General features: G+C 69.3%; 89 protein-coding genes and 9 pseudogenes (2 of these 98 running past the window's edge). 47 read left to right on the top strand and 51 right to left on the bottom strand.

Annotation, left to right across the window (positions count from 1 at the left end):
- The 4 genes from StrepF001_RS13025 to StrepF001_RS13010 all read right to left on the bottom strand — a co-directional run.
- Positions 1–1425, bottom strand: partial view of a hypothetical protein gene (locus StrepF001_RS13025; RefSeq protein ID WP_240797455.1) — the 5' portion only. It extends 600 nt beyond the left edge of the window; only the first 1425 of its 2025 coding nucleotides appear in the window; the start codon lies at positions 1423–1425; its stop codon lies off the left edge, out of view.
- A gap of 27 nt (positions 1426–1452) precedes the next feature.
- Positions 1453–2055, bottom strand: coding sequence for a helix-turn-helix domain-containing protein (locus StrepF001_RS13020; RefSeq protein WP_240797454.1), 603 nt, complete (start codon positions 2053–2055; stop codon positions 1453–1455).
- Between the two features lie 98 nt (positions 2056–2153).
- Positions 2154–2363: a hypothetical protein gene (locus StrepF001_RS13015; protein WP_129798364.1), complete on the bottom strand. Its 210-nt coding sequence runs from the start codon at positions 2361–2363 to the stop codon at positions 2154–2156.
- Positions 2364–2419: 56 nt separating this feature from the next.
- Positions 2420–3112 (bottom strand): hypothetical protein, encoded by a 693-nt coding sequence (locus StrepF001_RS13010; protein ID WP_129798363.1) that lies wholly within the window; start codon positions 3110–3112, stop codon positions 2420–2422.
- On the opposite strand from StrepF001_RS13010, the gene StrepF001_RS13005 reads away from it, so the two are divergent.
- Together StrepF001_RS13005 and StrepF001_RS13000 are read left to right on the top strand one after the other, a co-directional pair.
- Positions 3102–3512 carry a hypothetical protein gene (locus tag StrepF001_RS13005; protein ID WP_129798362.1) on the top strand — a complete coding sequence of 137 codons (411 nt, stop codon included), beginning with the start codon at positions 3102–3104 and terminating at the stop codon, positions 3510–3512. The two genes, StrepF001_RS13010 and StrepF001_RS13005, sit on opposite strands and share 11 nt — an antisense overlap.
- Positions 3513–3778: 266 nt before the next feature.
- Positions 3779–4831, top strand: a complete 1053-nt coding sequence (locus StrepF001_RS13000) for a TniQ family protein (protein WP_129798361.1) — start codon at positions 3779–3781, stop codon at positions 4829–4831.
- A 53-nt stretch (positions 4832–4884) separates the two neighbouring features.
- Here the strand turns inward: StrepF001_RS13000 and StrepF001_RS49495 are convergent, their stop codons facing one another.
- Positions 4885–7047, bottom strand: coding sequence for a helix-turn-helix domain-containing protein (locus StrepF001_RS49495; RefSeq protein ID WP_165396248.1), 2163 nt, complete (start codon positions 7045–7047; stop codon positions 4885–4887).
- A gap of 426 nt (positions 7048–7473) precedes the next feature.
- Between StrepF001_RS49495 and StrepF001_RS12990 the strand changes: the two genes are divergently transcribed.
- The 3 genes from StrepF001_RS12990 to StrepF001_RS12980 all read left to right on the top strand — a co-directional run bounded on the left by StrepF001_RS12990 (position 7474) and on the right by StrepF001_RS12980 (position 11564).
- The gene (locus StrepF001_RS12990) at positions 7474–8193 is read left to right on the top strand and encodes a TnsA-like heteromeric transposase endonuclease subunit (protein ID WP_165396247.1); all 720 of its coding nucleotides are present in this window, start codon (positions 7474–7476) and stop codon (positions 8191–8193) included.
- Positions 8193–10457, top strand: a complete 2265-nt coding sequence (locus tag StrepF001_RS12985; RefSeq protein WP_129798358.1) for a Mu transposase C-terminal domain-containing protein — start codon at positions 8193–8195, stop codon at positions 10455–10457. The genes StrepF001_RS12990 and StrepF001_RS12985 overlap by 1 nt, the downstream gene beginning before the upstream one ends.
- A 78-nt stretch (positions 10458–10535) precedes the next feature.
- Positions 10536–11564: an AAA family ATPase gene (locus StrepF001_RS12980; protein ID WP_129798357.1), complete on the top strand. Its 1029-nt coding sequence runs from the start codon at positions 10536–10538 to the stop codon at positions 11562–11564.
- Positions 11565–11659: 95 nt separating this feature from the next.
- Here StrepF001_RS12980 and StrepF001_RS12975 read toward each other — a convergent pair whose 3' ends face one another.
- Entirely contained in the window at positions 11660–13039 is a 1380-nt protein-coding gene (locus StrepF001_RS12975; RefSeq protein ID WP_129798356.1) for a hypothetical protein, read from the bottom strand.
- A gap of 33 nt (positions 13040–13072) precedes the next feature.
- Positions 13073–13813, bottom strand: coding sequence for a hypothetical protein (locus tag StrepF001_RS12970; RefSeq protein ID WP_129798355.1), 741 nt, complete (start codon positions 13811–13813; stop codon positions 13073–13075).
- A gap of 441 nt (positions 13814–14254) precedes the next feature.
- Between StrepF001_RS12970 and StrepF001_RS12965 the strand changes: the two genes are divergently transcribed.
- From StrepF001_RS12965 to StrepF001_RS12950, 4 genes are read left to right on the top strand one after another with little or no spacing between them, the layout of a single operon-like run.
- Positions 14255–15445: an ABC-three component system protein gene (locus StrepF001_RS12965; RefSeq protein WP_129798354.1), complete on the top strand. Its 1191-nt coding sequence runs from the start codon at positions 14255–14257 to the stop codon at positions 15443–15445.
- Complete coding sequence (locus StrepF001_RS12960; RefSeq protein WP_129798353.1) at positions 15438–15917, top strand: three component ABC system middle component; 480 nt, start codon at positions 15438–15440, stop codon at positions 15915–15917. Before StrepF001_RS12965 ends, StrepF001_RS12960 begins: the two co-directional genes overlap by 8 nt.
- Before the next feature lie 5 nt (positions 15918–15922).
- On the top strand, positions 15923–17914 hold the full coding sequence (locus StrepF001_RS47795; protein WP_129798352.1) for a DUF3732 domain-containing protein: 1992 nt from the start codon (positions 15923–15925) through the stop codon (positions 17912–17914).
- A gap of 47 nt (positions 17915–17961) precedes the next feature.
- Positions 17962–19608 (top strand): PQQ-binding-like beta-propeller repeat protein, encoded by a 1647-nt coding sequence (locus StrepF001_RS12950; RefSeq protein ID WP_129798351.1) that lies wholly within the window; start codon positions 17962–17964, stop codon positions 19606–19608.
- A 310-nt stretch (positions 19609–19918) separates the two neighbouring features.
- On the opposite strand, the gene StrepF001_RS47790 is transcribed toward StrepF001_RS12950, so the two are convergent.
- The 3 genes from StrepF001_RS47790 to StrepF001_RS12935 are packed head-to-tail and all read right to left on the bottom strand — an operon-like array spanning position 19919 to position 23527.
- The gene (locus StrepF001_RS47790) at positions 19919–21883 is read right to left on the bottom strand and encodes a DUF3732 domain-containing protein (RefSeq protein WP_129798350.1); all 1965 of its coding nucleotides are present in this window, start codon (positions 21881–21883) and stop codon (positions 19919–19921) included.
- A gap of 4 nt (positions 21884–21887) precedes the next feature.
- Positions 21888–22412, bottom strand: coding sequence for a three component ABC system middle component (locus StrepF001_RS12940; protein WP_276322815.1), 525 nt, complete (start codon positions 22410–22412; stop codon positions 21888–21890).
- The gene (locus tag StrepF001_RS12935; RefSeq protein ID WP_165396246.1) at positions 22409–23527 is read right to left on the bottom strand and encodes an ABC-three component system protein; all 1119 of its coding nucleotides are present in this window, start codon (positions 23525–23527) and stop codon (positions 22409–22411) included. Before StrepF001_RS12935 ends, StrepF001_RS12940 begins: the two co-directional genes overlap by 4 nt.
- A 325-nt stretch (positions 23528–23852) precedes the next feature.
- On the opposite strand from StrepF001_RS12935, the gene StrepF001_RS12930 reads away from it, so the two are divergent.
- From StrepF001_RS12930 to StrepF001_RS12920, 3 genes are all read left to right on the top strand, one after another.
- A complete protein-coding gene (locus StrepF001_RS12930; protein WP_129798347.1) occupies positions 23853–24206 on the top strand; it encodes a hypothetical protein in 354 nt (117 codons plus the stop codon).
- 402 nt (positions 24207–24608) lie between these two features.
- Positions 24609–26642, top strand: a complete 2034-nt coding sequence (locus StrepF001_RS12925; protein WP_129798346.1) for a hypothetical protein — start codon at positions 24609–24611, stop codon at positions 26640–26642.
- A 40-nt stretch (positions 26643–26682) separates the two neighbouring features.
- Positions 26683–28752 (top strand): Helicase associated domain protein, encoded by a 2070-nt coding sequence (locus tag StrepF001_RS12920; protein WP_129798345.1) that lies wholly within the window; start codon positions 26683–26685, stop codon positions 28750–28752.
- Between the two features lie 211 nt (positions 28753–28963).
- On the opposite strand, the gene StrepF001_RS12915 is transcribed toward StrepF001_RS12920, so the two are convergent.
- Positions 28964–30337 carry a zinc-ribbon domain-containing protein gene (locus StrepF001_RS12915; protein WP_240797451.1) on the bottom strand — a complete coding sequence of 458 codons (1374 nt, stop codon included), beginning with the start codon at positions 30335–30337 and terminating at the stop codon, positions 28964–28966.
- Between the two features lie 520 nt (positions 30338–30857).
- Between StrepF001_RS12915 and StrepF001_RS46395 the strand changes: the two genes are divergently transcribed.
- Positions 30858–32360, top strand: a complete 1503-nt coding sequence (locus StrepF001_RS46395; protein ID WP_206306836.1) for a hypothetical protein — start codon at positions 30858–30860, stop codon at positions 32358–32360.
- Between the two features lie 28 nt (positions 32361–32388).
- On the opposite strand, the gene StrepF001_RS12905 is transcribed toward StrepF001_RS46395, so the two are convergent.
- The gene (locus StrepF001_RS12905; protein ID WP_129798343.1) at positions 32389–33531 is read right to left on the bottom strand and encodes a DUF6615 family protein; all 1143 of its coding nucleotides are present in this window, start codon (positions 33529–33531) and stop codon (positions 32389–32391) included.
- A gap of 41 nt (positions 33532–33572) precedes the next feature.
- Complete coding sequence (locus StrepF001_RS46390) at positions 33573–34955, bottom strand: hypothetical protein (protein ID WP_206306835.1); 1383 nt, start codon at positions 34953–34955, stop codon at positions 33573–33575.
- A gap of 432 nt (positions 34956–35387) precedes the next feature.
- Here StrepF001_RS46390 and StrepF001_RS12895 point away from each other — a divergent pair, with 432 nt between their 5' ends.
- The 4 genes from StrepF001_RS12895 (at position 35388) to StrepF001_RS12880 (ending at position 41757) form a co-directional block, all read left to right on the top strand.
- Complete coding sequence (locus StrepF001_RS12895) at positions 35388–36710, top strand: hypothetical protein (RefSeq protein ID WP_129798342.1); 1323 nt, start codon at positions 35388–35390, stop codon at positions 36708–36710.
- Between the two features lie 113 nt (positions 36711–36823).
- Positions 36824–39997, top strand: a complete 3174-nt coding sequence (locus StrepF001_RS12890; protein ID WP_129798341.1) for a DEAD/DEAH box helicase family protein — start codon at positions 36824–36826, stop codon at positions 39995–39997.
- Between the two features lie 233 nt (positions 39998–40230).
- Positions 40231–41223 (top strand): SEC-C domain-containing protein, encoded by a 993-nt coding sequence (locus StrepF001_RS12885; protein ID WP_165396244.1) that lies wholly within the window; start codon positions 40231–40233, stop codon positions 41221–41223.
- A 213-nt stretch (positions 41224–41436) separates the two neighbouring features.
- Positions 41437–41757 (top strand): hypothetical protein, encoded by a 321-nt coding sequence (locus StrepF001_RS12880; RefSeq protein WP_129798339.1) that lies wholly within the window; start codon positions 41437–41439, stop codon positions 41755–41757.
- A gap of 366 nt (positions 41758–42123) precedes the next feature.
- Here the strand turns inward: StrepF001_RS12880 and StrepF001_RS12875 are convergent, their stop codons facing one another.
- The 3 genes from StrepF001_RS12875 to StrepF001_RS12865 all read right to left on the bottom strand — a co-directional run bounded on the left by StrepF001_RS12875 (position 42124) and on the right by StrepF001_RS12865 (position 47339).
- Positions 42124–42963: a transposase family protein gene (locus StrepF001_RS12875; RefSeq protein ID WP_129798338.1), complete on the bottom strand. Its 840-nt coding sequence runs from the start codon at positions 42961–42963 to the stop codon at positions 42124–42126.
- 64 nt (positions 42964–43027) lie between these two features.
- The gene (locus StrepF001_RS12870; protein WP_129798337.1) at positions 43028–43483 is read right to left on the bottom strand and encodes a hypothetical protein; all 456 of its coding nucleotides are present in this window, start codon (positions 43481–43483) and stop codon (positions 43028–43030) included.
- 106 nt (positions 43484–43589) lie between these two features.
- On the bottom strand, positions 43590–47339 hold the full coding sequence (locus StrepF001_RS12865; protein WP_129798336.1) for an ATP-binding protein: 3750 nt from the start codon (positions 47337–47339) through the stop codon (positions 43590–43592).
- A gap of 167 nt (positions 47340–47506) precedes the next feature.
- On the opposite strand from StrepF001_RS12865, the gene StrepF001_RS12860 reads away from it, so the two are divergent.
- Both StrepF001_RS12860 and StrepF001_RS12855 read left to right on the top strand, forming a co-directional pair.
- The gene (locus tag StrepF001_RS12860; RefSeq protein WP_129798335.1) at positions 47507–47773 is read left to right on the top strand and encodes a hypothetical protein; all 267 of its coding nucleotides are present in this window, start codon (positions 47507–47509) and stop codon (positions 47771–47773) included.
- 379 nt (positions 47774–48152) lie between these two features.
- A complete protein-coding gene (locus StrepF001_RS12855) occupies positions 48153–49739 on the top strand; it encodes a hypothetical protein (protein WP_240797450.1) in 1587 nt (528 codons plus the stop codon).
- 153 nt (positions 49740–49892) lie between these two features.
- Here StrepF001_RS12855 and StrepF001_RS50075 read toward each other — a convergent pair whose 3' ends face one another.
- The 7 genes from StrepF001_RS50075 to StrepF001_RS12825 form a co-directional block, all read right to left on the bottom strand.
- Positions 49893–50291 carry a DUF6527 family protein gene (locus StrepF001_RS50075; RefSeq protein ID WP_346656932.1) on the bottom strand — a complete coding sequence of 133 codons (399 nt, stop codon included), beginning with the start codon at positions 50289–50291 and terminating at the stop codon, positions 49893–49895.
- A 50-nt stretch (positions 50292–50341) separates the two neighbouring features.
- Positions 50342–51511: a ThiF family adenylyltransferase gene (locus StrepF001_RS12850; RefSeq protein WP_129798334.1), complete on the bottom strand. Its 1170-nt coding sequence runs from the start codon at positions 51509–51511 to the stop codon at positions 50342–50344.
- Positions 51486–51746: a multiubiquitin domain-containing protein gene (locus tag StrepF001_RS12845; protein ID WP_129798333.1), complete on the bottom strand. Its 261-nt coding sequence runs from the start codon at positions 51744–51746 to the stop codon at positions 51486–51488. Before StrepF001_RS12845 ends, StrepF001_RS12850 begins: the two co-directional genes overlap by 26 nt.
- Before the next feature lie 113 nt (positions 51747–51859).
- Positions 51860–52144, bottom strand: coding sequence for a DUF3892 domain-containing protein (locus tag StrepF001_RS12840; RefSeq protein WP_129798332.1), 285 nt, complete (start codon positions 52142–52144; stop codon positions 51860–51862).
- A 147-nt stretch (positions 52145–52291) separates the two neighbouring features.
- A complete protein-coding gene (locus StrepF001_RS12835) occupies positions 52292–53317 on the bottom strand; it encodes a DUF955 domain-containing protein (RefSeq protein WP_129798331.1) in 1026 nt (341 codons plus the stop codon).
- A 12-nt stretch (positions 53318–53329) separates the two neighbouring features.
- Positions 53330–54238, bottom strand: a complete 909-nt coding sequence (locus StrepF001_RS12830; protein WP_240797449.1) for a hypothetical protein — start codon at positions 54236–54238, stop codon at positions 53330–53332.
- A gap of 80 nt (positions 54239–54318) precedes the next feature.
- Positions 54319–55266, bottom strand: coding sequence for a hypothetical protein (locus StrepF001_RS12825; RefSeq protein ID WP_129798329.1), 948 nt, complete (start codon positions 55264–55266; stop codon positions 54319–54321).
- A 395-nt stretch (positions 55267–55661) separates the two neighbouring features.
- Between StrepF001_RS12825 and StrepF001_RS12820 the strand changes: the two genes are divergently transcribed.
- Positions 55662–56777 (top strand): three-Cys-motif partner protein TcmP, encoded by a 1116-nt coding sequence (locus tag StrepF001_RS12820; RefSeq protein ID WP_129798328.1) that lies wholly within the window; start codon positions 55662–55664, stop codon positions 56775–56777.
- Between the two features lie 11 nt (positions 56778–56788).
- On the opposite strand, the gene StrepF001_RS12815 is transcribed toward StrepF001_RS12820, so the two are convergent.
- Positions 56789–57556, bottom strand: a complete 768-nt coding sequence (locus StrepF001_RS12815; protein ID WP_129798327.1) for a phage Gp37/Gp68 family protein — start codon at positions 57554–57556, stop codon at positions 56789–56791.
- A 309-nt stretch (positions 57557–57865) separates the two neighbouring features.
- Between StrepF001_RS12815 and StrepF001_RS47785 the strand changes: the two are divergent.
- A pseudogene (locus StrepF001_RS47785) lies at positions 57866–57958 on the top strand (IS5/IS1182 family transposase); the annotation flags it as partial.
- A gap of 229 nt (positions 57959–58187) precedes the next feature.
- Here StrepF001_RS47785 and StrepF001_RS45580 read toward each other — a convergent pair.
- Together StrepF001_RS45580 and StrepF001_RS12800 are read right to left on the bottom strand one after the other, a co-directional pair.
- Positions 58188–58826 (bottom strand): hypothetical protein, encoded by a 639-nt coding sequence (locus StrepF001_RS45580; RefSeq protein WP_165396243.1) that lies wholly within the window; start codon positions 58824–58826, stop codon positions 58188–58190.
- Between the two features lie 316 nt (positions 58827–59142).
- The gene (locus StrepF001_RS12800) at positions 59143–64545 is read right to left on the bottom strand and encodes a hypothetical protein (RefSeq protein ID WP_129798325.1); all 5403 of its coding nucleotides are present in this window, start codon (positions 64543–64545) and stop codon (positions 59143–59145) included.
- 783 nt (positions 64546–65328) lie between these two features.
- On the opposite strand from StrepF001_RS12800, the gene StrepF001_RS12795 reads away from it, so the two are divergent.
- The 6 genes and pseudogenes from StrepF001_RS12795 to StrepF001_RS12770 all read left to right on the top strand — a co-directional run.
- Complete coding sequence (locus StrepF001_RS12795; protein WP_129798324.1) at positions 65329–66081, top strand: TnsA-like heteromeric transposase endonuclease subunit; 753 nt, start codon at positions 65329–65331, stop codon at positions 66079–66081.
- Complete coding sequence (locus tag StrepF001_RS49490; RefSeq protein WP_129798323.1) at positions 66078–68249, top strand: Mu transposase C-terminal domain-containing protein; 2172 nt, start codon at positions 66078–66080, stop codon at positions 68247–68249. Before StrepF001_RS12795 ends, StrepF001_RS49490 begins: the two co-directional genes overlap by 4 nt.
- Entirely contained in the window at positions 68246–69376 is a 1131-nt protein-coding gene (locus StrepF001_RS12785; RefSeq protein WP_129798322.1) for an ATP-binding protein, read from the top strand. The genes StrepF001_RS49490 and StrepF001_RS12785 overlap by 4 nt, the downstream gene beginning before the upstream one ends.
- On the top strand, positions 69376–72276 hold the full coding sequence (locus StrepF001_RS47770; protein ID WP_129798321.1) for a TniQ family protein: 2901 nt from the start codon (positions 69376–69378) through the stop codon (positions 72274–72276). Before StrepF001_RS12785 ends, StrepF001_RS47770 begins: the two co-directional genes overlap by 1 nt.
- Positions 72277–72754: 478 nt before the next feature.
- Entirely contained in the window at positions 72755–74914 is a 2160-nt protein-coding gene (locus tag StrepF001_RS47765) for a DEAD/DEAH box helicase family protein (RefSeq protein ID WP_346656931.1), read from the top strand.
- A gap of 241 nt (positions 74915–75155) precedes the next feature.
- Positions 75156–75842, top strand: a pseudogene (locus tag StrepF001_RS12770) (DUF2637 domain-containing protein); the annotation flags it as partial.
- Between the two features lie 1485 nt (positions 75843–77327).
- On the opposite strand, the gene StrepF001_RS46385 reads toward StrepF001_RS12770, so the two are convergent.
- The 3 genes from StrepF001_RS46385 to StrepF001_RS12755 form a co-directional block, all read right to left on the bottom strand.
- Positions 77328–78530: a DUF6415 family natural product biosynthesis protein gene (locus tag StrepF001_RS46385; protein ID WP_206306847.1), complete on the bottom strand. Its 1203-nt coding sequence runs from the start codon at positions 78528–78530 to the stop codon at positions 77328–77330.
- On the bottom strand, positions 78527–78736 hold the full coding sequence (locus StrepF001_RS12760) for a hypothetical protein (RefSeq protein ID WP_129798319.1): 210 nt from the start codon (positions 78734–78736) through the stop codon (positions 78527–78529). Before StrepF001_RS12760 ends, StrepF001_RS46385 begins: the two co-directional genes overlap by 4 nt.
- Positions 78737–78894: 158 nt before the next feature.
- Complete coding sequence (locus tag StrepF001_RS12755; RefSeq protein WP_129798318.1) at positions 78895–80151, bottom strand: helix-turn-helix transcriptional regulator; 1257 nt, start codon at positions 80149–80151, stop codon at positions 78895–78897.
- A 486-nt stretch (positions 80152–80637) separates the two neighbouring features.
- On the opposite strand from StrepF001_RS12755, the gene StrepF001_RS47760 reads away from it, so the two are divergent.
- On the top strand, positions 80638–80871 hold the full coding sequence (locus StrepF001_RS47760) for a transposase family protein (protein WP_240797448.1): 234 nt from the start codon (positions 80638–80640) through the stop codon (positions 80869–80871).
- A gap of 8 nt (positions 80872–80879) precedes the next feature.
- Entirely contained in the window at positions 80880–81785 is a 906-nt protein-coding gene (locus StrepF001_RS12750; RefSeq protein ID WP_240797447.1) for an ISAs1 family transposase, read from the top strand.
- Between the two features lie 822 nt (positions 81786–82607).
- Here StrepF001_RS12750 and StrepF001_RS47755 read toward each other — a convergent pair.
- On the bottom strand, positions 82608–82832 hold the full coding sequence (locus tag StrepF001_RS47755) for a hypothetical protein (RefSeq protein WP_240797446.1): 225 nt from the start codon (positions 82830–82832) through the stop codon (positions 82608–82610).
- A gap of 77 nt (positions 82833–82909) precedes the next feature.
- On the opposite strand from StrepF001_RS47755, the gene StrepF001_RS47750 reads away from it, so the two are divergent.
- Entirely contained in the window at positions 82910–83350 is a 441-nt protein-coding gene (locus tag StrepF001_RS47750) for a hypothetical protein (RefSeq protein ID WP_240797445.1), read from the top strand.
- Between the two features lie 618 nt (positions 83351–83968).
- Here the strand turns inward: StrepF001_RS47750 and StrepF001_RS46375 are convergent.
- Positions 83969–84373, bottom strand: a complete 405-nt coding sequence (locus StrepF001_RS46375) for a helix-turn-helix domain-containing protein (RefSeq protein WP_206306833.1) — start codon at positions 84371–84373, stop codon at positions 83969–83971.
- A 345-nt stretch (positions 84374–84718) separates the two neighbouring features.
- On the opposite strand from StrepF001_RS46375, the gene StrepF001_RS12735 reads away from it, so the two are divergent.
- Positions 84719–84943 carry a hypothetical protein gene (locus StrepF001_RS12735; protein WP_206306832.1) on the top strand — a complete coding sequence of 75 codons (225 nt, stop codon included), beginning with the start codon at positions 84719–84721 and terminating at the stop codon, positions 84941–84943.
- A gap of 564 nt (positions 84944–85507) precedes the next feature.
- Here the strand turns inward: StrepF001_RS12735 and StrepF001_RS12730 are convergent.
- The 5 genes and pseudogenes from StrepF001_RS12730 to StrepF001_RS12710 all read right to left on the bottom strand — a co-directional run bounded on the left by StrepF001_RS12730 (position 85508) and on the right by StrepF001_RS12710 (position 88417).
- Positions 85508–86298 (bottom strand): IS5 family transposase gene (locus StrepF001_RS12730; RefSeq protein WP_129798455.1). Its coding sequence is split into 2 segments (ribosomal slippage): positions 85508–85974 and positions 85974–86298, totalling 792 coding nucleotides; the frame shifts between segments, so codons are not numbered across the junction.
- Positions 86299–86369: 71 nt separating this feature from the next.
- A pseudogene (locus tag StrepF001_RS12725) lies at positions 86370–86648 on the bottom strand (integrase core domain-containing protein); the annotation flags it as partial.
- 130 nt (positions 86649–86778) lie between these two features.
- On the bottom strand, positions 86779–87405 hold the full coding sequence (locus StrepF001_RS12720) for an IS3 family transposase (RefSeq protein ID WP_129798316.1): 627 nt from the start codon (positions 87403–87405) through the stop codon (positions 86779–86781).
- The gene (locus tag StrepF001_RS12715) at positions 87405–87707 is read right to left on the bottom strand and encodes a transposase (RefSeq protein WP_129798315.1); all 303 of its coding nucleotides are present in this window, start codon (positions 87705–87707) and stop codon (positions 87405–87407) included. Before StrepF001_RS12715 ends, StrepF001_RS12720 begins: the two co-directional genes overlap by 1 nt.
- Before the next feature lie 257 nt (positions 87708–87964).
- On the bottom strand, positions 87965–88417 hold the full coding sequence (locus tag StrepF001_RS12710; RefSeq protein WP_240797444.1) for a transposase: 453 nt from the start codon (positions 88415–88417) through the stop codon (positions 87965–87967).
- Positions 88418–88523: 106 nt separating this feature from the next.
- On the opposite strand from StrepF001_RS12710, the pseudogene StrepF001_RS12705 reads away from it, so the two are divergent.
- Positions 88524–88646 (top strand): annotated as a pseudogene (locus StrepF001_RS12705) (IS5/IS1182 family transposase); the annotation flags it as partial.
- 6 nt (positions 88647–88652) lie between these two features.
- Here StrepF001_RS12705 and StrepF001_RS12700 read toward each other — a convergent pair.
- Positions 88653–89531, bottom strand: a complete 879-nt coding sequence (locus StrepF001_RS12700; RefSeq protein WP_129798314.1) for an MOSC N-terminal beta barrel domain-containing protein — start codon at positions 89529–89531, stop codon at positions 88653–88655.
- Positions 89532–89640: 109 nt separating this feature from the next.
- On the bottom strand, positions 89641–90411 hold the full coding sequence (locus StrepF001_RS12695; protein ID WP_129798313.1) for a methyltransferase domain-containing protein: 771 nt from the start codon (positions 90409–90411) through the stop codon (positions 89641–89643).
- Between the two features lie 28 nt (positions 90412–90439).
- On the opposite strand from StrepF001_RS12695, the gene StrepF001_RS12690 reads away from it, so the two are divergent.
- From StrepF001_RS12690 to StrepF001_RS12680, 5 genes and pseudogenes are all read left to right on the top strand, one after another.
- Positions 90440–90901, top strand: a complete 462-nt coding sequence (locus StrepF001_RS12690; RefSeq protein WP_129798454.1) for a MerR family transcriptional regulator — start codon at positions 90440–90442, stop codon at positions 90899–90901.
- Between the two features lie 94 nt (positions 90902–90995).
- Positions 90996–91271: pseudogene (locus StrepF001_RS50070) on the top strand (transposase); the annotation flags it as partial.
- 58 nt (positions 91272–91329) lie between these two features.
- Positions 91330–91923: a hypothetical protein gene (locus tag StrepF001_RS47740; protein ID WP_240797487.1), complete on the top strand. Its 594-nt coding sequence runs from the start codon at positions 91330–91332 to the stop codon at positions 91921–91923.
- 29 nt (positions 91924–91952) lie between these two features.
- On the top strand, positions 91953–92720 hold the full coding sequence (locus StrepF001_RS47735) for a transposase (protein WP_240797480.1): 768 nt from the start codon (positions 91953–91955) through the stop codon (positions 92718–92720).
- Positions 92721–92836: 116 nt separating this feature from the next.
- Complete coding sequence (locus tag StrepF001_RS12680) at positions 92837–93286, top strand: hypothetical protein (protein WP_129798312.1); 450 nt, start codon at positions 92837–92839, stop codon at positions 93284–93286.
- A gap of 373 nt (positions 93287–93659) precedes the next feature.
- Here StrepF001_RS12680 and StrepF001_RS12675 read toward each other — a convergent pair whose 3' ends face one another.
- Positions 93660–94439: a hypothetical protein gene (locus StrepF001_RS12675; RefSeq protein WP_129798311.1), complete on the bottom strand. Its 780-nt coding sequence runs from the start codon at positions 94437–94439 to the stop codon at positions 93660–93662.
- 289 nt (positions 94440–94728) lie between these two features.
- On the opposite strand from StrepF001_RS12675, the pseudogene StrepF001_RS12670 reads away from it, so the two are divergent.
- Positions 94729–94956: pseudogene (locus StrepF001_RS12670) on the top strand (transposase); the annotation flags it as partial.
- 166 nt (positions 94957–95122) lie between these two features.
- Positions 95123–96091: a Twin-arginine translocation pathway signal gene (locus StrepF001_RS45575; protein ID WP_165396191.1), complete on the top strand. Its 969-nt coding sequence runs from the start codon at positions 95123–95125 to the stop codon at positions 96089–96091.
- Between the two features lie 31 nt (positions 96092–96122).
- Here the strand turns inward: StrepF001_RS45575 and StrepF001_RS12660 are convergent, their stop codons facing one another.
- The 6 genes from StrepF001_RS12660 to StrepF001_RS12635 all read right to left on the bottom strand — a co-directional run bounded on the left by StrepF001_RS12660 (position 96123) and on the right by StrepF001_RS12635 (position 101483).
- Positions 96123–97328, bottom strand: coding sequence for a hypothetical protein (locus tag StrepF001_RS12660; RefSeq protein WP_129798310.1), 1206 nt, complete (start codon positions 97326–97328; stop codon positions 96123–96125).
- Between the two features lie 128 nt (positions 97329–97456).
- On the bottom strand, positions 97457–98188 hold the full coding sequence (locus tag StrepF001_RS12655; RefSeq protein WP_129798309.1) for an A24 family peptidase: 732 nt from the start codon (positions 98186–98188) through the stop codon (positions 97457–97459).
- Positions 98189–98263: 75 nt separating this feature from the next.
- Complete coding sequence (locus tag StrepF001_RS12650) at positions 98264–98497, bottom strand: hypothetical protein (protein WP_129798308.1); 234 nt, start codon at positions 98495–98497, stop codon at positions 98264–98266.
- A gap of 139 nt (positions 98498–98636) precedes the next feature.
- Positions 98637–99020 (bottom strand): toxin Doc, encoded by a 384-nt coding sequence (locus StrepF001_RS12645; protein ID WP_129798307.1) that lies wholly within the window; start codon positions 99018–99020, stop codon positions 98637–98639.
- 3 nt (positions 99021–99023) lie between these two features.
- Positions 99024–99272: an antitoxin MazE7 gene (locus StrepF001_RS12640; RefSeq protein ID WP_129798306.1), complete on the bottom strand. Its 249-nt coding sequence runs from the start codon at positions 99270–99272 to the stop codon at positions 99024–99026.
- 480 nt (positions 99273–99752) lie between these two features.
- The gene (locus tag StrepF001_RS12635) at positions 99753–101483 is read right to left on the bottom strand and encodes a YIP1 family protein (RefSeq protein WP_240797479.1); all 1731 of its coding nucleotides are present in this window, start codon (positions 101481–101483) and stop codon (positions 99753–99755) included.
- A 606-nt stretch (positions 101484–102089) separates the two neighbouring features.
- Between StrepF001_RS12635 and ligA the strand changes: the two genes are divergently transcribed.
- Positions 102090–104174 (top strand): NAD-dependent DNA ligase LigA, encoded by a 2085-nt coding sequence (gene ligA / locus StrepF001_RS12630; RefSeq protein ID WP_240797443.1) that lies wholly within the window; start codon positions 102090–102092, stop codon positions 104172–104174.
- 682 nt (positions 104175–104856) lie between these two features.
- Here the strand turns inward: ligA and StrepF001_RS12625 are convergent.
- Positions 104857–105054, bottom strand: a pseudogene (locus StrepF001_RS12625) (HNH endonuclease); the annotation flags it as partial.
- 210 nt (positions 105055–105264) lie between these two features.
- Here StrepF001_RS12625 and StrepF001_RS12620 point away from each other — a divergent pair.
- Positions 105265–106800 (top strand): annotated as a pseudogene (locus StrepF001_RS12620) (IS1182 family transposase); the annotation flags it as partial.
- A 229-nt stretch (positions 106801–107029) separates the two neighbouring features.
- Here the strand turns inward: StrepF001_RS12620 and StrepF001_RS12615 are convergent.
- Complete coding sequence (locus StrepF001_RS12615; RefSeq protein WP_129798268.1) at positions 107030–108265, bottom strand: IS701 family transposase; 1236 nt, start codon at positions 108263–108265, stop codon at positions 107030–107032.
- 122 nt (positions 108266–108387) lie between these two features.
- Here StrepF001_RS12615 and StrepF001_RS47730 point away from each other — a divergent pair.
- From StrepF001_RS47730 to StrepF001_RS12590, 5 genes and pseudogenes are all read left to right on the top strand, one after another.
- Positions 108388–108696 (top strand): annotated as a pseudogene (locus StrepF001_RS47730) (DUF4277 domain-containing protein); the annotation flags it as partial.
- Positions 108697–108964: 268 nt separating this feature from the next.
- On the top strand, positions 108965–109432 hold the full coding sequence (locus StrepF001_RS12605) for a hypothetical protein (RefSeq protein WP_129798304.1): 468 nt from the start codon (positions 108965–108967) through the stop codon (positions 109430–109432).
- A 168-nt stretch (positions 109433–109600) separates the two neighbouring features.
- Positions 109601–110071: a hypothetical protein gene (locus StrepF001_RS47725; RefSeq protein ID WP_240797442.1), complete on the top strand. Its 471-nt coding sequence runs from the start codon at positions 109601–109603 to the stop codon at positions 110069–110071.
- A 414-nt stretch (positions 110072–110485) separates the two neighbouring features.
- Positions 110486–111433: a hypothetical protein gene (locus StrepF001_RS12595; protein ID WP_129798303.1), complete on the top strand. Its 948-nt coding sequence runs from the start codon at positions 110486–110488 to the stop codon at positions 111431–111433.
- Positions 111434–111505: 72 nt separating this feature from the next.
- Complete coding sequence (locus StrepF001_RS12590; RefSeq protein ID WP_240797441.1) at positions 111506–111874, top strand: DUF6233 domain-containing protein; 369 nt, start codon at positions 111506–111508, stop codon at positions 111872–111874.
- A gap of 67 nt (positions 111875–111941) precedes the next feature.
- Here the strand turns inward: StrepF001_RS12590 and StrepF001_RS12585 are convergent, their stop codons facing one another.
- Positions 111942–112238, bottom strand: coding sequence for a hypothetical protein (locus StrepF001_RS12585; RefSeq protein ID WP_129798302.1), 297 nt, complete (start codon positions 112236–112238; stop codon positions 111942–111944).
- A complete protein-coding gene (locus tag StrepF001_RS12580; RefSeq protein ID WP_240797440.1) occupies positions 112225–113394 on the bottom strand; it encodes a replication-relaxation family protein in 1170 nt (389 codons plus the stop codon). The genes StrepF001_RS12585 and StrepF001_RS12580 overlap by 14 nt, the downstream gene beginning before the upstream one ends.
- 171 nt (positions 113395–113565) lie before the next feature.
- Between StrepF001_RS12580 and StrepF001_RS12575 the strand changes: the two genes are divergently transcribed.
- Entirely contained in the window at positions 113566–113982 is a 417-nt protein-coding gene (locus StrepF001_RS12575) for a hypothetical protein (RefSeq protein ID WP_129798300.1), read from the top strand.
- An 89-nt stretch (positions 113983–114071) separates the two neighbouring features.
- On the opposite strand, the gene StrepF001_RS12570 is transcribed toward StrepF001_RS12575, so the two are convergent.
- A complete protein-coding gene (locus StrepF001_RS12570) occupies positions 114072–114863 on the bottom strand; it encodes an MBL fold metallo-hydrolase (protein ID WP_129798299.1) in 792 nt (263 codons plus the stop codon).
- 59 nt (positions 114864–114922) lie between these two features.
- Positions 114923–115343, bottom strand: the 3' portion of a protein-coding gene (locus StrepF001_RS12565; RefSeq protein WP_129798298.1) for an alpha/beta hydrolase. 377 nt of this gene lie beyond the right edge of the window; 421 of the gene's 798 nt are visible here — the last part of the coding sequence; its start codon lies off the right edge, out of view; it ends in the stop codon at positions 114923–114925.

The following is a 115343-nucleotide window of genomic DNA, read 5'->3' as shown; positions in this document are numbered from 1 at the left end:
CGCCTCCCACAGGATGCCGTCGAGGATCTCTACCTTCCACGGCGTCAGGGGGTTGGTCAGGGCGGTGTGGACTTCGGGTCCGCCGGCCCAGGTGGTGAAGGTGGTACCGGGCTTGGCCGGGTAGTGCCAGGCACGCTCGCCGGGGGCGGGGGCGGGCAGCAGGCCGACGTGGTTCCAGCCGTTGGGGACGGTGACGCGGATGTGCCAGTGGCTGCAGCCGTAGAGGGCGTCGTGCTGTTCTTTGGCCGACCAGGAGGCGAAGGTCTTGCCGGTGACGCGGCGGGGGGCGCCGACGGGGGATTTCCAGGTGTGTTTGGCGTAAGCGAAGGTGCGGTCGTATTCGATGAGCGCGGGCAGTTGCTCAGGGACGCGGGGCGGGGTGAGGAGTTCGTTGCGGCCCTGTCCTGCGGTGGCGTGCAGCAGGCCGCGCAGTTCCTCGGACAGGACGGGGAAGCCGTCGGCGTGTTTGCCCCGGCGCGGGATGGTGCGGGTCCACAGGTCCCGGCCGGTCTGGGAGGGCGAGCCGAGGATGACGGCGTCGGGGAAGTGGCGGCGCAGTTCCTCCCACAGCAGGCGGAAGGCGTCGCGGACGATGCCGGGATGGTCGGCCTCGTCGAGGTCGAACCACTCCCCCGCGCTGCGGATTTCGACGTGGTGGTCGCCGTTGGTGCGCTGGTAGCGGGCGACGGGGTTGCGGGCGTGGACGAAGTGTCCGGCCATCCGGTCACGGCCGCGGCCGGTGTCGACGCGCCAGCCGGGGGTGGGCGCGTTCAGCCAGGCGGCGACGGCATCCCGGAGGTAGGGATAGCGGTCGGCGTCGCGGTGCCAGGGAGCCCCGGCGGTGATGTAGATGCGCTGAATGGTGTCGGGGACGGCGTGGAAGACGGCGGTCAGGATGGCTGCGGCCGACCGGTCGCCCAGGTCGAGGCGGACGGTGTGGTCGCGATGGACGAGGATGCCGGTGGCGGCGTCCAGGAAGACGGCGGGGTGGGGCTGCTGGATGAAGTTGGGGTACTGGGAGGCCAGGCCCGAGGTGGGGGTGAACCAGCGGTCGGTGTCGGTGTCCTGGGGCAGGGCGGGCAGTTCGCGGGGCGTAGCGGGGCCGGTCAGCTGCAGCGGTGCGGAGGCTGGGGGGGCATCCGGCTGGACAGCCGACTGTGCCGGTTCGGCGGAGCCCGGGCGGGCGGGTGGGGGTGGTGATGTCCATGTCCCGGGGGGCGAGTTGGGGGGCCAGGGTGACGACGTCGGCGATGCTGAGCCCGGCCGCGGGCGCGATCCGCTCGGCCTTGGCCTTGTCGTGGGCGGCCAGGGCGGTGACGGTCTTGTCCCGTTGCGCTTCCAGGCGAGCCAGGGCGGCCGCGGTCTTTTTGATGTCGTCGCGCAGCGCGCGCAGCTCAGCGAGGCCTTCGGTGTAGGTCTGTGCATCCATCGTGATTCCTCGCGGGTGCTCGGTCAGCCGGCGGTGTCGGGGGTGACGTAGGCGATCGCGCCGCCGGAGTGGGAGTGCAGGCGGGTGCCGAGCAGCAAGGCGGCCAGGGCGCGGTCGTCGTGTCGGGCGGAGGTCAGTTCCATCGCGGGGGCGGCGAGGTCGGTGATGTAGCCAGCCAGGCGGGCGTCGGGGAAGGCGTAGCGGCCCTGGTCGTTGCACTGCCAGGTGTCCAGGCCGGTCAGGACGGCGACGACGTAGCCGGACAGGGTGACGGGCAACAGTCCGGCGGCGGCGATGCTGGCGGGATCGCAGCGCCACCACCCGTGCAGGCTCTTGAGGAGATGGCCGGCACCGAGGTGGGGGGCGTAGCCGATCCAGGTGCGGTCGTTTTCGTCGACGCGGCGTGCCGCGTCGACGCGCAGGACGGCGATCTCCTGGGCGTCGAGGCGGTGCAGCGGGGCGTGCGGGCGCTGCTGGAGGGCCTGGACGACGTCGAGAGGGATCATGACGCGGACGCCACGGTGGGAGAGGCCGGGCAGGACGTCGGCGCGGATGAGGCGGCGCAGGGTGGTGATGGCGCAGTCCAGTTCGGCGGCGGCCTGCCCCGTGGTCAGCAGCACGGCCATGTCCGCCTCCCCGCCTGTGTGTGGTGCCGCAACAGGACGCTAGCGGCATCCACCCCGCATTGCAAGCCTGATCAGATATCTGATCAGGCTTGCAAGTGTCAGAGGGCGTTGAGGCGGGCTTGGTCCGCGGCGGGACCGACTGCTCCGATCTTCAGCAGCCGGGCGTCGATGGCCTGTTCACTGCGGCCGAACTCGGTGCTGAGTTCGGGGGTCAGCACTCCCTCGGCGCAGCGCCGGGCCAGTTGCCGCTCCTCTTCGTCGTTCCAGCGGGTGTGGGAGTTGGGGTGGGTCTGGCGTCGTTGCTGCATGGCGTCGGAGAGGGGCCGGCTGGCGGGGGCGGTGCGGTCGGATCCGGGCGTCCGGATCAGTCCCTGGCGTGTGAGTTCTTCGTAGATGGCACGCGGGGACAGCCGAACTCCGCGGCGAGGATGCCGAAGTCGCGTTCCTGGCGGAAGCGGGCGGCGAGCCGGGCGCTGTCGAAGGGTGCCCACCCGCCCTGGCGGGGCGGCGGGATGGCGGCGGGGGTGATGAGGGTGCGGGAGGCGGCGTCCAGGAGGCGGGCCAGGGGCGCGAGGTCGTCCGCGGTGGCGGTGCCGCAGAGTTCTCCTTGGACCTCTCCCCGCTCGCCGCTGATGGTGAGTTCCAGGGTGAGCTGTCCGTTGCCGCAGCGGGTGCCGGTCAGGACATAGCGGCGGCCGCCTTCGGTGAAGGCGGACTCCAGGCAGGGCGCCGGCAGGGGGTCGGGCGGCGTGGCAGGCGGTGCGGGCAGGGGGGCGGTGCCCATCGGAGAGGCAAGGAGGGTGTGGATGTGCCAGGTGGCCTGGAAACGGCCGCCGGTGTCGAGTTGGTAGGTGACGGGGCCTGCCTCCAGGTCGGTAACGCCGTACAGGACGGTGAGCCGCTGTCCGGCGAAGGGGCTGGTTGCTTCGGGGGTTCCGGGCACGGGCTGGTAGGTGAGGATTCCGCGGCCGGGCTCGTCGGCGGGATCGATCAGGGGAGCGTCGGGGTCGCCGTGCCAGTTGCCGCTGCGGTCTTGGAAGGCGTAGATGACGGTCATAGGCGGGCTCCTTGACTCAGTAGTGGAACTGGATGAAGTGCAGGTCGCTGATGGTCACGGCGGCCTGCTGCTGGTCGGCGGGCAGGGCGCGGAAGAAGTAGGCCTCGCCGATGCCGTCGGCGAGGATGTGGCGCAGTTCGTCTTCTTCGGCATCGCGGTGGCGGGCGTCGAAGAGGTGGCGGGCGTGGTGGGCGGGCAGGTCCTCGATGACACGCAGCAGACGGGGGTCGTGGAATTCGCCGCTGAGGGTGGTGTAGGCGAAACGAGCGTGGAGTTGGGCGGTGACGCAGCCGCCGTGGTCGAGGATCTGCTGATGCGCACGGCGGCGGACATCCGGCTGCCAGGTGCGGTAGATCTCGCGCTCGATGAGGGTGGGTGTCGCCCTCGGCCCACCGGGTGAGGGCGTGGGGATAGGCGAACAGACGCGGCGCCAGAACGCCGGGGCTGCTCTGGCGCAGCAGGTGGCGCAGGCGTGTGGCAGGGCGCTTGGGGGGTTGTCGTGTCCAGTGCCGGGCGTCGGCGAGGTCGAGCGCGTGGGCGACGGAGGTGTTCAGCAGCGGCACGGTGGGGGTGGTCTCCTACCGGGGGTTACCGGGACCGGGGCTGGTCGTTGTCCGCAGTGAAGGGGCCAGGCGGGGCCCCGGGCTGGGGACGCGGGAGGCGGGCATGGACACGGAGGCGGTGCCGAAACTGGTGGGGGTGGAGCCGGTGCCGGGTGAGGCGGCGGCCTCCTTCGTCCGGCGGCTGGCCCACCTCAACGAGCTGCCCGTGCAGGAGGTGCTGCGGGAGGCGGGAGCACACCGGCCGCCCGGGGAGCTGGATCCGTGGGCGCAGGAGGTGTTCCTTGGTGAACAGGCCGCCGCGCGGCTGGCGGTGATGGCCTGGCGCACGCCGGAGGAACTGTGCCGCGCTCTGCCCACGCTGGCCGCCGACGCCGGTGGCGGCCGCCGCCCGTCGGTGCGGGTGGAGCCCTGGCCCGGGCAGTGGACGCCGCTCGAGCCGTGCGCGGCGTGCCTGACCCGGCACGATGACCTCGTGACCCCGGTGGTGCTGGCCGGCGGCGATCCGTGGCACGTGTGCGTGCGCCACGGCCGGTGGCTGCGCAGCTCTGCCGGCGGCGGCCCCGCCCAGGTCTCTCTGGCCGGGCTTGAGGAGGTGGTGCGAGCGCATCGGCGTCGGGTGCGGCTGCAGCAGCGGGTGGGACCGTACGCGCGGGCGCTGCTGGCCGATGCGCTGCAGGTGGCCGCGGCTTGGTGGCAGGGCCGTCAGATGGGCTCGGAAACGCTCTGGGCCGGCCGGGAGGCTGTGCTGAGCACGGGGCGGCAGCGGTGGGCGGTGCCGCTGGTCGTCTATCCGGAGGCCGTCATCGTCGCCGAGGCCATGGCCGTGTACGAGCGGCAGCGGCACTGGGGCCGGGAGTTCGCAGGCGGTCCACCGGGCTGGGTCTCGAAACGCTGGATCACCTTCGTGGGCGAGCGGCTGGGCATGCCCGGCCCGATGGAGCACGGCGGCTACCGGATGCTGCGCCAGTGGACGCTGCAGCATCGCATCACCGCACCGGTGGTGGACCGGCTGACCCAGCCGGCGCCGCCGCCCGGCTACCGGACGGGGCACCTGCCGGTGATGGACCCGCATCACGGCCTGCCGGAACGAGGGGCGCTGGAGGACGCCTCGTGCCTTGACTGGCGGATGGGCCGGCCGGTGACCGCCGCGGAGTGAAAAGGAGGAGACCGCCCGGGGCGGGCAGCAAACGCCGCGGGCGGGCTGGGCATTCACCATGACGGGCAGGTGTCCTTCAGCAGCTGGGCGGGGTTCGTGCCCTCGGCGCAGCGGGCCGTGTACCAGTGCAGCGGGCGCACCGCGACGGGAAGGACGTGGCCGGGCGAGATGCCGATCCTGAAGTCGCTGCCAGGGGTGTCGGTGATCTCGGTCAGGTGCGGGGTGCGGGTGGCATACACGATGTGGCCGCCGACGACCGCGAGGGGCCAGTAGCCGCTGCGGGAGGTGCGGGCGAGCTTGCGGTGGAGGTTAGCGCGGGCGTTGGCGACGGCTGCGGCGCGCAGGTCGGGACGCCAAGTGGGCTGCTTCGGGGTGGGCCACGCGGTCAGCGCGGCCTGGTCGGGCCGGGCGGGCGCCTGGGCCAGAGCGGCCAGGGCGTCCTCGCCGGTGGCGTGCACGGCGTGCAGCAGGGCCCGTTGCAGGGGGTCGGCCTGGGGCAGGTCGGCCACGGCGGCCAGGAGGTCGGGGGTGCCCATGGTGGCGGTGATGCCGAGGCGTTCCAGGACGGCCAGGCGGGCCAGGCGCAGGTGGTCGTACCAGGGGGCCAGGTAAGGGCTGGTCGGGCCGGGGCGCAGCCAGCCCTCGGCGGGTGGTGGTAGCTGTGCTGCGCCCACGCGCAGCGTGGCGTAGGCGACGGCCGGTGTGGTGTGCCAGGCGGGGCCGGTGCCGGCGAAGGCCGGGGGCAGCATCGGGTGCGAGGGGACGGCGGAGAGGTCGACGAGCCAACTGCCGGGCCGCTTGCGGTCGAAGGGCGGGCGGTCGATGTGGTGGGCCGGCCCGTCGGCGACCTGGATCTCTCTGATGCCGGCGAGGTGGAACAGGTTCACCGCCAGGCACACGACGTAGGCGCGGTCGGCTTCGTCGGGGGCGGGAGGCCGCCACCAGTCGATGTCGGTGTCGGCGAGGGCGTCCTTCTCCGCGCGGTGGAGGGCAGTTGGTGACCGGGCGGGGCCTCGCAGGGGGCCGGGTCGACCGGCCTGGTCAGGGCTCCGCCCCCCCAAGGTCAGAAGGGCGCCGGTGGCGGTGTGGCGGTGGGCGGGCGGGCGCACGTCGCGCATGAGCTGATGGCCGCAGGCGCCCGGGGGGCCCAGCGGGGTGCGCACGAGCGCGGTGTACTGGCCCAGGGCGGCGGCGAGTTCGCCGGGGGCTAGCCGTTCGGGCAGGTTCCAGGCGTCGTGGTGCAGGGCGCCCCAGTCGGTGACGGCGAGGTGGATGCTGTCGCAGGCGGGATCACCGACGCTGGGATGCAGCCGCGTCCAGGGACCCAGGCCGTCGGCGTCGGTCTGCCAGCCAATCGCGCGAGCCTGCTGCAGCAGCGGGTGGTCGCTGCGCGGATGCCGTGCGGGCAGGTCGGGCAGGCTGGCGGGCAGCGCCAAATGGGCTCGGGCGGTGGAGGTGAGCACCAGCAGAGGGCCGGGCGGCAGGGCTTCGCGGCGCACAGGGGCCGCGCCGAGCGGGGTGTTCACGGCCCAGGCCAGCAGCCCGTGCAGGTCGTCGGCGGGGCACGTCCGGGTGCGGCCGTCGGCGAGATGGGCGATCAGCCCCGACGGGCCGGCCTCGAGGACGGCCAGGGGGCCGTCGGACATGCCCCTGGCCTTGATCGGCGGATAGGCCAGCCGCACCGTGGAGTAGGCCTCGAGCGGCCGCTGTGCCGACAGCGCGGGACCGCCGGCCGCGGGCTGTGCAGGGCCCGTCCGGGAGGCGCGCGGGGGCGTCAGGGCCCGGTCGGTGTCAGGTGAGGGCACGGGTGCCAGTGCTGGGGTGGCCGCGCGAGACCGGAGGTGTGGGTGTGGCGCCGGGCTGTGGCCAGCCCGGGCGTGAGCTGCCGCCCGGGTGGGGATCTCGTGGCGGAGGACGCCCAGCGCGGCCCAGTCGGGTGTCTGGGCCGGCGGGGGCTCCGGCACAGCAGTGCCCTGCTGCCGTGCCTCCAGGGCGGCCAGCAGGTGGCCATAGATGGCCGCGGTGTCGCCGCGCGGCGTGGTGCTGCCCTGCTCCCATGCGCGGACGGTGTCCTCGCTCACGCCGCAGGCGTCGGCGATCTGGTGCTGGGAGAGTCCGGACTGACGGCGCAGTCCGCGCCGTTGCGCCGGCACGGGCAGGCCGCCGGGTGGCGGTCCTGGCTCTGGGATGGCGTCGAAGTCGAACAGTCCGTCCACGTTGGATCGGCTCCCCCACTGGTGCTTGGTTCTGGGTGCGGCGCTGCCGGTCGGCTGATGCGCTTGGCAGCGCAGCATGCAGGAATCCGCAAAGCTCATGCATCACACGCAAGAACGTTCCGTTGGCCGTCGACCTGCACAGATGCCGCGGAAGTGGGCCGGAAATCTGCTCCGTTCGAGTGGGCGCGCACCGAGTGTTGTCCTGCGCCCCCTTTTGCCTGCCTCCTCAATGCTGGTTCACCTGGCACAACGGCCGCTTCGCCCGTGTGATCGAACGGCGCGCGGGCGCGGCGCGCGCTCGCTCGTTCGAGGGTGTTCGACCTGGATCGCTTTCCTCGCGCGCAGCGGGCGGCCACGGTGATCGGCATCGCCCGGATCGATCACACGGGCGACGTCCGTGCTTTCGCTGTCGTGAGAGGTGGTGTCGTGGCTGAGGTGGTGTGGGCGCAGTTCCTGTCTCCCGCTGGGCGGCTGCTGGAAAAGCCCGTGAGCCAGGTACGTCAGGAGCGGCTGGAGGAGCGGGCCGAGGTGTGGAGACCGATGCGGTATCGGGGTCGGCGGGCGATCGCCACATGGTGGCGGCCGGCGGGGCAGGCCCGGCTCACGGGCTGCGCCACCCTCGGCGCGCTGGAGGCGGCGCTGTCCTTGGAGTTCGATCCGCAGGTGGTGTCGTTCACCAGCTGGCCGGTACGGCTGGCCTGGGCGGGCAGCGCGGAGGGGTACGTGCCAGATTTCTTCGCCCGGCTGGCCGACGGGCGGGCGCGGCTGCTGGTGTGCCGGACATCGGAGCGGGCCGCGGGCGGCTGGGAGGAGGCCTCCAGGCTCCTGGAGGCGGCTGGCGAGCAGGCCGGCTGGGACGTGCGGGTGCATCCGGGCGCGGATGACACGGCCGCAGCCGCGAATCGGCAGCGGCTGGCCCGCTACCGGCATGCGCGACTGGCGGATGCGGACACCGCGCGCGTCCTGCACCAGGTGTTCGCCAGCCCGCGCCCGTTCACCGACGGAGTCAAGGCCAGTGCCCTGCCCGAACTGGCCACAGTAGCCCGGGCGTTGCATCTGGTCTGGATGCGCGAGCTGCTCATCGACTGGAGCAGCCCGTTCGTGCCGGCCCGCTCGCTGGTGTGGTCGCCGCAGGGGGTGCGCTGATGGCGGTGCACGCACCGGCCAGGCCGGAGGTCGTGACGGTGGGCAGCGCCGTGCGCTGGCGCGGCGAGACGTATCTGGTGGTGGCGCTGCAGGGCAGCAGAGTGCACCTGCTCAGCCGGAAGGCCGACGGCGAGGACGCCGTCGTGCTGCTGGACGAGCTGCACCGCTCCCCTGGCTTCCGCGTGCTGGACGGGCCGGACACGCCGGACGCCGACGACGGCCCCGCCCCGCCGTCGGTGTCCGAGCGCCGGCCCCTGGGCGGCGCGGACCTGTTGGAGGGGCTGTCGAAGGAGGCCCGCAAGGAGGTCGACTTCTGGCTCGACCATGTGCTGGAAGTGCACACGGGACTGCCCGGATTCGCCGCCCCGGGCACTGCTCCGCGCCCCTGCTACGACCCCGGGCGCACCACCTTGCGCGACCGGTATGCGACCAAGGCCGCCGAACTGCGCGCCGCGCATCACCAGGTGTCGGCGGCCACGGTGGAACGCAAGCGGCTGGCCTGGCTGGAGCAGGGCGTGTGGGGGCTGGTCGACAAGCGGCGGGTGCGCGGCCCAAGCCGGCACGGCCGCGTCGACGAACAGGTCGTGAAGCTGCTGCGCAAGGTGCACAAGCGGCACGAGAAGAAGTCCATCGGGACCAGGTCACGGCTGTTTGAGCTGCTCAGGAGGGCATGCGTGCGGAAGTTCAAGAAGAAGGCGGAGAAGCTGATGCCGTCCCGGGCGACGTTCTACCGGCTGCTGGACCGGCTCGGGATCGTCTGCGGAAAGCAGGCCGCCGCCCGGCGCGGCGACGGCAGCCACCGTCCCGAGCCGCCGTTCACGCTGGCCATGGCCACGGCGCCGGGCGAGCAGGTGCAGATCGACACCACCTCGCTGGACGTGCTGGCCCTGGACGAGACCGGACGCGTCGTGTCCTTGGAGTTGACTGCGGCCATCGACGTGGTCAGCCGGTCGGTCCTGGCCGCGGTCATCCGGCCCAAGTCCAGCGGTACCAAGACCGGTTCCAGCTCCCGCCGTCACGGCGGGCGGGCCACCAAGGCCGTGGACGCCCTGTTGCTGCTGGCCGAGATGTGCACCCCGCAGCCGATGCGCCCGCACTGGTCGCTCAAGGCGGCCGCGCAGGGTTCCGATCTGCCCTACGCGCAGCTGGTGGAGGCCGACGAGCGGATGGAGGGCGCGGCCGCCCGGCCGGTGATCATCCCGGAGATGATCGTCATGGACAACGGGAAGGTGTTCGCCGGGCGGGCCTTCATGGACGCCTGTGCCCGGCTCGGCATCTCCGTGCGCCCGGCCTGCGCCAACTCCCCCACCCACAAGGCGATCATCGAGCGGACCTTCGGCTCCTTCAAAACCGGCTTCAGTCAGTTCCTGCCCGGCTACACCGGCAAGGACCTCACCCACCGCGGCAAGAACGTCACCAAAGAGCGGCTGTGGCGCATCGACCAGATCAACGACTTCCTGCAGCAGTGGATCGCCCTTGGCTGGCAGCAGCGCCCGCACAGCGAACTGCGCAACCCGTTCCTGCCGTCCATGCCTCCGCGCACCCCCAACCAGGTGTTCGCCGCCCACGTCGCCAGCAGCGGCTACGTCCCCCTCCGCCTCAGCGCCGAGGACCGGCTGCGGCTGCTGCCCACCGCCTGGGTGCAGGTCACCGACAAGGGCATCCGCCTGAACAACCGCACCTACGACAGCCGCGCCCTGAACGGCTATCGCAACGCCCGCTCCGGCTGGCCGGGCAAGGGCCAACGATGGCCGGTGCGCTACCACCCTCACCAGCCGGAGAAGGTCTGGCTCGAGGACCACCGCAACAACACCTGGGCGGAAGCCGACTTCGTCTACCAGCGGCTGATCGGCGACGCCTGGAACGAACACGTCTGGGACCAGGCCACCGCCGCCCACCTGGAGAAGGGCGGCCACACCCGCGACGAGACCGCCATCGCCCGGCTGGTGCGCTCCCTGCTGGAGTGCGCCGGCCGCGGCCCCTCCTGCACCACTGCGCCGGAGCTGGCCCCCGTCGAGCGAGGCATGCAGGTCTCCCCGGCGCCGGTGCAGGACCCCTATCGCGGCATCCCCGCCCCCGCCTACCACAGCGTGCCCAGGCTGCCCGTCATGGACGTCGACCCGCGCCAGCTGTGCGCGCCAGCCGTGCCTCTCGCGCTGCCAGGCAGCCCGTCGGGCGCACCCCAGCCGGGCGAGGGCCGCGGCCACGACTCCGCCTCCGCCTCCGCCTCCGCCTCCGCCTCCGCCTCCGCCGAACAGCCTTAGCTCTTCTTTCCCGCCGGTGAGCGGGGCCGGCGCGGACACCCCGCGCCGGCCCGCCACCGTTCTCCAAGGACGCCTGTCATGTCTTTCCCCAAACCCCCTGACACCGCCGGCCGGTTCCTGCCGCCGACGACCCACTCGGGCTGGCTGGCCCAGCTCGATCGCGTCATCGACCCGCCCGATCTGGCAGCCTGCCCGCAAACGGAAGACCCCCTCGGGCTCGACGACCCACGCATCCCCTACCACGCCACCATGCGTACCGTGCAGACTCCGGCACTGAAGAAGGCGGTCGCCGTCGCACGGCGACTGTGGCTGGTGGGCGGTCCCCGCAGCGAGGGACCGCTGCACCTGGCCGTCGACGGGCCGGGCGAGACCGGGATGACCACGGTGCTGCGGCAGATCGGCCGCGTCTACGAGGGCATCATCCGCGACCGGCTGCCCGCCGACCCCAAACGGATCCCGGTCATTCACATCAACACCCCGCTGGCCCCCAGCAGCAGGCTGGACATGTCGGTCCCGTTCGCCGAGTTCCTGGGCCACAAGCACACCAAAGACCCCGAGACCAGCCAGCGCAGCACCGACATGACCGGCCCCGTCTGCCACGTCATGAAGACCCGCGGCACCCGCCTGGTCCTCGTCGACGGCATCGACCGGCTGGACAACTCCGAACTGAAGACGGCCTTCGACTACTTCGGCTACCTCGCCGCCGAATGCAACGTCTCCTTCGTCTACTGCGGGGTCGGCTCCCGCGAGATCGTCAACGAGGCCAGGCGCGGCAAACGGCCCGCACCGCCGGACGGCGGCGCAGGAGGCGTCCCCACCCTGGCGGTCAATCCCATCCCCTACAGCGCCGACGACTACGAACTGTTCCACCAGGTCGTCAAGGCCCTCGACGAGGACCTGCGCCTGCACCACCACAGCCCCGGCGACCTTCTCAAGCTCGCCGCCCACCTGCACCGCCGTACCGGCGGCTACATGAAGCCGCTGTCCTACCTCATCTGCCAGGCCGCGCAGGAGGCCATCGAAACCGGCATCGAGGCCATCACCGAGGAACTACTCGACAGCCAGCTGGTGGGCCACTTCGACGACGATCCGCTGCAGACCTGGTGACTGAGCGCCGAACTGCGCCCGCATTCGCTGCGGTACGCGAACGGCCGCCGCCGGGCAGGCCATCCGGCCTGCCCGGCGCTGCGCTCACCAGCGGATCAGAAGGGCGCCGACCGGTCGCGCTCCGGGTTGGCCAGGGAAATCACAAGGTCGCGGTGGAGCGTCCGCAGCCGCACCGCCTGCTGGTCCTGGCTGGACTGGTCGAGCACGGCCAGGCGGGGGCCGACCGGATGGAACCCTGCGGTGCGCACCAGGTGGCCGGCCGGCGAGTCCATGTCCTCAACGCCGGTGGCGATCAGCCGGCTTCCCTGGCCGAGGACGTGCAGTGCCTGGCGGGTGAGGAGGGCGCCGAGTCCGAAGCCCCGCCACGCCGGGTCCAACTCCACGTTGAGCAGGAGCAGCAGGTCACCGTGCTTGCCGACGCCCAGCCGGTGGATCGGGCTGTCCGGGTCGTCGGCGGCCTCTTGGGCGGCCCTCGCGATAGCGCTGGCATCGACGTGCGTATCAGCGATGTCGTGCAGCAGCGAGGGGTCCTGCTGCCAGCCCGTCCTTGCCAGGGTCAGCCGACCGATCTGCCCCAGGTCGTGTTCCGGGTGCGGGACGGCCTCCTGCACCCGGTGGAGCACACGCACCCGCCAGTACTGGAGGTCGTCGGGCAGATGGGGCGGCAGCCCGTCGGTCATGCACGCGAAGTCGAGCCTCAAGTGCTCTGGGGAGCCGGGAAGTTGCAGGGGATCAAGGGGACCGACCGGGCGGGCGGCGCCACGGCCTGCCGGGGCCAGCTCCAGTCGGGGCTGGCCTGCGCCGTAGCGCAGCAGCCGCACCTCATCCTCCCTGATCGCGAACTCGTAGTCGTCGTAGTCCCAGTCGTCCTCGCTGTCGGTGTCGGGCAGGTTGAGCCGCTCGGCGAAGTAGCGGGCGTGCGCTGCGGCCGGGATGCCGACGTCGAGTGCGGCCTTCATCAGCTGCCGCATCGACGCACTGCCGTCGTCGTCCGCGTCCGCACGGTCCGCCTTCAGGCCCTGGGCGACCAGGCGGGTCTGTTCCTCGACGGCCGGTACACCCGCGGCCTTCATATGCACATCGCACAGGGTGCGGTGCCGGTCGAGTTCGAGGCGGCATCCGGGCTGCTGGCACAGCTGGTACACCCCGGTGCGGTAGCCCTGGCCCAGCCGGAAGCGCCGGGCGCGCCGCGTGGTCTCGGCCAGGACGGCGCCCTCCTTCCCGTGGCCTTCCAGGCACAGGCACCTGTCTTCGAGGTCGCTGCCAGAGGCGGCCAGCAGGTCGGCCAGGCCGAGGAGGCTGTCGCGGGCCACCGGGGCACCCAGCAGGCTGGAGGTGTAGGTCATGGTGCCGCCCTGGCAGGGGTGTGCGGGCGCGTGCAGGGCCTCGTGGAGGAGCTCCCACACGGACACCGCGCGGGGTGGGCCGGGGTCGGCCGCGGGGGGACAGGAGGCAGGCAGGACAAGGGCGTTCACTGGGCTGGTCCTTTGCGGGGCGCGTGCGGGAACTCAGACGTGCTGCATGTTGGTGCAGGCGCAGTGCGAGCACGGCTCGCCCTGCCGTACTTCGCCGGGGTGGCACGACCAGTCGTGGCCGCAGGCGCACAGGATGCCGCCGTTGGCGGCGGAGAAGGAGCAGATGTTGCACGCCGCGCTCTCCGGCTGGAGGCTCTCGGAGGAAGGAGTCAGGAGCTGTTCGGGCAGGTGCTCGAGCAGTTCCCGCGGCAGGGCACAGCGGCCCTGGTTGAGGATGATCTCGCACAGCTCGTGCTCGAGCCAGGCCTGGGCGGGGTCGGCGGTGTTGGCGATCAGCCAGCTGCGGAATCCGGCCGGCGCATCGTCCAGGAGTGCCTGCTCTCCCCGGCCGGCGGTCTCCAGCACATGGGCGAGGCGGGTGGCGAGTTCGCCACCGAGCTCGTGGCGGTCGGCGGCGGCCTTGCGCGCGTGCAGCAGCACGCTGGTGCCGTGCGGCTGGACGACCAGTTCATCGGGCAGATCGGTGCCGGAGGCCCCGGCCAAGGGATCAGCGTGCCAGGGGCAGGACACGGTCAGACGGCTGGGGCACCACTCCATGAACGTCATCGGGTCGGCGGTCTGGCTGCTCCATCCCCAGTCGACCACGCAGCCGCACGCCTGCTTCAGCGGCGTCCAGGCGATCTGCGCCGCGCGCGTCCTGGCGGTGCGGCGCTGGCTGGCGTCGTGCAGTCCGCGCAGCTTGTGGCGCGGCTTGTTCTTCTTCGTACGCCCCATGGATGCCCCCTGCTTCGTCACGGAGATCACCGACCCGTGTGGCCGGCGGAATCCCTCCCCCAGGGCAACGACCGATGAGACGAAGAGCAGTGGATGTGATCGCCCTATCGCTACTTCGTGTGATGGTCGAGCATTCACGCGATCCGGCAGACGGCGACACGTGCGCGCAGCGCGGCAGACGTCGCCGCAGCACCGGACGTGGCGCGTCCATGCCGCGATGACGGCGCGTCAACTCTGTGCCGGGGTGGAGAGTTGACTGCCTGGCTCGGGCAAGCGGAATAATTGCCAGGTGTTTTCACGCAGCGTTAGCTGCGCGTGATGCCCGAGCGTGGCGGTGGGGCGGTGGTTGCAGGGCCGCCTGCAATCTCAATAATAGAACTAATGTTCAAGTATGGGTGTGGCGCGGTGGACACCGTGCCCGACGCGTCGGGAGACTGAGGCATGACGTCCGCCGTTCACGAGGCTTCTTCCTCTGCCCTGGGCTACCTGTTTCAGTCGCAATGGGCTCTGCTGGAACTGCTGCGGGGGCAGGAGGAGCGGCCCGACGGGGCCATCAGCCTGGAGTTGCACGACGACGTGGCCTGGGACGAGGATGGCAAGGCCGTCGACCTGCTGCAGGTCAAGCACCACCTCAAGACGGCGCGCACGCTCGGCGACAAGGACGACGACGTGTGGCGCACCATCCAGTCCTGGATGGACACCCATGTGCCGGGGGACGCGGAAGGGCCCTGGCTGACGCTGGTGACCACGCAGCAGGCACGTCCGGGTTCGGCGATGGCTGCCCTGCGATTTGGCGGGGAGGGCGCGGATGTGGCATTGCGCCTGCTCAATGCGGCAGCCGCCGAGTCGAAGGCGAAGGATTCCGCCGCGACGCGGGATGCCTTCTTGAAGCTGCCGATGGCGGAGCGGGCGGTGTTCGTCAGCCGGATGCGCGTCATCGACTCCGTAATCACCATCGATGACATCGACCGCGCGGTACGCGGCAAGCTGCGCACCACGCTGCCCCAGGGGCATGAGGACTCCTTCATGCGCCAGTTGTGGGCCTGGTGGCACGAGCAGACGGTGGCGATGCTGCGGAAGCGGATGACGAGTGTGTCGGTGGACCGGCTGGTGCATCAGATCAGCCGGATCAGGGACGACTACACCTCCGACCGGCTGCCCACTCTGGTGGAGCGCGACGCGTTCACCGACGAGGCGCGCAGCGAGCTGGCGGATGCCTGTTTCCTGCACCAGTTGCGGTGGGTGGGGGCGGCTCGACAGCTGGACAAGGCGATGGTGGACTACTACCGGGCCTACACCCAGACGGTGTTGTGGCTCGAGGACGATCTGGTGGGGATCGAGGAACTGGAACGGTTCGAGGACAACTTGAAAGACGAGTGGGGGCGCGAGTTCGACTGGATGCTCGACGACCTCGGCGAGGACGCGACGGAGCAGGAGCGCAAGAAGGCGGGAGCCACGCTCTTGCGGTGGGCTCTTGACCAGACCAAGTACCGGGTTCGGGAGCGCTACGACGAGCCGTTCTTCGCCCGGGGCAAGCACCACGAACTGGCCGACCGCGGCCGTATCGGCTGGCATCCCGACTTCGAGGAACGCGTGCAGAATCTGAACCTGCCCAGGGTTGCGCGTGGCTAGCTGGCAGCAGCGGTCCGGGGCGGCCGCGGTGTTCCTCAATCCTGCCTTGCTGGCCACGGTCCAGGCAGCGTCGGCGGCCGCCTACGAACGCGAGAGCGGCGGCGAGTTGATGGTGTGGCCGCTGGTCACGCTGACCCCGTCGCTGGTGTTGCACGGGCCTACCCGGCGGGCGCTGCCCGCGGCGGTGTCCACGCATCTGTCGTCGTGGGTGGCGCGCAATCCGGTGCTGGTGGCCAGCCTGCCGCAGCGTGTGGTCTCTCTGGCTCCGGCGGTGCGGGAGGGGCTGCGCTTCGGGCTGCGGCACGGGCTGCTGGAACTGCAGGAGGGCCGGGTGCGCGGCACGGTGCGCGGTGTGTCCAGGCTGGAGGGTGAGCTGGGAGAGCTGGTGCGCAAGGCCCAGCTGGTTGGCCGGTGGACCGCGCGCACCGAACGGCCTTCTACGGTCTTCGCGTTGCTGGGTGTGAGACCCTAAGCGGCGTGCAGCTGCGGTCGATCATCCTTTACAGCAAGAGCGGCGAGAAGCGGGTCCTGGACTTTCGTCTGGGTGAGCTGAACATCGTCACCGGTACCTCGCAGACCGGCAAGAGCGCGCTGCTGGACATCGTGGACTTCTGCATGGGCCGTGACGAGGTGACGCTGCCCATCGGGCCGATCAGCCGGACCGTTTCCTGGTATGCGGCCCTGTTCCAGCTGCCGGACACCCGGGCGTTCGTGGCCCGCAAAGCCCCTGCGCCCGGCCGCAAGTCGGTGACCAACGCGATGCTGGAGCTGGGCGCCGACCTTGAGCCGCTGGACTTCGAACAGCTGCGGGTCAATGCTGACTCCACCATGGTGCGCGAACAGCTCGGTGGCCGGATCGGCATCGGGGACACGGCCGTTGAAGGCACGGGCGGGCCGAGCAGCGGGCCGCTGACCGCGCACCTGGGGCACGCCGCGCTGCTGTGCCTGCAAAACCAGGACGAGGTCTCGCACCGGCGCTGGCTATTTCACCAGCAGGCCGAGGACGGCATCCGTACCGCCCTGCGCACCACGCTCCCCTACTTCCTCGGTGCGGTGGCCGAGGACCAGGCCGCCATGCAGCAGCAGTTGACCAACGCCCGCCGCGCGCTGCGTCGGCTGCAGGGCGAGCTGAAGGCGGCCGAAGCACTCAACCAGGACGTGGACGTCACCCTCCAGACACTCCTACGGGAGGCAGAGACACGCGGGCTGCTGCCCGAAGCGGGCGCTGTGGAGGTCGTAGCCGACCGCGCCGGCGCCATCGAGGCGCTGCGCCGTGCGGCCACCACAGCAAGCCTGCCCACCCCGATGCGGGATGAGGAGCAGCGGCGCCGGGAGCTGGAACTGCAGCAGGTACGCGACCGGCTGCGGCGCAACCTGCGCGACATCGCCGATCAGCGGCAGCTCCTGGCCGACCAGGAGCGCCACGAGAACGGTTTCACATCGGCCCTGCGTCGCGGCGTCTCCCGGCTCGGCTCCGTTCAGTTGGCTGCCCCACCGCTGGACGGCGTCGGACACGACCCGCGGGCGTGCCCGGCCTGCGGCAGCGAGCTGAGCGAGCCCGACCCGCAGATCGACGCCATGCTGGCCACCCTGGACGACCTGCGCGGACAGCTTGATGCGGTGCGCACCACCCGCCCGGGCCGCGAACGCGCGCTGCGCCAACTGCAGCAGGAGACGGACCAGCTGCGCCAGCAACTGCGGGGCGTCGAGGGCGCCCTGTCGGCCCTCTCGGAGGCGGAAACCGCCCGCCGCGGGCTGCAGAGCAGGGCCGAGGAGCAGGCCTACACCCGGGGCCGCATCGACACCTACCTGGCCCAGCTCGACCAGGCCGGCCCGGGCGGCGACCTGGCGAGACTGCGCTCCCAGATCACGCTCGCCGAGCAGGTGGTTGCCGGGCTGGAGGCGGAGCTGGACCCGCAGGAGGTCGAGGACCGTCTCTCCCACAGCCTGAACTACATCAGCAGCGACATGACGCAGTGGGCCGACCGGCTCAAGCTGGAACACGGCACCCGGCATGTGCGCCTCGATCTCAAGCGGCTGACCGTGGTGACGGACTCCGACGAGGGCGTGGCCGAGCTGATGCGGATCGGCAGCGGAAAGAACTGGGTGGGCTACCACCTGGTGGCACACCTGGCCCTGCACCAGTACTTCGCCGTGCACGGCCGGCCGGTGCCGCGTCTGCTCATGCTGGACCAGCCCACGCAGCCTTACTACCCCTCCGATGTCGCCAAGCAGTCGGGCATGCGGGACGTCCCTACGCAGGACGCCGACCGGGAAGCTGTCCTGCGCCTGTTCGAGCTGATGCGGGATGTGGTCGACGGGCTCGGGGGCGGCTTCCAGATCATCGTCAGTGACCACGCGAACCTGCCCGAGCCCTGGTTCCAGGACCGCGTGCGCTACAACTGGCGTGACGGTGACGCTCTCATCCCGCAGGACTGGATCGACCAGCACGGCGGCAGCGCGAGATAGCCACGGCCCCGGGCCGACGCGATACCGGCAATAACCGAGGGAAGCACATGGCAACCGTCCCCCCGAACCGGCGCATTGAGCGGGCTGGGGTCAATGCGCTGAGGTCGTTCCTCGATGAACACGATCATTTGGTGCAAGAGATCGCCGGCGGCACTGATCACGGCGAGGACTGCTTCGTGATGCTGACCCGGCAGCGGAAGAGAACGGGCTACTCCTTCACCGCGCAGGTCAAGACGGGCAAGAAGTACAAACGTGCACGCGGCTACGCGATCGATGTCGGGCATCACTTCACGGACTGGCGGTCAAGCAAGGTCCCTGTGATCGGAGTGGTCTACGACGTCGACGAGCAGCGCATGTTCTGGATCAACCTCACGCTGTACCTCAACGCGTCGGCCACGGCCCCCCGTTGGGTGCCAATCCCCCGGGAGAACGAGCTGTGCGCCGCGTCGATCGACGCGTTCGTCACACACATCGAGGAGTTCACCGACACCCCAGAGAAGCTCCTCGCAGAAGGCGGTTCGCCAGCGCCTTCGTCGCAACCGCAATCCGGCCGACGACGGCAGGCAGCCGCGTTGCATCCACCGGTGCTGCAGTGGGTGAAGGCCACGGCAGCACCCCACACCCGGCAGCCGCAGGTCGCTGACGGGTACGTGGTGGTGCGCCACCGCCACCTCATCCGTGTCCTCGATGCTGGGTCGGGCGCCGAGGCCTGGTCGGGCAGGACCGCCTTCGACCGCCTCAGCCCGTTGGGTGACGACGCCGTCTACCTCTCCGCGGCAGCGGGCCGCCTGCGCGCCCTGACGCTCGGGTCCGGGCGCACACGCTGGGAACAGCCCCTGCGGGTGCGCGATGACCTCGCCGTCTGCGCTTCGAAGACGCTCTACATTCCTGACGAGGAGGGCAGGATCTTCGCCCTGGACACCCGGAGCGGCACCATTCGCTGGGCCTCTGCGCCAGGTCGTGAACGGCTCGTGGCCCCCCTCCTCGTCGCTGCCGACACGGTGGTCACCTTGCGCGGCACGCCGCCCGACAGCCAGGTGGCAGGGGCGGGTGCCCGTGAAGTGGTGGCCCTGGGCACCAGGGACGGCACGGAAAAGTGGCGCCACGGGGCCGAGGTCGACTTGTCACCGGCATGGACGCTCACCGATGACGTGCTGTATGTCGTGGAGCGCCCCGATGACAGCAGCAGTGTTCTGGTAGCTCTCGAGTTGAGCACCGGCAGGCCTCTGTGGAGATCTCCGCTGCCTGCGCCGGTGCCGTCGGCAGCCGTCGTTTCCGGCAACTGCCTGTACGTCTCCGGCCGCCGAGGAGGCTTGTACCGAATATCCCGCTCCGATGGCGCCTACCAGCGCATCGACACCACCGCTCCCCTCAACGCCTCACCCGCGGTGGCAGACGGCACCATCGTGGTGAACATGGGTCGTGCCCTCGCCGGGTTCGACGCCAGGGCCGGCACTCCCAGATGGTTCAGGCGCCTGCCTGGCCTGGCCATGGGGCAGCCGTTCGTGCTCGGTAGCGCGGTGTACATCGGCCACCGGGCCGGCGTGCTGGCCTGCGACCTCCAGACGGGCAGACGTCTGTGGTCGGACGAGCTCACCTGGGATCCTGAAATCCAGGGAGAACCAGCCACGACAAACGAGGCTTTGTATGTCACCGACCGGCGCGGAGTCGTCCGCGCCTTCTCCACATCGTGACACGGTGGTTCTAAGTGCGCGGGCAGGTCCTGGAGTTCACTTCGCGCCTCGCCCGCTCTGAGGCAGGAAGCAGCCGTGCCCATCACGCCGCAGCGGCGCGCGGACCACCGCCGTCGCCCATCATCCTGACGCGAGTGACAGTGCCGCGTGAGCAAACAGCCTCCGCATCGTCTGAGGCCCTGGAACTCCAGATCGATGCGCGCAAGCGGATGCGGCCACTCCCCCCTGACGTTGGATCCACCGCTTCGGCGATTGCCGGCTCAAGGCCCTTCCGTCGCAGATCGTCCGGTTTCCGACGCCTGCGCCGGGATCACGTCCTTGGCTGGTCAGTGATGTCCACCCAGTCTTCGGGGATGAGTTTGTCGCCAGCTCGCCAGTTCTGGACAACGGCCTGTTGAAACCACGGATCGGGCAGGTTGATGTGGTCGCAGACGATGACCTGCAGAGCCGGCGCCAGGTCGCACACGATCTCGTTGATCAGGTGGAAGAGTCGTTCAGTAGCTGCGCGGTCGGTGTCGTCGGTGGTCTCGCTCGTCGCGTCCGATTGATACCAGGCCTGGGTGGGCTGATCCAGGATGAGGATGCGCGGGACGGGCCGGCTATGGCGGACGAAGTACCGGTGCAGTGCCAAGTGGGTCAGAACGTGGTAGCCGACCCAGTTCGCGCCGCTCCCGATGCGGGACAAGGGGATTGGACCTGCGAAGGTACCGACAAAGAGGGTCAGCTCATCGAGGTCCAGTCGAGTGCTTCCGCCCCGATGTTCCAGCCGGAGTTGATGAGCCCACAGGGAGATGTCCTGTCCGACGGGAACAAGGCTGGCATTGAGTCGTTCCCGTTCCTTTTCCGGATCCAGTTCTTCCTCGAGTGCTCGCACCCTGGTTGCGGCGGTCTCCTGCAGGCGGCGCAGACGCGCCAGTTCGGTCTCGGCCGTGTGGTGCAAGGTGCTCAGGACGCCGTGGATCCGGCCGCGAGCGAAGTCAGCCTGAGCCTGTTGAGAGAGGCTCGCTGAAGCTTCCTGGCCTGCTGTCAGTGCCTGCAGGGCCCCTTCTGTGGCGAGGAGTTGGCGGCGAAGCTGAGCAACCCGTTGGCCGACGGCCTCGAGTGCCGCGTGTCTGGCCGGGCGTGTTGCCTCCATTCCGTCGAGCTGTTCGGACAGACGGTGCAAGCTGTGCCTCAAGGCGGCAACGGTGGGGTCGGGTGCGGGCAGCGTAGAGCCACACAGGGGGCAGGCGGACTCGTCTCTGTGGGGCCGGTCCGCCGTGCTGTCCTCGAGCGGGGCCAGCAGTGTCAGGCTGGCGAGCCGGTCTCTGGGGATGCGAGCGGACACGGTGAACTCGCTGGCTGCCACGCTTTCGGAGAGCAGGGTTTGGCGGTCTGCAGCAAGGGCCCGCAGACGATCGCGCAGCCGGTTGCACTCTCGTTGGAGCTCTGCGACGCGCTGCCCGTGCCCGATGTCGTCTGGCTCAGGTTCCGACGCCGACGCGACTGCGGTGGCGAGTGCTTCGAACACGGCCGTACGATCGGGCGGTGCCTGGGGCGGGACCATGCCCAGTACGTGCGCCTCATGCCACAGAGCTGAGAGGGTTGTTCCGGCTGCGTCATTTGCCTGGCGGGCCTGCGCGTAGTTGCTTTCCGTCTCAGCCAGTTGGTCTCGGGCGGCGGCCAGCTGGGCGAGCTTGCGTGCTTGGTCGTAGGTCACCGCGCCGAGGAAATAGGGCAGGGTGGCCTTGAGCGCCTCTGCCACATACGGTTCGCCTTGCCGGTGGAAGAGCCGATCTTTGGATGCGATGTCTGACTGCCCTTGCAGGCACAGGAGCGTCGCGTGCCCGAGGTGAGCTTCGATCGCCCGATCGGCTCGGTCGGTGGGCGACTGATGGCGGTTCTCGGTGATTCCGATGTGCTGGCCGAGCTGTCGGCGCAGCGTCCTGCCGTCCGTGTTCACCGCAAGTTGATCAAAGTTGAGGAGGCTCAGGTGAGTTCCGAAGATCAGCATGGCGCGGGTGCTTCTGGTCTTCGAGGGCTCGGGGGCTGGCCTCGCCACGAAGGCGCGGGTGCCGTCCAGTTGAAACAGGGCCGCATACCAGGACACTGAGTCGATGATGGGTCCCACGGGCAGTTGGAGCGTGTCGCGTCCCGTGAGGTACTCGAAGATGTCGAGCAGGGCGCTTTTACCAGTTTGGGACTCACCGGTGATTACGTTGAGGGCGCCCGGTTTGAAGTCGAGGACCCGGCGGCGGCCGTCCGTGCTGTAGAGAGCGATGGCGAGGAGCTGCACGGGGTCAGGGTGCCACGCCCATGAGCGCGAACACAGTCGCGGTGTCGTTCTTGGCCAACCAGCGTCCCAACAGGCGACCAATACATAGGATGTCGTCCAGTTCCGGGTGCTCCGGGACCTTGGGCAGCAGCCTGTTTTGCGGCACAAGGGTGTCGGCCCGCAGTTCAAGGATTTGGTGGCGCAGCGCGAACCTGAGGCCTTGCCGGATGGGGGCGACGAGGGCCTGCGCACGGTCGGGAAAGCCGGCACGCACGAGGGGATTGCGTTCCATCCACGTCCTGAGGTGGATGCTCGTGGTTGTCGGGAGGCTATCTCTCGTGCCACGGTGCAGGGCTAGGGGAGCAACGATGAAGGACAGCGCCAACGGCATCCCGGATGAGACCTGTCTCTTGTAAGCGTCCGCCGCGGTGGACAGGAGGCAGGCGATGAGGGCCGGGTTGTACATGGCGGCGACGATGGGCGGGCGTTCCGCGAAGGCAGTGTCGATGGCAGGCGCGTGACTCTGTCCTGTCGGTGGCGTCGTTGTCACGGCTGAACCAGCAGACGCTCGAGTCTCGCACGGAAGTCGGCATGCCAACCGATGCGCCCCTCGTCGGCGAGGATATGCCGCTGCCCTCGGGCAAGGAAGGCGTCGTGATATCTCCTGCTGAGGAAGGGGCCCGCCTGCTGCATCAGCTGTCGCAGGAGTTTCGCACCGGCTTGCTGCTTGGAGATTTCGTCGGCGACAGGACCGATCTCCATCTCCATCCACTCGAACTCTCGCTCCCACTCGTCGAGCAGTTCTTCTCCGAACCGAGTGAGTTCAGCAGGTGAAAGAAGGGCATGGTCGAGCCAGTGGACGATCTGGGTGTGGGCGCGGTAGTAGTCCACGATCGCGCGCTGGAGGTTGCGTGGAGGGTAGGCCACCCAGTGCATCTGCTGCACGAAGGGGCAATTGTCGTAGGTTGCGGCAACGGCGTGGGCATCTATCTCATCCAGTTCGATCGTGGTGGGGAGCATCGCCCGGGTGAACTGGTCCCGCATGCCGGCGACAGCGACGTGGGCAGCGCTGGCATCTACGCCGTGTTGGCGGCGCTGCAGCATGGCCAGGGCCTGCTCGTCCCACCACCGCCAAACCATCGCCAAGAAGGCGTCTTCGTGCCCGGTCGGCAAGGCCCAGTGAAGTTGCGCCCGCACAAGCCCGGGCACATCGTCGATGTGGGGTGAGCCGTCGATGACCTGGATCCGCGAGATGAACGCCTGCTGGTCGGCTGGCCCCAACGCAAGGAACTGCTCACGTGCCTCCTGGGTGCGGCCCGAGGCTCTCTCCAGCGCAGCCATCTCAAGCCCGCTCAGCGCGAAGTCGTCGTCGCGGGTTTCGAGACGCAAGGCAGCAATGGCCGTCCCCGGCCGGGCCACTTGGGTGGTAACGAGCATCAGCTCGGGACCCTCGGAGTCGGCCGGAACAGCCGTGTCCATCCACACCTTCAAAGTGGACCAGACATCGACGGAAGCATCAGTGAGGGTGCGCTGGCCATTCTGGTGATGCTTGATTTGCAGCAACTCGGTTGCTGTGCCGCCGTGTTCCCAGGCGATGTCGTCGAACAGCTCCAGTGAGATCGCCGCGTCCGGCCGACTGTGCCCCAGGCGCAGCAGCTCAAGCAACGCCCACCATGTCTGATGCTGATAACCCAGTGCACTCGGAGCAGCGTTGTGTGAGACCTTCCCCATCAACGCAACCTCCGTCCGGTGGCCCCACTTTAGCCCGCACGTGAAAGGACACCATGCTGGTAGGCGGCCGCACGTGCAGGCTGGTTGAATCATCCTGCCGGACTGCGGGCCGTGCCAACAGCACTGCCGAGAGTGCCGTACCCGCGGCTGGCACATAGCTCAGCGCAGCCTCACGATCCTCGTCGGCGAGGAGGACCGGGGCCCGCTCCTCGACCAGCTCACCGAGCAGGTTCCGGACCGCACTCGGCTGCAGGTCTTCGTGGGCGACGAGCAGCGCAATCCGCTCATCACGACGGAACGCGGCCCGAGTCTGCGCGAGCTGTTCGGCGAACGGAGCCTGACCGCGACGACCGTGGCCTGCGACCTGGGCGACGGTAGGCAGACCACGGTCCGCTTCGTCGCCGACGAGGGCGATGTGCGGCGCGGCGGCTACACCATCGTCGCTGCGGACGGATTCCCCGGCCGGTTAAGGCACCCGCTTGCAGTGCAACGCGAAACACCGTCGGCACCACCAAAGTTCCGCTCGCAACTCGTCTGCCCCCTAACTTCCGGGTACAGCAAGGGAGGTTGGGAAGGAGCGTTTCGCGGACATCAACTCTCAAACCGGGTTTGATAGTCCTATGCAGGGATGGAGTAGATACGCGCTCGTTGCGTGCGCGGCCGTATGCGGCACGGCGGCGTTGTGTTTGGTGGCAGTCGCCATCTTCGTGGATCTGGCGGCTGCGGACCGGCTTGGCAGCGTCATGGGGGCGATCGCCGGGCTCGTGGGCTTGGGGCTCTCGGTGTGGGCGCTCGCGGGGTCCGGACGCCTCTCGGTCGAGGCCCATGATGGAGCCGTGGCGTCAGGCGGACACGTGGGGCGAGTCATCGTGGGCCATCACAACGAGGTAACGCGACACACGACGGCGTCGCGCCGCAATCCGCCTGTGAGCGGGAGCGTTCGTGCCGCGGGAGCGGGTAGCACAGCTGCCGCGGGAGACATTGATGAAGCCATCACCGGGGACGGGAACCGTACGTGACCCCCGTGTGGGGCCGCCGTGACCACGGCACACAGGACGGCGATGATGACATACCTCCGGCAGCGGGCAGCCGGGTACAGGCGAGCAAGGACTCTGTGGCTGCGGGCGGAGGCATCGGCGCGGTCATCACCGGCGATCGCAACGCAGTCACACATGTGTATGTCTTGCCGTCCCCCCAACCGGGCCCTGACACGGGTCAGGAGGCGCTCGCCACTCGCCTCATCAGCGCCTGTCATCCGCTCGACCTGGAAGTGCATCATGCAATCCATGTCGCCGCCGAAAGCGATGAGTTACCCGCCTACGTACGGCGCGAGCATGACGTCCAACTGCAGCGCATCGTGGACGCCGCACGAGAGGGCAGGAGCCAACTGTGCATGCTGGTGGGCGAATCCTCTACCGGCAAGACCCGTGCGTGCTGGGAAGCCATCCAGGTTCTGGCAGCCGACGGCTGGCGGCTATGGCACCCTTTCGCCCCCACCCGAGCCGAGGCGGCCCTGGTCGGTCTGCCTATGGTGGGGCCAAAAACCGTTGTCTGGCTGAACGAAGCGCAGCACTACCTGGCCCCGCCCCAGGTCGGAGAGCCGATCGCCGCGGCCCTTCGGACCATACTGACCGACACCGACCGCGCCCCAATCCTTGTTGTTGGCACTTTGTGGCCTGTGCATTGGGACCAGCTGACCTCCCTACCGGCCACGCCGGAGCACGATCCGCACGCACAGAGCCGGCAGCTGCTGACAGGCCGGCAGGTACGCGTGCCGGACGCCTTCACCGAACAAGATCTCATCGGTGCGCGCAGCGCTGCGGAAACGGATGAGCGTCTTGCGCAGGCACTGGCAGGGGCGGCTGACCGCCGCATCACCCAATTCCTGGCCGGTGTTCCGGCCTTGCTGGACCGGTATAACCATGCCGGCCCGGGTGCCCGCGCGCTCCTCGACGCCGCTATGGACGCGCGTCGGCTGGGATGCGGGATGGATCTTCCCGCAGCGTTCCTCGAGGAAGCGGCCACCGGCTATCTGCCCCCGTCGGTGTTCCAGTCTCTGGACGATGACTGGTTCGAACATGCCCTCGCCTATACAGGACGCCCTGTCCACGGCAACGCATCCTTGCTGCAACGGACACGCCGCATGCCAGGAAGCGATCGTGAAAACAGCTGCTTCAGGCTGGTCGACTACATAGAGCAGCATGGCCGCCGCACGCGTAGTCATCTGTGCCCGCCGGCCTCCTTCTGGGACGCAGCTTTACGGCACCTGTCACGGCGCACCGATGTCAGCGTGTTGGCATCAGCAGCCTCAGCCCGGTGGCGGCTGCGCTACGCCCGCCTTCTGACCGAGCGCGCCCGTCAACTGCCCTGGTCCGAGCCCACCATCGACCCAGACGTGCGGCTCCCCGAGTACGACTTGCTCGACGGGGACGCCAACTGGCCAGCAGAACACCTCACTTGTAGGGCACTGGCCGATCTTGCCTTCGCCGCCGCCGAGGCCTCCGACTACGAGCAGGCCGCCGCCCTGGCCCTGCAGGCCGGCGAATGCTGCCAGCCGGACGCGCTCGCCGAGATCGCGCTGCAGCACGAATCGGCCGGACTCCCCGTCGAGGCATCTGAGCTGGCTCACCACGCCGCAGCCAGCGGCGCCCCGACCTGCCTGAGCCATCTGGCCATGATGCGAGAAGAGGCAGCCCTGTTCGACCAGGCAGAACACTACGCACGAGCCGCCGCCGAGTACGGGCTCACCAGCACACTGACCGACCTGGCAGTGCGCCGCGAAGCAGCCGGGGACAAGGAGCACGCCGAAGATCTCTGGGAAGCCGCCGCCACCTACGGACACCCCGAAGCCCTCGCCAACATCGCCCGCTTCCAGCACGAAGGCCACGACATCGACGGAGCAGTCCGCACCACTCGGGAAGCACTCGACCGGGGAAACGCCGCCTACCCCCACCACCGCGTCGAACCCCTATGGGTACGGCTGTGGCCGCACGGCATCGAACCGGACGGCACCCCCACCAATCCCCCCCATGAAGACCACTCCTGGTAAGGATCTAGTGATGCGGGCAGCCTGCCCACCCACTAGCTAAATGGGCGTCCAGGAAGACGAGTTCGGCGCCTGGTGTGCTCCGGGCGGCCCGGTGCCGGTACAGGGCGAGACGACATGGTCGTTCCTGCATCGTGTCGCCGTCTGCTATGGCCTCGAGGTGGGCGAGTTGCTGGCGTGGGGGTGGTGGGAGTGGGTGAATCCGGTCACCGAGAGCCGCGGCCGCCGTCCGGACGGCGAGGTGCTCCTGAACGTCACGGCCCAGGCACAGGTCGCGGCGTGGGCCGGGGTCCCGGCCATGCATCTGGCGCGGGCTTTGCCGTCGTGGACGGCCGGGCCGGCGTCCTTCGGTGAGCGGGCCGTTGCGGATCGGGGATGGGCACGGTGGCGGGTGGGTGCTCAGGCATGGGGGCCGGTGTCTTTCGGCTGTCGGCTGTGTGCCGCCCGGCGCAGCGGCCGGATGGAGCGGGTATGGCGGTACGGGCAACGGTGGGATCGGGTGTGTGCCCGGCACGGACGGTGGCTGCTGGATGTCGGCGATGGCCACGACCTGGAGTATCTGGACGTGGGCGGGTGCCGGGAGGTGGCTGCCGCCCAGGCGCGGTGGCTGCGAGTGGCCCGGCGGGCGGTGTGCACGGGTGCGGAGCCGGGTTCTGTGTTCGCGGTGGCGCGGGCGGTGGTGTGCGGGTGGTGGCAGCAGGACGCGTTCTGGCAGCGGGAGCAGGTGTGGGGTCAGCGCCTTGAGCGGGTAACTCTTGACACCAGCCGCAGAATCGAGGCGGCGTCGCGGTGGCCAGCGGCGTGGTGGCGGCTGGTCGCGCGGGACGCGGTTGTCTTCCCCGAGGTGGTGGCGGTGGCGGCCGTATTGGTGGATCCGGCCCTGCGGCTGCTGGTGACGGATGAACGGCCGCTTGTCCGCCGGTCCCGGCACCATGGCCGTTTCGTGACGGCGCTCGGAGACCGGCTGGAGCGCGGCTGGCTGAAAGAGGTGGAGCGGCCGGAGAGGCCGAGCGCCCTGCAGGCATGGATGAGGGGCCTGGCCCGCGAGCTGCGCTCACCGTCGCCGTCCGGTTCGGCACACAGCGGGATGTGGCGGGTGCAGGCGGCCCACCAGCCTGCCGAAGTGGGGGTGGGACTGCGCCTGTTGGCGACCACTTCCCCGGTCGCCTTCCGGCGGCACGCCGGGGCGGCGGGGTGGCGGGCCGAGTTGTGGGTGCCTCGGCGCGTGGGGCAGGGCGCCGGGTTGAAGGCCGTATCCCAGGAGCGGTTCGGGGAGGGCCTTGGTCACGCGCGCAGGTATGTGGCCCAGCATGGGCATCTGGCCGTCCCGCACGCCGGCGCCCCGCAGGACGGGTTCGACCTGGGCCGATGGCTGGCGAATCTACGCGCCGCGTCTGCCGGCTTGCCGCCTGAGTACGTGCGGGTGCTGGCGGAGCTGGACGTGTGGTGGAATCCGCCCTGGCCGATCAGCTGGCAGCGGGCCTGGTACCGGGCCCGTGCTCACACTCTCGCCCACGGCCCCGTCAGCGGTGGTGACAATCTGGCGGGGCTGCCGCGCTGGCTCGAGCGGTGGCTGCGCCGCCAGATCGCCGACTACTCCCAGCTGGCCGCGGAACAACAGCAACTGCTCGCCCAGCTCGGCCTCACACCTGCCGAGATCGACCGCTTCCACGCCTGGCCCGCGCGACGCCGCAGCGTGGCCCACGGCCTGGAGGCCGCTCACGACTATGCCGCCCGCTACGGCCACCTGGCCGTCTCCCAGCCCACCACCCACGACGGGTTCGCCCTGGGCAAGTGGCTCAACCTGCAGCGCCACCGTCAGCGCGCCGCTGGCCGGTCCACGCGTCTCGGCCGGCAACTCACTGACCTGGACACCTGGTGGAACCCGCCCTGGCCACTGGACTGGCAGCGCTACTACTGGGCCGCCCGCCATCACCTCCACGGCCTGCCCGACGGCGCGGTGTGGTGGCCCGGCAGACCAGACGAGGACCAGACCCGGCAGTGGCTGCACGAGCAGCAGGCCTCATGGCAGCATCTACACGACAAGCAAAGGGCGTTGGTACGCAGCCTGGCAGCGGACACATCAGGCACAGGCCGCCGTGGCCCTTGTTGATCGCCTCGATCCTCCGTACGGCGTGCCGTTCGGCGCCCACCATCCGTACACGATCTCGTTGGACAACCGGCTGCGCAGCTGGCGAGAGCAGCACAAGTGGCGCTGGTGGAGGCGCACACGCGGCCCGTCCGCGCCGGCCGGACCAGCGGGGCGGGCGGCGACGTGACGCGGCATGACCGGCATCGCGGCGAGAAGGCGCGAGAGCCGGGGGTCACGGCTGGGTGCGGCTCTTGCGCGGCGGATGGCACACCGGACAGCGTTTGCCGGTGCCGCCGCGGCGGGATCGCTGATCGGGCGTGGCGTCCCAGCGTCCCGGACAGCCGGGCTTCGAGCAGGCCCACCGGCACAGTTTGGCGGAGCTCGGCCTCAGCTCCTTCGCGGTCAGGTCCGGTTCGCCGATCACTTCGACCAGCTCGCCGGCGAGGACAGGGTGCACGTCCTGCAGGGATTTGCCGGGCTTGGGGCGCATCCTGGCGGCAACGGTGCGTCGGCGAGCGCATCGGGGGCATCCGCTCGACTGGCCCGTGCGGCGGTTTGGAGGGGCGGGGTACTCGAAGCGGCAGTGCGGTTCGGGGCACCGCCACTGGCACGTCTTGTTCGACGTGGGGAGCAGGTCGAACGCGGTCCAGCCGGGGTGGCCGACGACCTCGATGAGTTCTGCGGCCATCGTCGGGTTGACCTCGGCGAGTGATTCACCGGGACCGGGCCTGCTGTTTGCCGCGCCCACCTGTGCGTGACCGCACTGGCTGCAGCCGCGGCCGGCAAGTGCCCGGCTGTTCAGTACGGCCCTCCATTCGTAGCCGCACTCCGGCTTCCGGCACCGCCACAGACACACGTCGTTGCAGCCGGGCGGCATCCGATCAGGGGTCTTGCCGGGGTTGGTGAGGTTCGCGACGAACTCCTCCTCAAGGTGCGGCGCCACGTCCACCGCCGACACCTCGGGGCCGGCCACGGCCTTCTGCCACAGCTGCGCACCCTTGGTGAGCGCCGCTGTGACCTCGGCCGGTGTGAGCTGTCGCCAGGAAAGGCCGCGGCGCCGCAGTACGACACCCACCGCCTCCGCCCAGTCCTCGGGGTTCACCCCCGGCCCGGCCTCATGGTGGGCCAGGCCGGGCACCGGGACGGGTGGCAGCCCGCGGCTTCGGATGCGTTCCACGTCGAGTCCGGCGGCGAGTGCTGCCGCGGTCTTGGCGGTGTCACGCTCCAGGCTTCCTGGCCTGTTGTGGGTCCATTCCGGGTCCAGGTCGATGAGCAGGCCGGGGGCCGGCTCGGGCAGGTACAGGTCGAAGCGGTCCTGACGGCGCCCGGGCAGGCGGAGGCGGTGGTCCAGTTCTACGCTGAGCCCGCAGGCGGCCTCGACGAGCATGGCGACGTTGCACTCGAACGGGGAGCGGCCGTGGCCGGTGCAGTCTGGGCAGCCGCGTCCATTCGTACGGTTGGCCAGTGTCGCCGGCCAGAAATGCCCTTGAGCGCACTCCCATTCGCACAGGTCATGGGACTGCGGGCGCAGGGTGTCCGGGCCACGGTCGGGGCGGCTGAGGTTGCGGCGGAACTGCCGTGCCAGCGCAGGATTCAGCTCGGCCAACGATTCTCCCGGGCCGGGAGCCCGGTTGCGGCGCTTCCAACACTCAGGACACCCCGAGGGTTTGACGGTACGGGTGCGAAACTGCAACCGGGCGGGCCACTGGTGACCGCATCCTTTCGCTGAGCAGCGCCACTGGCACCGGTCCGTGGAAGAGAGTCGCATGTCTTCCAGCGCCATACCCGGGCGGGACAGGTTGGACACGAACTCGGCCTTCAGCCGCGCCCGAACTGCAGCCGCCTCGGTAGCACTTCGCCGTTTCCCCATGACGGCAGATCCTGACAGCCGCCACTGACAACGGCCGCCCATCGGCCCGGGCTTGTGCTGCCGGGTACCCCACAGCAACCCTCGAGAGCCAAGTCTCGTGCCAGGGAAGCACGTTCGTGTCCGGGTGATTCCGTGTAATGGGCAGACTGCAGGTACATGCCGTGTTAAAGATGCCTGTGTGCGTGTAACACGGGTGCTGATTGAAGGCTTCAGAGGTTAGGGACACCTTGATGTGCGTCCCGGCAACCATGTGTTGGTGGCGGGGGTCCCCCGCGCCGGACGCACCGACCTGATCACCGCCCTTGCCCGGGTCCTGGATCCGGATGCCGCGCGTGGCGCCGCACTGTCCGACCTGCATCAGCGGCCGGTCATCCCCGACGGCGCCGACTCTGCACCGGCTGAAGCGGACGATGACGTGGCCAAGAGACAGGCAGAAGCCGTCGTTGAAGCCTCAGCCGTCGATGTCGCCGGCGCGGAAGACGCGGCAGAAGCGGACGCGTCCGGCGACAACGGCGCCACACCGCAGGCTCCCTCTGCGGTGCTGCAGCGGGTGGAGGCCGCCGAGGTCGAGGTGACGCTGACCGATTTCGATCCCGATGTGCAGCAGTTGCTCGATGGGGTCCTGGAGCCGCTGGAGGACTCCGGGTGCGTGAGTGAGGATCCTGATGCGTCTGCGGATGCTCCGCTGTGCGCGCGGCTGGCCTATCGCCTGAGCTATGACGAGGAAGCCGAGACGCTGGAGTCGGTGGTGTACTTCCCGGCGCGCAGCAACCCGGCGCTCGGCCAGTACTCCCGGGTTCCTGCCGCCACCCGGCGGATGCTGCCGGTGGTCACCCTCGATGCCGGCCAGCCCCTGCAGTTGCGTGCCGGTGCCGGCTTGCGGCGCATCCTCGACGAGCGGGACGCAAAGGCCGGTGCCGCGGCGTTTGATGCGCTGGCCCAGGCCGTCGCGGAGGCCGTGTCGGCGCTGTCGGCCGACCCGGCCGTGGCCGAGGCCGTCAACGCGGTACTCGCGGTCGGCGGGACAGGGGAACGGATCGGCGATGCCCCGCTCACCGCGGAGCAGGTCGGCTTCCGCACCGAGGACGGGTCGGTGGCCGCATTGCTGCGGACCCTGCGCGCGGCACTGCATCTGGACGCAGGCGGCATGCTCGGGCTAGCCCAGCACGGCAGCACGGTCAGCGCGGTGTTGTCGATGGCCGAGGCGATGCTGCTGGCCATCGTGCCCGGCGCGGTGGTGCTGGCCGACGACTTCGGTGACCAGCTGGATGCTCCGGCCGCCGAGCATCTGGCGGCCCTGCTGCGCGCCCGCTCCGGGCAGGTGTGGCTGTCCACCCGGCGGCCGGAGGCCGCCCGGGCCTTCGAGCCCACCGAGGTCATCCGGCTGGTGCGTCACGGTGGCGTCCGCTCCCACCATCCCAACCTGCAGGACCGCAGGTCAAACGGCCCGAGCAGGGTCCAGAGCCCGTCGCAATCCATCTGGGGCACCGCAGGTCACCGACATGCGGTCACCGCAGCAACAATGCGACCTCACAACCTCCACCGCCGGGGTGTGGCCGGCCTCCTCCAGCCCACGCACCCAGGTGGCCACCGCATGGGCGGTGGGTCGCTTCCTCAACACGGCCTGAGCGAGAGGAAGTTGGGTGGGGACGGGGATCTGACCCAGGTATCGCTGGGTGTTGTCCCGGGGATCGACCAGCGCGTAGATGACGCGGGCGCCGGCAGCAGGGCGTGGAGAGGACACGGACGCCGATGGTAGAGGGCGGGTATCGGCGGCAGGAGTTCCGTCACCCGGGCGAGTGGTGTCGTTTGATGCGGATGACGTCAGACACCGGGCAGGCCGTGCTGACACGACGATGGCGGCCGCGGCTGTCCTGAACAGCTAGATGTCCGTGAGGTCCACCAGCACCACTCCGGCCGCGCGTGCGTCGGGCGGCTCGAAGCCCCGCTCTCGGATCATGGATTTCACCCGGATGCCCGGCGAGTTCATCCAGCCCCGGGTAGACCCGGTCATCCAGCCGCTCACGCCCCCATGCGGCCGTCGCCGGCGTCGATCGCCCACGCCGCGCTGACCCGCCAGCGCTGTCCGTCGTCCCGGGACGGGCCACTGCGTCACGGCGAGTTGAGGTGCGCAGCCTGTCCACCTCGGCCTGAGCCGCAGCCCTCAGGTCATCACTCCCGCGACGGTGGAGATCTGCAACCGTCGCGTGAGCTGCTTCAAGGCCGCTCCGCCCGGTATCGGGCGCATCGCACAGGACGCGATGCCACGGCATGCTCCGGTCCCGGACATAGGAGGCCCTGATCGGCCTGTCCCGAAGGACGGCTTGCACGGTCAATGCGGACACGATGGTGCATCCCAGCTGGGTCGGCGAGCCGCGGCCGTGACGGCAGTCGACCACCAGGCCGGTCGGTGACCTCGGCACCCAATTGCGGTGGTTGTACAGCACGTAGACGGGCAGGCAGCCGGCGGCCAGCGCATCGCGGACCAGCAACTCGCTTTGACGCTCACCGGTGGTACGCACCACATGCTCGAGGTCGTATCCACCGCCGCGTTTGGCGCGTTTGGCCTGCACGCGCAACCCGAATGCCCGGCCTGCCGTGTGGAACCACCACTCCCAGTCGGCCCCGTTGCGAGCCTCCTGACGCCGGTGGAACTCGCGCACGACGATGCGGTCGCTGTGCAGACGCTGCAGATCCCCGAGGTTGAGCTGCGTGTACATCTCCTCCCCGGACGCGGAGCCGGTGAAGTGGTCAAGCGCCAGCCGCTCGAAGGTGGGCGTGGCGCAGGCGCGCAGGGTCCGGCACACCGAACGGGCCGCCGGGGAGACCCCGAGGACGGCCGCCTGCCCCGGCCCGCGCAACTCCACGCCGCAGTGCGGGCAGAACACGAAGTGGGCAGCAATTTCCTCACCGCACAGGCACAACGACACCAAGAACTCCTCCCCCGGCTTCCACCGACGCTACTGCGCGTTCAGGAGACGACCGTTCGCGGTTTTGCCGTGGCGCTCAGGTAGTGCGTGTACTGCTCTTCGGTCAGGCGCTGTCCCGACCAGCCGCTGCAGAACGAGCACCTGGGCCCGTTCCATTGCCAGAAGTCCTCTAGCTCCAGCAGTTGCGCGAGGGAGATCCGTTCCAGGCCCGGGCCCAGGGACCTCGCATGCCGGCAGGCGTCGCCCACTCCGTGGGAACGGCCCGTGTACCGGCTGTGCAGGTTCGACCCGTACACCCACACTCCGGCCAGCGGCCCCAGCCAGCCGGGGTTCTCCCGGAAGGGGCGGACGTCGAAGGAGTCGGCGGAGAAGGTGACCGCGTCGGCAAAGGCCTTGTGCAGCCCGAAGTGGACGTCTCGGAGCTGTGCGCCCAGCTCCCGCAGATCCGCTTCGCTTGTCACGTCGGCGGCCAGGGCCAGTGCTGTTCGCTTGTCGCGGCTGTCCCACCCGGCCTGCTGACAGCGGCCCTGCAGATAGAGCAGGGAGTCCCGGGCGCGCAGGCTCCCGATGGTCTCCAGCCAGCCCTTCTGAGCCTGCAGCCGCTGCTCCGGCGCGACCGCTCCCCGCGCTGCCGCGGGCTCCTGCTCCATCTGCTCCTCCTGCTCCTCCTGCTCCTTCTCCCGAACGATCGTGAGCGAGGCGGCTCGTGGACGGTAGGTCTGCGAGAGCTCGAGCAGTTCCTCGCGCCGCTGGGCCAGCAGGTCGCCCGGTTTCCGCAAGGCGGGGTCCAACAGGTAGACGCCGTCCTGGAAGTGGGTGAATCCGATGCTCTCCCACAACGCGGCGATCTTGCGGCGGGCCTGTTGCCGGTAGGCCTCGGACGCCTCCTCCCGGTTGTCGGGCCATTCGGCCATGCCGGGTTCGGCGGCCACCGCGCAGCAGCCACCGGACAGGCGCCGGATCGCCTCCGCGGCAAGGACGGGACCGAGTCCGAAGCCGCGCCACGCCTTGTCCAGGAAGACCCGGTCGAGGATCAGCAGGTCACCTACCGGGCATTCGATGGCCTCGTCAAAGGCGTCGGTGTATTGCCCGGTCCGGGGGTCGAGGACGGTGGAGGCGATGGATTCCAGGTCGCCCGACTCCGCGTCGGCGGCCTCCCATCGGTTGTCCGCGGTGTAGTCACGCAGCCGGCACAGGAGCAGGTAGCCGATTTCCGTGCCCTCCTCGATGGCTCGCTCGCAGGCCTCGCTGCACCCCTGGGGGCACTCCTCTTCCTCGCCGTGGAAGAGGCGCACCGAGACGTGCCACTGCTCCAGGGTGTCCTCGAAGTCGAAGGGCTCGACGGGATGGTCGTGGGTGTAGACCAGGCGCAACCGGGCCGGGTCGCCGGGCAGTTCGCGTGCCGGGCGGCGAGATGCAGTCATGTCTGGGGAGGGTAGTGGGCAGGTCTGACAGCCGCCGCGGATGCGGCCCAGGATGAAAGACCCGCGGCCGCCCCATGCGCGCGTGACGCAGGCACCCTGCAGGCGCTGTCCTGGTCTGCCGGGGACAATGATGCCGAAAAGCCTTACGCGGACGGGCCGACTGGCTATGGTCGTTCGCGGACCCGGGTTGTCGATCGCATCGGCGGCACCAGTCACCTTTCGGTTCTTGCGCTGTCCGGAGATGCGGCTGTACCGCACCTACCAGCAGCTTTCCCTGTCGTGTGCGGTGGGCCCGTGGTCGGCCGCGGTCGTTGGAGTGCTCCTGTGACAGCCCCACCGGTTCCGGCCGTGCCCCGCAGCTTTCTCTGCGAGCACGCGAGCAGCAAAAGCCGTGTCCTTGTCCTGCTGGCCCATGCGAACGGACCCACCTGCGTGCAGGCCGTGTTCACCTGCCGGGACGCCCACGTGGCCCAGCACGCGGCCCGGCTGCTGTCGTCCGCCGCCCTCGACGGGGCCCTCACCGAGCAGCAGGAGATCACGGCGCACAAGATCGCCACGGCGCTGCCGGACGCCCCGGCCGCGTCCTTCCGTCAGGCCCTGGAGCGCGCTCGGGCCAGCGTGTGGCCCAGCGCCGCCCCCGCGTTGTTCTCCTGGCCTGACGACGACCGACTGGAGGGGCCGGCGCAGGACGAGCCCGAGCTTCCCGTCTCGGCCACTCGATCACCAAAGGACGCCCGGCTGGCCGACCTGCCGGGCCTGGTGGTTCGGGTGGTGCAGCTGCGTGAGTTCCACGTGTACGACCAGGCCAAGCTGGTCGCTGCCGCGGCGGCCGGCGGCTGGCAGCCGATGGAGGATGAGGAACTGGGCGAGGACGATCCGCACGACCTCGTGGGCGCGGTCATGTTCGCTGCGGAGAGCACGGGAGAGCTGCCCGGCATGGACTGGCTGACCGATGCGCAGGAAGGCCAACTGCTGCTGCCCGCACGGGGAGACGAGGTCGCCGACTGGTCGACCGAACCCGTCCGCATCAACTTCGGCACCGGCTGGCGGCTCCAGCAGGCCGCCAACCCCTATGCCGCACCCCCGCGAAACCCCGGTGCCACTGCGGCTGTACCCGAGGAGCCGCAGCCGGACTTCGCCTCGCTCTTCGCCCTGCCCGCGGCGTGCGACTGCGAGGAGGAAGACTGCCAGAAGTGCCACTGGACGTTCACGCCGCGCACGGCCGATCTGCTCTTCAGCGCGCTGGACGAGCTTGCTGAGGCAGCCTACGACGACGCCGCCGAGTTGGGTGAGCGTCCCGTCACCCAGGACGATGACGGTGCGTGGGGCTTCTTCTCCCGTCTGCCGCAAGTGACATGGCGCCAGAACCTGCAGTGGCGCCGCAACCTGGCCCGGGCCTGCGACGATCTGGCAGGCGACCTCCAGCGCGGCAGCTGGCCCCGGCCCACCTGCGCGGCCGAGGAGATGGTCTTGCACCTCGCTCTCGGCGAGGCCCCCGCCCATCTGGAAGCCGGCGACAGCGCGCATGCGGCGCTGCCCAAGCACCGCGACGACTACGACTTCGACGCCTGCTCGGACTTCTTCTTCCAGGACCACGACGTGCTGTGGCTGTACGACAGCAAGTACAACGAGGGCTCCGATGAAGCGGACGGCTCGGAGCCCTCCCCCATCCCGCCCGCCTTGCATCCGGACAACTGGTTCGAGGACTTCGGCAACGTCCCTGCGCGCTCACCTGAGCGTGGACACCGTCGCTGAGCCCGCAGGCATTCGCCGACTGCGTGAGCCGACCCCTGGCCCTCGCATACCCCCTCCCTCTTTCCGCCCGCCCACGCGGCCGGTCCGCAGATCTGCAACAGAGAGCACGCTGTATGAACGTGAGCACGCAGCCCGTGTGGGCTGAGGAGAGATTCGACCGCAACAAGGTTCGCCAACTTCTGGTCCCCCAAGGCCTATTGGAGGTCGTGGACGACGATGGACTCCTGCGGATCTCCAACGTCTACGGCAACTGGCCCGCGGTACGCACCGCGGCAGAGGCAGCCGACGGTCTGACGGCCGTGCTGCCCAGCCGGTCGGGCCGCGAGGTGCGCTGGCAGGGCAGCCGGGCGGCGCACACACCGCAGGCGGTGGTGGAGTCGTATCGGGAGGCCATCGGCTTTCGCCCGTACGGTGAGCCTCACAGCCTGCGCCGCCCGCAGATCGGCGCCCTGCACGCGGTGATGGGCCACTGGGCCTCGGGGCTTGCCGATCCGGGCATCGTGGTCATGCCCACCGGCACCGGCAAGACCGAAACCATGCTGGCGCTGCTGGTGGCCGCACGGATGGAACGACTGCTGGTGCTGGTTCCCAGCGCCGCCTTGCGGGACCAGATCGCGGGGAAGTTCGAAACGCTCGGCATCCTGCAGCAGGAGCAGATCGTCACTCCCGCCGCGTTGCGGCCGCGGGTGGGCCGGCTCGAGCACGGGTTCAAGGACCCGGAAGAGGCAGATCGGTTCGTTGCGGCCTGCAACATCGTCGTCGCCACCCCGCAGATCCTCAACAGGAGCGTGGGAAACGTGCGGATGGCGCTGCTGTCGTCGTTCTCCCATCTGATCGTGGACGAGGCGCACCACTCTCCCGCGGATACGTGGGCGCGGGTGATCGATGACTTCTCCGACCGTCCGGTGCTGCTGTTCACCGCCACCCCGTTCAGGGAGGACGGCCGCCGCCTGCCCGGCCGTACCGTGTTCCGTTTTCCGCTGCGGGAGGCCCAGCGGCTGGAGTACTTCAGGCGCATCAACTACCGGGCCGTCTTCGGTGTAGAGGACGTCGACCGGGAGCTGGCCGAGCTAGCCGTGGGCCAGTTGCGCGCGGATCTGGAAGCCGGACACGATCACCTGCTGATGGCGCGGGCCGAGAGCATTCCGAAAGCCGAAGAGCTCGGCCTGCTCTACCAGGAGTTGGCGGCTGACCTCAATCCCACTGTGGTCCACCAGAACGTGGGCGTCACCCGCCGCAAGGCTGCCGTGACCGCGCTGCAGACGCGCGAGTGCCGCATCATCATCTGTGTCGACATGCTCGGTGAGGGGTTCGACGAGCCTGCCCTGAAGATCGCGGCCATGCACGCGGCCCGCAAGAGCCTGAGTCCCATGATCCAGTTCGTCGGCCGCTTCACGCGTGCCGCGGACGGGCTAGGGGAAGCTACCGTGTTCGTCGCGCAGGAACCGGGCGCCGGCGCCTCACCGCTGCGCCGCCTGCTGCGCGAGGACGCCGACTGGAATCATCTACTGCGCGACCTCACCGACCGCGCCACCCTGGCAGCGGAGGAGACCACCGCCTTCGACACCACGTTCACCGGTGCGCCCGAGGACGTGGCGGTCAGTGTGCTGGAGCCGAAGATGAGCGCAATCGCCTACCGCGCGACCACCGCAGAATGGAGACCCGAGGCTGCCCTTACGCTGTGCAAGGACAACGAGCGCGTCCTGGACGACGCCATGGCCCTGGGCGGCGAGGACTCCCCCGTTGCCTGGTATGTCATCGAGCGGCGCGCTCCTGTGCGCTGGGGCGCCCCGCAGGAGTTGGAGCAGGTCGTCTACGAGCTGATCGTGCTCTACTTCGACACCACCAGGCGGCTGCTGTACATCCACGGCTCGGAGAAGTCGAGCACCTATAAAGACCTGGCCGAGGCGGTGCTGGGCGAGGACTGCGAACTGATCAACGGCAAGCGCACCTTCCGGGTGCTGGCCCGCCTGGACCGGCTGGTGCCGACCAACGTGGGCCTGAAGGATGCCCGGGACTACTTCACCCGTTTCTCCCTCCACGTCGGCAGTGACGTCTCGCAGGGCTTCACCACCGCCCAGGAACACAAGAGCCAGACTCACATCGCCGCATCCGGGTTCGACGACGGCGACAGTGTCTCGATCAGTGCGGCGCACTCGGGCCGGTTCTGGTCCCCCACCACCGCGCCCAGCCTGAAGGCCTGGACCGACTGGTGCGACCAGCAGGGCACCAAGCTGCTGGACAGCACCATCAACCTGGAGCAGGTCTTCGACGGATTCATCATCCCCGAGGACATCACCGCACGGCCGCCGTACGCGCTGCTGGGTGTCGAGTGGCCCTGGCAGGTCTACCTCGGCTCCCGCGACCGGTACACCCTCACCTACGACAATGTTCGTTATGCCCTCACCGACGTGGACTTCGAGGTCGACGACTACTCCCCCACCGGCCCGTTCCTGTTCTCCCTGACGACTCCCGCCTGGCGCGTCGCCTACCAGGCCGACTACGACACCAAAGGCCTCATCTACCGGCCGCGCGAGCAGGACGCGGTCATCGTCGGCAGCGGCCCAGCTGCCGAGCCGCAGCCGCTGGAGGAATGGCTCAACGCGCACCGGCCCGACCTGTTCCTGGAGGGCGACCGCCTCATCGACGACGAAGGCAAGCTCATCGCCCCGCGCTACACCCGCCGCCCCTACGACCCGTCCCTGCTCACGCCGCTGGATTGGCGAGGCGTGGACCTCAGCAAGGAGTCACAGAAGCCGGAGCGCCGGGCCGACTCCATCCAGTACTACATGTCGGCCCACCTGCAGGCCACCGGCTCGTTCGGCGTCCTTCTCGACGACGACGGCCCGGGCGAGGCAGCCGACCTCGTCGGCCTCAGGGTCGACGGCCGCTACCTGGATGTGACGCTCGTGCACTGCAAGTACTCCTCCAAGCCCACTCCCGGCACACGGCTGAAGGACCTGTACGAGGTGTGCGGCCAGGCCATGCGCGGTGCCAAGTGGCGGCGCCAGAACGCCCTGCCCCTGCTGGATCATCTGCACGGCCGGGCCGTGCAGTACGCCCGGCGCACCGGCGGTATCTCGCCCTACGAAGTCGGCGGCCCCAAGGACCTGTTCGCCATCCGTGACCGGGCCCGCCTGCTGCGGCCGCGATTCCACACGATCATCGCCCAGCCCGGTCTCCAGGCCCGCAAGGCCACCGACGAGCAGCTCCTGCTGCTCGCGGGTGCGGAGAAGTTCGTCCGGGACACCAGGGCTGGCGACTTCACCGTCTTCTGCAGCCGGTAGTTCCACGGGCGGGATGCTCAGCCGGGCAGCTGCAGGCGCTGCCCGGCTGCCGTCCTGGTGCCAGCCGGGGCGGCGGCGTGTAGGCACTGGTCCGTCACACAGACCGGGATGCCCCGGGGCGGGTGCAAGAGCTCGCACATCGTCTTTGTGAGACGTCTGACGGTTTGCCATGCATGATGACTTCTTGTTCGTACGGCCCGAGCGTGATCGGGCCGAGTGTGAGGGGGATGGGGATGAAGCACACGCCGCAGGGGACGGTTGCGTTGCCCCGCAGGATGAGGCACCTCGAGGTCGACCGCCGCGGCTATCCGGTGATTGCGACGGTGGACCGCAGCCCGAAGGAGGTGAACTTCGGTGGCATCAGCGAGCGGCGGAAGCTGGCATTGGCCGCGTTCGACTGGTGTGCGGTGTGCGGCATGCCCTTCGCGGACGAGCTGCGCTGGCAAATGGTCTTCCAAGACGGGCCGTTGCCGTCCTCCGTCATCAGCGGGGAGGCCCCGGTGCACGAGGTGTGCGCACTGTATGCGGCACAAGTGTGCCCCTACCTGTTCTCCCCTCACTCGCGTCTGGGGGACGAGATGCGCAAGGGAACGGTGCGCGACCCCATGGTGCGGTTCGCGGGCTTTGAGTCCACCAGCGCGGTAACCGCCCACGAGTCGCAGCTGCAGCCCGGCGTCTACACCCTGCACTTCGAGCACCGGGGCCAGGCAGACGAGTTCTCCTACCGCACCCCGGACGACATCCGCGGGCGGTTCGCCGATGCCCTGGAACGGGAGAAAGACCTTCCGGTCAGCGATCCGGAACGCGAGCTCATCCGACTGTTCAACCGGCTGGATGAGGGAGGCGAGGTAGCCGGTGCGGCGCTGGCGGCGGGAGCCGCCTTCGCCAAGGACATCTTCGAGGTACAGGGATTTGGCCCGTACCGCGGCAAAAGCTACCCGGTCGTCGCCGGACTGCTGCTGAAGGGCACCGAACAGGAAATCCGCGAGTTCTCCGACGGCTCCGGCGACGAGGCATTCAGGGCCGTCGGCCCCTGGGTGCTCGAGCGCGCCGGCGAGTTCCCCACCGCGCTACAACGCTGGCGGGCTCGTGGGCAGAGCATGGTCCGCCGCCCCACTCCTGCCCTACTGCAGGGACCCGGGCGCAGTGTGGCCAAGAACGCGCCCTGCCCCTGCGGGTCAGGGCGTAAGGCCCGCCGCTGCCACCCTTCCGGCGTTGCCGGCTGACAACGCTCACGCAAAACTTCCTCGCTGGGTCGTCCCCGGCCGACCGGTCCCACCGGTCGGCTCTGCCCTGCGGCGGACCCGGTATCCCCTGTCTGCAGCACAACAACGTGCCGCACCATGCCAGTGGGTCGTTACAGGCAGACGGGTGTCGAGGACGTCGGACGGAAGAGGACTGCGATGTCGTACGGCTATGGTGGAGGCCCGAATTGGCCCATGATCCGTGCCAAGCAGCGTGCCGAGAGCGAGGCCAACAATGCTCGTCGTCGCAGCGCGGAGCTGCAGGCGTCGGCATCCGAGTGGCAGGCGAAGTTTGAGGCGCTGGCCGAGCGCGTACGGCAAGCTGCGGATCGTGCAGGTCGGGAGCACCAGCAGGGAGACGGCTGCTTGTGCCGCTCCTGCTGGGATGCCGTGATCACTAAGATCGTTAAGGAACCGCAGGCCGGTGAGACGGCCACCGGGCATTTCGGCAACTCCGCTGGCACGTTCTCCTTCGACGACCTTTTCGGCCGTCCGACCCCACCGGGGCGCGGCTGACGAGTCCGAGTGGGCGTCGCTGGGCTTAGGCACTGTGCCGCGTCGGCCGGGCCAACGACAGCGCCCGCAGACCGTCCCCAGTCTTGCGCACCGGGTCGCCTGCTGGGCCCGGAGGATCCGGGGCGGTGTCGGCATGTCGTCAACTTAACGCCGCCGTCGACAAGTTGAGCTGGGTGAAACGTCGGGGGCCGAAACGACAACGGACACGCTGCACCTGCGTCGGCCCGTCACTGCTGCCGCCAGCGGCGGGTAATGAGGTTCAGTGGGCACTGTGCATCGTGAAGTTGCAGGTCACGGGACTGGTGTGCGCGGGGTTCGGGATGCTCGGGCTGGTCGCGGGCGGATGACTTCGGTGAAGATCGTCGGTCAGCGGGAGACTGTGTGGTTCGTCAGGACCAGCAGAGCCCTCACCAGGGCGGTCGCCCACTTCGGGTCGGTGCGGACCTTGCCGAGGACCCGCCAGTTCTTCAAGTGCGCGAAGCCGTGCTCGACCGGCGCCCGGACCGCGGCCAGCGTCGTGTTGGACAACTTCTGACCACGTGTCAGAGGCCGGTTCCGGGCGGCCTTGTAGCCGGTGATCACCGCTGGGTCGGTGTCGGGATCGCTGTCGTCGAGGCCGATGAAGCCCAGGTCGGCGATGGCGCCGAGGCCGGCTGCCCGCAGCTTGGCGGTGAGCTGGTCGTGTCGGCAGGCGGTGATCTCCGAGGTCCGCCCGGGCCGGGCCGCGGAGGCCCAGAGCAGTCGGCCTCTGTCGTCGGTGAGTGCGATCACGAGCAGGCCATGGCATTTCTGTTTGCCGGAGTAGTTCTTCCGATTCTGTGTCCCGGTGCGGCGTCGGGTGCGGATCAGCGTGCCGTCCAGCAGGACCACCCCGCCGCCCGTTCGGGCGATCTTCTTCAGGGCCCTCTCCAGGCGTGGGGCGCGGGCGGCCAGCAGAGCGACGACTTCCCGCACCCACCGAGTCACGGTGGTGCGGTGTATCCCGTTGCCGCCGGCCAGGTCACCCGGCCGCTGGTCACAGCGCAGCACCGCCAGCACGATGGCGGCGATCCTCCCGGCGGGCAGGGCCCGCCACCGCGAGCCGATCTTCTTCAGACGGCCGCGTATCAGGTCGGCGAGCCAGTTCAGGGTGGCACTCGACAGCGGCAGGCGGGCGGTGTAGACAAGGCCGTCAGGGCCCTCGGCGAGACCGTTGTTTTTCTTCACACCAAACTCAACTGCCGTCGGGGGCCCGCTGGTTACGTCCCGGCGATGCCCGCCTCCGGCGCCGCTACGGGCGTGCGGTGAACCTGCCGTCGGGTCGTTTGTGCAGCCAGCCGCGGTCGGCGAGTTTGGTCATCTTCGCGCGCAGTGGCTCCAGTTTGCCGCGCACCGCGACTTCCAGGCCCAGTTCCTCGCCGACACCCCTGACCTGCACCGGGCCGTCGGCGGCCCGCACGATCGCCAGGATCTTGCGGTAGTCAGCGGGCAGAGCGGCCTCGTCAGGATTCTCGCTGCGGTGCCCGATCAGCAGCACCGCCCGTCCCGCCACCCGGGCGGGAGCCGGGGCAACGGCCGCGGCGGCCTCCTCCGCGGCCCGGTCCTGCTCGGCCAGCCGGTTCAGGACCCGCTCGGCGATCACCAGTTCCTCCCGCTCGACCTGGACCTCCTGCAGCTGCTTGGCCAACTCCTCGGCGAGCGTGTCCAGTTCACTGCGGCGAGCCGTGATCCGCTCCAGATCCTGCATCCCCGCACCTTCCCCGCAACCTCCCGGTGTACCGGCCCGGTGACGGATCGTAGGAGCGTCGCCACGGTGAGCGCAGCAGAACCCGAGAACGGCCCCAGCCACCCGGTCAGACGATCTTCACCGAAGTCATCCGCCCGCGACCAGCCCGAGCATCCCGAACCCCGCGCACACCAGTCCCGTGACCTGCAACTTCACGATGCACAGTGCTCAGTTCGGCGAGGAGGCTCGCGTCGCGCACGATGGTCTGCAGCCAGTCGACATCGGTGGGGCGCAGGCGTTGCAGTCCGCCGCGGGAGAGTGTGATTAGCAACGACTCGGCGTGTTGGGCGAGCCAATCGTCGGCGCCGAGGTCGCGGGCTAGGCGGAGCAGGCCGACCGCGGCCTGGGGCGGCCTGGGGTGGGGTATGCGTTCCAGCAGGGTGATGCCTTCGGTGAGTACGGCCCGGCCCGGTGGGTGGTCTGCGGCCTGCCACATGGTGCTGGTCTGGGCCTCGGTGAGCAGGCACAGCAGTCTGGTCAGTGGGTCGCCGCCGGCATCGAGGGCGGGTGCATCGGGGCCGAAGCGGCGTGTGATCCGGCCCAGTTGGTCGTGCGGGACGTCGGGACGTCCGGCGAGGTCGTTGACGCATTGGGCGAGGACCAGCCAGGTCCGGGCGGACAGGCCGCCGGCGCCGGTGAACTGGGTGGTAGTCAGCTGGTCAAGGATGTCGCTGACGGTGGCTACGGGCAGGTCGGCGGCGGCGTGGAGCAGGTGGCGTCCCAGGATGTCCGCGGCCAGCAGGCGCTCGTTGCCGGAAAGGCTCCGCAGCATCAGGAGAAGTTCGGCGTAGGGGGCGCCGGGCGGCCATGGATCGTTGGCGGGCCGGTACAGCAGGCAGATCAGCGCGTGCGCGAGGGACAGACTGCGTGTGCGGTCCACCCCGTGGTAGGTCTCCAGGGCGGCGGGCATCTGGTGCAGGACCGGCGCCACGGCGTGCAGCACGTGCTGTGCACCGAGGTCGTAGGTGAAGGCCGCCGGCCGATACAGGCTGGCCGGGGCGGCGCCGTCGCGGTGGTGGAAGGTCTGCGCTGTGGTGTCGTCTCGGGTGGCGAGGTTGACGGCCCAGGCGAGTTCTTGTTCGGGTCGGCTCGTGGACAGCCCCACGTGCAGGTCCCCGCGGCCGGTGGCGGGATCGGTGAAGGGCTCGGCGGTCAGGATGCGGGTGAAGGCGTCCCAGGACCCGTCACTGAACTGCGAGCGCCACAGCAGGGTGTGGCGGCGCCACCGGTCGGCCGTGTTGCGGGTGCCCACAACGGTGGAGGCGCGGAGGGTGGAGTGGGCCAGGACGGCCAGCAGGAGCAGGTTTGCGCTGTAGACGGCGTCTTGCTGAGTGCGGTGTGTGGGCCCGGGGCGGTAGGGCACGTGGGTGCGGTGGTGGGTGTCGCCGAGTGCTTGGCTGAAGAGGTTCGTCAGCAGCGTGGTCAGGCCCGCGCGCTCGGCCTGGATGAGGGGGGTGAATTGTTCGCTGGTGTTGCGTACGACTTCGGCCCGGTCGGTGAGCGGGACGTGGGAGAGCAGCGCGTACAGGCGGCCGTCGTCGACGGGGTGGCCGCTGTCCGGGCTGGTGGTGGCCAGGAGATGGCGCAGTTCGCCGGTGACGAGGCGGGTCAGCAGGTACTCGCCGAAGGTGACGTGCAGGAATTCGTAGGCTTGGCGTTCGCGGCCGGTGACGATTGCCTGGGCTTCGTGGATGAAGAAGAAGCGACCGAACAGCAGGGGCGCGGCGTCAGAGGGGACAGTGTCGAGCAGGGCTGCGAGGTCTTGTTCGGCGTCGGTGGCGGTGATGCCTTGCCGGTGACGGTTGAACATGCCGATCGCGATGACGGACAGGCGCTGCAGTTCGTGTTCGACGCGGGCGGCCTCGGTGTCGGCTGGCAGCGCGTTGTGTTTGGTGACCTGGCGGCGGACGAACTCGGTCAGGAGCCGCTCGTACAGGCTCAGGCGTTGCATGTCCTCACCGTGCAAATGGTGCAGGGCATTGTCGGAGGCGCCGTAGAGGGCGAGCATGAGCAGCAGCAGCGGCTGGCCGGCGAGTTCTTCATGGCGGCCCACCACATCCCACGTCAGGGGCTGCAGGGCGTGGGTGGAGAAGTAGCGGCGGTTGGTGGTGTTCCAGACGTGGAGCCAGCCGCGGATGCGGTCTGCGTCGAAGGGTTCCAGGCGGATGACGGTGCTGAGATGAGGGGTCAGGGCCTGGTCGGCGACCACGGTACGGCTGGTGACGATCACGATGGTGGGGCGTGCGTGGTCGGCCTCACGCTGCTGGAACTGCTGGACGCTTTGCAGGTAGGTGAAGTGGCGAGCGGGATCCATGTGGTCGGCCGCGGCCTGGAGCAGTTCGTCGAAGCCGTCCAGGAGGATAACTCTGACGACGCCAGCGTCAGGGTCGGTCACGTCGGGCCAGGGGATGCGGCGGCCGGTAGAGCGCAGCAGCGCTTCCTCGAGCTGCTCCTGGACGCCCAGGTCGGCGGGGAGGTGACGCAGTTCGACGCGCTGGCAGAAGAATTCCGCCGCGGGCAGGCGGGCGGCGATCAGCTTGGTCAGCAGCGACTTGCCGGATCCGGGGTGGCCCAGGATCAGCAGTGGCGCGCGGGTGGCGTCCTCGGTCAGCAGATGGGCGGCGAGGAAGTCCTCCAGGTCGCCCCACAGCGGCTGCGCCTCCCACCAGTCGTCACGGGCCAGGGTGCGGTCGCCTGAGCGCCCGGCCACGCGGAAGGCGGGGTTGATGTAGCCGGCTTCCAGGTCGGGGATGCGCGGGCCCGACTCCTCGACATGGGCAAGCGGGGCACGGAGGTGCTGCTGGTGCGCGGGGGCCGGGGCGGCGTTGTCCTGGGCGAAGGTCTCCAGCAGCCGGGACAGGCCGGCCAGGCCCCGGCTGGGTAGGCCAGCCTGTGTCGCGGCCTCGGGCGGGTCCAGGGCTTCGGGCGGATCTTCCGTCTCGGAGGTCAGGCGCAGTTCGGGGCATTCCCACGTCACCTGGGCCAGCAGGGCCTGGTAGCGGCGCCAGGCGCGGTGCGCGAGTCTGTCTGGCTGCTGGCCGCCCACGCCGCTTTCGTCGCACACGGTGTCGGCCGCGTAGGCATAGGCGGCGGCGATTTCCGCGCGCAGCTCGGCGGGATGCCGCACCCGCTGTGATCCCAGGGTGACGCGCTCCAGTTCGGCCACCACGTCGCCGGTGAGGTCTGCCTGCTCGTGCCCGAGTTCTGTCGTGTAGTAGATGCCGGAGGTGCCCACGGCCTCGCAGAACGCCGTCACCAGGATGACCAGATCGGCCGCGCGCAGCAGGGCGGTGCGGGTGGTGCCGCAGCTGGCCCGTACCCGGTCGGCGAACCCTTCCAGCACAGCGTTCAGGTCGGTGACGACGGCGCCGTGCAGCTTCAGTGGCTCCAGCAGTTCTGCGGCCAGCCGGTCGAAGCCCGTCCTTTCTCCAATGAGGACGTTCACGGCGCTCACGAAGTCGTCGGGGATGGTCTCGGCGCGTGGCAGAGCGGGCGGTTTGGCGGCGCGTGGCCGCGGTGGCGCCTGGTCGGCGTCGGTTTCCGCCTCATGGTGGCGGTGGCGCCAGTAGGCCAGGTCGAGGGTGAGCCCGGACGGCGGGGTGGTGGTTGCGTATTGGTGGCAGTACTCCACGATGCGGGCGACATCGTCCCAGGGCGGCAGGGTGGAACGATGCCCGTTGAGGAGCATGGAGATGGCGGCGGTGCTGCGGTTCACGGCGCGTGCCAGGTCGCTTTGCTGGATGCCGCACTCACGCACCAGGCGTCCCAGCAGCTTGCAGAAGACCGCTACAGGTCCCGAGGTCTCCCCCACGCTCACGCACCCACCCCCGCCGTTCACGCTGATTCAGTGTGATCTCTGGCAGCGTAGGCAGTGACCTGCGTCAACTCCCGTCTGCTTTGGGACTTTTCAACAAAACCGCGGCCCGGTCCTGCCGTCCGCCACGGTCGATGCGACACAACCCCCATCCTCTTTGAGGAGTGCGCATGTCCTGGCTCACCGTCCCTGTCCCGGCTCTGGTGCTGGCCCTGGTGTTCTCCGTGTTCGCGGGCGTCGTGCTGCCCGCGGTGTGGTCCACGCAGCCCGCACGCCGGAAGGCAGCCGCCGCCGTTCTCGCGCAGCTCCTCCAAACTGGGCGCGATGTCGGCGGTACGCGGCTCTCTACGTTGCCATCACCACCTCCTGCCGACGCAGCCCCGGCCTATCACCAGCGGGCGCATGGCGAGCCACGCCACCCGGACAACGAAGCATGAAGCCGCTGTCCTATCTCATCTGCCAGGTCGCCCCGAAGGTCATCGAGACCGGCATCGAGGCCATCATCGACGAATTCCTCGACAACCGGCGGCGGCCGCTTCGACGGTGATCCGATTCTGCAAGTCGGACGCGCGTCCCGTCCTTTCATCTGCTCGTTGCACCGCACGGGGCCTGCTCACGGGAGGGTGTCCCTCGACCTGGGCCGGCGGTGTCCTGAGCCCGACTCCCCCATCGGCCGCCTGCGCCGAGGGCGCGTCGGTGACACAGCGTCGCCGCCGTGCCGATCCGGCCTTGAGGCGCTGGACCACCTTCGTCTGCTGCATCCGCCGGACTGGCTCATCGTGTGTGATGGGGGTCTGGCCTGGAAGAATGCGATGCATGTCGCGTGCTTCCTCATCAGGTCCTACGGATGATGCTCAACTCCCTTTGCGAGCAAGGGAACGTCTCAAGGCCGTCGTCTTCGATGCCAACGCCTACGGCAAGGCCCGTCCCGACTTCGAGCACCTCAAACGGCTCGCCGGCCGCCTCGCCGCAATCGGCATCGAGACCTGGGTACCCGAGCCGGTGTCGTGGGAGTGGGCTGAGCATGTGGCCCGCGACTGGCAAGCCGTCAAAAACGCCGCACGGCAAGAACGGGAGGGGATGAAACGGGCCGGCTTGCAAGTGGACACGCCTGCGGCGTACTACAGCAGCCGCGACACTGTGATCGATACCGTCCTGGCCAACTTGAGCGCGATACCGCACGTAAAGATCATCAACCTGTCGGGAGCCAGCGCTGCCGCAGCGTTGAAGGATCAGGTTCTCCAGCACGAGCCGGCCAAGCTCAAGGGCGACGTCAAGACCGGCGCGAGTGACAGCGCCTGGCTGCGCGATGTGCTGGACCGCGCCTCCTCCGAACAGATCGTGATCGTCTCCTCGGACGGTGACGTGAAACGGGCCTTCACGGCATGGAACAAGCCGGTGCCGCTGATCCTGAGAAGGGAGAAACTGCGGCCGACGCTGTTCGATGTCACCGTCGATGACGGGCACGCCCAGTCGTCCATCGTGCGCTACCTCCTCAGCCGACTGCCCGTCGGCAACCTCGATGGCGGGGACGAGGATGCGGGATTCGACATCGGCCCCATCCTGGGGCTGGAATCCGCGATCGCCCACGAGAGGGACGGTGACGGCACCAGTCTCAGCGCCTACGGAGCCAGCGTGAGCAGGCTCGTCGCTCTCGCCGGACTTTACGACGTCAGCGTCGAGCACGGAGTGCCGGATGACACCGATGGCGCCGCCGGTCCGGAGGAAAACCCGGGCCGCACCCGGCCTGACGATCTCGGGTCCGCCAAGCACGATGTCGCCTACGCCACGGCGTTCTTCCTGGCGGAGGGTGAAGCAACGGTCCAGACGTTGCTCAACGGCGGCGATCCAGAAGTCTCGGTCCTTCACTACGACAACATCCTGGTCCGGGCACAGCTCAGCTTCCGCTTCACGGACGGCGCGATCACCGCGGTGGCGGCAGAGGCGGACGCCACCGCCCTGCTCGTCGAGCGGGCGTTTGATGATGACGATGACGCACTCAGTGCCCTGGCGGAGGCGCTGACCAGCGTTCCTGGTCTCGACCTTGACACCGGCTTCCCCTGGAATGGGAGCTCCGACCTGAGCGCGAAGATCCACGGAGTGCCGGCCCGGGTCGGCGTGGGCATAAAGCGTGACGGCGGTGATTGGACACTGACGGCGGCTCTCTGGCGCACCAACCCCTCCGGAGAGGATTCCGATCTGACCGGAGAGGTCGAGGTGGCGTGCACCTATGACCCGAGCTCCTGGTGGGGTAGCAGCAGGGACGGGTTCCAAGGCCCCGACGCATACCAACTGTCGGTCTCCGCGACTGATCTTCCAGGCAACCACGGGGTGTGGTCCGTGCCGGCCTGGGTCATCAGCAGGATCGACTGGTCCACATTTGATCCGGCCGAAACTGCCTAGCCGCGTCGAGGCAGTCGGCGGTGCACGGCCCCGTTGAGGATGATGAGGGTGCGTCGGACCATGCCGGATGGGCATCGGTCGCACACCGTCTTCATCCAGCCTCCTGCCCGGTCCCCGCACGTTCTGCGGTATCCGGGACTCCACAGAGAAGTCCTATCGGTGCTCAACAGGGCGGTGTCCGAGCGTTGCGTGGCCCGCTCGTTGGCCTACCAACGCCACGACTGCAGGTGGCGACGCAGCCTGGCCAGCGCCCCTGGCCTGTGCTTCGGAATCTCGGGCGAGCAGACGACGGTCACGATCCCTGTTCTGGGCGATTTCTGCCGCCGAGTAGCGCCGACTCCATCGGACACGGCCGTCATGGATCCAGTAGTGCGACCGGCAAGGGAGAGCCCAGTTGCCGATCGAGGGGGTGAGAGACACGTTCTCGCCGTCGTAGGTGATGGACCATTGGGCTGGGGAGAGGGGTGTGACGACCTCGTGGCCGCAGCCGCAACAGCAGAGGTGACCGCAGGTGCGGTAGGGGATCGAGACGTAGAGAAGCCCCGAGTCCATCGTTGGGGGAAAGGTCTCGGTGAAGACCGGGCGCAGGGTGTCTTGTGCGGTCACGGCAGGTCCTCGTTGGCGATCTCGTTAGTGATCAGTGAGTACGTGGTGTGGCTCTCGCCGGTGGCGTCGGCGTAGATGCCGATGGCGCGTTTCCAGCGGATGACGGCCAGGACGGCGTTGAGCGCGTTGAGATCTGCGGTCTGGATGTTGCGTGCATAGGCGTCGCGTTCGGGCGCCGGCTGGGGAATACGGCGGCGGGCTGCGTCTCGGCGGCCCGGGAGGCTGGTGGTGACGCGCAGGAGTCCGCTGAGGCGGCCGTCGATCTCTTCGATGCCCATTCCGACGTCGATGAACGGTACGTCGTGGACTTCGAGCCAGTCGATGATCGCCGGCTTGCCGGCGGCGGCGTCGGAGGCGAGGAACACGAACGTGGCCCCGGTGAGCAGGTCGAGGTTGTCCTCGTCGAGGTACTGCTCGCAGGCGGACACGCCGCGGTGCATGTCGGCGTAGATCGAGGCGAAGTGGGTGGCCTTGGGCGGGCGGGCGCGGAGGGTGTCGAGGGTGGGGGCGCCGGGGGCCCGGAAGGCGTTGTGGTTGTCGAAGGTGTCGCCGTCGATGAGGAGGATCGAATCGACCTCGGTCTTGGCGACCTGGTCGAGGATGTAGCTCCCGCTGCCGCCGAGGCCAACGATCACGATGCGGTGGCCTCGGAAGCGGCGGTTGATTGCCGCGATACCGGCACGGGTGGTGGCGGTGTCACGGTAGACGAAGGGGCTATCATCCTCGATCTCCTGCCATGCCGCGCCGGGAGTTGCGGTGGCCGAGGAGTCGAGTGCCTGCGCCTGGTCGGCGATGATCCTCGCGTACGCGGTGATCTTCGTGTACTCGTCGGGGTAGCCGTCGGGGCTGGGTTTGCTGGAGAGCATGAAGTTCGCCTGCATGCCCTCGGCGATCACCCGGGTCTCGGGATTGGCGAGGGCCAGGGGGCGGCCGTGCTCGTCGCAGGGAGCGGAGCCGCTGAACCAGATGCGGTGGTCGGTTCCGGAGACCAGCCGGTCCCCGCTGATGGTCACGGGGTAGGCGAAGAAGCCGTGTTCGACGGTGCGGTTCTCGGTGACGTACGGGATGTGCCGGACGACGATGTGGCCTGCGTGGACGACGACGTCGTAGCCGTCGTCGAGGAGGCGGGTTAGGTCCGGGTCACGAGCGAGAAGTGCGGTAGGCATCGAAGACCATCCCCTTCTTCACTCTGACGCTGTGGCCAGCGGTGAGGCTGCCCGTTCCGTGGCCGTCGTGGCCGCGGCTGTAGCGGACGGTGTAGGTGTCCTGGTCGTTCGGCGGCTGGCCGGGGTAGGCCAGGTCGACGACCTGCTCGAAGGTGATTTCCTTCGCCTTCCAGGTGTGCGGGCGGGCGTTGACGATGATCGTGACGGGCGCGGGCCCGTGGCTGTCCTGAGACATGGGTCCTCCTAGGTGAGGGGGCGTGTGTTCGCCCGGAGGTGCCCCGGGCGGGGCGAGCGTCCGGCGGGCCACCGCATGGGCGGCGCGCCGGACAGCCGTGTTGGTGTGGCGGGTCAGCGCCGGGGAAGGGCGAGGAGGTTGTTGGTCCACACGCCGTCGGCGTGGGTCCTCAGGTACTTCTCGCCTCGGGCGGGCGCCACCACGGCGACTTCCGTGCGGTGCCCGGCTCGGTCGCTGGTGTAGGCCTTGCCGGCCTGGTTCTCGATCCAGTCGACAATCTGCGCCCGCGTGTTGTCGCCGGTCTTGCGGGACGCCTGCTCGGTCCACCACAGGTGGGTGATGTGTTCGTGCGTGGTGCCGCCGGTCGACAGGCGCACCGCGGTGATCTGAATAGCCATCGTTCTGTTCCTGCCGGCGAAGTTCCGACGGCGCCCGCGGCCGGCGCCCGGGTTCCGTGATCACCCCTGGGTGGGGTGCTTCGCCTGGGACGGACGACGTAACTCGCGGGTAGGGGTGAACGTGGTGCAGATGGGGGTGTCGAAGCGTCAGTCGCAGTTGAGGCAGCGGTCGCTGCCCGAGGGGAACATCGAGGGCGGGTGCAGGGTGAAGCAGCCTGGGCAGAGGCGTTCGGTGACGCGGGGCGGGCAGGCGCAGCGGCCGCAGTCGGGGCACGGGGGGATGTGGCAGCGCTGGCAGGCGGGGTCGAAGGAGCGGTACTCCTCGTCGCAGTTCGCGCAGATGTAGTCGCGTGACTGGGGGCCGGTGTCGCGGGTGGGTGGGGTGAAGGTGCGCCAGGGGGCGGAGTCGGTGACGAGGACGGCGACGAGGTAGCCGTCCATGGACGCGGTGTCGGTGTGGAGTTGCCGTCCAAGGATGCCGTCGCGGTAGCGAACCTGGGTCAGCCCACGTGCGTGGCCGGAACCGGTCAGCGCGCGGTCGATGACGGCTATGTCGCCTTGGAAACTGCCGCGTCGCAGGGGCGGAAGGCCGTGGGATGCCGCGAAGGCGAGGTGTCCTGTGGTGTCTAGGAGGAGGATGTGGCCAGGGGCAGGGAGACGCTGGACGGCTCGAACGCAGACCGCCATGCGGGAGGCGTTGCTCGCCTGCCACAGCTGGGTGACCGTCGACGCGGTGGGTCCCTTGGTGTCCAGGTGCTGGTTGACGAGGGGCGCGGGGAGCAGGATCTCGGCTGCGAACGCGTCGCAGGCTGCATCCTCCAGAAGGAGGCCACCGTCGGGTTCCCTGCCGAAGGGCTCCATGAGGGCGAAGCTGTTCTTCTGCAGGTGGTGGCCCAATTCGTGTAGGGCGGTGAAGTCCCGCCGTGCACGGCTGGCGGACGTGGCGACGGACAGGTGCGGTGGCGGGCCGAAGTCATACGCTCCGGCGACGCTGCACCCTTGTTCCGTCAGATTCTCGTCGACCTCCAGGACGGTCAGCTCGGGCCAGGTTCTCAGCTCCGCGAGGGCGCCTTGTGCCAGGCGCTCGACCGCGCCGGGACGAGCCGCTTCGAGTTCCTGGATCATCGCAGCGGCCTGGGTCCGGGCAGCGCCGGCGAGCACGTAGTTGACCACGCGCTGTGCCCCCTATTCGCCCAGACGCAGTTCGAAGTAGCGGTCCGTGCGTGCCGTCCAGTTCGGCTGCGTGCGGTCGTCGTCGCGTGCCGCGAGCGTGTAGATACCGTAGGCGGCGCGCAGCCGGGCATCGCGCTCGGTCTCGTCGTGCTGAGCGGCGAGCGCCTTCACCTGCTTGCGGCGCAGGGGACGGTTAAGTTCGTGCACGACGGCGGACGGCAAGGCGGGGTTGGCCTCGAGCAGCTGACTGGCCGGCTGCTTGAGGCGATCGGCGAGCGTGGCGGCCTGGTCAGCGGTCAGGGCCAGTTGCCCCCTCCAGACGGCGAGAGCCTGGGGCGGCGGCAATTTCAGTTCGGCCCCGAGAAGCGGGGCACTGATGCCGTGGTCACGAAACAGCTGGTTGAGGCCTCCCGATCCTTGGGGAGCCCACTGCGCCGAGGCAAAGAGCGCGAGCTGATCGGCCAGGACTCCGCGGTACTCGATGGTCGGCGCGGACAAGGCTGGGCCACTCCCCCACTGCGTGCCGGGCACGGCGGCGGCAAGCGTACGGGCGGTGAGGACGGGAGGGCGGCCCGTCAGCTCGCTGACCTGCCGGTCCAGCACACACCACGGAAGGGTCGTTTCCAGGCCCCACCACAGGGCCAGTGGCTGTTCCAGGGTGGTCGCGGGAGCGGGCAGGAGTAGGGTGTCGGGGTCGGCGTACCGTTCGAAGGAGGCCGGCACGGCGCACAGGGTGTCATCGTCGCCGGCCGCTGTGATCAGCAGCAGCTGGATGGTGTCCTCCCATGCTGCGCGCCAGATCTGGCCCGGCTGCGGGTCCTGGGGTGGTGCGGAGGCCACCTGGCGGACGGCGTCGGGCACCTTCAGTCCCGCTGCGGCAGCCACCAGCCGTTGGTAGGCAGTGGTGTGGACAGAGCTCATACCGTCTCCCCCGTCTCCTCGGCTGTGGTCCATCAGCGCATTCTCTTCTCACCGGATCCAGACGACGTAACTGGGGCTGTTCACGAAGGAGCGTCGCCGCAGCGCCGCAACAGGGCGGTCATGACCGCCTGGGGGTCGCTGTCCGCGGATAGGGCGATACGGAGCGCTGTCTTGAGGTTCGACAGGACGGCAGCCGCATGAGCTTGCCGGATCTCCAGCAGCTGCGCCGCGTGATGGGCGTCCTTGTCGAGGTAGGGAAGCAACAGGCGTTCGTTGGGTGAGAGGCGCTGCCAGATGTCCTCGGCCACTCCGTCGACTCCCGTGGGGTCCGGTGCGGTGATGGCCGCGTGCTGGTCGACGAGTTCGGCGACGGTCCCTTCATCGGCGTACAGCGCGGTGAAGCAGGCCGGTGCCAGGAGGTCGAACCGGGCCTCGAGGACCTTGGCGAGGTCTTCCTCCCGCACCGCTCCCTGGGCGTACTGGAGCACGCGCAGGAGGATGGTCTTGAGGGCATGGGCCGTCTGCTTGGGTGTGGGGCCGGAATGGTTCCATCGGGTGATGCCGACACCTGTCACGCTTGCCGCCTGTGCGATGAGATCGTCGAGATCTCCCTGCCACACAGCTCCCTCGGCATGCTCGGCCAGCGCCCAGCGCGGCGGTGAACCGCTGCTCTTCCGGTAGGCCGTGTCCTCGCTCATCAAGCGGGCGATGCGGCGCCGGAGCTTGCCCCGCGGCGTCTTCTTCGCCTCATCGATAAGGAAGTTCTTGATCGACGTGAGGAACAGTCGCTCCAGGGAGGCCTCGTCGGCGGCCTGGACGAAGCAGATGGTCACGAACCGCTGTCCCCCTTTCTGGGACCACATCGCACGGATCACGTCGTAGGCCGCGTCATCGCTCCAGACGGTGTGTCCTTCCGGGGGCGGAAAGCCGGAGGCACGGCGCACCTGGTGGACCAGCCGCCGCAGCAGATCAAACGTGGCCGGCCCGAACTCGCCGGTCTGCAGCTCCTCGAAAGCCCCGCTGGCCACGAGCCACCCCCGATCCCATGCTCCCCGCTCGGCGCCTGCAGCGGCCGACCTTCAGGTCTGCATACACCAACGTGCAAAGCCCAGGCGCGCGACGCGCCCAAGATCCCTTGCTTCACGGAACAGCGCAACCAACTGGGCGTCTCTGGCCGATCGGCCGCGGGCACTCTGCAATGCCACGTCTGCCTGGAGCGGTTCGACTCGGCCGACCGGTGCCTCGAGGCGGCAGGTCGCCGAAAACGAGGCGAGGGCTGCGGCGTACGCCTCGGCCGCACCGGAAACGTGCGAACCCTCACTCACGGCCCGCAATGGGTCTCGGATCGGAGGAAAGGCGCTCTGGTGTCTGACGGATGCTCAGCGGACAATCGGTGCACATTCTGTTGACCGAGGGGGCCGGCATGGGTGTTCTGTGGCCGCTGGAGCCTGCTACGGCAGCCAAGCATCGCCTCTACCAGAGGTATCTCGATGCGTGGTGGCCGATCCTGCTGCAGACGTCGCAGCGCACCGGATACAGCCGACCCCGGGTGACACTGCTGGACGCGTTCGCCGGACCGGGCCGATACGAGGGCGGAGAGCCCGGTTCCCCGGTGTTCATCCTGGACCGGCTGCTGAACCACACCGCCGTTGACCGGATGAACCTCACTCCTGAGCGGGTGCACCTGGTCTTCATCGAGAAGGACCGGGCCCGCCACGAACACCTTGTGTCCGAACTGACCGGCCGGTTCGGCAACCTGTCGGAGCTTCCGGTGCGGGTGGAGGTCCGCCGTGGGGAGGCGGGACGGGACAGCATTGCGGTGCTGACCGAGCTGCAAGCGTGGGGCCATCCCATTCTCGGGATCTTCGACAGCTGGGGCAGCGTGAACGTGCCGCTGGAGGTGACGCGCAGGATCGCCCGCAACCGTTCCAGCGAGGTCATCACCACCTTCGGGCCCAACTGGTTCAGCCGCAGGGAAGAACTGAACGCCGACGTCCTCGACACGGTCTTCGGCGGCCGTCAGCACTGGGCGCCGGCCGCGGACGAGGCCCGGCCCGATGAACGATGGCGGGCCTGGCTGGGCACCTACCGCAGCGCGCTGCGGCGAGCAGGCTTCGCCTACCAGCTGCAGTTCCGGCTGGTGCCGCGCACCGGGCAGCCTCTGTACCTGGTGTTCGGCACCGGCAGCGATGCGGGCCTGAAGGCGATGAAGGAAGCGATGTGGAACGTCGACGACCGCGACGGCGAAAGCTTCCAGGATCCCCGCACCCGCGGCGCCCAGCCTGTCGGTCAGCTCGACCTCTTCCAGGCGTTCGAGACGTGCGACCCGGAGCTGCTGGAGCTGGTGGCGCAACGGCTCGTGTCCGGTCCCGCCACGGTGGAGGCGGTCGGGCAGTGGCTGCTGACCGAGACTTCCCGCTGGATGCCCACGCACGCTTTGAAGGCGGTGCGGCAGATGCGTCAGGACGGCTCCGTGGTGATCCTTTCGTCGGGCAAGCTCACCAGCAAGAGCCAGGTGAGCCTCCCTGCTGCCGCCTGACGTCCCACCGTTCAGGCCGGGGCACGGTCCCGGGCTTGCGGATACTCGCGCACCCGCAGGTCGGCGGGGAAGCGTGCGATGTCCTTGTGATGGGTCTTGTTCCAGCACGAGCCGAGCTGCTTGACGAACGGCGCCGTCCCGGACTGCCTGCACTGCTCGACGATGTCACCGACCCAGGCCAGGTCCATCGGCCGGGCTCCCAGGCCGGACTCACCGCCGACGATCGCCCAGTCGATGCCGTCCAGATCCAAACCCGTGAGCGGGCCGAGCAGGGGCTCACACGACAGGAACCGCACCGACGCCGGCACCAGCCGTAGATCGTCCACGCGCGGCAGTTCCTTCGCGCTCTCCACCGACACGCCCATCCACAGATTCCCCGGCCACTGGAGCCGGTCCGCAACCTGTCGTAGCCGCCGCGCCCGCTTGGTCAGGACCTGATAGGTGTGCTGCGGCGTCGATGCCATCACATTGAACACGCGCTGCACGTAGTCCAGGGGGACCCGGGCGTGGAAGAGATCGCTCATGGAGTTCACGAACACCGTGCGCGGCGTGCGCCAGCCCAGCGGCACCCGCAGCGCCTGCGGATGCACGGTCAGCCCGAAACCCGGACCGGAGGTACGGGGATCCCCGTCGTTCTGATACTTCGCCGACCCCATCGCCTTCAGCCGCTTGGCGAGCGTGAGCGCGTAGCAGTTGTCGCATCCGGCCGACACCCGGTCGCAGCCCGTCGTCGGATTCCAGGTCGCCTCGGTCCACTCGATAGAACTGCGGTCACTCACCGGTCCCCCTCCACCCTCACGTCCAAGCCGCCTCGACGCCTGCCGTCCGTCACGTTGCGCTGCCTAACGATGCCGTCCCAACCGCAGTAGCGGGATGCGTACACGGGTATGCGACCGCTACTGATACCTTTCCGAACCCCCATCAATCGAATCTCTATTCGAAATGAATGTCGAGGCAGTTCCACGACTGAGTCATCCGGTCCGTCCACAGTCTGGGCCCGGCTCCACAGCGTGGTCCTGGTCGAGCTCGGTGCCCGTGGCGAGCTGCACTGAAGTCGCGGTGCGCGATCGACTCCGCCAGTATGCGGGCAGCAATGGGGGCCACTGACCGGACCCAATCCGACTGACCGTGGCAAGGCCGGATCGAAGATCCGTCTACTGACTGACCGCAGCCGGGTACCGCCGCGCAGGTGCCGGGTGGACGACTACCTGGCGGTGCGCGTGGTGTAAAGGCGCCCTCTTCTCAGGACGTGTTGCAGTTCCAGACCGCTGTCGAGAGCGGCGAGGACATCGAGGTGGTGGTCCGCAGGGACGGTGGCGATGCGCCGGCCGTCGCGAATGGCTTCGATGGTGGGGGTTGCGCAGGTGAGGGAGAGGGGGCCGCCTGCTGGCTGGGCGGCGTCGATGCGGGTCAGCGGTGTGGAGACGGTTCTGCCAGAGAGCAGGTCACCGAGGAGACCGACAGGTGGAATGCCTTTTGGGGTGTCGCCGAGGTGTTCAGGGCTACGCTCACCCCGCCGCTGCCGGTGGGTTGCGCGTCGACCCACTGCTGCACCACGCTGCTGAGGAAGACGCGGGTGTCCGCAGCCAGTTGCCGGTCGGCCCAGGGCATCTGGCCCAGGTAGATGGAGCCCTTGGTGTTGAGCTGCTGCCACGCCCCGCGGATGGTGTTGGCGGGGTCATCGGCCTTGGCGCTGTACTTTTTCATCTCCCACAGGCGGAAGACGAAGCTCTGCGCAGTGCCGTCTACCCGGTGGACGATCATGCCGTCGCCGCCGCTGTCGCTTACGGTCGGGCCCGGGACGCTGAGGAATTCGACCGCGTGCCCCGGGCCGGGAGCCATATCCCGGGTGATGAGGTACCACAGCCACTCGCCGGTGTAGCCGGCCAGCCCATGATTGGCCTTCTTCTGTGCCCCGGCCGCGCCGAAGACCGGGTAGGCGAAAGAATGAACAGTGCTGTGCTCGCGCCCTTGCAGGGTGGTGTCGTCGAGGGTGGAATCCCGCCACAGTGCATAGGCGTCCTTGTTGATCCCTGTGCGGGACTTCATTATCTCGTCAGCGACGATCCAAGCGGCGGCGGCCCTGTGCTGGGGCGAGGCGTTGAGGAGACGACCAGGTCCCACGGGCAGGCCTGGCCGGCTCCCTGGTTCTCGCGACGCACCAGGTCGACCAGCCGCCCGCCCGCTGAACTCGCCGTCCGCAGGGCTTGCTCCGCAGCTGACAGCCCTATCAGCACCACCGTCCGTGTCGCCCGCCCGGAAGGGGACGTCTCTCGGGTTCCGCGCAGCGGTGGCCATCGATGTTCACTGCGTCACCGTACCCGTCGACTTTGCCTTGTTGTGCGCGCTCCGTCTCCCGGCACGGTTACTCCGAGTACGGTGCGAGTCGGGACACTCCAGCAACTACGAGTGCGTCGACCACCCGTTGCCAGTCGGCTGGCATGCCCGCGTCGGCCACAGTTTGGCGTAGTTCGATCAGCCATGACGTCAGTAGGTAAGTGCGGGTCGCTACTTGGCTGGGATTGGCGAGGACAAGGTTCGCCACCCAGGGAAGGCCGAGGTGTACCTGCTCCTCGGCCGGCAGGGGCTTGATGAAGCCGATGAGCTGATCGACGCATGCTGCGTGGCCCTGAGCGAAGGGCAACCACTGGGCGACGGTGTCCTGCCAGGCCAGCGGATCCCACCAGACGATGGGCTCGCCCTGAACTTCCCGGTAGAGATAGGCGGTTTCGGGGGCGGGGTTGGGCAGGAGCGAAGCCAGGGCGGAGCGGTACTCGCTTCGCCCTGCGAAGGGAGTGTGCCCGGAGGCTTGCAGCGCGATCACATGGGCGATCACGGTCGGCCACATCCGCTTCGCGGTGGCTGCTCTGTCCGCAGACTCCTCGGCAGCGGAGGACAGCGCGCACAGGAAGCTGCCGAGGAGCGTCGCATCGTCGGCATAGGCGTCGATGTGCTGGAAGACGGGTGCGTCATCGCCCGTTCCTGCCACCGCAAGCAGTGCCCGCGCCGCGATCAGGGCGTGGGTGCCGCGGCTGTCCATGTCGTACTCGGACGCGAGCAACGCGCGGCGGTGCGTGGCGAGGAGGACGGCGAGGAGTTCACGAGCTGTGGCCGAGACGCAGCTCGGCGCCGCCGATGCCGGGCCGAGGGCCCTGATCGCTGCATCGAGGCGGTCTACGTAGATGGAGTCGGCGGCGGCTCCGGCGAGCGAGTGCTTGACGGGATCGTCGAGCACGACGAACTTGCGCTGGCCGGTCTCGGGATCCCAGTCTCCGAGGGTGCAGTCGCGCACCGTCTCGACCGCTAGCTGAAAGGCGGTTTCGTGATGACAGGTGGTGTTTCCGGCTGTGCACGCAGCCGGCCAGACATGGTCGAGGCCGCGGGCCAGCTGCACACGAACCTCGTTGGGGAGAGAATGCGCCAGTTTGCCCGCCGCGACAGCGGCCTGACGGTACATCGTGGAACCGTCTTTGCCGTCAAGCTGGGCGCGGAGCTCCGCAGCAGCAGGCAGAAGAAGGAGCGGCAGCGCCTGTGCAGCAATGCGGTCCGCCCCCTGTTCAAAGTAGGAGTCCTCGGATTCGAACCGACGCGGTGGTACCGCGTCCTCGCCGATGCGCAGGAGTGTGTCGACGGCGAAGCGCAGTGCGTCGACGGGCAGGACGACGCCGTCCACGATGGCTGCGGTGAGTGCCGTCGCGGCCACCGCGGCTGGTGCATCCCACTGGCCACTGGGGTCGAGGCCGGGCGGATTCTCACGAAGTTCTTGGGCCACAGCCAGGTCGGAGACCAAGTCGTCCGCGTCGACGGCGTCGTCCTTGCCGTTCTTGGGATCGATGTAATAGCGGACGCTGAGCCGAATGGCCTCCTGCGCACGGGCCGTTTCGACGTTCCTGATCTGCAGCGCTTCAACGACGTCTTGGGGCGGCGTGCTCTGGATCTGCAGTCCCTCCTCCACTTGCTGCGCCTGGTAGGTGCCACGGTCGAGGATGCTGGCCCAGGCACGCACCGGCGCGAGCTGTTCTTGGACGGCTGGCTCATCAAACTCGCTAAATTCTTCCTCGACCAGTCGCCTGGCCGTCGCGACAAGCCGTTGCCCGATCAGTCGTAGCTCATCCGTTCGCTGATCGTCAGCGCGCAGCACCATCGTCATGGCTGCCTCCCGCAGCGACCAGCGCCGCCGCTCAGGAGCCGCCAGTCCCTCGGCGGCTGCCTTCAAGCCGCTCGCTTCCTGGACGACACGTCCGAACTCCAGGCTCCAGATCACCGGCTCGGTGAGAAAGCGGTCCAACAGAGGGTCGGCGCGTTCCAGGTGGCGAACGAGCAGCCCGACGACCAAGCCGACCATCGCCAGGTTCTCGCAGTCCTCGAGCAAGATGGCGACCAACGTGTCCAGGGGGATGTCCGCCTCGACCAGTTGGTCGCACATCTGCTCCAGCGCTTGCAGTGCGCTCATACAGGGATACGGGCCGACGCCCGTCCCCCGGTACCAGAGCCAGACGTGCTCGTCTCCGACGTAGATCCGGCGCGCCCCTGCGACGTCGAGGTCAGTGCGGTAGGCGTCGAGGTTGTGGTCCTCGATGCGGGCGCTGTCGTGGCGGTGACCGGCTGCGAGGGTGCGTGCGCGCGCCAGTGCGGCGTGGTTGAGCATGCGGTTCAGTACCGAGACGCCGTTGCGGAAGTCCGAGCGGAACAGCGGCATGAACGGGCCGCGGTACCAGGCCGCAAGAGGGCCCACGCCGAGCATGCGAGCGCTATGGCGCCGGATGCCGTACTGGTGGAGTCTTGCCCCGTCTTGGTCCTCGTTGATGTAGTAGGCCTCGGTCAGCTCGGCAAGGAAACCGCGCCGATACATGGCCAGCGCCCGGCCGGTCAGTACCTCCTCGACGGCGGGACCGACCCAGGCCGGCGCGTCGCGCGCAACGCGGCGCAGGACGGCCTCGCCGTCCTCCCCGAGATCCGGTCCGAGCAGTGCCAACAACTCGACCATGAGCTCATCGGTGATCTCACGAGGGAGCTCAAGCCGTCGACGAAGGCGCTCGCGCCGACGGCTGTCTCCCATGAAGAGCAGCCGCCGCCTCTCCAGGTACTGGCGCTCGGCTTCGGCTTCCTCCGGCGACAGAGCCGCCTTGGCCGCAGCCGCGGCTGCCTGCTCGTCGCTAAGCCTGCGATCAGCAGCGGCGCAGGCGGCAAGCAGGCGATCGTGCAGCCTGACCCGGAGCGGATACCCGGCAGGAGTATCCGCGATGATGACGGCGTGGAGCCAGTCCCTCAGCACGTCCTCGACGTGTTTGCCTTGTCGCCAGGGTTCGTCTTCCTCAAGGAGCAGGGCGATGAGCGGTTCGGCTGCGGCGATCCGCACTAGGCCCGCTTCGTTGTGCAGCCGCTGGTGCACGAGACGGATGAGTCGCCGCAGGCCGGTGCCGGGCTCGGCGCGCAGTGTCGGCCAGGCTTCGCGCAGGACCGGGTCGGGCGCTCCGAGTGTCAGGAGCGCTTCACCGGGCACGTCTCCCCAGCGGTCGCCGTGGCCTGCCGTGACCAGGTCGTCGAAGGCCTGCTGCAGGCGGGCGAACCTACCGTGCAGAGGGGCTTTCGGGGTGTCGGGAACGGCAAGCAGTGCCTGGCAGGCAAGGCGTGCGGCACCGAGCGCCCAGCGAGGCACGCCGGCCTCGATCAATTTCGCCGTGGGGTGGCCGGCCGAGAGGAAGAGCCGGGCGATCGCATACCGGCGCACTTCGTCGTGTGCGAACTGCGGGCCGATGGCAAACGGGTCGTCCGTGTCCGTACGCAGCACTCCGTCCTGGCGCAGTCCGGCAAGCGCCGTGGGATCGATCGCTCCGACGACCTCCAGGGGGTCTCCTTGGCCGAGTTCAAGGGCGGCCAGGCGGAGAAGGGCGATGTTCCGGGCGTCCGGGGTCCCGCGTTCAGGACGCTGGCGGAGCACCAGTCCTGACCACACCTGCTGCATGGCATCGGCGTCGCTGAGGGGTGTGGTCTTCACGCCTCCTCGGACGAGCAGGTCCACCACCACGGGTCTGCGCAGCAGCTCACGTGACCGCGAGTCCGCCGCGAGGGCGGACAACTCGTCAAAGACTGCGACGATTTCGGCCACCTGGGCATCGGTCAGCAGTGGTACCTCGAAGCCGGCGACCTCCCCGACGCAGCGTTCGTTGATCGTGTCACGGACGACTTGCTGGGCGTCGTTCGCCGTGACGGCGACAACTTTGACGTCGGCCTGACCAGCCGCGTCGATCAGATAGAGGAAGGGGTTCCGTAGGCCCTCGGCGAGCGCGTCGGCGCCGTCGATGACAAGCAGGCGTCGAGGGGCGCTCAGCTCGCCGAGAAGCGCGGTAAGCGAAGTGCCGAGTACAGACTCCAATTCCACGGTGGTCGGGGGGAGATGCCGCAGGTTGATGCACGCCACCTGCAGGGAATCAGGGTCGTGCGCAGCGTCGGCGAGCGTGCGCACGACCAGGGCGCTCTTGCCCACGCCGGAGTCACCGTGCGCGACGACAGCCGCGGCCGGGGACTTAACGAGCTGGAGCAGCTGACTTGCCGTGTCACTCCGGTCAAGATGCACCGTGCGACTGTCCTCGGTAGCGATCTCGTCGCGCACCGATGCAAGAGCCCGTTCGTGAAGGTGACCGAGTGCCCTCCATCCCTGCCGGTGGCGACGCGTGGCCGAGTCGAGGACCTGGTGCGCATCGCGACGCAGAAGACTCAGGTCGACGGTGGCCGCCTTCGGCGGGTACTCGTCAGCCAGAGCAACGAGCCGTTCCAGCAACCGCGTAGCCCCGTAGAGGTCCATGCCGCGGGCCACGGGGATCAAGGAGTTCGTTACTCGGGACCAGTCCGATTCGTCCGGTGTCTCGAGTCGAGGCATGAGCACGGTCAGCCGTGACAGCAGCTCCCAAGTGCGCTGTTCGACAAGTTGTGTGCTGGGGTCGGCGGTGCCGAGCGTGGCCAGTGCGAGTTTGACAAGTTCTTCGATGTGCGTGAGCCGTGTGCGAACGCCGGCGGGGAACTTCCGGTGCGTCCGGATGAGACCGAAGAAGCTGGGCGCATCCTTTTGCATGACGGCCTCGGCAGCGAGTACCGCCAGCTGCTCCGCGTGCTCTTGCGGACCGGCGACGACCAGAGCCGCCCGGTGTTCAGGCCCCTCTGCGGGTGCGTTGAGGACCTCCTGCACGAACGTACAGATGAGCTTGGCGCTCGACTCGTTGCTCTGCACAAGGTCAGGTGCGCGGCGCACGGCCATGGCGAGTACCAGGGACGGCTCCGGCTCGTCGGCACGGGCCGCGTGGATGACGAGGTCGTCCACCGAGTGTTCCGGCGCCTTCTGAAAGGCCACGCTGACGACTGACCGACTGTCGCCCAGCTCGGACGCGCCATCGCCGAGAAGGAGATGGGCGAGGTACTGGACGGCGACCTTGCGCTCGAAGGTGACGCCGCCGCCACCCGTCGCGTACGGGCTCATCCCGGTAGGAGCCGGAGCGTCAGCGGCGCTCACCCGGGTCTCCTCCAGCCACGTGCGCAGCACGTCGTTGTCGGTGTTGAGACGCCAGTGCTTGGCCCGCCCGACCTGGCTTGCGTTGGCGAAGTCGGCCTCTCGGAGCTTGTCCAGGGCCGCTGTTGCCGTAGTCGGCGATACGTCCAGGGCTTTCGCGACCATCCGGCCGGACAAGGGCGTGGCCGTGCCAGCCAAGGCCTCCAAGGCCCTATACGCGTTGCCGCCCAACATGCCGCGGAGCAGGTCGACGGTTGAAGTCACGCGGCCACCATACCCTTAATGTCCAAACAGTCTGGACATCTGGACCGTATGTGCGGTTGTGAAATTGGTGGGTCGACGACACCTTCTCCGACCCGGCCCCTTGGTCCCCTGAGCCCTGTGCCAAACCGTGCGAAGCGTCACGGGCATCTGCCAGCGCCCTCTCCTCGGTCGGCAACTGGGCCTCCCCTGCCCCGTTCACAACCACCGGACACTGTGTCGACGACTGAGGGAAGGCGCGGGACCGCAGGCGTCCGCCATCCGGCCACCCTCACTTCGCGGAGAAGGGCTCGCGAGCCTCCGCATCCTCGCCGCACCGACTCCGCCAGCTCTCGCCTACCTGCCACGGCACTGCGCCCATGACCACCTTCCGGCGCACTCCCCCAGCACCCCGCAGTAGGCGTTCTCACCGCAACTGCGGCAGTCTCACCCAACCTGCGGGACCGCAGGCCAAACGGCTCGCGCCGGGTCCAGAACCGTCGCAATCCATCTGCGGCACCGCAGGTCAACAGCATGCGGCCACCGCAACAACGGTGCGACCTCACAGTTGGACTGCTCCCCCGAACCGGAAACCGAGCAGCTCATCAACGAACTGCTCACACCGACCACTCACCCCACGGCCCATGTAGGTTCCGGAGAAGCGTGAGCAATTCCAGGTGACCATGAGCACCGTCTGAGCATTTCCAGGCGATCATGAACACTGGCTACGGTCAGCAGTTGTCGCTTATCGGACTGTTGTGATCCTTCGTAGCGGATGCGCACCGGTGCTCCGTACCGTCCGGTGCCATGGCCGTACGCAGCGTGAGCGGGGTCGGCGACGAGGGTTCGGCACCCTTTGCGTCGATCCGGTACGTCGACAGTTCGGTACGAACGGTGCCGCTCTCGCAGTTGCGGCTGGCCGACTTCGCGGAGTCGGTGCCGTGGCGGCAGTTTCGTTCGGTGCGCGGCCAGCGGCACTACTCCGGCACGTACATGTCGGCCACCACGGGCGGGCCGGTCGTGTATGAGAGCCGGCTGGAACTGGCCCAGTTACTGCTGGCCGACTTCGATCCTGCGGTGCGGGGGATCTACGGCCAGCCGTGCTGTCTGGTGGCCCGGATCGGCGGCCGTGTGCGGCGGCATGTTCCGGATTTCTTGCTGGTGATGCGGTCGGAAACGGCACGGGTGGTGAACGTCAAGCCAGCAGACCGGCTGGGCGATCCGAAGGTATCGGAGGCGCTGGCCTGGCCGGGTGAGCTGGTCGAGCGACGTGGCTGGGAGTACGCGGTCTGGTCAGGTGCGGATCCTGTGGTGCTGGCGAACGTGCGGTTCCTGGCGGCCTACCGGCGGCCGGGCGTAGTGCCGGAACACGATGTCCGCGCCGCCTGGCAGAGCGTGCGGGGTGGGGATGAGCTTGCGGTGGCCGAGCGACGGCTGGCGGGCGGACGCCCGGCCCATGAGGTGCGTCCTGCGCTGATGGCGCTGTTGTGGTCCGGGCGGCTGGTCACCGATCTGTCTCGTCCGATCTCGGGCGATTCGGTGCTGCGGAGGTGTGCATGAGCGCGTGGACGGCGACGTTGCGGCCGGGACTGCCCCTGAGTTTCGACGGCGAGCGGTTCACGGTCGCCGAGGTCACAGGACGCCGGGTGTTGCTGCAGCAGGCCTCGGGCGGAAAGGCCACGGCTTGGCGGCAAGTCGATGTCTCGATGCTGCTGTCTCATCCCTCGACGCGGATCCTGACGGAGGTCCCCGAGGAGGAGCCTGCGGCCGCCGCGCGGCTGGGCGGGCTGAGCGATGAGGAGGACGATGAGCTGACGGTCCGGGTCCGCCATGTCCAAGAAGTCCTCACCGGCTACCGGCTCGGCTCCTCGGAGTTGGCGCTGGAGGGCGAGCCGCGGCCGGACTACGCTCCGGGGACTCCGATGCTGCACCGGTACGCGGCCAAGGCTGCGGAGCTCGGAGTGGGTGAAAGTACGGTCCGCCGCTGGGTGGCGGCGGTGAGGAAGGCCGGGCCGGCGGGTCTGGTGAGCGAGCGTCCAGTGCGCAATGTGCTGGACCGGGCGGATCCGCGCTGGGTGGAGATGGCCCGCTCGGTGCTGGCAGGGCATGTGACATCCAGTCGACCGGTACGCAAACTGGTCCTGCTGGAGATCGAGGAGCGCCTGGCCAGGGAGCATGGCCGCGGTGCGGTGCCGATCCCGGCGAAGACGACCGGTTACGAGCTGCTGCGCGAGCTGGAGAAGGGAACCAACGCCTTCGAGGGCAGCACGAAGGGCAAGCGCTCGATCGCGAACCGGCCGCAGGGCGTCTACGGCCGGTTGCGGGCGACGCGCCCGGGCGAATACGTGGTGCTCGACACCAACCGGCTGGACGTGTTCGCGATGGAGCCGGTGACCTGTCGCTGGGTGCAGTGCGAGCTCACGGTCGCGATGGACCTGTACAGCAGGGTCATCACTGGGCTGCGGCTGACGCCGGTGTCCACGCAGTCGGTGGACGTGGCCGGGGCGCTGTTCGAGACGGTCCGCCCACGTGAGGCGCCGGGGGACGAGGGTGAGCCGCTGCCGTATTGCGGAGTGCCGTCCACCGTCGTGGTGGACGCCGAGCAGTTGGTCGACCGGGACGGCCAGCCGTTGCTGCCCTCGGTGGCCGCGGAGACCATCGTCTTCGACCACGGCAAGATCTATGTCTCGAACCACATCAAGAGCGTGTGCACCAAACTGGGCATCTCACTGCAGCCGGCCCGCCCCTACACGCCGACCGACAAGCCGGTGGAGCGCTGGTTCCGCACCCTCAACCAGGGGCTGCTGGCCGCGCTGCCCGGCTACAAGGGCTCCGACGTACACAGCCGGGGTGAGGCCGTCGAGGAGGAGGCGTTCTTCTTCCTCGACGAGCTCGAGGCGGTCATCCGGGAGTGGATCACCCGGATCTATCACCGGCGCCGCCACCGCGGGCTCGCCGTCCCGGAGGTCCCAGGTCTGGAGCTGAGCCCGCTGGAGATGTTCGAGCACGGCGTCACCCGCGCCGGCCCTTTGCAGATTCCCGCCCGTCCTCATCTGGCCCTGGAATTTCTGGAGGAGGAGCGGACCACGATCCAGCACTACGGCGTGGAGATCCACGGCCTGCGCTACAACGGCGAAGCACTCAACGGGTACCGCACTCTGCCCAGTCCCTATCGCGGAGTGGACGCGGGCAAGTGGCCGATCGCGGTGGACCGCGGCGACATCACCAAGATCTACTTCCAGGATCCCAAGACGCACCGGTGGCACACCCTGGACTGGGAACACGCACCCGCGTTGAACGGTCCGGTGAGCCGCGAGGCGTTGGTCTACGCCCGTCGGCTCGCGGCCCGCACCCACCGGTTCCCCGACACCAAGCGTGCCCTGATCGAGCTGCTGGAGCGGTGGGGCGCCGGGCTTGCCACGGACCGCACCGAGCGGCGAATGGCGGTGCGGCTGTCCCAGGAACGACTGCGGCTGGTCGGCGAGGACGACGCCCCAACAGACGACGTGAACCAATTGCCGTCGCTTCGCCGGCTGGCTGCGGTGACGTCGTCCCCCGGAGGCTGTAACGCGGGGGACCGTCCGGATCTGCAGGTGGTTGAGCCTGCTAGGGCGGATCTGGGCGGGGACGATGACGAGGACGACGAGTGCGAGGCCGCGTTCCCCGGCGACGAAGAAGTGCTGCTGGAGGAGGACGAGTTCTACGCCGACATCATGGACAGCCGGTGAGCCGGGCCGAGGAGGCCGGCATCTTCGAGGGGGACGACCGGCAGTACTCGCCCACCCGGCTGCAGGGCTGGCTGGCGTTCGTGGACGGCCCCGAGCGAAGCCAGCCGGAGACGCTCTCGTGCTCGCAACTGGCGGCCCTGTCCCCTGCGGCGCTGCTGCGGCACAACGACCGGCGGGCGGTCTGGCACGCGAACCTTGGTCCGATCAAGACACCCCAGCTGCTGCACCTGCACGACGAACTCGCTGAGATCGTCGAGTCCAACCGGCATGACGGGGACAAGGCCAAGCCTGCGGCCCTGGTGGACGCCTATCCCGGACTGGGCAAGAGCACAGCAGTACGTGAGTACGGGCGAAACTTCCACCGCACGCAGATCGCCCTGCGCGGAGAAACCACCCAGGAGGGCCATCGCCGAGTCCCGGTTCTCTACATCGCCTTGAGCGGCAACACCCGTATCCGCGGCCTGAATGCGGCGATCTGCCGGTTCTACGGGCTGCCCACCCGAGGGGATGCCGACGCCCTGGCCGAACGGGCCAAGGACGCGGTGCTGAGTTTGAAGACGGCCGTCTTCATCATCGACGACATCCACTTCCTGGACGCCTCGGCCCGGGCAACCGCGGCCATGGCCAACCACCTGAAGTTCCTGGCCAACACGTTCCCCGTCACCCTGATCTACATCGGAGTCGGAGTTCGCGAGCGCGGCATCCTGACCGAAGGGCTGTCACCCCACCAGACCCTGCACGCACAGTTCGGCCGTCGCACCACCGCTCTGTCGCTGCGTCCCTTCCAGATCGACACCGAAGAAGGACGCCTGGAATGGCGGCGCCTGCTGCTGACCATCGAGCGCAAGCTGGTACTGGCCGAGAAGCATCCCGGGATGCTCGCGGACGATCTCTCCGACTACCTCCTGGCCCGCTCCAGCGGCCACTTCGCCTCGCTCATGGCACTGATCAACCGCGGATGCCTGCGGGCGATCCGCACACGCCACGAACGGCTGGATACCGAGCTGATGGACCAGGTGAACAACGACGCGGCCGCCGAGGAAGCCCGCCGCGAACTCGCCGCCACGCTGGAGGCCGGACTGCTGACATCCCGCCCCCAGACCCGACACCGCAGAAAGAGCGCGTGATGGCCTGGATTGGCGGCTCGCTCCCGATCTCGCTGATGCCGCTGCCCGGCGAAGCACTGCAGAGCTGGATCGGCGCCTACGCCCGCCGCCTGCACGCCACCAACAGCGCGTTCCTGGACGCCATCGGCCTGACCGGGGCCCGCACGACACAGATGGCTCTGCGGCTCACCGAGGCCGAAGCCGACGCCCTCCACCACGCCACCGGCATCCCGCGGCCGGTGCTGACCGCCATGACGCTCGAGCCCTACGACGGGCTGGCCGTGACAATCCATCCCGACCGGCGTCGGCTGACCCGGCCTCCCGCCTGGAGATTCAGCGCAGCCCGCAGCCGCTACTGCCCCGCGTGTCTGGCCAAGAACGCCGGCCGGGGCCCGGTGTTGTGGCGCCTGCCCTGGGCCTTCGCCTGCCCCACCCACCGGACTGTGCTGCTCGACTTCTGCCCCGACTGCCATCGCCCACCGCACCCATGGACAGCACGGCGGCTCGGCCCACGCTCCATCGGCGTCTGCACCCGCGACAGCCTGACCAACCCCACTGGCCGCCGGCCTTGCGGAGCTGACCTGTCGCAGGCTCGGGTCCTCCGACTGCCCGAAACCGGTCTGGTGCTCCCCGCCCAGCAGCACGTCAGCACCCTGCTCGCCAGCGACGCCTGCCAACGGCCGGCCGCGCTGGCCGAGCTCAAGCAGCTCTACGCCCTGGCCTGGCGCATCCTGCGGGGCCTGCACACCGTCGCGGACCGGGCACCGGAGGTGGTACGCACCGCGCTGGCCGAGTGCGGCGGAGTACTACCGCAACTGACCGACGAGGATGTCGGACACGATGCCCACAACGCGGCCCTCGGCACCGCCCTGGCGCACGTCGCTCTCCACCCCGGTCACCGTGACCACGACGCGCTCTTCGACTGGATCCTCGAGGCCGACCAGTCACTCCACAAGGGCCCGCGAGCCAACATCGGCCAACGAGCGGGCAGATGGTCCTGGAGCGGCCCCGCACTCGTGGAGCGGGCCCTGGCCCACCTCGACCGCCAGGCCACCCTGCTGGCCCGGCTGCGCTACGCCAGCGCCAGCCCCAGGCCGCGATGGCCCACTTTGCCCGCCGACACCATCGTCCTGCGGGCGGCACTGATTCCCTCGATGCTCTGGCCGGGTTGGACCATGCGCATGCTGCCGCGGCTGAAGGACAGGGCCAACCTGCGCGTCGGCACCTTCCGGCGCGGCTGCAGCAGCTTCCTCCTGCTGCCCGGCGCACCGTCAGAGCTGAACTTCGAACGTGTCGGTCCGCTGCTGGGCAACCACCAGATCCACACCGACCGTGACAGCGTCGAGCGACGCATCTACCGCCAGCACGACCTGACCCCGTTGGCCTCGACCCTTGCCCAACTCGCCTACGCCCTGGACGCCCACGGCGCCCCGATCGACTACGCGCGACGCCGGGCCACATTCACCTACGCCTCCACCACGTTCGATCACCACGCCTTCAAACGGCTATGCAGCCAGCACGGCTGGAGAACCGGACAGGAGCACCGCTCGTCGCTGCTGCGCTGGTATCTGCTGATGCTGCTGACCGGCGAGATGCACCCCCCGCCCAGCGGCGCCAACACTCGATTCGCCTGGAACTGCACCGAGTTCCGTTTCCGCGCACCCCGAGCGCTTCGCTCGTTCCTGCGCCGGCAGGCCGAGGACAACCTCGCCCGCCACGGCATCGACGAACCCCTGACCTGGGAACCCCCCAACTCCTGGGTGACCGGTGTGACATGGCCCGGCACCAGCCCAACAAGCCTTGCCGCCAGCGATGTCCGTGACCTTCTGAGCACGGTCACCTCCGTCCACGAAGCCGGCGACGCCCTCGGCCTGACCGCCGAGCACATTCGCCTCTACTGCGACCTCGCGGACATCAGCACGACCACCCCCAGTAACGCGATCGGCAACCTCTCAAACCAGCTCACGCCCGCGGCCGCCGAGGTCCGCCAGGGCATTCTTGCCCCGGAAGAACTCCGCGACCTCTACGAAAACCAGCAACGGGAACTCGCGCACATCGCCCAGCTGGCGTCCTGCAACCCCGACACCGTCCGCGCGCTGCTGGTCCACGACGACGTCCCGCTCCGCCCGCGGCCCGACCGGCTGCCCCCGCGTCCCGACATCACCCGTGTATGGCTCCACCGCGAGTACGTCGAAAAGCGGCGCCCCATGGCCGAACTCGCCCGCGAACGCCGCGTCAGCCACTACCACCTGACCACCCTGGCCAGAGGATGGCAGCTGCCGATCCGCAGCACCGAGCGCCGCTACAACGCCATCGGGTATCTCGCCCTGCCCTGGACCCCGTCCCCAGCCATGCAGGCCGTGACCGCATGCCCCACCGCACTCGACCGGCTGCAAACCATCGTCCAAGTCCCCGGCCATTCCAGCATCGCCGCCGCAGCCCGGGCCGTCTACGACGGACGCGACGGCGCCCTCAGACAACGCATCACGAAAGTCGAAAAGGCTGCCGGATTCCGCATCATCGACCGCTCCGCCACCCCCTCGCCCCCACCCCACACGGACACGACTTCCTCCGCGAGGCCACCGAGATCCTCGGCATCGCCGACAGACCCCGTCCGAAATCCCAGTGGCCCCCCAGGCGCCGGGAGAGGGAAACCTGACTGCTTTCGCTGCGTGACGTACGCGCAGTCTGGATCATGGGAGCGTGGAGGATTGGTCCGACTGCTTCGATCCCGACGAGTTGCGCATCCGTCTCGACGTGGCGCTGGAGGAGAACGCCCAGCTGCGCGAGGAAATCGCCTGGCTGAGAGCCGACAACGCGCGGCTGCACAGCCTTCTGGGCCGCGATGTCCAGGCCACTCCCGCCGCCATTCCGTCATTTCCCGAGCCGGTCGCGGTCCCGCCGCCCACGGGGGCCTGTGAGCTGCCGTATGCGGATGCCTCCTCCAGCGCCGAGGCGAAGATCGCCCTGTTCAGGGCCCTGTTCGCGGGACGCGAGGACGTCTACGCCAAGCGGTGGGTGAGCGCCAAGTCCGGCCGGACCGGCTGGAGTCCGGCCGAGGACAACCCGTTCGACAAGAGCAAGGTCGAAGAGGATCGGGTGTTCTGGCCGCTGACCGACGAGGCCGTCTACCGCCACCTCGATCCGACCCGTCAGGGGCGCAGCGAGCTGCACATCGGCCTGTATCCGCTGTTGGCCGACGACTCCTGCCGCCTGTTGGCGTGCGACTTCGACGGCAAGGACGGCAGCGACTGGCGCGCCGACGCGAGCGCCTACGTCACGGCCTGCCACGAGGCGGGGGTCCCCGCCGTGCTCGAGATCTCCCGTTCCGGGAAGGGCGCGCATGCCTGGACGTTCTTCACCGCCGCGGTCGCGGCGGCCACCGCCCGCGCCCTGGGGATGGCGCTGCTGCGCAGGGCGATCGACGCCCGCGGGCAGATGGCGCTGTCCAGCTACGACCGGCTCTTTCCCGCCCAGGACTTCCTGCCGAACAAGGCCAGGGGCAGCTTCCGGTTCGGCAGCTTGATCGCGCTGCCGCTGCACGGTGTCTCCCGCGCCAAGGGCACCACCATCTTCGTGGACCCCGACACCTGGCAGCCGTATCCAGACCAGTTCGCCCATCTGTCGCTAACCGAGCGGCTGGCTCCGGCCGATGTGGAGGCGTTCGCTGCCAAGCTCGGCCCGGTCATGGCCGGTCCGTCCCCGACCACCCCGCAGTTGGGTGCCCGGCCTCGCCGCAAGGCCCTCGGCAAGGCGCCCGCGCGCGTTGAGGCCCGGCTCTCGGCGATGCTGGCGATCTCCACGGTCGGGCTGCCCCCGCAGCTGCTGGCCGCGCTCAAGCACGCCGCGTCGTTCCACAACCCGGAGTTCTATCGCAAGCAGAACCAGCGCTTCTCCACCTTCAACACCCCGCGCCTCGTCTGCTGTTTCGACGCCTCCGACGCGGACTGGCTCAAGCTGCCCCGGGGCCTGGCGGACGAGGCCATGGGGCTCATCGCCACCGCCGGCGGCGCCCTCACCATCACCAGCGACCTGCCCGAACTCGCCCCGATCACTGCCCAGTTCACCGGCGTGCTCACCCCCACCCAGCAGCAGGCCGTGGACGCGATGGCCAAGCACCCGGCGGGCACCCTGGTCGCGCCGCCCGGTTCCGGCAAGACCGTCATGGCCTGCGCCCTGATCGCCGCCCACCGCACCCCGACCGCCGTGATCGTCAACCGGGCGGAGCTGCTGGCCCAGTGGAAGGACCGGCTGGCCGCCTTCCTGGACCTCGCAGACGGGCACGTCGGCACGCTCGGCGGGGGCAAGGACCGCCGCGGCCACGCCGTCGACCTGATCATGCTGCAGACGCTGTCCCACCGCGACGCCCCCGACGGCCTGCTCGACGGGTACGGACTGGTCATCGTGGACGAGTGCCACGCCGTCGGCGCCCCCGGCGCCGAAGCCGCGATCCGCCGAGCGAAAGCACCGCGCTTCATCGGGCTGTCCGCCACCCCCTACCGGGCGGACCAGATGGACCCGGTGATCACGATGCAGTGCGGCCCGATCCGCCACGAGATCGACGACGCCAGCGCCTTCGACAAGCACCTCGTCGTGCACCCCACCACCTTCACGACCGACGAACCGGGCACCGACGGCGCCTCCATCCAGGCCATCTACAACGAACTCGCCCACCACGACGCCCGCAACCAGCTGATCGCGGCGGACATCGCCAACGCCACCCGGCGCGGCCGGTGCAGCCTGGCCCTGACCAACCGCGTCGAACACCTCCACCAGCTCACCGAAGCCCTCCGGCCCCATGGGATCACCCCGCTCGTCCTGCATGGCGGCATGCCGCCGGCCGAACGCGCCCGAGTGCGTGCCGCCCTGGCCGAGGAACGCGACGAGCCTCTGACGCTGCTGGCGATCGACAAACTCGCCGGCGAAGGCTTCGACGCACCGCGCCTCGACACCCTCTTCCTCACCAGCCCCATCTCGTTCAAGGGACGGGTGATCCAGCAGGTCGGCCGGATCATGCGCAACACCGAAGAGCGCAAGTCCCACGTCGAGGCCCACGACTACCTCGACGCCGACGTCCCCCTCCTGGAGCGCATGCACCACAAACGCCGCCGCATCCTCGAACGCCGCGGATTCACAACGACCGCCCCCGAGAATCTCCCGCCCGCACCACCCCGCGCTCCTGCCCCCGCCGCCCGTCAGCCACGCCCTTCGCCGTGGTGCCGAGCGTGGCGGAGGTACGGGCCTGGGCCCGCGAACAGGGCATGGACGTACCACCGCGCGGCAGGCTCCGCGCAGAAATCTGGGACGCCTGGCACGCCACCCACCCCACCACGAATGGGCAGGACACCCGCCCCGCTACATAGCCGACGAACCCCGGTCAGCGAAACCGGCGATCACCAAGACGACGGCAACCTCACTCGCTGTCACCAACGCGACCGAGGAGGAGCCACCAACTGCTCACCAACCACCAACACCCTCGCTGCTCACCGCGCCCGGATTCCCGTGTTTCCACAGGACCCCCTGCCAACGAAGCCACGGACCCTACACCCGCAGCAATGACGACCCCACCCACACCACCAACCCCGCCCCCGCAGGCGCGCCCGCACGGTCCATCCCCGCGGCCACACGCCGAATGCCGTCCGGGAACACCCTCCGGCCACCACATCGTCGCCACGACACGGCACAGACCGCCAAAACCATCCAGGGCCCGACCAATCACCGCTGGCCCGAACAACCAAGACCGCGCCCAGAAACCCCGCACAGAACAGCGTCAACGGCACCTGGTGAGAAAGGAGAACCGGTGGCCGCGCCACCACAGCTGGCACGGATCCACCGCGTTCTCATCGGCCTGGTCGTCCTCGGAGCCGTGATCATCGCGGGCATCGGCTTCGCGGGTTCGTACGCAGCCGTTCGCGAACTCGCCGCCGACAAGGGCTTCGGGCAGTTCGCTCACCTCTTCCCGATCGGCATCGACGCCGGCATCTGCGTGGCTCTCGCCCTCGACCTCCTGCTCACCTGGATCCGCATCCCCTACCCGCTGCTGCGCCCCACGGCCTGGCTGCTCACCACCGCGACGATCACCTTCAACGGCGCAGCGGCCTGGCCCGACCCGCTGGGCGTGGGCATGCACGCGGTCATCCCCATCCTGTTCGTGGTGACGGTCGAGGCCGCCCGCCACGCCATCGGCCGCACAGCCGACATCACCGCCGACACACACATCGAACGCGTGCGCCTCACCCGCTGGCTCCTCGCCCCCCTCCCCACCCTCCTGCTGTGGCGCCGCATGAAACTGTGGGAGCTGCGCTCCTACGAGCAGGCCATCACCCTGGAGCAGGAACGTCTCGTCTACCAGGCCCGCCTGCGCACCCGCTACGGCCGCACCTGGCGCCGCACAGCCCCGGTGGAGGCCCTCATCCCGCTGCGCCTGGCCAAGTACGGCCTCCCCCTGGCCGACACCACCCCCCGGCCCGCAGCAGCAGGCATCGAGCAGCAGTCCTCGCCCGCTGCCGGTCGGCCCCGGTCCCGCCCCGCCGCAACACTCCACCCCAAAGCACCAGCAGCTCACGAGCAGCAGACGACGTACCCGGAGCGAGCAGAGCCCCAGCCAGTCCCCACCTCTACGCCCCAGTGGGCCCTTGGCCCACAGAAATCGGCCAGAAACCCCGCCGAGCCGTTAACTGACGCCTACCAGGCATTTCTTGCGCAGTTCCACGTCGAACCGACCGCCGCGCAATGGCCCTTCCGGCTCCGCAACGCACACGGCATCACCACGGAAGCCGGCGGCCCACTCTCCGAGGAGCAGGCACAGCCCTTACCCCAGGTCCTCCACAAGCGCGATACGCCTCACCCGGTGAGGAGCACCGCCCACTGTGAAGAACCGATGTCCACGGACCAGTCCTGGTACGACCAGGCCCACAGCGCCCGGCGCACCAACAGGCAGCAAACCGGCGCCAACCCCGATACCACTGCCCCTTCGGCGCACGTGTACGAGCACCACACCGCCACAGCAGACGGCGACCAGCCCCCCATGGGCGACGACGCGGCAGCCCACGACACGAACGTCAAACAACCCGCACCCGGCAGCACCCAACCACCCGCCGATCAGATCACCGACGACCACCGCAAGCAGGACACTGCCGAACTCCTGAGGCAGAAGGAACATCCCCACACGGCACCCGCCGACGCCAGTGCGCACACCGCCACACACCAACGCGGCCCCCAGGTGAACACCGCCATCGATACCCCGGCACCAGGCAAGAGGGATCCAGACGCCGAGCGAGCCGGACTCACCACCGTCGACCGCTACTACCTCGCATGGATGCAATACCAGGCCGACCACGACGCCGAGCCCACCGCCCAGCAACTGTCCGCCTACCTCACCCACAAGGGCATGTACGGCCGCAGCCGAAACCCCGTCAGCCCCGCCACCCTACGCCGCTACCTCCTGCCCTACCGCATCTACACCATCTGGGCCCAGCACCGAGCACACCACACCAAGCCCTCACTCGACGCCATCGCGCAGGAATGCGCCACCCGCGGCATCACCGCCCAATACAACAAACCCTCACCACCCACCACCTCACCCAACACACCGCCGACTTCGAACGACGCTGGCACACCCTCACCCACCACACCCACCCACCGGCTACACCAACACCCAGCAACAGACGACAACAGCCGCAGCCGGACCCCACCAAGCCGGGGCAGGCGACCGCTGACACCGTGCCGGAGACGGAGCCGTCGCACGGCTCCGAGCGGCGCTGCGCAAGACGGGCCGACCCACGCATTGCAGGTCTTCCGCCCCCACCCGGCACCCACCTCGCAGCCACCCTCCGAGTTCCCGCCGGCACCCTCCACCACCCCCGGTGACGGCACCCGGTGCGGGAAGGCCCCGCCCATCCGCCACGGGGGAAGCAGACGAGCGGGGCCGATCAGAGGGCGGGCCCGGGGGGCCGCCGTGTTGCGGACGCGGCTACAGGGTGGCGGACCAGGCACCGCGGGACAGGGTCGTCTCCCCGTCCGGCGTGATGGTGACCCAGGCCCCGTAGACAGGGAGCTCGCCCTCCCGGTCGAGCCGGCTGCGGACCCGTTGCACCTCCCGCCACAGGCGGCGGGGGGCCGCCCTGGTGCACGGTCGGCGAGCCGAGGAACTCACTCGCCGAGGAACTCGGTCGCCGTGGCACGCGCCCAGGAGCCGTCGGGGTGCAGCAGCCACACGGTCCAGGTCGTCCTCGCGGTACCGGCAGTCGATGCCCAGGACCTGAAGGCCAAGCATCGACATGACACCCCAGGAATCCTGCGGATTCAGCAGCGGATACCGGCAGGTCGCCACCTCTTCCCCCTCCTGTTCCAGCGCCACGTCCCAGACGTGGCTCGCCGGGTCGTCGTAGTCCTCGCCGTGGCGGGTGCGCACGAAGCCGGCCGCATCGGGCTCGATACGGCCCACGGCGCCGCCGTTGTCCGTCTTGTCCGCGGTGAGGATCAGCCCCGTCCCCGCGATGGTGGCGACGAGCCGCCCGCCCGGCCGCAGGGCAGCCAACCACGAGACGGGCACCGGCCGCACGGACGTGGAAGACCCGTCCCGCCGGGGTCTTGCGGGACACCAGCGGGACGGGCGTCTGTGGGTGCGGACCCTGGCCCTGCGGTCGCCGTGGGGCCCCTCACCGGGGCAGGGTGCCGCGTCAGCGGCGGCGTGGGGCGTTCGCGCAGCGGCAGTGGATCCGACCCGCCCGAGCGGCGGCGCTGCCGGAGGGGCTGACCTGTCGTACGGCACCCAGGCGTCGCCTGCCTCGATCGGCTTGTCGCAGGCCAGGCACATTGCCACGCCGGTCAGCGCGTCGTAATGGTCGCACAAAGCCACCACCGACCGGGCCAGCCGCCTGACGCGTTCGACCTCGCCGTGCAGGCCCGTCGACTCGGCTTCATCCAGGCGCCGGCGGGCCTCGCCGACAGCGGCCAGCGCCACCTTCGCCGGAACGTCGTCCGGGGGCAGGACGTCGGCGAGCTGCTCGATCCGCGGGATCAGCTGCCTCAGGTAGCCGCGGAAGTCCTCACCGAAGCCCTTCACCGTCTGGTGCCGCGGCAGCATGCGCTGATCGAGGAACCAGCTCGCCTGGGCACGCATCAGGCCGGTGGACAGCGCGGGAGTCTCGGTCTCATTGCGGGTGGCGTTCACCGGGCGGCCCTTCCACCGACGACGCAGCGCGGGCAGCGGCACGGGGGGTACGCGGTGCTCAGCGGCGTCAGCTCCGGCGTCTGGTCGTGCGGGACGCTTACCGTGGCGCGCGGCGGGCTCACCACGCCGTCCCGGCTGACCGTGTACACCTCGATCGTCATCTTCGCACCCCGTGAGCGCTGCTCGGTTGGGGCTGTAGCTTTCATGGTGTCGCAGCTCCTTCGCGGCTGTGGCCACGCCCCCGGACCGTTCGCCCGGTCGCGGGGGTCCTGTCTGAGCTGTCGACGGTAGGAGCGGTTCGGATCGCCGAGAGGTAAGGTTCCTACCCCCTTGGCGAGGGGTAGGCTTCCTACCCCCTACGCGATCACACGGGCACCCCCAAGTCACGAGCCAATCCGAGGGCGTCATCGCGCACCATGCTCGGGCCCGACTTGACCAACTCCGGCAGGACACTGCGCGTGTGCAGGTTGTACCGGATCGTCTCAGGCGACTCCTCGTAGGCCTTCTTGAGCAGGGAGACGACCGCCACGCGCTCCCCGGCCATGCCGTACGCGCGGGCCGTCTCGATCAGGTGGTACGAACGGCGGGTCGCCGACGGGATCCGGTCCAACTGGAGGGCGTCCGCGACCTGGAGTGCCTTGCCAGGCTGTACCAGGTCGTTGTGCATGGTGATGGCGTAGCCGTCGACGATGCCCCGCCCGAACATCAGCCAGGGGTGCGCGTAGTCGTCCCCGAGCTGGCGGGCGGCTGTGTCGGCCTTGTCCCAATACCGCCACGCGTCCCCGGTCTGCCCCGTCTTCGCGTACGACAGGGCGACCGCCAGGTAGAGCAGGCCCCGGCGGGCGATGTGGTCCGGGTCGTCCTGGTCGGGCAGGAGTGCGGCAGCCTGCTCGGCCAGTTCGACGCGCGCCTCCGATGCCTCTCCGGCGTCCCGGTGGACGTGGTTGACGTACCAGGCAGCCGCGGCGATCGCGCGCGGGCTGTCGGCGTCCTGAGCCGCCGTCATGGCCCGGTCACCGGTGAGCATCACCAGATCTGGGGCGGGCTGGAAGGACAGGAACAGCTGGGCCAAGTGGTAGGTCTCGGCGAGCGCGACGAGGGCGCGCCGGCGGTCGGCCCCCTCGAGCGCGCGCGTGGCGTGCTGGGTGTCGGCGAGCAGACTGGGCAGAAGGGCGACGATGCGGGAGCGATTGCCCTCGATGGTGTCCCTCGGGCCCGTACGGCGGTCGCGGGCGTGCCACAGCTTCCACGCCTGCCGCAGGCGTGCAGCGAGCACCTCGGCGGGCTCGGGCTGCCGGTCGGCGGGGACGAGTTGGTAGGTGGTCAGCGCGCGCTTCACGACGGGTAGGGTGTTGTGCTGGGCCTTGCTGTAGGTGGTGGCCGCGATGCGCTCATCCCCGGTCAGCTCGGCGATGTCCTCGATGCCGAGGACATGCGCGAGCCGGAGAAGCTTGGGCAGGCGAGGCATTCCGATGCGGCCGGTCTCGACGGCCTTGACCCACTCGGTGGACTGGTCAATGAGGCCCGCCACGACGGCCCTGGTTTTCCCCGTGCGTTCGCGGGCGCGTTGAACGCGCTGCCCGAATGTCGAGGGGACTGGAATGTCGGTGTGCTCGGGCATACTTGGCTCCGTTCTGCTTCGACACCAGAACGGTACCCCTGGCATTGCTGGGAGTAGCAGCGATCGGCCCCCATCTGCACCGATGGGGGCCGTCGTGCTGTACGCCCATATCCGGCCCGCTCGTGTCGTCGGCGGCGCCCCGGGCTCCCCACAGCCCTCATCGACCGGAAGGCGCCAACGGGCAAAGTGCGGGACCACACTGAGGGGTGTGTGCTCCCCGCATCGCAGACAGGCGCCGTGACAGGCGCCCCCTCGTGCCGACCGGCCTCGGCGCCTACTCGCTCGGCCTAGGCTCACTATGCCTCCTGGGCCAACCCAGGGGCATTGCATGAAGCGGATCGGTCCGGTTCACGCGACTTGTTCGTGACGTTGCGTCATGTCCCGTTCTGGGGTCGGGAAGCAGTGCAGGCACGGCGCCAGTGATCATGCGGTTGTCGAGACCCATGAGAACCGAACGAGACCGTGCCTGCCCCTGCATCATCCCCCATGCCCGTCGCGCTGGAGCACCTGGCCCACGCTCCTTCCTCCACACCCCTCATCGACGCAGCCGGTCTGCGTCCCTTCCTGGACGCGGTGCCCGACCCGCGGGATCGCAGGGGCCGCTGGCACCCGCTGTCCGCGGTGCTGGCCGGCGCCCGCTCCCTGGCCGCGATCGGCGAGTGGATCACGGACGCACCACGCTGGGCCGTGCGCACCCTCGGTTTCCCCCGGACCCCCTGAGTGGGCAGGTGGTGGTCCCGCACCCGGCGACGGTGCGCCGTCTGCTCGCCCGTCTGGACGGCGACGCCCTGGATGCCGCGATCGGCGCCTTCCTGTCCGCACGGACAGCCCGCACCCGTGATGAGCCGGGCACGCTGCGGCCCATCGCGGTGGACGGCAAGACCGTCCGTGGCTCACGCACCCGGACCACCGTGGCGATCTCGCTGCTGTCCGCGATGGTGCACAGCGGAGAGGTCCTCGCCCAGCGCCAAGTCGCCGACAAGAGCAACGAAATCCCCTCCTTTGCCCCGCTGTTGAACGCCGTCGACCTCACCCATGCCGTGATCACGGCGGACGCCCTGCACACCCAGCACGGCCACGGCACCTACCTGCGCTCGCGAGGAGCCCACTACATCGCCGTCGTGAAGAGGAACCACCCCGGCCTGTTCGACCGCGTCCGCACCCTGCCCTGGCGCGAGATCACGCTCGACCACTACCAGCGCACCCGGGCCCACCACCGCGACGAGATCCGCCGGCTGAAGACCGCCGCGTTCGCCCACCTGGACTACCCCGACGCCCGACAGGCCCTCCAAGTCGTGCGCTGGAGACGAGACCTCGGCTCGGGCAAGCTGTCCATCGAGCGCGTCTACCTGATCACCAGCCTGCCGCCCGGCGCGGCCACCGGCGCCCAGCTCGCCTCCTGGATCAGAGGCCACTGGGGTATCGAGAACCTCCTCCACCACGTCCGTGACCGGACCTTCCGCGAGGACGACTCCACAATCCGTACCGCTCAACTGCCCCGCACAATGGCCAGTCTCCGCAACCTGGCCATCGGCCTCCACCGACAAGACGGCCAGAAGAACATCGCAGCCGCCCTCCGGCACGCGGCCCGCGACTACCGTCGGCCCCTGGCACTCCTCGGCCTCACCGGATGAAACCAGACAAGATCACTGACTCTGTTGCTCAATTCGTCTGAGCTCGGGGACCGCTGATGCGCGAGGGCGACTTGCCCGATTTTTAACGTTCTGGTGGTGAGACTGCGGGCACGGGACTGACGAACCAGATGCTCAGGAATAAGGAGTTGCGGGCGGCGGATGCGGCGTGGGCGGCGGCCCGGCTGACCGAGGCGCTTGGAGACCCGTTGGCGCGTTGGCACCGTTAGCCTGTCGGTATGCCAGAGCGTGTCATGCCCGGTCGCACGGACGGCCTGATCACCCTGAGTGCCGCGGACGCTCTGTGGGTCGATCTGACGGCCGACGGTGCTGTGCCGACGGCTTCTGGGGCATTCACCTGCTCTCCTGCCCATGCCCGGGTGGGGTACGTCCTGCTCGGCGGCCATGTGGTGGCGACGGTGAGGGCGAGCAGCGGTCAGTGGAGTGTTCCGGAGCTTGAGGTGCGCCGGGCAGCCGCGGAACTGAACGCGGTGGGGATGGATCGGCAGGACCTGGTCCGCATCGGTCCGTTTCGTGGGGCGCCGAGGCAGGAGTGCAACGAGGAAACGCCACTGCGTTGGCGCCGGCGCATCACGGCGGAACTGCAGGAGCTGGGCGGCCCCGAGCGGGCAGCACGACGTGAAGTCGGCCGGCCGTACCATCTGGCGGGGATCGACTGGCGACAGATACTCGTGGAGCAGACCCGCGACGGGACGCAGCGGACGTGGTGGCTGCCGCGCGCTGTGGTCAGGCTGCTCGACGCGGCCGAGCACACCGAAACGCAGTGGGTGCACGCCGCGCGGACCCGCCAGGCAAGCGCAGCCGTCACCGAGCCGCCCCCACCCCCGGCAGGCCCGAGACGCCGACGGTCGGCAGACGACGAGCCCCGAGGGCGGCCCGCCGCTCACTGCGCCCGTACAACGGAGAGCTGGAAGGCCAGCTGTACTCGGTGCTCAGCAGGAAGCCCGGTACCTCCCGCAGGGTGGCCGGGTGGGCGTGCGCCGTCTGCCGCACTGCGCCGCCACCGTCCTCGACCACTGCCACGAACACGGCTACGTCCGCGCCCCCTCTGCCAGTCCTGCAACACACAGGAACGCCCCGACCACCTGTACAGCAACGACATCCGCGTGGCGAACCGCTACACACGCCTCTTCCACACCGACACCGACCACTGGCTTCGCCACTGGCACCGCTGCCCCGGCTGCCGCGCACGCACCACCCTGCCCCTGCCGCACCTCGCCGCATGGACCGCCCACATAGCCTGCCGATCACTGCGCCCGACCCACCGAGCCCCCCGCGGGCGCAAGCCCTGCGGTGTCCTGCGCGCGTCCTGGACGGGCAGTCAGAACGCGCCCCGTTCCTGCCTGCTCACCGTCACAGTCGACTTCTGCCCCTCCGGCGAGCACCGTGTCCTGGCGCGAGTCCCCTACCGCGAAGCCGCCGAACGGTTTCGCATCTGGCTGGCCGAGACGGCCCGCGTGGCGCGCGGCCGGACGACACTGGACGGCTCCCTGCCAGCCCGGCCAGTCATCGCGGACACCAGCAGCGAGGGCCTAGCACTGTTCTAAGTGGTCTGCGTCGTAAGTCCTTCGGGGGTTGATCATGTTGCCGGGGCGGCGGAGGATTCTTCTGGTTCGGGTGTGCCGGTCGAGCCTGGCCAGGAGATCGTCCAGGTCGGAGGTGGTGAATCTCCACTGGAACGGCTGTGCCGTGGCGTTGTAGCGGTCTTCGAAGGCTCGGAGCGGTCGCGACCTCGTTGAGGTCGGTGAAGTCGTTGGGTGTCACGACCTTGCGCTGCACAACGGAAAGTAGATTCCATGGGTTTAACCAGGAGGCGTGGACCGGGGTGTGGACGAGGACCGTGTTCGGGTAGGCGGCGGTCAGCCGGTCGGCGGCCTTCTTGCCGCGGTGGGAGGAGCCGTTGTCCACGACCCAGAACACACGTTTCGCGCTGGCGTAGGGCTCTTGGGTCATGACCTGGTCGACCAGGGCCATGAACGGGGCGATGCCGGTTCTCGGCTCGCAGCGGCCGAAAGTCTTCGCGTGGTGGACGTCGTAGGCGGCCAGGTAGGCCAGGGCGCCACCCGGCCGTAGGTGTGGTTCACCCGCATCGCCCTGGCCTGCCCGGGGCCAGGGCGGGTGGCAGCGGCAGCGGGCCTGGATGGAGGTCTTCTCATCCGCGCTGATCACGTACTCGTCCGCGCAAAGCGCTTCGCCGTTCCAGATGCGGGCATAGAGGTCGAGCACGCGCTCGCCCTGGACCGGAAGGCAGGGTCGGTGATGAAGATCCAGGACTGGTACTGCCAGGGCTTGAGCGCGTCCTGCTTGAGCCAGCGCCGCACGGTGGAGGCGGAGATCGCGCCGGCGATGGCGCGGCCGACGACCTCGCGGGCCAGCTCCGGGGCCGACCAGCGCGAGAGCGGTGTGCCGCTCTCGGCGGGCAGTTGGCAGGCCAGGGCCTTGACCTGGGCGGTCTGCAGCGGTGTGAAGGAGGCGGGACGCCCGGAGCGCTTGCGGTCGGACAGGGCGGGCAGCCGGTGCTCGGCGAATCGGCCGCGCCAGGTGCGGACGGTGTCCAGGTGCAGCCCCATCTCGCGGGCGATGCGGGCGTTGGGGCGGCCCCGGGCCGCGTGCAGGACGACCTGGCGCGCTGACGGAGCCGGTGCTCGGTCTTGTGGCCGTAGGCCATCGTCTTGAGCCGCTTGCGCTCGGAGGCGGTCAGGGTTATCGGGCGGGCAGGGGCAACGGGCAAGGCGGGCAAGCCGATCACGAGAAGTGGATCACGACAGGCCGTATCCTGCCCGCCCCGATCGCCGACCCTCCGGCAGGATGTCCGCTGTGCCAACCCTCGGAACATGCCCGGCTCCAACTCGAGCTGTATCTGAACATGCGCGCCAAGGCCGCTTGGCCGCAGCTGGCCGGCCTGCGCGTCCGCCATGGGCCAGTACGCCTACGTGGACGGCGAACTGGCCTACGGCCAGAGCGTCAAGCTGATGCGCCTGCGCTACCACGGCACCGCCAGCCGTTGGGGCTTCGCCCTGCACGACCCGGCCAGCGACCGCTACCAGGACGCCCTCCTGCCCACCGGCAGTGGCAGCGGCACCCCGGAGGACGCCCTCGACACCGCCTGCCACCTCCACCTCACCGCCTTCGACAGCTGACAGCTGACAGCTGACAGCTGACAGCGCACACACCCACGACCGGCTCCGAAGTCAACCCCCGAAGGACTTACGACGCAGACCACTAAGCGAGCACCGAGAGACCTGACACCCCAACGTCACCCCGCAGCTGCTGGCCCCGACACGGTCACCCCGCACACCCCAGCGAAATGCGCAGCAGAGTTCCCGGCCGAGGCACGTCGCGGGGCGTGCCGGGGCCCCATGACGCGCAGCATCGCGGGCAAGGGATGCGGCAGCACGGAGCGAGGGAGCAGGGCGCGCAGCGCACCGGGACCGCCTGCCGCCTCCCGCAACGCGTGAGCGCGCGCAGCGCTCGATCCGGTGGGCGCACAGCGGCCACCGGACACCCGGCGAGGCGGTGCGGCGCGCGGAGCGTGCCGCACCGCCGACCGGCACGCATTCGGGCGGAGCCGCGCCCACCCCGGAAAAGGAAAGAGCAGTTGCTGCGCCCGGCCGCCGGTACAGGCGCCCGTCGGGCGAGCATGCAGGGCTCGAGGCTCCTCGGCCCGCGGCATGCTGCTCGCGCAGTACCGGCGCTAAGAGGTCCTAACAAAGGCGTTGCACATGCCGGTAGGTGATGAGGCAGGTGGCGAGGCCGAGGAAGGCTTCGTGGATGTCGTCGCGTCGTTCCCAGCGGATGCGCAGGCGGCGGAAGCCGTGCAGCCAGGCGATCGTTCTCTCGACGACATACCGGAAGGTGCCCAGGCCGGAGCCGTGGGGCTGGCCTCGTTCGGCGATCACCGGGCGGATGCCCCGGGCCCACAGCAGGCGCCGGTACTTGTCGTGGTCGTAGCCGCGGTCGGCGAGCAGTGCGTCGGGCCGGCGCCTGGGCCGGCCAACGGTCCCGGCGACGGCGGGGATCTTGTCGAGCAGGGGCAGCAGCTGGGTGACGTCGTTGCGGTTGCCGCCGGTCAGCGACACCGCGAGCGGGATGCCCCGGGCGTCGGTGAGGACGTGGTGCTTGCTGCCCGGTCGTGCACGGTCGACCGGGCTGGGACCGCTTTTGGGCCCCTGCGGGCGGCCCGGACGTGGAAGGAGTCGATCACCGCCCGGGACCAGTCCAGCTTCTTGGCCGACCGCAGTTTCTTCAGCAGCAGCACATGCAACTGGTCCCACACGCCGGCCTCGTTCCACGCGGCCAGACGTCGCCAGCAGGTCATGCCCGAACCGAAGCCCAGCTCCTGCGGCAGGTACTCCCACTGGATCCCGGTATGCAGCACGAACAAGATCCCGCACAAGGCCTGCCGATCCGGCACCCTCGGCCGGCCCTCCACCAGCTTCGGACCCGGCTGGGGCAACAACGGCTCGATCAGCGACCACAGTTCATCCGACACGATCCACTGAGCTGCCCCGAGTTTCGTGGAGTCCGCGGACTGTCCCGAGTTGGGCGGAGTCGAGTTGCTTGGTTTCACGCTACAGGCGGGGAACGGAGTTCGTACTCCACCGGGCTGAGCATGCCCAGCGCGGAATGCCTGCGCTGTCGGTTGTGGAAGATTTCCAGGTACTCGAAGAGCGCGGTGGACAGCTCCAGGCGGGTCCGCCACCGTCTGCGGTTGAGCAGTTCGACCTGGACCCGAGCCCAGAAGGACTCCATCATCGCGTTGTCCACGCAGTCCCCGATGGAGCCCATCGAGGGCAGCAGGCCGGAGGCCCTCGCGCGCTGGGTGAACGCCCAGGACCCGAACTGGGTGGATTCAAGTGGTCGTCGCAACACCTCGTAGTTGGAGGTGTTGTTGGTGGCTGTGGGGAAGCGGCAGCAGGCTGTCCGGTCGTATCGGGGCCAGATCCCCTCGGCTGGAAGACACCCGCCGAAGCCCTCAATGAGCATCTACTATCGCTCCAGGAGCCCGGTGTTGCGACGACCGGTTGAACCTGGGCTGCACTCCGTGATCGGAGTGGATGATGGTGCCGCCCGGCCGCGGGGAGCGGTTGCCGATGGCCATGGCCAGGGCGTTGGTGGTCAGCGCCGCGGTGGGTGAGGCGTCGATCGACCAGCCCACTACGCGTCGCGAGAACGTGTCCAGGACGACCGCGCAGTACACCTTGCCCTCGAAGGTGGGGTGCTCGGTGATGTCGGTGACCCATAACTGGTCCCGGGCGTGACGGGTGAAGTTCCGCTCCCCCAGGTCGGTGACGGACGGGGTGACGTGCTTGGCGCGGGGGCGCCGGCTGCCGGGCAGGCCATGCAGGCCGGCGCGCTGCATCAGCAGTTCCACGGTGCCGTGGCTGACGTGGATGCTCAGGCCCAGGCGGAGTTCGGCATGGACCCGGCGCGTGCCGTAGGTGCCGCGGGAGGCGGTGTGGATGCCCACGATGGCCTCGGTCAGCCAGGCGTGCTTGACCAGGCGCTTCGACGGCGGACGGTCCCGCCAGGCGTAGTACCCGGACTCGGCGACATGCAGCACCCGGCAGGCCAGCTGCACCGGCAGGTGCTCGCGGGCCATCACGCGGATGGCTTCGAACCGCCTTTTGGGGACGTCGCCGTACCCAGCAGTTCGGCGGCCCGCCGGTGGATGGCCAACTCGGCCTCCAACTCGGCGATGCGCTTGCGGGCCGCGGCGAGCTCGGACAGGTCGCTGCTGGTCGTGCCGGGCAACTGGCCTGTGTCGATGAGATGTTGGCGGCGCCAGATATAGATCGTCTGGTCGCTGATGCCGAGGAGTTGGGCGACCTCGGCGACCTTCCTCCCGGATGCGACGAGATCGAGAACCTTGCGGCGGAACTCGGGCGAATAGCTGCGGGGCATCACGGCCTCCGAAGGCTGCTGGATCGTCAATTGTCCCAGCAACCCGACTCCATCAGAACCGGGGCATACCACATTCTCCGCCGCACCGGACGGGGAATCTACGCGCTCGAACTTGAGTGGATCCCGCCCGACCTCCACTGGCCTTCGGATTCAGGCCACTTGACAGCCGCAGATCGGCCCTAACTCCGTGGTCTTGGAGTACTTTCTGGGGGCAGCCATGGTCGATGTTCCTCTCATGAGTCCCATCTGACCCTCTGTCACCACACTCCGCATCTCGGGGGAACCTCATACATTGAGCCATTGGCCGAGTTGGCCCGCTGCATCGACGAACACAACACCTTGACCAGGCTGTCGGCGTTTTGTATCTCCCCTCTACCAGGGGCGACAGGCCGGTCGACGGGGACGGCGTGGCGCGCGATGTTCCGCGCGGCGTTGAGGTCCCGGTCGATTCTGAGAGCGCAGTTGGTGCAGTGGAACGTCCTGTCCGCGAGCCTGAGGCGTGGGTTTTGCCATCCGCAGGCGGAGCGGGTCTTGCTGGACGGCCACCAGCGGTCCAGGACCGCGAGGCTGGAGCCGTACCAGCGAGTCTTGTAGGTGAGTTGGCGGCGCAGCTCGCCGGGTGAGGCGTCCAGGATGGACCGGTTGAGGCCAGCTTTCTGCTTGACACGGCGGCCAGGCTTGTCGAGGGTGCCGCGTGCGGTGCGGGTCATCCCGGCGACGTTGAGGTCCTCGATACCGTCATGTCCGGTTCGGCGGGAGGCCGTGCGGAAAAGGACTCGCCTTCGGCGAGTACCTCGCCGCGCGGCCCACCCATCCGCCTGGCTGCACGGCTTCCGCCGCCTGCAGATCCGCTGGGAGATACGCGACGACATCGACGCAGCCTTCCTCGCCCTCGGTTGCGCACTCATCTGCTGGCGACGCCTGAACTCATCGCAGTAGATGTTCTTACAGTTCGGCCTCGCCCCACTCCTGGACGACCACCTCGTCGCCGACAGACAGCTTGCCCGGCCGCACCACGGAGAACTTCGCGCCGAACACCACGCCTCCGCTCGCCGCTCGCCGGTAGCTTGCGAGCGTACGCAGCGGCTCCCGCCCCTGCCGCGCCCCGGCCTCCTGGTCGACCAGGGTGACCGCGCAGCGCACCGCGAGCTTGGCATAACCCAGTTCGGCCCCGCCGATCCTGATGCCGCGCGCGCGGTCCTCGGCGTGCGGTACGGCCGCCCAGTCGCCACCGTCACTGTCATGGCCTTGGCCGGGGCCGCTGTCGACGACGATGTTCGGGCGGAAGCGGTTCATCGGCAGGGGCGGGGAGCCGCGCTCGGCCATCCGCCGGTTGAGGAGGGTGAGGGAGGACCGGGACAGCAGGTGTACGGCGCTGCTGTCGGCGTAGCCGGAGGGGCCGGGGGTCAAGCCGTCGGCGACCCGGTCGTGCTCCGGGGGCACGCGGACCAGACGGCTGGGGGTGCCGAGGACCTCCGAGAGCCAGGCAGCGGCTTCGTCGCCCTGGTCAATCCCCTGGAAGGCGGCGCCGAACAGGTCGACATCGCGTCGCAGCGCGGACGTGGTGACGTTGAGGCGCACCGTGCCATAACGGCCCGTTGTGTCGCTCGAGTCGAGCGTGAGCCGGCTGCCGTCGGCGCTGACTGCGGGTCGGATCAGGGCGAGGCGGGGATGGCGGCGCTGGGTGCGGTAGACCCCGTCTTCGCTGATCACCATGAAACTGCGGTCGTGCGCGAGTCCCGCCGGTGTGAGGAGCGCGTCGCTTATCGACGTGCCCGCACATCCCTTGATGGGGTAGCAGATGAGATCTACGACGTCGGCCATGTGCCGCCTCCTTCGATCGACGGCCAGACTAGATCGCCAGTCCTGATGTGGTGATGTCATCAGTCTCGGAGTGATCCAACCACCTTGAAGATCATTTCGTTAGGAGTTCTCAGGCGGAGGCGGAGGCCACGAAAAACGGAATGGCGATGAGGAAGCGGCCAGCCTCGGCGCGTCGGCGCTGTTCGGCGAGCCACTCGTCCGCCTGGTCACGGCCGACGGCTCCGCTGGCGCAGGCTGGCTCGGCGAGCCTCGCGAGCAGCGACAGCATCGCGGGGTCGGTGAACACGCTGGTGTGCACCTCGACCATGACATCGTCGAAGCCGCCCGCCAGGAGCAGGCTGCGGTACTGGCGGCCGGCGCGGGGCGTGCCCAGGAGGTCGGCGCGGGCGTGCACGATCGTGCGGGTGAGCGCCGCGTCATCCGAGTCGATCATGATGGCATCCCAGTCCTGACCAACCAGGACGATCCTGCCGCCCGGGCAGAGGACCCGTCGTGCCTCCGCCACCGCGCGCCCTGGCTCCTGAAGTACGTGGAAGACCTTGTCGGCACGGTAGCCGCGTACGCTTCCGTCGACGAACGGCAGATCCTCCGCCCCCGCTTCCCGGAACTCGGCGTCGGCCCATCGCTCCCGGGCCGCGGCCAGCATCCGCGGGCTGGGGTCCACGCCCACCGCGTGGACGCCGCGTTCGGCCAGCTCGGCGACGGCTCGTCCGGCGCCGCAGCCGACGTCCACGACGGTCGAGTCCGGGACGAGAGACAGCAGTTCGTAGGAGCGGGTCCGCAGCCGAGTGGCGCTCGGCATCTGGTCCGCAGCGTCGAGGACGGCCAGCAGGGCTTCGGTGTCGCGATGCTCTTCCACCGCTTCCTGATTCTTGGACATGGACGTCATGCTGCGACTTAATGTCGGCATGAAGTCAAGCGAAGACGGCGGCGCCGGCACGTTGAGCATCGGCGCCCTCGCGGCACGGTTCGGCCTGGCCACGCACGTGCTGCGACATTGGGAGGCGATGGGCCTGCTGCACCCCGGACGGGACGCTGGCGGGCGCCGCCGCTACGGTGCGGACGACCTCACCCGCGTGGCGACGATCCTCATCTTGAAGGAGGCTGGCCTTGGCCTGAACACCATCAGGAGCCTGTCCGCAACCGCCGACCGCGCCACCCGGCACGAGATCCTGCGCCCCGCGGCCGAGGAACTCCGGTCGAGAATCGCAGCGGCCCAGGCCTCATTGGAACTCATCGAGGGCGGCCTGAACTGCGAGTACGAGGACGTCACCCAATGCCCGAACTACCGGCGGCTCATCGCCGAACGGACCGCTCCCCGAAGTCCGGCCGGAGAGCCGGTGATCGAGGCCGTGACACCAACCTCATGAGACGGCACATCTAAGCTTGACTCTGTCGGGGATCTTGGAGTTTCCCGGTGCGGCAGCATGATCAGCGGGCATGCTCGGGTAGTTCTGCCGACCGATGCAGCTGTCGAGGTGCCCGTTGTCGCTTCGCCCCCGTTCCGGTGAGCAAGTCCCGCCTCTGACCGCGCAGATCGCGCGGGCGAGCAACCCGGGCGGTACGACGGCGATGTGGGTGAGAGACCGGCTGGACGGGCTGTGGTGCGACGAGGACTTCGCCGACTGGTACCCGCGTGACGGGCGTCCGGGTCTCTCGCCTGCCCAACTGGCCACCGTCTGTGTGCTGCAGTTCCTGCTCGGTCTGTCGGACCGGCAGGCTGCCGAGGCGGTGCGCTGCCGCATCGACTTCAAGTACGCCATGGCCATGGAGCTGGACGATCCCGGCTTCCACCACAGTGCTGGCCGACTTCCGCGACCGTCTCGCCGAGGACGACCGCGCCGACCGCCTCCTCGATCTCGCGCTGGCCCGCCTGAAGGAGGCCGGTCTGGTGCGCGAGCGCACCACGCAGCGCACCGATTCCACCCACGTCCTGGCCGCGGTGCGCGACCTGACCCGGCTGGAGCTGGTCACCGAGGCCGTCCGCGCCGCACTCGAAGAAGTCGCCGGCACATCCCCTCACCTGCTGGACGAACTGGTCGACGAGGACTGGGGGCGCCGCTACGGCCGGCCGGTCCGCCTGGGCAAGAACCCCACCAAGCCCAAGACCAGGATCCTCGCTGCCGGCGACAACGCCGTCCGGCTCCTGGAACACCTCTACCGGCACGGACGAGACCACACGTCCGGCCCTCGCGTCCAGGCCCTGCGCCAGATCATGGTGCAGAACTACACCGCGACGCCGCAGGCCGCCTGCGCTGGCGCACCGCCGAAACGGAAGGCGGGCCCGGACTGTCGCCCTCGTCCCGGGCGGTCATCTCTCCCTACGACACCTCGGCCCGGTTTGCACGGCACGGACACATCATCAGCTGGAAGGGGTTCGCCGCCCATCTGACCGAGACGTGTGCTCCCGACGGCCCCAACGTGATCACGGACGTGGCCACCACCGCGTCCACCACCCACGACAGCCAGGTCCTGCCCGGCATCCACACCCGCCTGGCGCGTCGCGGACTGCTGCCCGCCGAGCACCTGGTCGACGGCGGCTACACCTCCCTGCCCCACCTGGAACAAGCCGCACGTGAACACCAGGTCACCGTCTCCGGGCCGCTGCCGGGCAACCCCACCCGCCAGCACCGCCGGAACGAGGGCTTCGCCCGGGACGACTTCCACATCGACTACGACCATCAGCAGGTCACCTGCCCCCAGGGCCAGGTCAGCGCGGGCTGGCACGGCCCCTACCCGACCTCCTCGCCCACCGCTGCCCCGCTGATCGTGGCACGGTTCACCAAGAGCCAGTGCCAGCCCTGCCCGGCCCGCACCCAGTGCACCGCCACCGCCGACAGCGCCCGCACCGTGGGCTTTCCCCCGCGAGAACTCCGCGACCTGCAACTCCGCGTCCGCGCCGAGCAGCAGACTGCCGAGTGGAAGACCCGCTACGCGGTCCGCTCCGGAGTGGAGGGCACGGTCAACGAGTTCGCCCACGGACACGGCATGCGCCGCTGCCGCTACCGAGGACAGGGGAAAGCCCACATCCAGCACGTTCTGACGGCCATCGCCGTCAACATCGAGCGCCTCAGCGGACTGCCACCGGCCGGGGAAACACCTACGCCCCGCCGACCGACTGCCTTCCAGAACTACCTCGACCAGCGCGAGATACCCCGGCTGAAGTCCTGGCGAACCCTGGGCAGCTGACCTCGGTAACTCCAAGATCCCCGACAGAGTCAAGCTAAGTGCCTCTAACAGCAGCCCGTCTGGTGCGGGCAGAGTGCTGTGGCCCTGCCCGCACCAGCCACGGGAGAGAACCTCGGATGACGGCCGATCCGATTACCGCAGGGGAACGACTTGCTGGCGAGGTGATACGTACACGCCTGGCCGACAGCACCTTCGCCCGCCGTGTCCGCCAGCGGTTCCAGACCTGGGAAGTCGACCACGACACGTTTCTCGCCCAGGTCGAGAGCGTTGTACTCATAGCGCTGCTGGCCACGGCCGATGAGCCCGACGCCGACACTCCTGAATCCTGGTGCCCGGCCGCGGCGGCCGTCTTACGGCAGCAGCAGACTGCGCAGCTGTTCGCCACCCTGCCGACATCGTTGCCGGACCCGATCAAGCTGCGGGTGGACCAACTGCGGCTGGTTTCCGCCGGACTGACACCGCGATCGGGCCACCGCTGGCTGAGGCTTTCCGACACCGCTTGCGAGTTCCTTGAGCCTGCTGCACTGCTTGACGAAGAGGGGGAGCCGCCAACGCCGCGTAGTTAAGCGGCTCCGGGCGCACTGCAAAGGGGTTGGCCTGCGGGTTCGTCAGACATGAGAACGGGACCTCCAATTAGCCAGAGAAGCCGTCCAACGTCTCCTGTTGCGAGTCTTGTCATGCAGGGCTCAGACACAGCTTCTAACGCGCAGTCGGCCGTACCGTCTCGTTAGCGTCCTGGCTGACGTAGGGGCAGCCACCGTTCCCCGACGCCAACACGCTGCTCGTGCACGGCCGCCGCCCCTGCCCTGGTCGACAGCAGATTCGTCAGCCATTCAGAAAAGACTCCGCGCTGAGCGCAGGGCGGCATAAGAGGCCATCTCATTTGGCGAGTCTGCGGTAGCAGATGAGGGTGCAGGCGGCGATGTTGGTCGCACCCGCTCAGCCGGCCGAAGTGTTCTGTGTCGCCTCGCGTGCTTCGGTGAGGGCTCGCTGCCTGAGGTTGCCGCCGAACAACTGAATCGTGGTGGCGGCCAGGATGTCATCCCTGCCGATGGTCCGCCCGTCCCCCCTGCGGGTGGACAGGGCCCGGAGGGAATCCTTGAGGAACGGGGGTGGGGCCGGCTCGCCCGACATCACTAGGGTGACCGTACCGAAACGTTTGACCCCGCCCTCGCGGACGACCATGGCCGCGTCCCGGGCGAGGTCCGTCAGGAACACGCTCGCGATTCCGTCCAGGTCGCGGACCATCGCTGGGACGGCCGTCGCCCCCTGGCTCCGCAGCAGCTTCTTGACCCCAGCCTCGAACCTGTGGGCGCCGACCACAGCACTCGGTTTGCGCGACCTGCTGCGCTTACGAGAAGGCACGATGACACCCTCGGCGTCGTACAGGACACCGGTCAGGCCTTGAAACGTCGGGCTGTGGTCGTACCACTTGTTACCCACCTCGAGCTCGACGTTCCGGTCGATCGCCGAGAGAAGGTCCCCGGGAACCAGCTTCTTCCGGGCCTCCGCCGCCGCCGCTCTCCTCGCGCCGTCGATGATCTCCGTCAGCACTGTCCGCGTCACCGACGCGGCGGCCCACGCGGCCGACCGAGAGACGTGCATCGAGGTCACGTCCCTGAACACCGCTTTGACGAGAGAAGGCTTGAACGGCGAGACATCCATGACCGAGGCGGTCTCGGGACCGCTGCGCTCAGGGCGTGCGGGCTGTGTGGTCATCGGAAGAAACGCTCCCTGCTGTCGGAGTTATCAGAGGCCCACACTTCACCACGCAGACCCGCTCTCTTCCCCCATCCTCCGTCGAAGCGGCACCCGGTCAAGGGCCTGACGGGCACATCCCGACGGCCGGGCCGATGATTAACCACCTCCCGCACGCCCTCGTACCGTGGCACCTGCGTCCCCCGTCCGGCTGCACCCCGTTCTCCCTAGCCCCTGCCACCGAGGAGGAGCGGCCGGTGAAGCGCACGCAGGACGACAAGTGGGCGGCCAACCTGCGGGGCGGCGAAGGCGTTCCGCGCCGCCCGCCCCGATCTACATCATCCTGGACAACCTCTCCGCCCACACCGGCGCAAAGATCCGCCGCTGGGCGAAGAAGCACAAGGTCGAACTGTGCTTCTTCGCCCCGACCAACGCCTCCTGGGCCAACCCGATCGAGGCCCACTTCGAGCCGCTGCGGCAGTTCACCCTGGCCAACTCCCACCACCCCAACCACACCGTCCAGACCCGTGAAGTCCACACCTCCTCCCCCGCTTCCAGCCCTACGCCCGCGCCCAAGGCGTACCGGAACTCTTCCAACTCGCCGCCGCGTAAACAGTCCTTCCTGTCGCCAACGCAGGTGATTCGGTACGGTCGCAACGACGCCGACGTCGCCACACCCGGCCGGCGGGAAAGGGGCGGATCCGATGACCACCGATGCTGGGCTCCCATCGGTCAGAGAGTCCCTCCAGTTGGCGCTCCTGGCGGAACCCGAAGGCAGCCCGCTGGTGGACGAACTCGCCGAAGCCGCCGCCGACCACTACCACCTCAACTACAGCAAGCACCCCGTCCCGGTGCTGTTTAGGGAGGTCCGCGCAGCCCGCACCCTGCTGGCCGAGGTGCTCCCTCCCGGCACGGACGGCACCGAGCTGCACCGCCAGGTCGGCCGGCTGTCCGGGCTGCTGGGCAACCTGGCCCTCCACCTCGACGATCCGGCTGGCGCACGCACCCACCTGGGCACCGCCATCTCCTACGCCAACTGGTGCGGTGATACGGCGCTGGCGGCGTGGGCGTACGGGGCGCAGAGCATGGTGGCCCGCCACACCGGCAACCTGACCGCCGCGCTCGCGTACGCCGAGCGCGGCGCGGCCACGGCCCCCGCCGGCCTGGTCCGTGCCCAGCTCCACGCCTGGGCGCTGCTGCCCACCCTCGCCCAGCAGGGCCGCGACCGGGAGGCAAGTGCCGCCCTCGACGTGGCACTGACCGAACTCGAAGCCGACCCGGCCGGACAGGCCCCGGGGCGTTTCGGCTTCGACGAGCCCGAACTCGCCCTGCACCAAGCCGAGGCGCACCTCACGCTGGGCCGCACCGACCAGGCCCGCGCCCGCGCCGAAGCCTCCGCGGCCGCCTGCACCCACGGCACCCCCGGCTGGGCCGCCGCCACCCTCGTCCTCGCCCAGGCCGAGGCCTCCGACCAACCGTCCGACGCCGCTCAGCGCGCCCTGGACGTCCTCGACCGGGTGCCGCCGAGCCGCCTGCGCGCCACCGCCCGCACCCGGCTGCAGCGGCTGGAGGACCTGCTCGCCGCCCGCCCCACCGAGTACGTGGCCGATCTGCGCGAACGGCTGCGCACCCTGCCGCCTCCCGTTGACGCGTCCGGCGCAGCATCGGCGTGACGCGCGCCGGGCATCCGACGGCGGGCTGCCCTCAGGGGTGGCGGAATCCGCGGTCGGGGTCGCGGGCCTGATCGGGGTCGAAGGCGGCGAACCAGTCGTGCGGGGCGAGATTGACCATGCCCAGTGACTGATGGATCTCGTTGTCAGGCTGCTCGATGCCGTCGAGGGAGTGGTCGAACAGCATCAGCACGTCGTGGTCCTGGAAGAGGACGTCGGAACAGGTGCCCCAGTCGAAGTCCGCTCGGTCTTCGGGCAGGCCGGCCACCGTGTCCCGCACGAGCCGCGGCCGGTTGCGCGTCAGGTCCTGGGCGCGGGCGATGCCGAGGTGCAGGGCCATCTCCTCGCCGGTGCTGCGCGGTTCGACCTCGGCGTTGGACGAGCAGTCGGCGGCCAGGTCGTCGAAGGCCCGGGCCATCTGCCGCCGCCAGGAACCGTCTTGGTGCCAGGTCACCCGCGGTAGTGAGCCGAAGAGCCCGCCGGCGCTCCGCTCGGCCGGTTGATCCCCCAGCGTGGACACCTCCTGCCACGCCTGGTCCGACAGTTCCTGGAGGGCCAGGTGCAGCACCGCTCGCGTGCGCGCGGTGAGGACCTCCTCCCCTTCGTCGTCGTCTTCGTCCCAGTCCTCGCTCAAGGGGTCGGCTCCTCCGTACCGGGCGCGGGAGCGCAGATGCTCGCGCACACGGTGCGCGGCCTCTTCGGGGGCGGCGAGCGAAGTGTCGATGATCAGCAGTTCGTCGGAGAACGGCTCGGCGCTCAGAAGAACGCCCGCCTCCGTGAGAAGGGCCGCCTCCGTGTCACCGGAGACCCGGGGCAGGACCACGGCGTACTGGTTGTCGGTCAGCCGGTCGATGATGCTGGAGGTCAGCCCGGCGACGATCCACGGGTCGTCCCAAGGCGCGGCGATATGAAGGTCGTCGACCACGAGGACATTTCCCGGCAGGTCGACGAAGTTCTCGTACTCGGGGCGGAACTGGCCGTCGTCGTCGAAGAGTTGCTTCGCCGCCACCGCGGCGAGGGACTCCTCGTCGGCCATGCGCTCGCCAAGGTTGTGGGCCTTCCAGAACTGGCCGCGCGTCGCCCGCACCCAGGCCACGGACTCGTCGTCGGCGAGGAGGGAGATCTGCCAGGTCTGGACGCCCTCCGCGGCGTGATCGACAAGCCGGTGGGCATGCCGGAACTCCAACGTCAGGGTGCTGGGATCCGCCTTGGCGGGGGACGTGGTTGCCTGGCCGGTCATCGACTTCCTCTCGCCGTGCAGCCGCCCGCGACGGCGCGATCCCAGGCTAGTCAGCACGAAGCCCGCCCCGTGCGCCATCAGCACAAAGCACCCGATCCAGCGCCCCCTCGGCTCCGGGAGCCCGGGGTTCAGGGGGCGTGGGAGCCCAGGAGCACGCCAGCCAACGTCCCGGCGAGCAGGAACGGGCCGAACGGGATCCTGCTCGTACGGTCGGCCCGGCCCGCGAGCATCAGGCCGATGCCATACAGCGCGCCGAACAGGTACCCGGCGAACGTCCCGATCAGCACGATCGCCCAGCCGTACCAGCCCAGGACACCGCCCAGGGCGACGGCAAGTTTCACGTCGCCGAACCCGAAGCCCTTGCTGATCAGGAAGAGCACGAAGTAGCAGGCTCCCAAGATGAGGGAGCCGAGCAGCGCGGACGTCCAGCGGCCGCCGGCGCCGGACAGCACCGCGACGACGCCCAGCAAGGCGAGCGCGGCCGCAGCGAGCGGCAGGGTGAGCACGTCGGGCAGCCGGTGCACCGCGAAGTCGACGGTGGCGAGCAGCACGGCGGCCGGGGCGAGCAGCAGCCAGGCCACCAGCTCGGGGCGGGCCCCGGTGACGGCCGCCAGCAGCGCGCAGACCACGGCCGTGACGGATGCGACGGAGAACGTGCTCGGCCCGTCGGCGTGCCCGGCGGCGCAGCGAGCACGCCCCAGCCAGCCGTTGCCGATTCCGGTGAGGGGATGGCCGGCCGGGCACGCCGATCGCCAGGATTCCTCGGGCGGCACGGAGAACCGGTACGCGGGACGGGATATGAGTACGCCCGCGCCGCAGCCCCACAAGGCGGCAGCCGTGATGATCAGCAACGTCTCCACCGGACGGAGCTTAGGGTCTCGCCGGTGCCGGGCTAGGACGGCACTACCAAGAGATCCACTACGTCGCTGCCCGCCCTACGCCGCGGACGCGGCCGCGCCGGGCTGCGGGCCGAACCGGCTGGCGAACTCCTCGCGGACACCCGGCGTGCTGAGGAAGAGAGCACTGCCTTCGAGGAACCGTGCCTTGTCGAGCTCCTGGGCCAGGACGCGTCCGGCGTACACCGTCGGATCCTCGTGCCGCTCGCGCGCCTGGCGCACAAGCTGCTCGTAGTGTTCCTCAGCAAGCTCCATGCGAAGTTCCCTGACCATGTCCTCCACGGTAGCCGGGCAACGTCGCCAGAGTTGGGCTCGGCTACCTCGGTGTGCTGCGCTGACTGCGCAGCACGTGGCCCGGTCCGCCGAGCGAGCAACCCTCGATTCTCCGTGGAATACGCAGCGCCGGTCAGGGTCAGGCCTGGCGCCAGGAACGCAGCCTCTCGGCGATGCCGTACGAGTCCAGCCGCAGGCCCCGGATGTCGTAGATCAGTTCCCGCCAGAGCTCGAACTTCGTGTCCACGCGTTCTCCGGAGGCCTCGAGGTAGGCGATGGCGACGCCATATCCGTACACCTCATTGCGGGCCGGGAGTGGGCGCAGCAGCACGCACTCCTCCAGCATGACCGCAGCCCGCCAGAAGGCGTCGGGATGGTGCTGATCATGCCGGGGCGGGTCGACCCGGTGGCGCTGGGCCATGCCGACGAGGACCGAGAAGTCGTTGACGGTCAGGTCGTCCCGGAGGATGTCCTCCTGGCGCTCGAGGAACCACCGGTAGTCGACGTGCACGACGGGAGGCACAGGTCAGGCCGCCCGCGAGGTGTCGTGCGCGGCGGACGGCAGCCCGCCGAACTCGGCATCGAAGGCTTCCATGACGCCGGGCTCGCTGATCACGCGGCGGAAAGCGGCGGTCGCCGTCTGCAGCGCCCGCTCTTGTTCCTTCTCCCCAGCCACCTTGGCGAGGTAGGCCTTTACAGACAGACCTTCGGCGGCGGCGAGGCCCTGCAGGGTGTCCCTGGTGCTCGTGTCGACCTTGACAGTGGTTTCAGCCATACCCGTAGTATCCCGCACGGTATACGCGCTGCGCTACCTACTCGCTTGCGAGTGCATGCGCCGCTGTAGGTTCGCGTTTCGGATGTCCCTTTCTCATCGGTGATGGCCCTTGTCAGGCCCTTGGGACGCCCAAGTGAGACGAACACGTGTCCTGTCGCCTCCAAGCTGGCGGATTCCCACTCGATCTCATCGGCCTGCCAGATTCTCACTGCCTCGAGCTCGGAGCTGGGCGGCGTCTGCTTCGGTCGAGTTAGTGCAGATCCACCTGGAAGGGATGGCGGTGGTCGGCGGGGTAGGTGAAGTCCCGCAAATCGCCCCACCGCCCTACAACGACCTCAGTCACGTCGTCGCTGGACACCGTGAACGGGACGATGCGGCCGCGACGCCGTAGCGCAGGACGTCGTTGGTTCCGGCCACGGAGACCGGGTTCCGGTTAGGGCCGCTGACCGAAGGATGAGCAGGGCTTGGAGCCCATGACGGTCACGGCGGCGATAGGGCCGCCCCGTCTTCGTCTCCGGAGCGGGCAGGAGGGGCGATGCGGTCGGTCCCCGGGGTGATGCTTGGGTCGGGTGGGAGCGGCTCTGCCGGGGGTAGACCTGCGTGGGCGCGAAGGATGTCGGCTTCTGCCCTTCTCATCTCGGCCTGGGCTCGGATGAGGTCGGCGTCGGCCTGTCCACGAGCCTGGACGATGTCGGAGGCGTTTTGCCCGCGGGCTCTGACGAACTTGGCGAGTCCGTTGAGAATGCCGCCGATGAGCACTCCGGAGGCTGTGATGACGCTGACGATGGCTACTACCACCGGAGGCGCGTCGGAAGGACCCAGTTCGGCGCTGTTGCTGATGTCTTGTAGGACCGCTCGCGTGCTGAGCCAGGCCACCACCAGCAACGCAATCACGATGATGGCCCACAGCGTCACCGAGATACCTGGAACATCCCGCAACGCATGCCACGCGCGCCTCGGCCACGGCAGGTCGGCTCGCAGCCGCCGCCGTTGAGCACGGCGGACCCGGCTGGCGGCGTGGTCGTCGCCGGTACGGCGGTATGTGGCAGCGAGCTGCTCGTACGGTTGGGAGCTGTACTCGGAAGTGGCGTCGGCCAGCCAGGCCAGGCGTTCCTCGAGCGGGAAGGAGCCGACCGGCATCAGGTTGTCGTAGACGAATCCGTCGATGAGCACTTGGCCGGGTCCCGGCCAGCTCGCCGACCTGTCGACCAGGTTGCCGACCCTCATGCCGCTCAAGACGATCGTGCCGCGCTCTGGCCGCTCCACGGTGAAACGCAGTTCCGGTGTCTGGACACGGCGCAGCGAAACCTCCTGGTCGTCGTGCAGGATGAGACGAGCCTGCTCGAAGTCCACGGCGTCCCCGAACCGGCCGTCATCCAGCCGGATCCCGCCCTGGCACTCGAACCGCTGCACCTGTGTGCCGCGCGCGGGGGGCAGTTCGCTGGTCTGCACGGGGTAGACGTGGCCCGTGGGGGTCAGATACAAGGTGCGCCCGACGGTCAGCTGCGGTGCGTTCAGCGCCTGGGGCCCGTACGGATTGACCAGCCGGCTGCCGCGCAGGCTGAGCGAAACGCCCACCTTCGCGCCGCGCAGACTCAACTCGCCGTACGACACCAGCATCTCGGCCTGCAGGTCCTGCCCGACGGTCATCCCGTCGCCGATGAGGGACTTGCCTCGCCGGTCCCGGTGGACGACGGCCTGGTTGAGCAGCAGGTCGGTGCCGATCTGCGCGTCGGTCAGCCGGGCCCCGCCCAGGAAGCGGCAGCGCGGAAGGTGCAGGTCGCCCTCGGTGTGCACCCGGGCCGCCTCCAGCCGCGGCACCGAGCAGTTCACCAGCCGTACGGTCTTGAACCGGGCCTCCGGGAGCAGGACCTCCTGCTCGAAGCGGCAGTCCCGCAGCTCGACGTAGGGCGTCACCGAGCCGCCCGCGAGGTCCAGGCTGCCGCTGATCCGCACGCCGGTCAGCTTCAGCGAGGAGACGCGGCCGGCGAGGGCGGGCGGTCCGTCGAGGAGCAGCCAGCACACCATGCGGGCTCGCACGGTCCGCTCGGGGCCCCACAGATGCCCGCCGTGCGGATCGTCGACGACGGTGTCCCCGCTGCTCAGGTCGTACACGCTCCCGTTGCGGAACGCCCGCCACATCCCGACCTCTGCTGCGGTCAGCCAGTCCGGCAGATCGTCATCGTTGTCGCCTGGCTTCGCGATGCCCATGGTCGCGTTCCCCTCCCCACCGACGTCACTGTGCGCACCCATACCCTGTACATCCTGGCTTGTATCAGAGCGTTGTGGCACGCAGAAGAGACCGCCGTCGCCCCACTCGCCCTGTGTCTCTATGGAGATGTCTTGGCGCACTCGACCACCCAACACCGAGCCCTCACCACCAACTGCGGAGAAGTGATCGGAAGTCGCGTACGCCTCCTGAACCACTGGTGTTCGTCGGCTCGCCAAGCCTGACGACGCCGCGCCGCGATGGGTCTGGCGAACCAGCGGCGGAATACGACCAACGCATGCGCGGTCACTGACCGCCGGACGACCTCAAGGGACAAGATCGTGAGACAGAGTGTCGTGGCCCTTGGATGAGACAGCCGTGAGAAGCCAAGGTCGCCACACCGGAACGGGACATTCCGAACGTGGGCCTACAGCCGCTGCGCCCGCTCACGGGCGTCACCGAAAGATCACCTCCAGGGTGCTACGCGTTCTTGCTCGTGCTGAGATGTGCGGCTGGGCGCTGCGCGGCCTCCGCCCCGTCTTCTTCGCGGTCGTTCTTCCGTCCTGCGGCATCGGGCGATGTCAGTGGTGGCAGGCAGGATGACGGGCATGACAACACCTGCAGCTGTGATCATGGATGCCGCCGCTTACGCGCAGGCGGTCGAGGACGCGGTGAAGGCGTCGGCCGCCTACTACGCGGGCGGGACGTCGTCATTGGACGATGACGCCTACGACCGGCTGGTGCGAGGCATCGCCGCGTGGGAGGCTGAACATCCTGATCAGGTGCTGCCCGACTCTCCGACGGGGAAGGTCGCCGGCGGCGCCGTGGAGGGCGATGTCCCGCACACGGTGGCGATGCTGAGTCTGGACAACGTGTTCTCGCCGGAGGAGTTCACCGCCTGGACGGCGTCCCTGGCCCGGCGCGTCGGGCACGAGGTCGAGCGGTTCAGCGTCGAGCCGAAGCTGGACGGGCTCGCGGTCGCCGCCCGTTACGCCGGCGGTCGCCTGAGACAGCTGATCACACGCGGGGACGGGACGGCCGGGGAGGATGTCTCGCACGCGATTGGCACCATAGAGGGCCTGCCGGACGAACTCGGCGAGCCGGTCACCGTGGAAGTCCGCGGCGAAGTCCTGATGACGACCGCTCAGTTTGAGCACGCCAATGAGGTGCGCACCGCGCACGGCGGGCAGCCATTCGCCAATCCGCGCGGCGCCGCGGCGGGCACCCTGCGCGCCAAGGAGCGCGCCTACACGGTGCCGATGACGTTCTTCGGCTACGGCCTGCTGCCCCTGCCGGGCACCGAAACCGCGCTCGCCGCCCGGCTGGGCGAGAGCGCGCACAGCAATCTCATGGCCCAGGCCGCCGGCCTCGGGGTGAACACCACCGCCGCCACCGCGGTTCCCGGCATCACCGCAGACACAGCCGAGCAGGTTCTGGCCCGGGTGCAGGAGATCGCCGGACTGCGAGCGGCGTTGCCGTTCGGGATCGACGGGGTCGTCATCAAGGCCGACCTGGCCGCCGACCAGCAGACGGCCGGATCGGGCTCGCGCGCCCCGCGCTGGGCGATCGCCTACAAGCTGCCCGCCGCCGAGAAGATCACCCGCCTCCTGGAGGTGGAGTGGAACGTGGGCCGCACCGGCATCATCGCCCCCCGCGCCGTCCTGGAACCGGTCCAGATCGACGGCTCCACCATCACCTACGCCACCCTCCACAACCCCGCCGACATCACCCGCCGCGACCTGCGCCTGGGCGACCACGTCATGGTGTATCGCGCCGGCGACGTCATCCCCCGCGTCGAAGCCCCCGTCGCCCACCTGCGCACTGGCGACGAACAGCCCATCGCCTTCCCCGAAGCGTGCCCGCGGTGCGGCTCCGGCATCGACACCCGCGAGCAGCGCTGGCGCTGTGAGAACGGCCGCAACTGCCACCTGGTGGCCGCCCTTTCTTACGCCGCCGGCCGCGACCAGCTCGACATCGAAGGCCTCGGCCACACCCGCGTCGTCCAACTCGTCGACGCCGGCCTGGTCGCCGATCTCGCCGACCTGTTCACCCTCACCCGCGAGCAGCTCCTGGGCCTGGAGCGGATAGGCGAGACCAGCACCGACAACCTCCTCGCCGCACTGGCCACGGCCAAGAGCCGGCCGCTGTCGCGGGTGCTGTGCGCGCTCGGCGTGCGCGGCACCGGCCGGTCCATGTCCCGCCGCATCGCCCGCCACTTCGCCACCATGGATGCCATCCGGGCCGCCGACGCGGAAACGATGCAGCAGGTCGACGGCATCGGCACCGAAAAGGCCCCGTCCATCGTCGCCGAAATCGCCGACCTGGCCCCGCTCATCGACAAACTCGCCGCGGCCGGGGTGAACCTGACCGAGCCCGGCGCCACCCCGTCCACTCCGGCAGGCAGCGGCGCAGACCCCGCAGCGACTGCGGAGCCTGTTGGCGGGCCACTGGCAGGAATGACGGTGGTCGTCACCGGCGCGATGACCGGCGCGCTGGAACAGCTCAGCCGCAACCAGATGAACGAGGCCATCGAATGCGCCGGCGGCCGCTCCTCCTCCAGCGTCTCGAAGAAGACCACCCTGGTGGTCGCCGGAGAAGGCGCAGGATCCAAACGCGCCAAAGCCGAAACCCTCGGCATCCGCCTGGCCACCCCGGACGAATTCGCCGTCCTCATCGCCGACTTCATCGACTGAAGTCAAGAGGCACACGGCTGCGTCAACCCGTTGACGCAGCCGTGTCGTTGGCCGGGCACAGACGTTGAGCCAGCGACCGTCTTGTGAGTCAGCCGGCGCCCCCATCCCTGCACCGGCGTGAGGGTGGGGACGCGCATCCGCCGCAGGCGGCTGGGCAGAGGGAGTCCTGGGCGTCATGGCCCTCGATCGGCCCCAGGGCTTCCCTCTGCCCGTACCCCGAAGTCACCCGGCTTCTTTCTGCACACCCTGATGCAAACCCCGAAATCCGGGCTGGCCGAACCTGTCCCGAGACCCGGGAAGCCATCAATCAGCTCAGCGCGTCTGACAGTGTCAACGCCCCCTTCCCGGGCTGGCTGCACCTGGATGCGGGTAGTCCGTGCTGGTCGAGTGGCGGGCCGGAGGCGTGGGAGCAGTGAGCGCGGCGGGCCGCCCGACTCACTCCCTGTGGCGGGCGGCTCGTGCCTGAAGTGTCCAGAAATCAAGATCGGCGGCGGCGACGTTGGTGTCCTGGGCCACTGGACGACACCGGCCGGGCCGGCGGCGGGATTCGAACCCGCGTCTCCCTCTTGGCAGGAGAAGTAGCCGCAGCCTGCGCACCTGGACGCCTCCACCGTAGCCATGCACCGGAGAGCGGGCACGCGAATTAGCCCCGGCCGCCCGAGGGCGGCGGGGCGTGATGGGGCTATGCGACGGGCTCGTACGTCACCGCCTGGCCTGGGCAGCCTGCGGCGACGTCGTGCAGGGCGGCGAGTTCGGTTTCGTCGGCAGCCAGGTTCCAGCGCAGCTTCGTTCCCACCCACTCGGCGGCGTAGCGGCAGTGCACGTCGGCGGCGGGTGGCAGCCACTCGGCCGGGTCCTGGTCGGCCTTGCTGCGGTTCGAAGCGCGCGGGTTCCCGGAATCCTGAGCGTTGGTAAACCGGAACCTGCATGTCAGCTGATGGCTGTGGTGGTTCCGCGCGTGGGTTCGCCGTGGTTGACGGGATCCGCCTTCCCTAGCGTTCGTCGTGCCGCATCCAACTGGCTAGAAGATCACTGAAAATGTTGCGGGTTCTGGCCCCGGCCCGGCCGGGCCGGGGCCAGTCTTGTAGGCATGCAGGGGGAATGGGCCGGGGAGCTGGCCGGGCCGGATGTGTGGGAAACCTGCCGGGAGTTGATCCCGACCGGGAGCGTGTTCGCGTTCCTGGCCGAGCACCGTGAGGCGCTGTTCCCGCCGTCGATGTTCGCGGACATGTATCCGTCGGCGAACGGGCGGCCGAGTCTGCCGCCGCAGGTGCTGGCGGCGACCGTGGTGCTGCAGAGCCTGCAGGGGCTGTCGGACTTCGAGACGGTCCAGGAACTGCGGTGTGACCTGCGGTGGAAGGCTGCTTGCGGGCTCGGGTTGTACGACACCGCGTTCGATCCGTCGCTCCTGACGTACTTTCGGCGCCGCCTGCGTCACTCGGCCGATCCGATGCGGATCTTCAGCAAGGTCAAGGAGGTGGTGGCCGCGACCGGTGTACTCAAGGGCAAGCAGCGGCGCGCTTTGGACTCCACCGTCCTCGATGACGCGGTGGCCACCCAGGACACCGTCACCCAGATCATCTCCGCCGTCCGCCGGGTGACCCGTGATGTCCCCGGAGCCCAGGAGACCGCCGCGGAGCACTGCCGGGCGCACGACTACACCGACCCGGGCAAACCGAAGATCGCCTGGAACGACGAGCAGGCGCGCGCCGCGCTGGTCGATGCGCTGGTGACCGACGCGATCAACCTGCTCGGGCACCTGCCCGAGCGGGAGCTGGGCGAGAAGGCCGCGAACGCTGTTGGGCTGCTGGCCCTGGTCGCCGGGCAGGACGTGGAACCGGCCCCCGACTCCGACGGACGCGACGGGCGCTGGCGCATCGCCCGGCGCACCGTGCCCGACCGGACGGTGTCCACCGTCGATCCCGACGCCCGGCACATCCACAAAAACCGCACCCGCCACCAGGAAGGCTTCAAAGGACACGTCTGCTTCGAGCCGGAGAGCGGGCTGTTCACCGCCGTCGCCCTCACCGGCGGCCATGGTCCCGGCAACCACGAAGCGGCCGTTGCCCGTGATCTGCTGGACGGGGAGGACGGCGCATTAACCGTGCTCGGCGACTCCGCCTACGGGACCGGCGACCTGCGCGAACAGTTGCAGGCCGCGGGCCACTCCCTGGTCATCAAGCCACCGCCGCTGCGGCAGGTGGTCCCCGGCGGCTTCACCATCGACGACTTCCGCATCGACAAAGCCGCCGGCACCGCGACCTGCCCGGCCGGACGCACCGCCAACCTCGGCCAGGTCAAAGCGGACGGCGCCCGCACCGCCCAGTTCAAACGCCTCTGCGCCGGCTGCCCCCTGCGCGGGCGCTGCACCACCTCCAAGACCGGACGCACCCTCAATGTCCATCCCCAGCACGGACTGCTGACCGCCGCCCGCCGAGAGGCGGCCGACCCGGCCTGGCAGGCCGAATACCGCAGATGGCGGCCCCCGGTCGAACGCGCCATCGCCTGGCTGGCCGCCAAGGGCAACCGCCGCGTCCCCCACCGCGGCATCATCGCCAACAACATCTGGCTCCACCACCGCGCCGCCGCCCTCAACCTCCGCCGACTGATCAACCTCGGACTCACCCCAACCGGCACCCCTGGCACCTCACCCCCGCCACCGCATAGCGAAAAGGGCCGCCCGGCCCACGACCGGACAGCCCTCAACAAGATTTTCAGCAGCCTTCTAGTAGGGCTTGGTTAGGTTGGGGCGGATCTGGTGTGTTGGGGCGAGGGCAGCGGTGTCCGGCACAGAGGGCATTGCCCCGTCCAGCAGGCCAGCAGGACCTGCAGTCCGGCCACGACCTGGTAGGTCGTCAGGCCGCGGCCGGGTCTGGAGGGCGCAGCCGCTCCAGGGTGCAGAACGCCTGGGCGACCGAGGCCAGGGTGAGGTGCCGGTGGAAGCCGTTGAAGGTGCGGCCTTCGAAGTGGCCCAGGCCCAGGGCGGTCTTCAGCTCGCGGTAGTCGTGCTCGACCCGCCAGCGGATCTTCGCCGAGCGCACCAGGTGCCGCAGCGGGACATCCGCGGGCAGCGTGGACAGCCAGTACTTGGTCGGCTCCTTCTCGCCGGCGGGCCACTCGGCCAGCAGCCAGCACACCGGCAGGTCCTGTCCGGGGTGTGCACGGCGCAGCCGCACCCCGGCCGGGCGCACCCGCAGCGCGGCGAACCGCGAGCGCAACGGCCCCTTGCTGCCCTGGCGCCAGGTGACCGTGCGCAGCGCGCCGCGCCCGCCGTGGACGACCAGCTCCCGTACCGAGGTGGGCGCCTGCCGGTAGCGGGGCACCGGGGGCCGGCCGGTGCCCGACCAGGCCGGAGCGGTGCGCAGGGCGGTCTCGGGCAGCACCGCGGTGTCCGAGCGCACCCCGACCACGTAGCCGATGCCGCGCTCTTCCAACGCCAGCCGGAAGGCGCCGTCCTGGCCGTAGCCCTCGTCGGCCACGATCAGCGGCGGGTCCAGCCCCCAGCACCGCAGCTCGTCGACCATGTCGACGGCCAGCTGCCACTTCTCGACATGCCCGGCCTCGTCGGGGATGTGGGCACGGCGGCGGCGCTCAGCCACCTGGTCGGCGTCCTCGGCAGGGGCGGCGGCGACGTCCCACTGCTGGGGCAGGAACAGCCGCCAGTTCACCGGGCAGGAGGCGGCGTCGGTGACCAGGTGCACGCTCGGGGCGACCTGACAGTTGGCGGTCTTGCCCAACGCGCCGCAGTACTGCGCGGCCACCCCCGGGGAGGCGTGGCCGTCCTTGGGGAAGGACACGTCGTCGATCACCCAGGCGGCCGGGCGGATGACCGGCTCCATCGTCCAGGCCAGCTCGGCCAGCACCATCTGATGGGACCACGGGGCGTCGGCCAGGAACTGCTGCAGCCCCTGCCGGTCCACCCCCAGCCGGGCGGCCATCGGCTCCATCGACTTGCGCCGCCCCTCGCCGAGCAGCCCGCGCACATACCGCTCGCCCCACCGCCGCTGGTCGGACCGCCCCAGCGGGGCGAACACCTCGGCCGCGAACGCCGCCAGCCGGTCCTGGGCCTCCACCAGCTCCCGCGGGGTCATGGCCCTCACCTCCGCAAGGCCAACACACCATTCCCCATCCAAGATAACCAAGCCCTACTAGACCCGTACTTCGCGGGTCGTTGATTCGTATGGTGTGACCGGTCCGGGGGTGTCCCGGGCCGGTGGTGTGGCGTTGGGTGGGGTGTTGTCGATACTTCCTGGTCCCCGCGGCCACGTCTCAGCGTCAGCGCCTTGAAGTGGCGGTGACGTCCGTGGTGGAGAAGCGTCTGGGCGCTCTGCCTGTCGCTGCCGAGTTTCTGCGCCGGCTGGATGTCGCCGGGATCGTCGACGAGGTGTGTCCTGGTGGCGCGAGTGCGCTGGTGACGCACGGGCAGGTGATCGAGGCGTTGGTGGCCAACCGGCTGACGTCGCCCGCGCCGCTGGTGCGGGTGGAGGACTGGGCCAGGTGCTGGGCGGTGGAGGAGGTCTTCGGGATCGAGCCCGGTCTGCTCAACGATGACCGTCTGGCCCGGGCACTGGATGCGGTCGCTCCGCACCTGGAGCACATCGCGGGCACGGTCGGGGCACGGGCGATCGGTGGGTTCGGGGTCGATGTGGCGCGGATGCACTGGGACATGACCAGCATGTCCGTGCACGGGGCCTTCCCGCCGAGGCCAGGACGAGGACTACCCGCTGAGCGGCTACGGGCATCCCAAGGACCGGCGCTTCGATCTGAAGCAGGTCCAGGCCGGACTCGCAGTGTCGGCCGACGGCGGCATCCCGCTCCATGCCCGGGTCTTCGGCGGGGCGGCCGAGGTCAGCCAGGTCGTCGGCGCGATGAAGGACCTGCGGACCATGGCCGGCGAACGCGACTTCCTGATGGTCGCCGACTCCAAGCTGGTGTCCTACTCCAACGTCAGTGCCCTGCTGGCGGCCGGGGTCCACTTCATCGCCCCGGCCCCGGCCGCGCAGGTCAAGGACGAGGTCTATGCCGCCCTCGATCTCGCGCAGGCCACCGTCGTGGACTGGACGCCGGACCGGGAGCGAGCAAGCCCGCCGGGCAGCGCGAGACCTACCGCGTGCTGGAGGACACCCACACCCCTGACGGGCCCCGCAAGAGCGATCCGCCGCTCACCGTCCGGCGGATCCTGGTCCACTCCACCGCGAACGCCGCCGGCCAGCAAGCCGCCCGGGACAAACGCCTGGCCAAGGCCGCAGAGGACCTGAACAAGCTCACCGCTGCGGCTGGCGGGCGCCACTACAGGACCCGGGAGAAGATCGTCGCCCGGATCGGTGTCATCGCCGCCAAGCGCCGTGTCACCTACTGCCTGCGCTGGACCGTCACCGACAACGAGGACGGCACCCCGGGTCCTGGCCTGGCACTTCGACACCAGCGTGCTGAAGGCCGAAGCCGTGGTCGACGGCTGGTACGCACTGCTGACGTCCGTCCCCGCCGACCAGGCGGACGCCGGGCAGATTCTGATCCACTACAAGGGCCAGGGCGCGGTCGAACGCAGATACCACGACTTCAAGGGCCCGCTCGCGGTCGCGCCGGTCTTCGTGCAGCACAACCGGCGCGTTGCCGCCCTGATCCAGGTCATCTGCCTGGCCCTGCTGGTCTTCTGCCTCATCGAGCGGCAGGTCAGACGGGCGCTCGGCCCCGAGCAGACCATGAGCGGCCTCTACCCCGACAACCGCCGCGTCCGCCCCACCGGCCGCATGATCTTCTACCACCTCGGCGAACTCACCCTGCGGATCGGCAACGTCACCGACCCGCCCACCGTCCAGATCACCCGCGGCGTCCAACTCCACCTCCTCGACCTCCTTGACACCGACATCGGCCAAACCCGCTGGCCACAGACCTGAAACGGTGACCCGCGAAGTCCGGGACTAGACGGGTAACTCGGGTGTCTGCACTGCCACATCGCACGCAGAATGCTTCTTGGGTCTTCATGGTCCTGGTGTACATCAGATCCGCGGCAGCGTTCCCTCTGCTCCGTATCCGGCGATGTCGCTGGGCGGTCGCCGGGCGACTTACGCGGGGAGGCCATGGTCTGTTCCCTGGGGCCTTTGGTTTGAGGCGTTCTCGCCGACCGGGCGCGACGGCACAGTCTCCTAGGCAGAGAGTTACAGCCTCTCTGCGGCCGCGAACCGCCTCCATGCTGGTTAGTCTTCCCCTCTGGCCGGCTTCGCCGGCCAGAGGGGCGATTCCGTGAGGGGTGGGGCATGAGCCGAGGGAGATCTTCGGGCGAGAGAAGCGAAGGCGCGGACGGTGCCCGGGTGGACTTCCTACCCGTTCCGAACGGCATCGACTACCTCTCGGAGGTTGTCGCCCGGCTTGCGCGAGCCGACGCTGAGGTGACCCCGCGGGACCTGAAGTACGCGGTTCTTCACCTTCAGGCGGCCACCGAGGTGCTGGTTAAGGCTCGCCTTCAGATAGAGCACTGGTCACTGGTCGTGAAGGACCTCAGCAAGTGCACCAAGGAGAAGTACGACCGGGGCGAATTCGAGAGCGCCACAGTCGCTGAGTCGATGCGCAGACTTGCTGACATGGTCGGGGTTCCCGTCAGGAAGGATGACCGCGAAGCGGTAGAGGAGCTGACCAAACTCCGCAACCGCTTGCAGCACTGGGGTCTCCAGGAGACAGTCGCCCTGGTGGAGAAGCGAGCGGCGAGCGTGCTGGACTTCCTCCTGCGCTTCGTTGATGAGCACCTGCTGCCCGCACTCGGCGATGAGCAGCTCGCTGCCATGCAGGAAGAGATGGACGCCGTGCGCCGAGGCGTGCGAGACATCGGCACCTTTGTGGAGGCTCGGCGCACCCGCTTGCGTGATGAGCTCAAGGGGCTCGCCGATACAACGGTGCGATGTCCCTCCTGCTACGAGTGGGCACTTGTTGTGAAGCAAGAAGGCAGCAGGTGCCACTTCTGCCCACGCGACTGGGAGAACAGCGAACATCTCGCGTACGCCTACGCGGAGACCTTCGAAACGGTGAGCATCGAGGACGAAGTCTCCTCGGGTGACTGCCCCGAGTGCTGGACTCGAGCACTCGTCGTCGGTGTGCGCACTGCGGCAGCTCCAGGGGAGCCGATCGACATGTGCTTCAACTGCACCGAAGTCTTCACTGGCCTGCGTCTGTGCAGCTGCCTCGAATATTTCCTACCCCAGGCAGAAGAGGACATCTGCCGGCGGTGCTGGGACAGGTACATGGACATGAGCGGGATTGCCTGAGCCAGGGCGCCCTGCGCGGCCGTTGAATCGTGCAAGGCCGGAACACTGCCCCTTCACCAGTAGGACGGCGGCGTGGAGGCGGCGGAGTACCGGGTGTGGGTCCGCGCCCCCGACCATGTGCGGCCGGTCGACGGCGTCGACTACGACCAGGTCGCCACCGAGCGGCTGGAGCCTTCGCCCCAGTCGGCGGTCCGCGAGGTGCTCGGGGAGCGCTGGCCCTCGGGGTGGGTGCTGGCGAAGGTGCGCGAGGGGCGGGGCCCGGCCCGGGGTGTGCTGCACACGCCGGACTGCGAAGAGGCGCCGCAGGGCGCACCTCTGCTCGATGTGGAGCACGCGCTGAATGTCGCGGAGAACCCGGGGACGCGGCTGTGCACGCTGTGCGGGTGCGCTCAGGAGCTGACGCCGATGCTGAGCGGGTTCGACCGCATCACCGACTCCTGACCAGCCGTGGTCGGGTCTGTGGTCGGGGCGACCGGTGCCGTGGTCGGGTCCATGGTCGGGCTTGTGGTCAGGGTGTGTCGCCGGAGTAGTAGAAGCGGCACGCGACGCCGGGCCCCTGTGCGCGGGGTTCGCCGGGGCGCGGGTCGTACAGGGCGCGGCCGCCGGGCCACCGCGACAGCTCGGTGGACAGGGCGACACCGTCGTCGACTTCCTCGATCCGCCACCCGTGGATGTCCAGCAGCAGGCCGTCCAGCGGCCCGCCGACCAGTTCAGCGTAGGTCCGGTGTGGGAGCGGGCCAGGGTTGGGATCGTCGTGCTCCGCGCCATAGACTCGGCCGTTCAGCAGCTGCTCATCGCCGTTCATCCGACCAAGCCTTGCAGCCGCCACCGACAACGCGGGCTTGCCCAGGGACGCCTTGGGCTTGCCCACGTGGCCGGTCGCCGCGGCTTGCCCGGAAGTGGGAGAGCCAGCCGCCGGCCTCCTGCGCGGCGGCCTGTTCCTCTGCCTCCTGGCGCAGGCGCTCCTGCTCCTGGCGCTCGCGTTCGTCGGCTTCGGCCTGCTGCTCGGCTGCGACGGCCCGGTCCTGGCAGTCCTCGCACAGGTGCGGGTGCGACTGGCGCTTGCTCCAGTCCCGGGTGTAGCCGATCGCCTCCCACCGGGCATCGGTGAACTTCTGCCCGCAGTCCTTGCACACCGGCCGCCGCGCCGCCCGCTCCGCGGCCATCCGCTCTGCACGGCGCCGTTCCTCTTCCCGGGCGGCCTGGCGGCGGCGGGCGAGGTAGGCGTCCCGGCGGGAGTTGCCGATCGCGTCCAGCAGCGGCTCGTGGTGGTCGCGGCCGAAGCGCCAGAACGCGTGGCCGGACGGGCCGTGTTCGCGCAGCAGCTCCAGCGTGGTGGCCACGATCGGGATGCAGCCGTCGTAGGAGTGGAAGCTTTCCTCGCGGTGCCAGATGCCCTGCCAGTGGTGGCGGATGAGGTCGGCGACCCTGGCCATCTGGTTCTTGGCGGAGCGCTTGCCGACCTGGTGGAAGACGAGCAGGACCGGCGGGTGCACCCGCTCGTACTTCTCGGAAGGGGGCGCGGACCAGCGGGTGCGCCACAGCGGCTTCTCGATGCCGTCGGTGTCCTTCTCCTTGCCCTGGAAGAACCGGGCGTACTTGTCGAACTTCCGGGCGATGAGGACGGCTTCCTCGGTGCAGTTGTCGACCTCGATGAACAGCACCGGCACCCCGGCCTCCGGGGCGGTGAGGACGACGTCGGCGCGGGCGCTGCCGATCGCGGGGTTCTTCCAGGTGCCCTTCACCGGGAGGGCGACCTCGGTGGCGTAGGAGGTGAGGGTGCCGATCCCGTCGAGTGCGTCGACGGCGGCCTGAGCAGCGGCGCCGTGGCCGCTGCCGTCCTCGCTGGTCTGACCGCGGCAGGCGTCAGCGTCCCGGTACTGCGCACACTCATCCAGTAACGCCCCCGCCTGGCCCGCCGCCGCTGCAGCACCTTGGAGTGACGGTGCGCAAGGAACCACGCCGGGTGTGCGTCGCGGTGACTGCGGTACCGTCCGTGCCAGCGCCCCTAGAAACGGCATCAACTGTCAACCTGCATGCTGCGGACCCCGTCATGACCGAGGTACGGCAGGCCCTTCCTGCCCCGGGGAGAGCCTGCTCCGCGCGAAACTGACGAACCTCAACCTGTTGCCTTGGCCGAACGAGATGGAACGTACGACGAACAGATCGACGGCAGTCTCACTCTCGACTTCAGCATCCACAGCCAGGCCACCGCATTCGTCGCGACCGAGGCCCCGCTCAACGATCTCGCCGTCCTTCCGCAACGACGCGCTGAAGCCGCGAACCAACTACTGCTGGATCTCATCCACCAGTTCGCCGTCGCTGACCTGCTCCAGCCGGTCACTGGGTGTTGCTGTCGATGCTGTGGCGGGCGAGGCATCCAGGTGGGCGTCGATGCGCTGTGCGTTGCCGCAGAGGGCGGAGTCGGCGCCGATGCCGCCGGTGAGTTCCTTGATCGGGCGATGCCCTTGTCTCCGCGTTGGGTTGACGACGTCGGTGGCCCCGAAGTCGGTCGCGAGCTTTCGGTGGGGAGGCGTGCTGGCTCCTGACGATAATGCGCTCGGCGCCCAGTTCCCTGGCGGCGAATACGCCGGACAGGCGATCGTGTCAGCAGGAGCATCAGCACCGACCGGCGCCGTCACACGCTGAGGTCGACCCCTGTTCCGGCGGGCAGCCAACGGAAGCGGTCCCGGATGTCGGCGGGAGCCGAGGCGAGGTGCCGTTCGATGGCTTCTCGGTTCTCGCGGAAGTGGTGCCAGCCCTCGTAGTGGATGGGGAGGGCGGTTCGCGGGGTGAGCAGTCGGCACAGCTCTACAGCCTGAGCGGCCGTCATCGTGTAGCGGATCGGGCCCGTCAGCGGGAAGCGCACGCCGCCCATGTGCAACAGGGCGGTGCCCACGTTCAGTCGACGGGCAAGGTGTCGTACGCCGTCGTGGAGGACGGTGTCTCCGGAGATCCACAGCACGCCGTGCCGTTGTCCCTTCCAGTGGAGTGCGAAGCCGGTGACGTCCCCGGTGATCGGCCGTGACAGCGGCGGTCCGTGACGGGCGGGGGTCGCGGTGATGTCGATCGTCGTGCGTCCTGGTGCCTGAAGGCGTGTGGTCGTCCAGGGCGCCAGACCACGAGCGTTGCCCCTGAGTCGTCGTGCTCCGGACGGCGTGGTGAGGACGGCGTCCGCGGTCGGCAGCAGGGCGCGCCCGGCCGTGTCGAGGTTGTCGCCGTGGTGGTCGTGGCTGAGCAGGACGGCGTCGACCGGCGGCAGATCCGCGACGGCCAGGGCGGGGCCGGACGTCTTACGGGAGGACGTGCCCCAGCCGAACGAGTAGCGGCGTCCCGGCGGATCGAACGTCGGGTCGGTCAGCAGCCGCCAGCCGCCGACCTCGATCAGTGTGGTGGGACCGCCGATGTGGGTGACGCGGACGTCGGTCATGCGGTCATCCCTTCCGGTGGCCCGGGACGGCGGGTGTGACCGCCCCGGACCCCTGGTGGCTATCGGGCGTGCGACAAGGCCCACGACAGGGCGTAGTCCGCGACCTCTTCCCAGCCTGGCGAGGCCGGCATCAGGTGCGGCTGCCCCGGATACACCTTGACCTCGGTGACGGTGTTCGACTTGTAGTGCTTGGCGTTGGACTGCTGGACCTGGGGCGGCATGAGGTGGTCCAGCTCGCCGGAGAGGAACAGCAGCGGTACACGGTCGTCGTTGTGGTAGTTCACCCAGATGTCCTGGTGTCCGGGCTGGAGGTTGGCCAGCACGCTGTTCCACAGGATGCGGCCCGACGCGGGGATCGCGTAACGCTCGTAGAGCGCCCGGGACTCCTCTTCGGAGAAGGTGTTGGTGAAGGCGTAGTGCCACTGCTCATGGGTGAGGCCGACCGCCTTGTGGTGATTGGCGGGATTCTTGAGCACGGGG

It is taken from the genome of Streptomyces sp. F001 (genome assembly GCF_004187715.1).
GTDB lineage: Bacteria > Actinomycetota > Actinomycetes > Streptomycetales > Streptomycetaceae > Streptomyces > Streptomyces flavusporus.
The sequence above is the reverse complement of the archived record's forward strand: the minus strand, read 5'-3'. Positions and strand labels throughout refer to the sequence as shown.

Bases quoted from the DNA above. Each gene is read 5' to 3' on its own strand.
- StrepF001_RS13020 (WP_240797454.1), bottom strand. From the start codon at position 2,055: ATGGCCGTGCTGCTGACCACGGGGCAGGCCGCCGCCGAACTGGACTGC.
- StrepF001_RS13015 (WP_129798364.1), bottom strand. From the start codon at position 2,363: ATGCAGCAACGACGCCAGACCCACCCCAACTCCCACACCCGCTGGAAC.
- StrepF001_RS13005 (WP_129798362.1), top strand. From the start codon at position 3,102: ATGACGGTCATAGGCGGGCTCCTTGACTCAGTAGTGGAACTGGATGAA.
- StrepF001_RS13010 (WP_129798363.1), bottom strand. From the start codon at position 3,112: ATGACCGTCATCTACGCCTTCCAAGACCGCAGCGGCAACTGGCACGGC.
- StrepF001_RS13000 (WP_129798361.1), top strand. From the start codon at position 3,779: ATGGACACGGAGGCGGTGCCGAAACTGGTGGGGGTGGAGCCGGTGCCG.
- StrepF001_RS12985 (WP_129798358.1), top strand. From the start codon at position 8,193: ATGGCGGTGCACGCACCGGCCAGGCCGGAGGTCGTGACGGTGGGCAGC.
- StrepF001_RS12980 (WP_129798357.1), top strand. From the start codon at position 10,536: ATGTCTTTCCCCAAACCCCCTGACACCGCCGGCCGGTTCCTGCCGCCG.
- StrepF001_RS12970 (WP_129798355.1), bottom strand. From the start codon at position 13,813: ATGGGGCGTACGAAGAAGAACAAGCCGCGCCACAAGCTGCGCGGACTG.
- StrepF001_RS12965 (WP_129798354.1), top strand. From the start codon at position 14,255: ATGACGTCCGCCGTTCACGAGGCTTCTTCCTCTGCCCTGGGCTACCTG.
- StrepF001_RS12950 (WP_129798351.1), top strand. From the start codon at position 17,962: ATGGCAACCGTCCCCCCGAACCGGCGCATTGAGCGGGCTGGGGTCAAT.
- StrepF001_RS12920 (WP_129798345.1), top strand. From the start codon at position 26,683: ATGGGCGTCCAGGAAGACGAGTTCGGCGCCTGGTGTGCTCCGGGCGGC.
- StrepF001_RS46390 (WP_206306835.1), bottom strand. From the start codon at position 34,955: ATGACTGCATCTCGCCGCCCGGCACGCGAACTGCCCGGCGACCCGGCC.
- StrepF001_RS12890 (WP_129798341.1), top strand. From the start codon at position 36,824: ATGAACGTGAGCACGCAGCCCGTGTGGGCTGAGGAGAGATTCGACCGC.
- StrepF001_RS12885 (WP_165396244.1), top strand. From the start codon at position 40,231: ATGAAGCACACGCCGCAGGGGACGGTTGCGTTGCCCCGCAGGATGAGG.
- StrepF001_RS12880 (WP_129798339.1), top strand. From the start codon at position 41,437: ATGATCCGTGCCAAGCAGCGTGCCGAGAGCGAGGCCAACAATGCTCGT.
- StrepF001_RS12870 (WP_129798337.1), bottom strand. From the start codon at position 43,483: ATGCAGGATCTGGAGCGGATCACGGCTCGCCGCAGTGAACTGGACACG.
- StrepF001_RS12860 (WP_129798335.1), top strand. From the start codon at position 47,507: ATGTCCTGGCTCACCGTCCCTGTCCCGGCTCTGGTGCTGGCCCTGGTG.
- StrepF001_RS12855 (WP_240797450.1), top strand. From the start codon at position 48,153: ATGTCGCGTGCTTCCTCATCAGGTCCTACGGATGATGCTCAACTCCCT.
- StrepF001_RS50075 (WP_346656932.1), bottom strand. From the start codon at position 50,291: ATGGACTCGGGGCTTCTCTACGTCTCGATCCCCTACCGCACCTGCGGT.
- StrepF001_RS12850 (WP_129798334.1), bottom strand. From the start codon at position 51,511: ATGCCTACCGCACTTCTCGCTCGTGACCCGGACCTAACCCGCCTCCTC.
- StrepF001_RS12845 (WP_129798333.1), bottom strand. From the start codon at position 51,746: ATGTCTCAGGACAGCCACGGGCCCGCGCCCGTCACGATCATCGTCAAC.
- StrepF001_RS12840 (WP_129798332.1), bottom strand. From the start codon at position 52,144: ATGGCTATTCAGATCACCGCGGTGCGCCTGTCGACCGGCGGCACCACG.
- StrepF001_RS12830 (WP_240797449.1), bottom strand. From the start codon at position 54,238: ATGAGCTCTGTCCACACCACTGCCTACCAACGGCTGGTGGCTGCCGCA.
- StrepF001_RS12820 (WP_129798328.1), top strand. From the start codon at position 55,662: ATGGGTGTTCTGTGGCCGCTGGAGCCTGCTACGGCAGCCAAGCATCGC.
- StrepF001_RS45580 (WP_165396243.1), bottom strand. From the start codon at position 58,826: ATGAAGTCCCGCACAGGGATCAACAAGGACGCCTATGCACTGTGGCGG.
- StrepF001_RS12795 (WP_129798324.1), top strand. From the start codon at position 65,329: ATGGCCGTACGCAGCGTGAGCGGGGTCGGCGACGAGGGTTCGGCACCC.
- StrepF001_RS49490 (WP_129798323.1), top strand. From the start codon at position 66,078: ATGAGCGCGTGGACGGCGACGTTGCGGCCGGGACTGCCCCTGAGTTTC.
- StrepF001_RS47770 (WP_129798321.1), top strand. From the start codon at position 69,376: ATGGCCTGGATTGGCGGCTCGCTCCCGATCTCGCTGATGCCGCTGCCC.
- StrepF001_RS47765 (WP_346656931.1), top strand. From the start codon at position 72,755: ATGGCGCTGCTGCGCAGGGCGATCGACGCCCGCGGGCAGATGGCGCTG.
- StrepF001_RS12760 (WP_129798319.1), bottom strand. From the start codon at position 78,736: ATGAAAGCTACAGCCCCAACCGAGCAGCGCTCACGGGGTGCGAAGATG.
- StrepF001_RS12755 (WP_129798318.1), bottom strand. From the start codon at position 80,151: ATGCCCGAGCACACCGACATTCCAGTCCCCTCGACATTCGGGCAGCGC.
- StrepF001_RS47760 (WP_240797448.1), top strand. From the start codon at position 80,638: ATGCCCGTCGCGCTGGAGCACCTGGCCCACGCTCCTTCCTCCACACCC.
- StrepF001_RS46375 (WP_206306833.1), bottom strand. From the start codon at position 84,373: ATGGGGCTGCACCTGGACACCGTCCGCACCTGGCGCGGCCGATTCGCC.
- StrepF001_RS12735 (WP_206306832.1), top strand. From the start codon at position 84,719: ATGGGCCAGTACGCCTACGTGGACGGCGAACTGGCCTACGGCCAGAGC.
- StrepF001_RS12720 (WP_129798316.1), bottom strand. From the start codon at position 87,405: ATGGCCCGCGAGCACCTGCCGGTGCAGCTGGCCTGCCGGGTGCTGCAT.
- StrepF001_RS12715 (WP_129798315.1), bottom strand. From the start codon at position 87,707: ATGCCCCGCAGCTATTCGCCCGAGTTCCGCCGCAAGGTTCTCGATCTC.
- StrepF001_RS12710 (WP_240797444.1), bottom strand. From the start codon at position 88,417: ATGACCCGCACCGCACGCGGCACCCTCGACAAGCCTGGCCGCCGTGTC.
- StrepF001_RS12700 (WP_129798314.1), bottom strand. From the start codon at position 89,531: ATGGCCGACGTCGTAGATCTCATCTGCTACCCCATCAAGGGATGTGCG.
- StrepF001_RS12695 (WP_129798313.1), bottom strand. From the start codon at position 90,411: ATGTCCAAGAATCAGGAAGCGGTGGAAGAGCATCGCGACACCGAAGCC.
- StrepF001_RS12690 (WP_129798454.1), top strand. From the start codon at position 90,440: ATGAAGTCAAGCGAAGACGGCGGCGCCGGCACGTTGAGCATCGGCGCC.
- StrepF001_RS12680 (WP_129798312.1), top strand. From the start codon at position 92,837: ATGACGGCCGATCCGATTACCGCAGGGGAACGACTTGCTGGCGAGGTG.
- StrepF001_RS12675 (WP_129798311.1), bottom strand. From the start codon at position 94,439: ATGACCACACAGCCCGCACGCCCTGAGCGCAGCGGTCCCGAGACCGCC.
- StrepF001_RS45575 (WP_165396191.1), top strand. From the start codon at position 95,123: ATGACCACCGATGCTGGGCTCCCATCGGTCAGAGAGTCCCTCCAGTTG.
- StrepF001_RS12660 (WP_129798310.1), bottom strand. From the start codon at position 97,328: ATGACCGGCCAGGCAACCACGTCCCCCGCCAAGGCGGATCCCAGCACC.
- StrepF001_RS12650 (WP_129798308.1), bottom strand. From the start codon at position 98,497: ATGGTCAGGGAACTTCGCATGGAGCTTGCTGAGGAACACTACGAGCAG.
- StrepF001_RS12640 (WP_129798306.1), bottom strand. From the start codon at position 99,272: ATGGCTGAAACCACTGTCAAGGTCGACACGAGCACCAGGGACACCCTG.
- StrepF001_RS12635 (WP_240797479.1), bottom strand. From the start codon at position 101,483: ATGGGCATCGCGAAGCCAGGCGACAACGATGACGATCTGCCGGACTGG.
- ligA (WP_240797443.1), top strand. From the start codon at position 102,090: ATGACAACACCTGCAGCTGTGATCATGGATGCCGCCGCTTACGCGCAG.
- StrepF001_RS12615 (WP_129798268.1), bottom strand. From the start codon at position 108,265: ATGACCCCGCGGGAGCTGGTGGAGGCCCAGGACCGGCTGGCGGCGTTC.
- StrepF001_RS12585 (WP_129798302.1), bottom strand. From the start codon at position 112,238: ATGAACGGCGATGAGCAGCTGCTGAACGGCCGAGTCTATGGCGCGGAG.
- StrepF001_RS12570 (WP_129798299.1), bottom strand. From the start codon at position 114,863: ATGACCGACGTCCGCGTCACCCACATCGGCGGTCCCACCACACTGATC.